At 36.9% G+C, this 115,343-nt stretch carries 90 protein-coding genes, 1 tRNA gene and 3 pseudogenes (2 of these 94 only partly in view); 44 read left to right on the top strand and 50 right to left on the bottom strand.

Annotated features, from left to right (window positions below; all coding sequences use genetic code 11):
• On the bottom strand, positions 1 to 611 hold the 5' portion of the coding sequence (locus tag IPK91_07815; protein ID MBK8297170.1) for a hypothetical protein. Its footprint begins 733 nt before the window's first position; only the first 611 of its 1,344 coding nucleotides appear in the window; the start codon lies at positions 609 to 611; its stop codon lies off the left edge, out of view.
• A gap of 81 nt (positions 612 to 692) precedes the next feature.
• Here IPK91_07815 and IPK91_07810 point away from each other — a divergent pair, with 81 nt between their 5' ends.
• Both IPK91_07810 and atpC read left to right on the top strand, forming a co-directional pair.
• Positions 693 to 2,207 (top strand): F0F1 ATP synthase subunit beta, encoded by a 1,515-nt coding sequence (locus tag IPK91_07810; GenBank protein MBK8297169.1) that lies wholly within the window; start codon positions 693 to 695, stop codon positions 2,205 to 2,207.
• A 5-nt stretch (positions 2,208 to 2,212) separates the two neighbouring features.
• Entirely contained in the window at positions 2,213 to 2,455 is a 243-nt protein-coding gene (atpC, locus tag IPK91_07805; GenBank protein ID MBK8297168.1) for an ATP synthase F1 subunit epsilon, read from the top strand.
• A 202-nt stretch (positions 2,456 to 2,657) separates the two neighbouring features.
• Here the strand turns inward: atpC and IPK91_07800 are convergent, their stop codons facing one another.
• Positions 2,658 to 5,720, bottom strand: a complete 3,063-nt coding sequence (locus IPK91_07800; GenBank protein MBK8297167.1) for a glycosyl hydrolase — start codon at positions 5,718 to 5,720, stop codon at positions 2,658 to 2,660.
• Positions 5,721 to 5,947: 227 nt separating this feature from the next.
• Between IPK91_07800 and IPK91_07795 the strand changes: the two genes are divergently transcribed.
• Together IPK91_07795 and ccsA are read left to right on the top strand one after the other, a co-directional pair.
• Positions 5,948 to 7,591: a hypothetical protein gene (locus tag IPK91_07795; protein ID MBK8297166.1), complete on the top strand. Its 1,644-nt coding sequence runs from the start codon at positions 5,948 to 5,950 to the stop codon at positions 7,589 to 7,591.
• Between the two features lie 258 nt (positions 7,592 to 7,849).
• Positions 7,850 to 10,945 carry a cytochrome c biogenesis protein CcsA gene (gene ccsA / locus IPK91_07790; GenBank protein MBK8297165.1) on the top strand — a complete coding sequence of 1,032 codons (3,096 nt, stop codon included), beginning with the start codon at positions 7,850 to 7,852 and terminating at the stop codon, positions 10,943 to 10,945.
• Positions 10,946 to 10,971: 26 nt separating this feature from the next.
• On the opposite strand, the gene IPK91_07785 is transcribed toward ccsA, so the two are convergent.
• The 7 genes from IPK91_07785 to IPK91_07755 all read right to left on the bottom strand — a co-directional run bounded on the left by IPK91_07785 (position 10,972) and on the right by IPK91_07755 (position 25,450).
• Positions 10,972 to 11,715: an SH3-like domain-containing protein gene (locus IPK91_07785; GenBank protein ID MBK8297164.1), complete on the bottom strand. Its 744-nt coding sequence runs from the start codon at positions 11,713 to 11,715 to the stop codon at positions 10,972 to 10,974.
• Between the two features lie 51 nt (positions 11,716 to 11,766).
• Positions 11,767 to 13,392, bottom strand: coding sequence for a hypothetical protein (locus IPK91_07780; GenBank protein MBK8297163.1), 1,626 nt, complete (start codon positions 13,390 to 13,392; stop codon positions 11,767 to 11,769).
• On the bottom strand, positions 13,368 to 18,842 hold the full coding sequence (locus IPK91_07775) for a hypothetical protein (protein ID MBK8297162.1): 5,475 nt from the start codon (positions 18,840 to 18,842) through the stop codon (positions 13,368 to 13,370). Before IPK91_07775 ends, IPK91_07780 begins: the two co-directional genes overlap by 25 nt.
• Entirely contained in the window at positions 18,821 to 20,590 is a 1,770-nt protein-coding gene (locus tag IPK91_07770; GenBank protein MBK8297161.1) for a cytochrome c family protein, read from the bottom strand. Before IPK91_07770 ends, IPK91_07775 begins: the two co-directional genes overlap by 22 nt.
• A gap of 298 nt (positions 20,591 to 20,888) precedes the next feature.
• Positions 20,889 to 22,238 (bottom strand): NAD(P)-binding domain-containing protein, encoded by a 1,350-nt coding sequence (locus tag IPK91_07765; protein MBK8297160.1) that lies wholly within the window; start codon positions 22,236 to 22,238, stop codon positions 20,889 to 20,891.
• Complete coding sequence (locus IPK91_07760) at positions 22,226 to 23,095, bottom strand: hypothetical protein (protein MBK8297159.1); 870 nt, start codon at positions 23,093 to 23,095, stop codon at positions 22,226 to 22,228. Before IPK91_07760 ends, IPK91_07765 begins: the two co-directional genes overlap by 13 nt.
• A 225-nt stretch (positions 23,096 to 23,320) precedes the next feature.
• Positions 23,321 to 25,450, bottom strand: coding sequence for an elongation factor G (locus tag IPK91_07755; GenBank protein MBK8297158.1), 2,130 nt, complete (start codon positions 25,448 to 25,450; stop codon positions 23,321 to 23,323).
• Positions 25,451 to 25,953: 503 nt separating this feature from the next.
• On the opposite strand from IPK91_07755, the gene rplU reads away from it, so the two are divergent.
• The gene (gene rplU, locus IPK91_07750) at positions 25,954 to 26,265 is read left to right on the top strand and encodes a 50S ribosomal protein L21 (GenBank protein ID MBK8297157.1); all 312 of its coding nucleotides are present in this window, start codon (positions 25,954 to 25,956) and stop codon (positions 26,263 to 26,265) included.
• A 19-nt stretch (positions 26,266 to 26,284) separates the two neighbouring features.
• Positions 26,285 to 26,533, top strand: coding sequence for a 50S ribosomal protein L27 (rpmA, locus tag IPK91_07745; GenBank protein ID MBK8297156.1), 249 nt, complete (start codon positions 26,285 to 26,287; stop codon positions 26,531 to 26,533).
• A 43-nt stretch (positions 26,534 to 26,576) separates the two neighbouring features.
• On the opposite strand, the gene IPK91_07740 is transcribed toward rpmA, so the two are convergent.
• From IPK91_07740 to IPK91_07730, 3 genes are read right to left on the bottom strand one after another with little or no spacing between them, the layout of a single operon-like run.
• The gene (locus tag IPK91_07740; protein ID MBK8297155.1) at positions 26,577 to 27,299 is read right to left on the bottom strand and encodes a tetratricopeptide repeat protein; all 723 of its coding nucleotides are present in this window, start codon (positions 27,297 to 27,299) and stop codon (positions 26,577 to 26,579) included.
• On the bottom strand, positions 27,296 to 29,104 hold the full coding sequence (locus tag IPK91_07735) for a hypothetical protein (GenBank protein MBK8297154.1): 1,809 nt from the start codon (positions 29,102 to 29,104) through the stop codon (positions 27,296 to 27,298). Before IPK91_07735 ends, IPK91_07740 begins: the two co-directional genes overlap by 4 nt.
• Positions 29,101 to 30,249, bottom strand: coding sequence for an FAD-binding oxidoreductase (locus IPK91_07730; protein ID MBK8297153.1), 1,149 nt, complete (start codon positions 30,247 to 30,249; stop codon positions 29,101 to 29,103). The genes IPK91_07735 and IPK91_07730 overlap by 4 nt, the downstream gene beginning before the upstream one ends.
• Before the next feature lie 98 nt (positions 30,250 to 30,347).
• On the opposite strand from IPK91_07730, the gene IPK91_07725 reads away from it, so the two are divergent.
• The gene (locus IPK91_07725) at positions 30,348 to 30,782 is read left to right on the top strand and encodes a DUF4293 domain-containing protein (protein MBK8297152.1); all 435 of its coding nucleotides are present in this window, start codon (positions 30,348 to 30,350) and stop codon (positions 30,780 to 30,782) included.
• A 16-nt stretch (positions 30,783 to 30,798) separates the two neighbouring features.
• Complete coding sequence (locus tag IPK91_07720; GenBank protein MBK8297151.1) at positions 30,799 to 31,404, top strand: TIGR04282 family arsenosugar biosynthesis glycosyltransferase; 606 nt, start codon at positions 30,799 to 30,801, stop codon at positions 31,402 to 31,404.
• A gap of 634 nt (positions 31,405 to 32,038) precedes the next feature.
• On the opposite strand, the gene IPK91_07715 is transcribed toward IPK91_07720, so the two are convergent.
• The gene (locus tag IPK91_07715) at positions 32,039 to 33,457 is read right to left on the bottom strand and encodes an MBL fold metallo-hydrolase (protein ID MBK8297150.1); all 1,419 of its coding nucleotides are present in this window, start codon (positions 33,455 to 33,457) and stop codon (positions 32,039 to 32,041) included.
• The gene (locus IPK91_07710) at positions 33,454 to 34,980 is read right to left on the bottom strand and encodes a glutamate--tRNA ligase (protein ID MBK8297149.1); all 1,527 of its coding nucleotides are present in this window, start codon (positions 34,978 to 34,980) and stop codon (positions 33,454 to 33,456) included. The genes IPK91_07715 and IPK91_07710 overlap by 4 nt, the downstream gene beginning before the upstream one ends.
• 154 nt (positions 34,981 to 35,134) lie before the next feature.
• On the opposite strand from IPK91_07710, the gene IPK91_07705 reads away from it, so the two are divergent.
• Positions 35,135 to 35,794, top strand: coding sequence for a polysaccharide deacetylase family protein (locus tag IPK91_07705; protein MBK8297148.1), 660 nt, complete (start codon positions 35,135 to 35,137; stop codon positions 35,792 to 35,794).
• Here IPK91_07705 and IPK91_07700 read toward each other — a convergent pair.
• Together IPK91_07700 and IPK91_07695 are read right to left on the bottom strand one after the other, a co-directional pair.
• Entirely contained in the window at positions 35,779 to 36,666 is an 888-nt protein-coding gene (locus IPK91_07700; GenBank protein ID MBK8297147.1) for a glycoside hydrolase family 16 protein, read from the bottom strand. The genes IPK91_07705 and IPK91_07700 overlap by 16 nt on opposite strands.
• Before the next feature lie 7 nt (positions 36,667 to 36,673).
• Positions 36,674 to 37,381 carry an SAM-dependent methyltransferase gene (locus IPK91_07695; GenBank protein ID MBK8297146.1) on the bottom strand — a complete coding sequence of 236 codons (708 nt, stop codon included), beginning with the start codon at positions 37,379 to 37,381 and terminating at the stop codon, positions 36,674 to 36,676.
• A 145-nt stretch (positions 37,382 to 37,526) separates the two neighbouring features.
• Between IPK91_07695 and IPK91_07690 the strand changes: the two are divergent.
• From IPK91_07690 to IPK91_07675, 4 genes and pseudogenes are all read left to right on the top strand, one after another.
• Positions 37,527 to 38,287 (top strand): annotated as a pseudogene (locus tag IPK91_07690) (segregation/condensation protein A).
• Positions 38,288 to 38,908: 621 nt separating this feature from the next.
• The gene (locus tag IPK91_07685) at positions 38,909 to 39,670 is read left to right on the top strand and encodes a hypothetical protein (GenBank protein ID MBK8297145.1); all 762 of its coding nucleotides are present in this window, start codon (positions 38,909 to 38,911) and stop codon (positions 39,668 to 39,670) included.
• 233 nt (positions 39,671 to 39,903) lie between these two features.
• Positions 39,904 to 42,807 carry a PKD domain-containing protein gene (locus tag IPK91_07680; protein MBK8297144.1) on the top strand — a complete coding sequence of 968 codons (2,904 nt, stop codon included), beginning with the start codon at positions 39,904 to 39,906 and terminating at the stop codon, positions 42,805 to 42,807.
• A 46-nt stretch (positions 42,808 to 42,853) separates the two neighbouring features.
• A complete protein-coding gene (locus tag IPK91_07675) occupies positions 42,854 to 43,426 on the top strand; it encodes a hypothetical protein (protein ID MBK8297143.1) in 573 nt (190 codons plus the stop codon).
• Between the two features lie 11 nt (positions 43,427 to 43,437).
• On the opposite strand, the gene IPK91_07670 is transcribed toward IPK91_07675, so the two are convergent.
• The 6 genes and pseudogenes from IPK91_07670 to IPK91_07645 form a co-directional block, all read right to left on the bottom strand.
• A complete protein-coding gene (locus IPK91_07670; protein MBK8297142.1) occupies positions 43,438 to 45,078 on the bottom strand; it encodes a hypothetical protein in 1,641 nt (546 codons plus the stop codon).
• Entirely contained in the window at positions 45,003 to 45,650 is a 648-nt protein-coding gene (locus tag IPK91_07665) for a hypothetical protein (GenBank protein MBK8297141.1), read from the bottom strand. The genes IPK91_07670 and IPK91_07665 overlap by 76 nt, the downstream gene beginning before the upstream one ends.
• Before the next feature lie 17 nt (positions 45,651 to 45,667).
• A pseudogene (locus IPK91_07660) lies at positions 45,668 to 46,756 on the bottom strand (AAA family ATPase).
• Between the two features lie 322 nt (positions 46,757 to 47,078).
• Positions 47,079 to 47,897: a KilA-N domain-containing protein gene (locus IPK91_07655; protein ID MBK8297140.1), complete on the bottom strand. Its 819-nt coding sequence runs from the start codon at positions 47,895 to 47,897 to the stop codon at positions 47,079 to 47,081.
• Positions 47,898 to 48,113: 216 nt separating this feature from the next.
• Entirely contained in the window at positions 48,114 to 48,899 is a 786-nt protein-coding gene (locus IPK91_07650) for an SDR family oxidoreductase (GenBank protein ID MBK8297139.1), read from the bottom strand.
• A 2-nt stretch (positions 48,900 to 48,901) separates the two neighbouring features.
• Positions 48,902 to 50,308 carry a gliding motility-associated C-terminal domain-containing protein gene (locus IPK91_07645; GenBank protein ID MBK8297138.1) on the bottom strand — a complete coding sequence of 469 codons (1,407 nt, stop codon included), beginning with the start codon at positions 50,306 to 50,308 and terminating at the stop codon, positions 48,902 to 48,904.
• Between the two features lie 166 nt (positions 50,309 to 50,474).
• Between IPK91_07645 and IPK91_07640 the strand changes: the two genes are divergently transcribed.
• The gene (locus tag IPK91_07640) at positions 50,475 to 51,248 is read left to right on the top strand and encodes a sulfite exporter TauE/SafE family protein (protein MBK8297137.1); all 774 of its coding nucleotides are present in this window, start codon (positions 50,475 to 50,477) and stop codon (positions 51,246 to 51,248) included.
• Between the two features lie 130 nt (positions 51,249 to 51,378).
• Here the strand turns inward: IPK91_07640 and IPK91_07635 are convergent, their stop codons facing one another.
• The 5 genes from IPK91_07635 to IPK91_07615 all read right to left on the bottom strand — a co-directional run bounded on the left by IPK91_07635 (position 51,379) and on the right by IPK91_07615 (position 54,542).
• Positions 51,379 to 51,606, bottom strand: a complete 228-nt coding sequence (locus IPK91_07635) for a hypothetical protein (GenBank protein ID MBK8297136.1) — start codon at positions 51,604 to 51,606, stop codon at positions 51,379 to 51,381.
• Between the two features lie 180 nt (positions 51,607 to 51,786).
• Positions 51,787 to 52,233 carry a 50S ribosomal protein L9 gene (locus IPK91_07630; GenBank protein MBK8297135.1) on the bottom strand — a complete coding sequence of 149 codons (447 nt, stop codon included), beginning with the start codon at positions 52,231 to 52,233 and terminating at the stop codon, positions 51,787 to 51,789.
• 15 nt (positions 52,234 to 52,248) lie between these two features.
• Positions 52,249 to 52,515 carry a 30S ribosomal protein S18 gene (locus IPK91_07625; protein MBK8297134.1) on the bottom strand — a complete coding sequence of 89 codons (267 nt, stop codon included), beginning with the start codon at positions 52,513 to 52,515 and terminating at the stop codon, positions 52,249 to 52,251.
• A gap of 10 nt (positions 52,516 to 52,525) precedes the next feature.
• Positions 52,526 to 53,002 carry a 30S ribosomal protein S6 gene (gene rpsF / locus IPK91_07620; protein ID MBK8297133.1) on the bottom strand — a complete coding sequence of 159 codons (477 nt, stop codon included), beginning with the start codon at positions 53,000 to 53,002 and terminating at the stop codon, positions 52,526 to 52,528.
• A gap of 55 nt (positions 53,003 to 53,057) precedes the next feature.
• On the bottom strand, positions 53,058 to 54,542 hold the full coding sequence (locus IPK91_07615) for an amino acid decarboxylase (protein ID MBK8297132.1): 1,485 nt from the start codon (positions 54,540 to 54,542) through the stop codon (positions 53,058 to 53,060).
• Positions 54,543 to 54,722: 180 nt separating this feature from the next.
• On the opposite strand from IPK91_07615, the gene IPK91_07610 reads away from it, so the two are divergent.
• From IPK91_07610 to IPK91_07560, 11 genes and pseudogenes are all read left to right on the top strand, one after another.
• Complete coding sequence (locus tag IPK91_07610) at positions 54,723 to 56,924, top strand: RecQ family ATP-dependent DNA helicase (protein MBK8297131.1); 2,202 nt, start codon at positions 54,723 to 54,725, stop codon at positions 56,922 to 56,924.
• Positions 56,925 to 57,379, top strand: a pseudogene (locus IPK91_07605) (3-dehydroquinate dehydratase). It abuts the gene before it with no gap.
• A gap of 8 nt (positions 57,380 to 57,387) precedes the next feature.
• Positions 57,388 to 58,440: a 3-dehydroquinate synthase gene (aroB, locus tag IPK91_07600; protein ID MBK8297130.1), complete on the top strand. Its 1,053-nt coding sequence runs from the start codon at positions 57,388 to 57,390 to the stop codon at positions 58,438 to 58,440.
• Positions 58,441 to 58,460: 20 nt separating this feature from the next.
• Positions 58,461 to 59,192: a transglycosylase domain-containing protein gene (locus tag IPK91_07595; GenBank protein ID MBK8297129.1), complete on the top strand. Its 732-nt coding sequence runs from the start codon at positions 58,461 to 58,463 to the stop codon at positions 59,190 to 59,192.
• 2 nt (positions 59,193 to 59,194) lie between these two features.
• Positions 59,195 to 61,090 carry a peptidoglycan glycosyltransferase gene (locus tag IPK91_07590; protein ID MBK8297128.1) on the top strand — a complete coding sequence of 632 codons (1,896 nt, stop codon included), beginning with the start codon at positions 59,195 to 59,197 and terminating at the stop codon, positions 61,088 to 61,090.
• A gap of 45 nt (positions 61,091 to 61,135) precedes the next feature.
• Positions 61,136 to 61,489 carry a hypothetical protein gene (locus IPK91_07585; GenBank protein MBK8297127.1) on the top strand — a complete coding sequence of 118 codons (354 nt, stop codon included), beginning with the start codon at positions 61,136 to 61,138 and terminating at the stop codon, positions 61,487 to 61,489.
• Entirely contained in the window at positions 61,489 to 63,507 is a 2,019-nt protein-coding gene (locus tag IPK91_07580) for a peptidylprolyl isomerase (protein MBK8297126.1), read from the top strand. Before IPK91_07585 ends, IPK91_07580 begins: the two co-directional genes overlap by 1 nt.
• A 12-nt stretch (positions 63,508 to 63,519) precedes the next feature.
• On the top strand, positions 63,520 to 64,629 hold the full coding sequence (gene gcvT / locus IPK91_07575; protein MBK8297125.1) for a glycine cleavage system aminomethyltransferase GcvT: 1,110 nt from the start codon (positions 63,520 to 63,522) through the stop codon (positions 64,627 to 64,629).
• A gap of 63 nt (positions 64,630 to 64,692) precedes the next feature.
• Positions 64,693 to 65,190, top strand: coding sequence for a transcriptional regulator (locus IPK91_07570; protein ID MBK8297124.1), 498 nt, complete (start codon positions 64,693 to 64,695; stop codon positions 65,188 to 65,190).
• Positions 65,191 to 65,233: 43 nt separating this feature from the next.
• Positions 65,234 to 66,358, top strand: coding sequence for a DUF1015 domain-containing protein (locus tag IPK91_07565; GenBank protein ID MBK8297123.1), 1,125 nt, complete (start codon positions 65,234 to 65,236; stop codon positions 66,356 to 66,358).
• A 14-nt stretch (positions 66,359 to 66,372) separates the two neighbouring features.
• A complete protein-coding gene (locus IPK91_07560; GenBank protein ID MBK8297122.1) occupies positions 66,373 to 67,548 on the top strand; it encodes an amidohydrolase family protein in 1,176 nt (391 codons plus the stop codon).
• Here IPK91_07560 and IPK91_07555 read toward each other — a convergent pair.
• The gene (locus IPK91_07555) at positions 67,541 to 68,170 is read right to left on the bottom strand and encodes a hypothetical protein (GenBank protein MBK8297121.1); all 630 of its coding nucleotides are present in this window, start codon (positions 68,168 to 68,170) and stop codon (positions 67,541 to 67,543) included. The genes IPK91_07560 and IPK91_07555 overlap by 8 nt on opposite strands.
• Positions 68,171 to 68,387: 217 nt before the next feature.
• Between IPK91_07555 and IPK91_07550 the strand changes: the two genes are divergently transcribed.
• Both IPK91_07550 and IPK91_07545 read left to right on the top strand, forming a co-directional pair.
• Entirely contained in the window at positions 68,388 to 70,052 is a 1,665-nt protein-coding gene (locus IPK91_07550) for a DUF1800 domain-containing protein (protein ID MBK8297120.1), read from the top strand.
• 29 nt (positions 70,053 to 70,081) lie between these two features.
• Complete coding sequence (locus tag IPK91_07545; GenBank protein ID MBK8297119.1) at positions 70,082 to 71,680, top strand: DUF1501 domain-containing protein; 1,599 nt, start codon at positions 70,082 to 70,084, stop codon at positions 71,678 to 71,680.
• Between the two features lie 65 nt (positions 71,681 to 71,745).
• Here IPK91_07545 and IPK91_07540 read toward each other — a convergent pair whose 3' ends face one another.
• The 3 genes from IPK91_07540 to IPK91_07530 all read right to left on the bottom strand — a co-directional run bounded on the left by IPK91_07540 (position 71,746) and on the right by IPK91_07530 (position 76,193).
• Positions 71,746 to 73,314 (bottom strand): DUF4139 domain-containing protein, encoded by a 1,569-nt coding sequence (locus tag IPK91_07540; GenBank protein ID MBK8297118.1) that lies wholly within the window; start codon positions 73,312 to 73,314, stop codon positions 71,746 to 71,748.
• Positions 73,315 to 73,466: 152 nt separating this feature from the next.
• Complete coding sequence (locus tag IPK91_07535; protein ID MBK8297117.1) at positions 73,467 to 74,759, bottom strand: hypothetical protein; 1,293 nt, start codon at positions 74,757 to 74,759, stop codon at positions 73,467 to 73,469.
• 9 nt (positions 74,760 to 74,768) lie between these two features.
• Positions 74,769 to 76,193, bottom strand: a complete 1,425-nt coding sequence (locus tag IPK91_07530; GenBank protein MBK8297116.1) for an MBOAT family protein — start codon at positions 76,191 to 76,193, stop codon at positions 74,769 to 74,771.
• 165 nt (positions 76,194 to 76,358) lie between these two features.
• Between IPK91_07530 and IPK91_07525 the strand changes: the two genes are divergently transcribed.
• Positions 76,359 to 77,609 carry a DEAD/DEAH box helicase gene (locus IPK91_07525; GenBank protein MBK8297115.1) on the top strand — a complete coding sequence of 417 codons (1,251 nt, stop codon included), beginning with the start codon at positions 76,359 to 76,361 and terminating at the stop codon, positions 77,607 to 77,609.
• A gap of 117 nt (positions 77,610 to 77,726) precedes the next feature.
• Here the strand turns inward: IPK91_07525 and IPK91_07520 are convergent, their stop codons facing one another.
• From IPK91_07520 to IPK91_07480, 9 genes are all read right to left on the bottom strand, one after another.
• Positions 77,727 to 78,434 (bottom strand): hypothetical protein, encoded by a 708-nt coding sequence (locus IPK91_07520; protein ID MBK8297114.1) that lies wholly within the window; start codon positions 78,432 to 78,434, stop codon positions 77,727 to 77,729.
• A 9-nt stretch (positions 78,435 to 78,443) separates the two neighbouring features.
• Entirely contained in the window at positions 78,444 to 79,985 is a 1,542-nt protein-coding gene (locus IPK91_07515) for a hypothetical protein (GenBank protein MBK8297113.1), read from the bottom strand.
• A 32-nt stretch (positions 79,986 to 80,017) separates the two neighbouring features.
• Positions 80,018 to 80,608, bottom strand: a complete 591-nt coding sequence (locus IPK91_07510) for a hypothetical protein (GenBank protein MBK8297112.1) — start codon at positions 80,606 to 80,608, stop codon at positions 80,018 to 80,020.
• 614 nt (positions 80,609 to 81,222) lie between these two features.
• A complete protein-coding gene (locus IPK91_07505; protein ID MBK8297111.1) occupies positions 81,223 to 81,402 on the bottom strand; it encodes a hypothetical protein in 180 nt (59 codons plus the stop codon).
• A 122-nt stretch (positions 81,403 to 81,524) separates the two neighbouring features.
• Entirely contained in the window at positions 81,525 to 81,851 is a 327-nt protein-coding gene (locus tag IPK91_07500; GenBank protein MBK8297110.1) for a hypothetical protein, read from the bottom strand.
• 164 nt (positions 81,852 to 82,015) lie between these two features.
• Positions 82,016 to 82,714, bottom strand: coding sequence for a hypothetical protein (locus IPK91_07495; protein MBK8297109.1), 699 nt, complete (start codon positions 82,712 to 82,714; stop codon positions 82,016 to 82,018).
• Positions 82,715 to 82,776: 62 nt separating this feature from the next.
• Positions 82,777 to 83,469 carry a 16S rRNA (cytidine(1402)-2'-O)-methyltransferase gene (rsmI, locus tag IPK91_07490; GenBank protein ID MBK8297108.1) on the bottom strand — a complete coding sequence of 231 codons (693 nt, stop codon included), beginning with the start codon at positions 83,467 to 83,469 and terminating at the stop codon, positions 82,777 to 82,779.
• Positions 83,470 to 83,481: 12 nt separating this feature from the next.
• A complete protein-coding gene (purS, locus tag IPK91_07485; protein ID MBK8297107.1) occupies positions 83,482 to 83,742 on the bottom strand; it encodes a phosphoribosylformylglycinamidine synthase subunit PurS in 261 nt (86 codons plus the stop codon).
• A gap of 8 nt (positions 83,743 to 83,750) precedes the next feature.
• A complete protein-coding gene (locus tag IPK91_07480; protein ID MBK8297106.1) occupies positions 83,751 to 84,440 on the bottom strand; it encodes a CDP-alcohol phosphatidyltransferase family protein in 690 nt (229 codons plus the stop codon).
• A gap of 260 nt (positions 84,441 to 84,700) precedes the next feature.
• Between IPK91_07480 and IPK91_07475 the strand changes: the two genes are divergently transcribed.
• The 3 genes from IPK91_07475 to IPK91_07465 are packed head-to-tail and all read left to right on the top strand — an operon-like array spanning position 84,701 to position 88,610.
• Positions 84,701 to 86,797 carry a gliding motility-associated C-terminal domain-containing protein gene (locus tag IPK91_07475; GenBank protein MBK8297105.1) on the top strand — a complete coding sequence of 699 codons (2,097 nt, stop codon included), beginning with the start codon at positions 84,701 to 84,703 and terminating at the stop codon, positions 86,795 to 86,797.
• Positions 86,797 to 87,357 (top strand): LPS export ABC transporter periplasmic protein LptC, encoded by a 561-nt coding sequence (gene lptC, locus IPK91_07470; GenBank protein MBK8297104.1) that lies wholly within the window; start codon positions 86,797 to 86,799, stop codon positions 87,355 to 87,357. Before IPK91_07475 ends, lptC begins: the two co-directional genes overlap by 1 nt.
• 17 nt (positions 87,358 to 87,374) lie before the next feature.
• On the top strand, positions 87,375 to 88,610 hold the full coding sequence (locus IPK91_07465; GenBank protein ID MBK8297103.1) for an HlyC/CorC family transporter: 1,236 nt from the start codon (positions 87,375 to 87,377) through the stop codon (positions 88,608 to 88,610).
• 53 nt (positions 88,611 to 88,663) lie between these two features.
• Here the strand turns inward: IPK91_07465 and IPK91_07460 are convergent, their stop codons facing one another.
• On the bottom strand, positions 88,664 to 89,986 hold the full coding sequence (locus IPK91_07460; GenBank protein ID MBK8297102.1) for a hypothetical protein: 1,323 nt from the start codon (positions 89,984 to 89,986) through the stop codon (positions 88,664 to 88,666).
• A gap of 299 nt (positions 89,987 to 90,285) precedes the next feature.
• Entirely contained in the window at positions 90,286 to 92,865 is a 2,580-nt protein-coding gene (locus IPK91_07455; protein ID MBK8297101.1) for a DNA gyrase/topoisomerase IV subunit A, read from the bottom strand.
• A gap of 507 nt (positions 92,866 to 93,372) precedes the next feature.
• Here IPK91_07455 and IPK91_07450 point away from each other — a divergent pair.
• The 3 genes from IPK91_07450 (at position 93,373) to IPK91_07440 (ending at position 95,814) form a co-directional block, all read left to right on the top strand.
• Entirely contained in the window at positions 93,373 to 94,071 is a 699-nt protein-coding gene (locus IPK91_07450; GenBank protein MBK8297100.1) for a hypothetical protein, read from the top strand.
• Positions 94,072 to 94,132: 61 nt separating this feature from the next.
• On the top strand, positions 94,133 to 94,570 hold the full coding sequence (tsaE, locus tag IPK91_07445) for a tRNA (adenosine(37)-N6)-threonylcarbamoyltransferase complex ATPase subunit type 1 TsaE (GenBank protein MBK8297099.1): 438 nt from the start codon (positions 94,133 to 94,135) through the stop codon (positions 94,568 to 94,570).
• An 86-nt stretch (positions 94,571 to 94,656) separates the two neighbouring features.
• Positions 94,657 to 95,814: an alanine dehydrogenase gene (locus IPK91_07440; GenBank protein MBK8297098.1), complete on the top strand. Its 1,158-nt coding sequence runs from the start codon at positions 94,657 to 94,659 to the stop codon at positions 95,812 to 95,814.
• 634 nt (positions 95,815 to 96,448) lie between these two features.
• Here the strand turns inward: IPK91_07440 and IPK91_07435 are convergent.
• Complete coding sequence (locus IPK91_07435) at positions 96,449 to 97,429, bottom strand: polyprenyl synthetase family protein (protein ID MBK8297097.1); 981 nt, start codon at positions 97,427 to 97,429, stop codon at positions 96,449 to 96,451.
• A 347-nt stretch (positions 97,430 to 97,776) separates the two neighbouring features.
• Between IPK91_07435 and IPK91_07430 the strand changes: the two genes are divergently transcribed.
• The 8 genes from IPK91_07430 (at position 97,777) to IPK91_07395 (ending at position 107,036) form a co-directional block, all read left to right on the top strand.
• Positions 97,777 to 98,754, top strand: coding sequence for a hypothetical protein (locus IPK91_07430; protein MBK8297096.1), 978 nt, complete (start codon positions 97,777 to 97,779; stop codon positions 98,752 to 98,754).
• 1 nt (position 98,755) lies between these two features.
• On the top strand, positions 98,756 to 99,475 hold the full coding sequence (purQ, locus tag IPK91_07425; protein ID MBK8297095.1) for a phosphoribosylformylglycinamidine synthase subunit PurQ: 720 nt from the start codon (positions 98,756 to 98,758) through the stop codon (positions 99,473 to 99,475).
• 195 nt (positions 99,476 to 99,670) lie between these two features.
• Positions 99,671 to 101,527, top strand: a complete 1,857-nt coding sequence (locus IPK91_07420) for a hypothetical protein (GenBank protein ID MBK8297094.1) — start codon at positions 99,671 to 99,673, stop codon at positions 101,525 to 101,527.
• 41 nt (positions 101,528 to 101,568) lie between these two features.
• Positions 101,569 to 102,195, top strand: a complete 627-nt coding sequence (locus tag IPK91_07415; protein MBK8297093.1) for a thioredoxin family protein — start codon at positions 101,569 to 101,571, stop codon at positions 102,193 to 102,195.
• A gap of 76 nt (positions 102,196 to 102,271) precedes the next feature.
• Positions 102,272 to 102,724 carry a DUF1573 domain-containing protein gene (locus IPK91_07410; protein ID MBK8297092.1) on the top strand — a complete coding sequence of 151 codons (453 nt, stop codon included), beginning with the start codon at positions 102,272 to 102,274 and terminating at the stop codon, positions 102,722 to 102,724.
• Positions 102,725 to 103,862: 1,138 nt separating this feature from the next.
• The gene (locus IPK91_07405) at positions 103,863 to 105,221 is read left to right on the top strand and encodes a vanadium-dependent haloperoxidase (protein ID MBK8297091.1); all 1,359 of its coding nucleotides are present in this window, start codon (positions 103,863 to 103,865) and stop codon (positions 105,219 to 105,221) included.
• Positions 105,222 to 105,506: 285 nt separating this feature from the next.
• Complete coding sequence (locus tag IPK91_07400; protein MBK8297090.1) at positions 105,507 to 106,025, top strand: hypothetical protein; 519 nt, start codon at positions 105,507 to 105,509, stop codon at positions 106,023 to 106,025.
• Between the two features lie 153 nt (positions 106,026 to 106,178).
• Positions 106,179 to 107,036, top strand: coding sequence for a hypothetical protein (locus IPK91_07395; GenBank protein MBK8297089.1), 858 nt, complete (start codon positions 106,179 to 106,181; stop codon positions 107,034 to 107,036).
• Between the two features lie 91 nt (positions 107,037 to 107,127).
• Here the strand turns inward: IPK91_07395 and metG are convergent, their stop codons facing one another.
• Positions 107,128 to 109,284, bottom strand: a complete 2,157-nt coding sequence (metG, locus tag IPK91_07390; GenBank protein ID MBK8297088.1) for a methionine--tRNA ligase — start codon at positions 109,282 to 109,284, stop codon at positions 107,128 to 107,130.
• Positions 109,285 to 109,431: 147 nt separating this feature from the next.
• On the opposite strand from metG, the gene IPK91_07385 reads away from it, so the two are divergent.
• Positions 109,432 to 109,515, top strand: a tRNA-Leu gene (locus IPK91_07385).
• Positions 109,516 to 110,040: 525 nt separating this feature from the next.
• Positions 110,041 to 110,415: a VOC family protein gene (locus tag IPK91_07380; GenBank protein MBK8297087.1), complete on the top strand. Its 375-nt coding sequence runs from the start codon at positions 110,041 to 110,043 to the stop codon at positions 110,413 to 110,415.
• 33 nt (positions 110,416 to 110,448) lie between these two features.
• On the opposite strand, the gene IPK91_07375 is transcribed toward IPK91_07380, so the two are convergent.
• The 6 genes from IPK91_07375 to guaB all read right to left on the bottom strand — a co-directional run.
• Positions 110,449 to 111,675 (bottom strand): T9SS type A sorting domain-containing protein, encoded by a 1,227-nt coding sequence (locus IPK91_07375; GenBank protein ID MBK8297086.1) that lies wholly within the window; start codon positions 111,673 to 111,675, stop codon positions 110,449 to 110,451.
• Between the two features lie 169 nt (positions 111,676 to 111,844).
• Positions 111,845 to 112,072 (bottom strand): T9SS type A sorting domain-containing protein, encoded by a 228-nt coding sequence (locus IPK91_07370; protein ID MBK8297085.1) that lies wholly within the window; start codon positions 112,070 to 112,072, stop codon positions 111,845 to 111,847.
• On the bottom strand, positions 112,056 to 112,382 hold the full coding sequence (locus IPK91_07365; protein MBK8297084.1) for a PKD domain-containing protein: 327 nt from the start codon (positions 112,380 to 112,382) through the stop codon (positions 112,056 to 112,058). Before IPK91_07365 ends, IPK91_07370 begins: the two co-directional genes overlap by 17 nt.
• Entirely contained in the window at positions 112,355 to 113,521 is a 1,167-nt protein-coding gene (locus IPK91_07360) for a hypothetical protein (GenBank protein MBK8297083.1), read from the bottom strand. The genes IPK91_07365 and IPK91_07360 overlap by 28 nt, the downstream gene beginning before the upstream one ends.
• Positions 113,509 to 113,793, bottom strand: a complete 285-nt coding sequence (locus tag IPK91_07355; protein ID MBK8297082.1) for a T9SS type A sorting domain-containing protein — start codon at positions 113,791 to 113,793, stop codon at positions 113,509 to 113,511. Before IPK91_07355 ends, IPK91_07360 begins: the two co-directional genes overlap by 13 nt.
• Before the next feature lie 477 nt (positions 113,794 to 114,270).
• On the bottom strand, positions 114,271 to 115,343 hold the 3' portion of the coding sequence (gene guaB / locus IPK91_07350) for an IMP dehydrogenase (protein MBK8297081.1). The gene runs 409 nt beyond the window's last position; only the last 1,073 of its 1,482 coding nucleotides appear in the window; its start codon lies off the right edge, out of view; its stop codon occupies positions 114,271 to 114,273.

Raw genomic sequence — 115,343 nt, 5'->3', positions numbered from 1 at the left:
GGATGAAGAATGCGAATCCACTTAATTTTTTCAGGGTCTTTAAGTTCCTGATGGGTTTGTAAAAAATAATTAAATGCATTTTCCGGATTTCGTTCTCTGAATTTTTCAAATGCATAAAGCCGTTGATCCAATTTTGAAAACTGCAAAGGATGTTCCTGGTGTTGTTCTGATAAAATGTAAAATTCCGGAAACAGAGTAGTCAGTTGTTGCCCAACGGGTCCAAGAAAAGCTTGTATAAAATTTGCAACGGCCAAATCAGTTTGTACCCATTCCATTAATGGAACCAGGATATTTACCGGAAACGAAATCGACTTTCGCTTAAGAAAATGCGTCCATTCAAAAAACAAATCTGATTCTTTTAACTGGATGCCTGCCAGAAGAAATCGATGCAAAGGAGCAGATTGCCATTGAGTGGAAATCTCCAGGTTATGGTCATTTTCAAGGCTTATATAAGATGCTCCTTTCATAAGAATGTAAGATTTTACAAGATCCTGAATGGTATTTTCCAGTTCATTGCGGTTTATTCCATACAGGAGTCGGGCTGACAAGCTTTCTAAAAGATTAAATTCCTGATTTTCAGTTGATTCGATATTAGAATGGGAATGTGTCAAAGGATTGTCAATAGTTTGGTGAATCGATCCGGATGTATATATATTTGCGCGTCTTTTTTAAACATATATTCAATAAATCATATGACAAACATAGGTCGCGTATCTCAAATCATTGGTCCTGTTGTGGATGTTAGTTTTTCAGGGGAGGGCTCACAGCTTCCGGAAATTTATAATGCCTTGTGTATCAAGCGCCCAGGTAAGGATGACCTCATCCTTGAAGTGCAACAGCATTTAGGGGAAGACAGTGTACGAGCGGTGGCGATGGACTCAACAGACGGTTTAACCCGTGGGGCAGAAGTTATTGATTTAAAAGAAACCATTTCCATGCCAGTGGGAGAAGACATCAAAGGCCGCCTTTTTAATGTGGTGGGTCAGGCCATTGACGGTTTGGGAGATGTGTCTATGAAACATAAATATTCTATTCATAAAAAACCACCGACCTACGAAGATTTATCTACCGAAACTGAAGTTTTGTTTACCGGTATCAAAGTGATTGACCTGATTGAACCCTATTCAAAAGGGGGAAAAATCGGTTTATTCGGAGGTGCCGGTGTTGGTAAAACCGTATTAATTCAAGAGTTGATCAACAACATTGCCAAGGGTTATGGTGGATTGTCTGTATTTGCAGGAGTGGGAGAGCGTACCCGTGAGGGAAATGACTTATTGCGTGAGATGATCGAAGCCGGAATTATTAAATACGGTGATGATTTTATTCACAGCATGGAAAGCGGTGGATGGGATTTGAGTAAAGTGAACATGGAAGGTTTAAAAGATTCAAAAGCCACGTTTATTTTTGGTCAAATGAATGAACCACCTGGTGCCCGTGCCCGTGTTGCGCTTTCAGGTTTAACGGTTGCAGAATATTTCCGGGATGGCGATTTAAATGATCCTGCAGGAGGAAAAGATATTTTATTCTTTATTGATAATATTTTCCGTTTCACACAAGCCGGATCGGAAGTATCGGCTTTATTAGGTCGTATGCCTTCAGCAGTTGGATATCAGCCAACCCTGGCATCTGAAATGGGTTTGATGCAAGAACGGATCACTTCTACCAAAAGAGGATCGATTACATCTGTACAAGCAGTTTATGTTCCAGCGGATGATTTAACAGATCCAGCTCCGGCAACAACTTTTGCTCACTTGGATGCTACGACCGTATTAAGTCGTAAAATTGCTTCATTGGGTATTTATCCTGCTGTGGATCCATTGGATTCAACCTCACGAATTTTGGATCCGCTGGTTATTGGAGAACATCATTACAATACGGCACAACGCGTAAAAGGAATTTTGCAACGATACAATGAATTGTTAGACATCATTGCCATCTTAGGAATGGAAGAATTGTCGGAAGACGATAAATTGGTGGTACACCGCGCACGTCGTGTACAACGTTTCTTATCACAACCATTCCACGTAGCAGAACAATTTACAGGGATTAAAGGTGTATTTGTTCCAATTGATGAAACCATCAGAGGATTTAATATGATTATGGATGGTGAAGTGGATGAATATCCGGAAGCTTCTTTCAACTTAGTTGGAACCATCGATGATGCAATTGCAAAAGGTAAAAAATTATTAGCAGAAGCATCCAATTAATCGGAATGAAAGTCTATATCCTTACACCTGAAAAAACATTGTACGAAGGAGAAGCGAAAGCAATCATTGTACCCGGAACGCATGGCCAATTTGAAGTATTGGATCGACATGCACCCATTGTTTCTTCATTAACCAAAGGAAGTGTACAACTCACCGATGAAAAAGGTCAAAAACACGATTTCCCCATCTCCAAAGGATTTATTGAGGTGATGCAGAATGAGGTGAATGTGTTGGTGAGACAGAATTAATTACGAATTACGGAATCAATTACGAATTACGAATGGACGGATATGAGGTTTATAGTCTATAGTCTATGGCAATTAATCTATGGCCTAAGCTAAATTCTGATTGCAGCATTGAACCATTGCAAGATTGTAGCCTTGTTAGCCTCTAGCCTCTAGCCTCTAGCCTCTAGCCTCTAGCCTCTAGCCTCTAGCCTCTAGCCTTCCTCTACGGCTTCATACTTCGTGCAATTTTTTCCTGTTTTACTGCCTTTTCATATTTACCGTGAAATTGATTTTGAATGGTTTTAAAATCCGATTCGGATTTTGTAACTTCTGCTTGCAATGTTTGAATGCGATCGATTACTAAATTGGAGGGTCGTTGTTCTTCGCTTACCACACTGGCGTATGCATCAGAAATTCGTTCACGTAATTTTTCTTCGTCAGCAAATATAGATTTTTGTTTAGTCGCTAATAAGTTACTGCGTAATTGTTCTAATGAATCAAGATATCGTTGCGCCAGGATCAAATTCTTTTTGTTTTTCATTTTGTCTTTCAGCTCGCGAATTTCTTTTTGTTGATTGGAAATTGATTCTACGGTGCGTGCGAGTTGTTCGTGCAAATAATAATATTTCATGCAAACTTCGTACTGAAGTTTGCGATCGGAAAGTGAATAATTTTCTTTATCCTGGTGAATCAATTGAAAGGTATCGAGATAGGTCTGATTGCCTACAACCAGTTTAAGTTGATAATTCCCAGGCAATACTTTTGGAGCTCCAAATGCACCAAAATCCAATTTGGTTCCACCTTCAGCGACTTTTGCTGGTTTCATGCGTTGATTCCAGTACACTTTATTGATGCCTTTTCTTTTAGTAGTATTGAGTGCCTGAATCAGTTTTCCTTCCATATCCAGGACTTCCATTTTGACTTCACCATTCATCACACGATCTTTCAAATAATATTGAAAGGGTTTTATATCGTCTGGATTTCCTGCAACCCAGCCTCCACTAAAAGGGGATCCACCTCCATACTTTCCTGTTGTCAATTCCATTTCTTTTGTATCAAACAGCACTACATTTTTTTCAGCAATGGTTTTGCTCATGTTTCGGATTACAGAAATATCATCGATGACATAAATCCCACGGCCATGAGTTCCCACAACCAATGAATGTTCGCGTGGGTGAATTTGAATATCCCGTGTCAGTGCATAATCCGGAATATTATTTTTCATTCGAAACCATTCCATGCCACCATCTAAACTGGCAAATAATCCTAATTCAGTTCCCAGAAACAATACATTTTTATTGACGAGATCTTCCTTGATTTTATGTGCAAATCCAGTAAACTCTTTACTTTGAATTCTGGTAAAAGTTTTACCCAAATCCGTTGATTTGATAACATGCGTTTGATGATCCCCATAGGTATGATTGTCTAAGGTAACGTATACCGTATTTTGATCGAAATTGGATGCTTCGATGCTGCTGATCCAGGTTTGTGGAGGAACACCGGTAGCTATATAATTGCCAGATAAATTTTTCCAGGTTTTACCTCCATCTGTAGTGAGTTGTAAATTTCCATCGTCTGTGCCGGCCCAAATTAAGTTTTCATTGAGTGGGGATTCTGTAAGGGTGAAAACAGTGCAATGATTTTCTGCGCTGGTGTTGTCTGCGCTTAATCCGCCACTGTTTTCCTGTTGTTGTTTTTTCTTGTCATTGGTAGTTAGGTCTGGTGAAATAACAGACCAGTTTCTTCCTTGATCTGTTGATTTGAAAATATATTGTGAGGCAACATAGAGGTTTTTCTTATTCTTTGCACCACATACTATTGGACTGTTCCAATTCCATCGTAATTTTTCTTGTGCGGCGGTTTGCTGTGGTTTTATGTTATAGGATTTGAATGTCCGCAAATCAATCCGCGCTGAATTGCCACCCTGACTTTCAGCGTATACAATGTTTGAATCTAAAGGATCCGGTACCGTCCAAAATCCATCTCCCCAGTAGACCGTTTTCCAATCACCATTGCCAATACCACCGGGATTCGCGCTGGGACCTACCCAGGAGCCATTGTCCTGCAATCCGCCATAAATTCTAAAGGGATTTTCGTTATCAATTGCTACATGATAAAATTGACCAACAGGTAAATTGTGACAAAAAATCCAAGTCGCTCCGCGATCATTGCTGATGTAAACACCTCCATCGGTTCCCAGATACATGTTGCTGGTATTTTGTGGATTGATCCACAAGGCGTGGTGATCACTGTGTACCCATCCGCCATCGTAACTCGCATCATTAAATGAATAACCGCCATCATCTGAATATGAAAATTGAAATGCCGGACGATACACCCGTTTAGAATCTTTTGGATCAATTACTAAGGTTGAAAAATAAAATGGACGAGACACGACATTGAGAGTGGCACTTTGTGATTTCCAGGATTCTCCATGATCCGACGAAATGTATAAGCCCGTATTGTTGGATTCTACAATAGCCAATAAATTTTCCGGTGCACTGGGTGCCAATGCAATTGCTACCCTGCCAAAATCACCTTCAGGCAATCCTTTAGTTATTTTGCGCCAGTTTGCACCCCCATCTTCACTTTTATAAAGAGCAGATCCTTTTCCACCGGATTCAAACGTAAATGCTTTTCGTCGGAATTCCCAGGTTGTGGCATAAAGTATGTTGGGTTGATTTGGGTGAATTGCCAAATCGGCGCAACCTGTTTTTTGATCGATGTATAATATTTTAGTCCATGTTTTTCCTGCATCTGTTGATTTGTAAAGACCGCGATGTGGGCTGTCAGACCACAGTGCACCGGGAGCTGCCACATAGATGATGTTTGAGTTTTTCGGGTCAATGATTATTTTAGAAATATGCTCTGTGCTGTCCAATCCAATTTTCGTCCAATTTTCTCCGGCATCGCTTGATTTGTACATGCCAACACCTATAGATACGGAGTTGCGCATATTGCTTTCTCCGGTACCTACATAAATGGTTGACGGGTTTGTCTGATCAATGGCGATGGCGCCGATTGATTGACAATATTTATCGAAAATTGGTTTGAATGAAGCAGCTGCATTGGTTGATTTCCATACGCCTCCACCGGCTGTTCCAATATACAAGGTGCGCGGTTCGTTGTTCACCCCTTCTATGGCCGTGATTCGTCCACTCATAGTTCCTGGTCCCAGAGCCCGTGCTTCTAATGAACCAAAGGTAGCGGCATTGATTTTAGTTTGCGCTGATAAGAACTCAACTCCCAAACCAATAAATAACAGAAAACACTGAAAACGAATCATGTAATTTATATTTAGCTTCAAAAATAGTTCTCTAAGAATTAAACGATAAACAATTAGACAAATCGATCAAAATTATAGTCCAAATGGCCTATCCGGACCGCAAAATAAAGCTTATTTTCGAATTACGAAACAATTCGTAGTAAATTGAGGAAAACCGGGCTGTCCTGATTTAGTATTTTTTTTAAAATTAAGAATTTGTATCTTTAAGATCCTAAACAGTCCGCCCTATGAAAACGAAGCAATGGATTTCTTCAATTTACGGCCTTTGCAGGCTGGTTTCCGGTACCATTATTTATGGTGGCCTTCTTTTGGTTTTGTGCTTTTCCAGCAATACGAAATTGCAGGCACAGGATTGTTTTCCCGATATTGAGCCTCCCGTATTAATTTGTAAGCAGGATTATTTGTTTATGTATGGTTGGTGTGGAAATGAAACCCACCATCCTTTGGAATTTGTAAATTATGTTGTAGATAACTGTTCCAAAGTAAAAGTTAGTTTTGACCGGGAAGGTTTAATTGTTTACGTTGAACTCTTTCAATTATTATATGATCTAATGAGTCCGTCCGGAGAAATTCAAATATTTGCAAGAGATGAATCCGGTAATGTGAGTTCCTGTACATCTAAAGTAATATTGTATCCCCCTGATAAAAGTACAAATATCAAGTTAAGTGTTTTATCTAAATTGGATTGGACAGAACAGGAAGATTACTCCAACATCATTTTAAAGTTCAGAACCAGCGACCAGCAAATTCATGGTACCTATATTCAAAAGTATGGAGAAAATTTCGACACGTGGGCAAGCTATCGTCCTGAATTAAAAATCATTTCTCTAATAGCAGAACCCAAGAATGGATATTTCAGTCATAATAATTTAACTACATATGATTTGATTAATATTCAAAGAAGAATTGTTGGATTCAATGCTATAAAAGGAGACTTTAATTTTGTAAGTGCCGATGTTGACTGCAACGAAGAGCTCAATATACTTGACCTCTATAAGATCCAGGCTTACATTTATGGTTTTATAGATCAGGATAGTTGTTTGGCAGCACCCTTGATAACGTTTACGAATGCGACGGGTGAATATTTAGGAAATGAAATTCCGTTTGTAGAAAATTCAAACAGTCCATATCAACTTATTTTAAATCAAAAAGGAAATGTCTTTATTGATAACTCAATTTGGCAAACCATTAATAACAAAGTGAGTAAAGTATCTGGTAAGCCGTTTAATTGGAAAACCAAGGATTTTCAATTAGAGGCGAATAAAGAATACACTTTTGAGTTTCTTTTAGATTGTACGGATTCAATTTTTGGGATGCAATCCAATTTTGCTTTTGATTCAAGTAAAATTAATATTCAACATGTGGAAGGTAGTGTACCTTATATTATGTATTATCAGTTATCGGAAAATGATTTAAAATTTGATTGGATCAACAGACAAAATATAAATTTTAATACGAACCCATATAAAATAAAGCTACGCATAATAGCAAAAGCAGATGGCATGTTAAGCGAGGCTTTTAATATTACAAAACAAAGCATTACCAATATGCTGGTTGATGGAATGGGCAATGCATATCCAATTGAAATTAAGTTTACTAAAATAAAAGAATACCCATCCAAAGAAAGTGCTTTGCTTAATGTAAATGTTTTTGCGGGTCCCTCATCTCAGACGGTTTGGCTTAAAGGAACTGTGCTTCCATTTGAAAATGGAATCCTTCGGATACTAAGCATGGACGGTAAAGAATTTTCTACCAAAAGAATAGATTCATCAACAGGATTGGTCAACGAATTAATTGAATTGCCACATGCCGGGCATTTGCTTATTCAATTGAACTTAACGAATGGGCTTAGCAAAACCATTCGATATTAGATTTTTTATCCAATGTATTTTTTTCTAAGCTAAAAAGCTTCAAACTTTAAATGTTTGAGCTATTCCTCATGATCTTTACTAATGGCTTTATACTCAGCAATTAATTTTTGTTGGATATCAGGAGTTACCGGTGCATATTCTAAAAAGAGCATAGGGAATTTTAATCGAAGGAATTAAAGGGTACTAAAATTTCGAGCTGGTTTATTTCATTTTTAACGATTGAAATTGTATTTTTAATGGTCAATTAGAGCTAAGATTATGGATCGGATTGTTAAAGTTTTTTCGTCGTTATTTAATACGCGTTCAGCTGGAATTTATACGCTTTTATTCGCAGCTTCTATTGCAATTGCAACATTTATTGAAAATGATTTTGGCACCAGCGCAGCCCAAAAAATTATTTTTAAAGCACATTGGTTTGAATTATTACTTACACTTTTTGGTATCAGCATTCTGGTAAATATTTACAAATTCAGAATGATTGCTTTAAAAAAATACAGTTTATTGTGTTTCCACCTATCCATCCTTGTAATTTTAATTGGAGCAATGGTAACCCGATATTTCAGTTTTGAAGGGATGATGCATATCCGGGAAGGTGAGTCGGCTTCCAGTTTTATTACTTCAGATACTTATTTGCAAATTCGCGCAAAAATAGCTGATAAAGAATATCAGTTTGACGACAAGGTACTTTTTGCAAGTCTTGGAAATAATAATTATGAGCGCTCTTTAATTATAGGTCCGCATCAGGTAGATATCGCAGTAATCGATTTTATTCCAAATCCAAAAGAATCATTGGTCGTTGATGAACAGGGGGAAGCCTGTTTAAAAATTGTGGTCGGAGGTGAAATGGGACGGGAAGAATATATTCTGAAACAGCAAAACAAGTTATCCTTAACAAATCTTACTATTAATTTTGGTTTACCCGAAGACGACAGTGATGTCCATATTATTTATTCAAACGATTCCTTGCTTATTAAATCTAAACATGAGTTAAGCGGTTTAACCATGGCAACGCAACAAAGCGATTCCATTGCAGCTGGAACAATTCATGCATTAAAGTTGCGAACTTTATATTCCAGTCGTTCTTTTAATTTTGTAATTGCTGATTTTAAACCAAATGCACGAGTAAGTCTGGAATCCAGCGAGCGCAAAATGAGCAGTACCAGTTTAGCGGCATTGCAATTAAAAGTTAGGGTGGATGGAGATGAACAAATTTTTCCGATTACAGGAGGACCTGGAGAACTTGGAAATCCTCGAAACAGGGTAATTGGAAAGTTACCACTGAGTTTTAGTTATGGGGCTAAAATGATGGAATTACCATTTTCTATCAAGCTGAATGATTTTATAATGGATCGGTATCCTGGTACGAATAGTGCAAGTTCGTATGCAAGTGAAGTTACTTTATTAGATAATCGATCCAATCGCAATGAAAATATTCGAATATACATGAATCACATTCTTGATCATGATGGATATCGGTTTTTTCAGTCATCCTTTGATAAAGATGAATTGGGAACATACCTAAGCGTAAATCATGATTTCTGGGGAACCTGGATTAGTTATATAGGTTATATATTATTGACCCTGGGTTTATTAGCGACTTTGTTTTCTAAAAATACCCGGTTTCATTGGTTGAAAGAAACTATACAAAACCTAAGAATCGCCAACCGTAATTTTTTAATCATAGGTTCGATGATCTTGTTGCAGGTTGCAGGTCATGCACAATCAACAGCTGCACTTCCAAAAATTGATGCGGCGCATGCCCGTTATTTTGGAGAGCTCATCGTTCAGGATCAGAATGGAAGAATGAAACCTATGAATACCCTGGCCAGAGAAGTAATTCGAAAATTATCCCGCAAAGATGAGCTGTTTGGAATGGATGCAAACCAGGCATTCATTAGCATGGCGTGTTATCCGGAAATATGGCAACGAATGCAAATTATTAAATTGGGCAAACATGAGAAAATAACCCAACTTTTTAATTCGCAGGGATTAATTTCATATGAGGATTTATTTAATAATGATGGTGCGTATAAAATCAAGAGTGAAGTCAGAAATGCATATAATCTTAAACCGGTCGATCGTGGAATTTTTGAAAAGGAAATTATAAAACTGGATGAACGGGTAAATATTGTCAACATGGTTTTTACTGGAAGTTTCCTTAGGTTATTTCCCGTAAAGAATGATAAAAATAACCATTGGGCTGCTCCGGCCGCAGGTCATAATCATATGGAGGAAGCTGAGGAAGATCATTTTCCACAAAAGTTTTTTGATACCTATACGGCATCCGTTAAAGAAGCAGCGTTAACGAATGATTGGAGTAATTTGAATTCCTTATTAAGTGAATTAAAAGCGTATCAAAAGAAAGTTGGTGCAGCGGTATATCCATCCGAAGCGCAAATTCAAGCTGAGATTGTTTTAAATAAAATAGATATTTTTAATCGACTTGGAACTTACTATGGCCTACTCGGACTTTTTTTCTTAACGCTTTTATTTATCTCTATTTTCAATTCACAGATTAAGCTAAAAAGAATATTTAATGGTGGCTTGATTGTTTTGTTCATTTGCTTTTTTTTACAAACTACCGGACTGTTATTGAGATGGTATGTTTCAGGGAGAGCACCCTGGAGCAATGGGTACGAATCCATGATTTATATTGGATGGACTACTATGTTGGCTGGATTATTATTTGCAAGAAAGACAGTCGGTGGATTGGCTGCTTGTTGCATTCTAGCATCCGTGGTCTTAATGGTTGCACATTTAAGTTGGCTGGATCCTGAGATCACACCGCTGGTTCCCGTTTTAAAATCATATTGGTTGACGATCCATGTTTCTCTTGAGGCGGGTAGTTATGGTTTCTTAGTATTAGGAGCTATCATTGGGGCCTTAAATTTAATTCTTATGATTTTTGCAACGAAGCGAAATCAACAGCGGATTGAGCGCATAATATTAGAATTAAGTTATACCAGTGAAATGACAATCATCGGTGGATTAATTATGTTAAGCGTAGGTACTTATTTAGGGGGTGTATGGGCCAATGAATCCTGGGGACGTTATTGGGGATGGGATGCAAAAGAAACCTGGGCCTTAGTGTCAATTCTTGTTTATTCTTTTATACTTCATATGCGATTGATTCCAGGCTTGCAAAGTAAATATGCATTTAATACAGCCACCTTATTTGGATTTGCATCTGTATTGATGACGTATTTAGGTGTAAATTATTATTTATCGGGTTTGCATTCGTACGCAGCGGGAGATCCGGTTCCGATTCCTACATTCGTTTATTATACGGTGAGTATACTTATTTTAATTAGTCTTATCGCATATTTCAGAAATAAGAATCTATTGAAATTATAGGATGTACTAAATTAATGAAAATGTAATTATTTTAATTTAGCATTTTCAAGAATTAATTCATAACGGTACCCTGCACCAAAATCTTTGTCTAAGGATACTGTACCTTCAAATACACCTACTTCCCCAGGTTTAAGTACATCTTGGGTTGTTATAGTAAGTTCTTTATTTTTACCAGAACCATCTTCAATGTGAATCCAGTTCCTCCCCATAATTTGGTGATTGATCTTTGTACAACGCCCGGTCACTAAAATTTCTTTCCCTTCATATTTTTTTGGATTGGTTAAAAGTTCCCCAATTTTAATAGCTCCTTTTACCGGTACAATTTTTTGAGAAGCTGAAGGGTTTTCTATTGGTTCATCTAGTGCCATGGATTCAAATAAGGATTTACTACCGGAATCTCCGGCACGACTGATATTAGAAACAAGAAGCAATTCTTCAAAAATCCGATCCAACTCAGTACTTTTAAAACCGTGCATTTTTAAACCACCCGTATACACGCAGGTTTCACCAACAGAAACATCTGCTTTTGAAATCGCAATCCAATAATTTGAAGTTCCTTCAGTCACTCTCAAATAGCTATACTTTTTTGTTTGCAATACCTCGTCCACCTTGACTTTATGACTTTCCATATTATCCGAACTTGCAGCTGAAGTTGGAGTCGATTCTGTTTTAACGGCCTCAACCACAGTTGGTTTTGAATTGCAGGATCCAATTAAGACTCCTGTAATTAAAAGGATGGATGGCCTTGAATATTTTTGTAATTTTTTCATACGATTGGAAGTGATAACAGGTAAAGATAAAAATATTTGGACGAATTTTATTTAAAAGCGTACCATTACTCTCGCATTCAATAATAGGTTATTATTTTGATTGTCGAATGTTTTTTCAGAATAGATTGCAAGCGTTGAATTCTTATTAAAACGGTATGAAATACTTGCCCCTACAATTTTTTGATTAAAATTATATTCAAAGCTGTTATATTGATATCTAATAAATCGTACATACAATTCTGTATAAAAACGTCCTTTGTAAAAATCTTTTGATAAACTGGCTCCACTTACATTTGAGTTTAAATAACTTGTTTGAAGTAAACTGGTATTTAAATTTAATGAAGCATTTAAAAGCGGTATGCGTGAATAATTTAAATATGCGTTAAAATTTTTAGATTCATTTTTACCAGATTGTTGCATTCTTAAATTTCCACTGCAGCCTAAAGAAATATATCTCCAGATCTGGTAATTTAGCTGCAAACGAAATCCTTGTCTGGTTTCTTCTTCCAACAATCTGTCTATATCATTTTTGTACGTCTCGTAATAAATTACATTATTCCGCGCATCATAGGAGCCAGAGATGTTAAACTTTCTTGAGAACCGATATCTGGCAGTAATATATAAATTGGTCAAACGAAATGTATTCGATCCTTGATTATTCAATTTTTTATAAATATCCATTTCAGTTGAACCAAAAATACTTAAATTTTTAAATAAGGTACTTACATGTTGAACATGTATAAATCTTCGGTCCGTATTACCAGAACTCATTTGATTAATCAATGCAACTGTATTCTCAATGTTTAAACCATTCTTACCTGTAATTTGATGTGCGGCATAAGCGCCATATTCTAATAACTTTAAGTTTAGACTGTAATCATAAAGATCTGGACGAGATCCGAGGACTGAACCCAAAATAATATGATTGAACCGTTTTTCGAATTGAATTCCATCAATAGCTCCCATGCTTGCGATTCGATAATTGACTCGGCGACCTGCAAAAAGATCCATGCTTTTGTTGAAGCTATATTGTAATGCCAATGTATAAATTTTTAAGGCATTGTTTATATTTTCCTGTACTTTATACCATTCATTGGTACGATGCCGGAATGAAATATAAGAATCGAAGGACAGTTTAGAATTATTTACATGGTTGCCCGAAAGAGAAAATGTATAATTAAACCGATAAGCTGGTTTTTGTGTTGATTCAGAATAATTTGAATAAGAGGCCAAGGAAATTCTGCCTCTAAAGACGTCTTGCTTTTTCTTTATACTATCTTTTCGAGTGGCTATAGTTTCTTCTAATTTATAAACGGGTCCTTCTTCATGAAGCATTTCCCTTTCAGCTGCTTTAGAAATTGCTTGGATGCGATTGCTAACGATGATTTGACCCAGTGCAAATTTTATATCTGAAAGAGGTGTACAAACACAAGAACTCGAAGATTTATTTGTAACAATTAACGCAGGGTTGTATTCGTTGGTTGATTTTAAAAACAAGGTATCACCAATTTGGATATTTTTAGTAGAAGGAAATTTAACATAAACATTTTTACTGGAAACAAAGGAAACCTGACCTGAAATTAAATCAGCCTGGGTTTGTGCCTTGATACTGCCTATAGCTGTTAGGAGCCAAAAAGCAGAGATGATATGTATTATTTTCTTCCTTGTGGGTGACATGAATAACATGCGTTACTGTTATATGAATATCCACTTACACCGTTATGGTCATTGTCCACTTCATTTTTATTACTGTGTTCATGACAGAGGATGCAACTAAACACAGAGTAGTTGCTTTGATTCGTATGACAATCTGCACAAAGATTCCATTTGTTTTTATGTTTTCCTGTATAAATCGGGAAAGACTGTCCATCATGATTAAACGTAGATGGGATCCAGGCATTTGTGGTGTGACAGATTGTACAATTCGTAGGAAATTGTGCAGATTGATGATCCGGATTATTTGTTTGGTTATAGTCATCAGTGTGGCAACCGTAACAGGTATTGGGTGTATTGTTATAATTTCCATTATGACATGCAGCACAATTGTTGCGGATGGTATAATGTGCTCCGGTTAAAGGATAGTACGTATCATGATTGGGCATGGTAGCAGGTGCCCATCCTGCTTGTGTCGTATGACATTGATCACAGGTTCTGGAAAATCCCAGTGAGACGTGATTTGGATTAGAAGCAGCATTATAATCTCCGGAATGACAACCATTGCAAGTCGTTGGTGTATTGTTGTAGTTTCCATGATGGCAAGCAACACAATCATTAGCGATTGCAGCATGCGCACCTGTTAATGGATAAATACTGTTGTGATCAAAGGTTGAAGGAATCCAGGCATTTTCAGTATGACAACTTGCACAATCCATAGGATACTGGTTCGCCTCATGATCTGGATTGGTTGTTTGGTTAAAATCGGATTGGTGACAACCGTAGCATGTATTGGGGGTATTATTGTAATTGCCATTGTGACAAATTGCACAATCATTTGCAATTTGAGCATGGGCCCCGTTGAGTTGGTAAAAACTATTGTGTTCTGGAAAAATTGCTGGTTGCCAATCTGGTGCAGTGGTATGACAATGTGCACAATCCATCGATAAATTTAAATTTTTATGACTGGGGTTAGTCGAATTATTATAATCTTTTGTATGGCAACCTGAACAGGTGTTGGGTGTATTGTTGTAATCACCATGATGACAGGCCGCACAATCATTTGCAACCGCTTGATGCGCTCCCGTTAACGGATAAAAAGCATCATGATTTGGCATAGCCGCTGGTTCCCAACCTGCTTGAGTTGTATGACACGTTGCGCAATCGTGTGGCAAACCCAGTTGATTGTGATTTGGATTTTTGCTATTATTATAATCGGCAATATGACAGCCTTCGCAGGTATTGGGTGTATTATTATAACTGCCGTGATGACAAGCTGCGCAATTAGATGAAATGGTCAAATGTGCACCGGTGAGTGGATAAAAATTATCATGATCCGGAAATAAAGCGGGCATCCAATTTGGATCCGTTGTATGACAACTTGCACAGTCCATCGACAAACCCAATGCGGAGTGATTTGGATCTTTTGTCTGATTGTAATCGGATTGATGACATGCTTCACAGGTGTTGGGTGTGTTGTTATAATTGCCATGGTGGCATGCAGCACATGCATTTGCTATCTGTTTGTGAGCACCTGTTAATGGGTAATAGGTATCATGTTCAGGCATTTGAGCCGGTTTCCAATCAGGAGCTGTGGTGTGACAGGATGCACAATCCATTGTAAATCCAAGAGCAAGGTGATTTGGATTTTTTGAATTATTGAAATCATTGGTGTGACAATTTTCACAGGTGGTTGGCGTTCCTTTGAAACCACTCATATGACAACTTTTGCACTCAACTGGGATATGCGCACCTGTTAAAGGAAAATTCGTTGTATTGTGATCGAATTTATCATCTCCATCTCCGGTTGGGTGACAAGCGAAACATGCCTGACTATTATAAAAATAGCCTGCAACTCCTGGATGTTTTTCATTGGTTTCCGGATTTATATGGCAGACAATGCAATTAAATTCTTTAAAATTGGCTGGGTTGGTATGGCAGTCTTTACAATCTATCCATTGATTTTTATGTTTACCGGAATAGATTGGAAAATACATTCCATCGTGATTAAATGTTGAAGGGACCCAGGCATTTTCAGTATGGCAACTTGCACAATCAGTTGAAAATTGTAAGCTTGCATGAGGTGGATCTGTTGTTTGGTTAAAATCTTCCAGATGGCAAGCGGAACACGTGTTGGGTGTATTGTTATAATCTCCTTTATGGCAGGCTGCACAATCAGTTGAAATTCTTTTATGAGCACCATTTAATACATAATATGCATCATGATTGTCTAAACGTGCCGGTTTCCAATCTGGAGCAGTTGTATGACACGTTGCACACTCAGTAATAAAACCTAATTTAATGTGATCTGGATTTTTTGATTTGTCAAAATCAATCTGATGGCAATCCATACAATTTGTTGAAGTGCCTTTAATTTGAGTTTGATGGCATTTTTTACAATCAACCTGTTGATGAGCACCTGTCAATGGAAATTGTGTATTGTTATGATCAAATTTATCATCGCTACTACCACTCGGGTGACAGGCTAAACAAGCCTGGTCTTGATACCAATACCCAATTACACTGTTGTGTTTGGTATCAGTTTCCGGATTGGTATGACATACAACACAACTAAAAACTTTGATATTGGTCGGATTGATATGACAATCTCTGCATTCCATCCATTGGCCTTTGTGTTTGCCGGAATTAATTGGAAAAAATTGACCATCATGATCAAAAGTAGAAGGCACCCATGACGTTTGAGTATGGCATGTTGCACATTCGGTTGAAAATTGTAATGTCTGATGAGGAGGGTCTACTACATTCTTATAATCATCTAAATGACATCCTGAACAGGTATTGGGTGTATTGGTATAATTTCCTTTATGACATGCAGCACAGTCCATTGCTATTTTCGTATGGGCTCCTTCAATTACATAAAATTGATCGTGAGTTTCAAACTTTGCGGGTTTCCAATCAGCTGCTGTTGTATGACAACTTGCACAATCCATGGATAAACCTAAGGTTCGGTGGTTTGGATTTACACTTTGATTAAAATCATTTGCATGACAATCAGAACATCCGGTAGGCGTACCTTTAAAACCATTGAAATGACATTGTTTGCAATCTACCTGCAAGTGAGCTCCTGTTAATACAAATCCAGTTGCATTATGATCAAAGCGATCTTGTTTGTCTCCAGTAGGATGGCAAGCAAAACATGCTTGATCTTGATACCAATACCCTTGTACAGTTTGATGTTGATTATCTGTTTCTGGATTTATATGGCATCCTGTACATTGAAACTCTTTGTAGTTGGATGAATTTTTATGGCAGTCCATACATTGCATCCATTCTCCATTGTGTTTGCCTTTATAGATTGGAAAATATTGAACATCATGTTCAAACGAAGATGGAACCCAGGAATTTTGATTGTGGCAGCTTGCACATTCAGTTGGAAATTGTTGAAATTTATGGGGTGGATTTTGACTTAAGTTATAATCTTCTGTGTGACAACCCGCACAGGTGGTCGGAGTATTATTATAATCCCCTTTATGACAAGCAACACAATCATTTGAAACCAATTTATGGGCAGCCTGCAATACATAAAATGCATCGTGATTGTCAAGCCGTGCTGGTTTCCAGTCAGATTGCGTCGTATGACACGAAGCGCAGTCAGTTGAAAATCCTAAGCTTACATGCTTAGGGTTGATCGATGTATTGTAATCATTGGTATGGCAATCCAGACAAATGGTTGAAGTTCCTTTGAATCCATTTTCGTGGCATTTGCGGCATTCTGTTTGCATGTGTGCCCCAGTTAATGGAAATGCGGTGTTGTTATGATCAAATTGCGTGGCCTTATCACCTGTTGGATGACACGCCAAACAAGCTTGATCTTTATACCAATAGCCTTGAACGCTTTGATGTTGATTATCAGTTTCCGGATTGCTATGACATACGATACAACTAAATTCTTTTGGATTTGCTGGATTGGTATGACATTCTTTGCATTCCATCCAAACTCCTTTATGCTTTCCGGTATAAACAGGAAAATATTGTCCGTCATGATCAAATGTAGAAGGCACCCAGGCATTTTCAGTATGGCACATTGCACAATCGGTTGAAATCCGTTGGAGGAGATGGGGTGGATCAATGGTTTGATTATCATCTTCCAGATGACAACCGGCACAGGAATTTGGCGTATTGTTGTAATCTCCTTTATGGCATGCTGCACAATCAGATGCAATCATTTTATGTGCATTTTTCAATACAAAAAATTGATCGTGATTATCCAATCGGGCAGGTTTCCAATCTGGCGCTGTGGTGTGACAACTGGCACAATCCATTGAAAAACCGACATTGGTATGATTCGGATTTTTTGTATTGGAGAAGTCAATTTGATGACAGTCAGCACAAGTACTGGATGTGCCTTTAAATCCATTACTATGACAGGCCTGGCAATCAACAGTTTGATGTGCTCCTGTCAGTGGAAATGCGGTAGTGTTGTGATTAAACACAAAATCTTTATCTCCATTCGGGTGACACGCTAAACATGCTTTGTCATTAAAAAAATAGCCGGACACAGATTTATGTTGATCATCAACTTCCGGGTTGGTATGGCAAACAATGCAACTGGTTTCTTTGTAGTTTGAGGCATTCAAGTGACACTCATTGCATTTTTTCCATTTCCCTTTGTGCTCTCCGCTGTAAATAGGAAAATGCAAAACATCGTGTTCTGCATATTGTGCCGGTTCCCAATCTGATTTTGTATTGTGACATTCATTACAATTTATAGATAGTTGGGCTGCAGGGTGATTCGGATTCAAACTGTTTTCAAAATCTTTTTGGTGGCATGAATAACAAGCTGAAGAAGTTGAGGTATAGTCTGCAGTTGTATGGCATTTTTTGCAATCTGCAATTGCATGTGCATCGACCAATGGAAAAAAATCATGTTTAAAATTGGGAGTATTCCATTCAAAAGAAGCAGGATCATGGCAGCTGGCACATTCGGTACTAAAGCTTGCTTTTTTATGATCCGGATTTAAAGTGGTGTTATAATCAATAGTATGGCAATTAATACAGTCATTTCCAATCCGCTCGAATCGCAATTCAGATTCTGAGATGTGACAACTCTTGCAATCAACTGTCGCGTGTTTACCAAGTAATGCAAATCCATTTTCACTGTGAATTTTTGTCATTTCATCAACAATCCAGCTGGCGGTAGTGTGACACCGATTGCAATCTTTTCCAAGGGTATTTTGATGAACGTCCAGGTGACAGGTATTACAAGATGCAGCAAGGAGTTCTGAAAACACAAGACTGGTGTGACATGATTTACAATTTAGATCGTTGTGACGTCCATTTAATTTAAAACCAGTCGAATCATGATCAAATTTTATAAAATTGCGATCCATGGCCCATGATTCTGGAGAATGACATTGGGCACAATTGAGTTTCAGCTCAGTACCATGCGGTGACTGGCCTTGCAGTGTGAACACTGCAAAAAACAATCCGATCAATGATGACAGTCTACGCACTCAAATTTTTCAATTTTAAACTGAATTGTTTTTTTATTTTCTACCAAGGTTTCTTTATGGCATTTTCCACAAGACACCTCCTTATGTTTGCCTTCCAATTTAAAGGCAGTTGAGTCATGATTAAAAAAGATAGCTTTCCAATTTTCAAAGCCATGGCAGGATGCACAATCCGTTGTGCCATTTTTTTCAAATTGGTTTCCATGTACATTGTTATGACAATCTGTGCAATTGCTTTTTTTATAACTAAAATTTTTATAGGGATGGCCTGTATCATTTTTGCTTAATCCATGACAATTCATACAAGCGAGTTTCGCATGGGCTCCCAGCAGTTGATATCCAGTAGTGGAATGATCAAACTGAATATTTTGCCAGGAATCGGTTTGGTGACAGTTTGTACAATTTTGATTTGGATAATATTTTTGATTTATATAATCACCATGTACATCCAGATGACAACCAACGCATTTTTCAGGGAGGTTTGTAAAAGTCCATTTAGAATCTTTCAAATGACATGCTGAGCAAGCAGTGGCCTCATGAGCTCCGGTAAGTGGAAACGTTCCAATCTGGTGTTGTTCAATTGTATAGTGACTGATACTAAAGGATTGTACTGTATGACAATTGGCGCAATCTGAAATGAGTCCATTTTTATTAAACTGTCCTTCATGAAAATCTTTATGACAAGATATACATGTTTCGTGTGGAATATTTTTAGTGTAATCTTCTTTGTGGCATAATTTACAGTCAACTTGTTGATGCTTGCCTTCTAATTTATAATTTGTCAAATTATGATCAAAGCGATCCGGATGGTTCATTTTGCGAAAACCATCTGTTGTATGGCACTCTTTACAATCTGTTCCAAATTTTCCTTCATGGATGTCTTTATGACAACTGACACAGGCTTCTTCTTTGATTCCTTTACGGTCTTGAAAAACCAAATTGAAAGGGAGCAATGTATTATGGCATTTTGAACAATCCAGCGATTTATGTTTTCCTTTTAATAAAAATCCTGTGGCCGTATGATTGTATCGATTAGAGCCAATAAATTTTTGGAAGGATTCTTCTGTATGGCATTCATTACATTTAAGTCCTAATTCTTTTTTATGTACATCGGTGTGACAACTTGAGCAATTGGAGTATGCAATGCCACTAAATCGTTGGAATCTTTCACCGTTGCGGGTTTCGATTGGATGACATTGTTTACAATCAACCGCTTTGTGTTTTCCTACCAGATTGTACTTTGTTTTTTGGTGTTGAAAATTGGAGGCAGGTACAAATGCTTCTGTGGTATGGCAATTTGAACAAGATTTGGAAAGCGTATTCTGATGGGAATCTTCATGGCAATTAAGACATTTGGTATCAAGACCTAAAAAAGTATATTTTTTTAATCGGATTCCATCATTGACGATATGAGCCGGACGGTGACAAGCTTTGCAATCGACTCGAGCATGTTTTCCGGTTAATTCGTATCCTGTAACGGTATGGTCAAAAGCTTTTTCATCAAAACGTACAATTTGAAACCCTTTTCCATGGTGATCACTATGACAGGAGGCACAATTTTTAGATTTAACGGATGCTGAAGCGTGAAACCCTTTGTTTTGTGTAATTCTACTTTTTAATTCCAGGTGACAGCTCAGGCATTTATCATCAGAAACTTTTTCACCTAGAATATGGCATTGGGTACAATTTAAATTCCCTTCTAAGTGCTCATGCACTTTAGCCAAATCTCCCGGTGATAATTGAGCGTTCAAGTGTATAGATAAACTAATAATTACTAGTAAGTATATTAATCTCACAGCTTTTACATTTTCCAAATAAAGTTTTATTCTTAAATTAACAAGAGAACAATTATTTGGGCGTGTGTTTCCAATCCTTTAAAATTACTACAAATTCACTTGACAGTGAGATGATAATAATCATTAAAGTTAGCAAAATGGGTATGTGAATGAATGTGTTAGCAGCCCGAACTGTAAAATTAAAGACTGTACCAGTTAAATTTAACGATGAATCGGATGCAATGTGCCAGCTTGGTAAATGAAACTTATTTCTTCAAGAATGTTTTAAAAGCGTATAACCAAATCGTTTACTAATTTGAATTCCTGCTTTTTCTAAAAATTGGGTGGGTAACTCACCTCCGGCAAAAATGTAAATTAAATCGTTTTCAATTTGTTCTAAGCCTTCTTTGTTCTCGGTTTTTAGCAAAATGTGAGTTGTTTCAATAGAATGTATGGTTGAATTAAACCGAACATCAATTTTAGAAAGAGTAATTGCTTCCTTAATTTTTTCATTATTTTTTGGCTTTATTCTTCCAAAAGAATCTCCTCTATAGGAAAGCAATACTTCATTTTGTTCAGCCAATGAAAGGGCTGCTTCAATTGCAGAATCTCCACCTCCAACAACTATTATTTTTTTATTGAAAATGTTTTCTGGTTCCAGCAATCTATATGCTACTTTTTCTAATTGTTCACCAGGTACATTTAGTTTTCTTGGACTGCCTCTTCGCCCAATAGCCAATACTATTTTTTCAGTTTGGAAATTTTCACCGGTGTTGGTTGTGACAATAAATTGCTCGTCTTTGTAAGCGATGGATTCAACTTTGGTATTCTCTTTTATTTTAATATTATTTTCAGAAAGTACTTTGATCCAGAGGTCCAATAATTCTGATTTACTTGTATCACGTAATTGAATTTTGCCAAACAAAGGTAAATGCATAGGAGCAGTCATTACAATTTTAGTACGGGGAAACGTAAACACAGTTCCCCCTAAACTATCTTGTTCGAGTGTAATAAATTTGAGATTGTGTTTTTTAGCATTTAATGAAGCTGCAATGCCTGCAGGTCCGGCTCCTATTATTATTAAATCAAATTGCGGATTGTTTTTATTAAAACCGACCTTTGCCATGTTTTCTACCGCATTTTTTCCTTGCTCTACACTGTTTTTAATCAAGCCCATGCCACCCAATTCACCTGCTATATAGATTCCAGGTACATTGCTTTCAAAATTTTGATTTACATGCGGTAAATCGACTCCTCGTTTTTCAGTTCCGATTCTTAATGTAATGGCTTCAACCGGACACGCATGAAAACAAGCACCGTGACCAATGCATTGAGATGCATTTACAAGTGTTGCTCTTCCATTTACAATTCCGATTATATCTTTTTCAGGACAAGCAGTCAGGCAGGCGCCTGTTTTAATGCATGAATTGGTATCGATGACTGGATGTAACGAAACGGGTTCAAACAATCCCTCTTCCTTTGCTTTAATTATTTTTGCCTCAAAATGTTTTGATTGTTTTTGCTGCTTACGGATGTAAAAGAAAATAATTGTAAAGCAAACAACGGCCACGGAGCCATAAATTATTAATTCTTCGAGGATGAGTTCAGAAATTAAAAGATCCATCGGTAACCAAAGCTTAAGGTAATCGCAACATGGATAATTAAAATAATTGCCATAATCAAAGCAAATGGTAAATGTGCAACGTGCCAATATTTAAAAAGCTTTTGCATAGTTAGCAAACGTTCAATTTTATGATTCAGGCTTATTTCATTTTTTATCATAGAAAGTATCGATTGCTGCGTTTCTTTTTTAATATTACTATGCTTTAAAGCAGCTCTAAGTTTTTTAATGGTTTGATAATCTTGTTTGCGTTTAGTCAACCATTTTTTAAACATCGAATCATTTGAAATTGTGTTTTCTTGTTTTAGCGTTTGAAGGATATTTAAATAGGTGGATTCATCTAAAGAGTCCATTTCTTTTAAGTTTGTTTTTAAATCTCCTTTCAAATCTTTTACTTCATTTAAACTTAATTCTCGGCCTTCAATGGTTCTTGGAATTTGTATATATATAAAGCGACCTATTATCCCGCTGACGACAACGGCAATCATACTCCAAAAGCTAACAGAAACGATGCCACCAAACTTAAACGCAGTATGAAATAAAATCAATATAGGCCCTAGTGAACATAGAAAAATATGAAACTCCAACCAATATTTTAATCGTCCCAAGCCACTAAGAAATCGATATTTTTTTCTGGCAATGTAAGAAAATACACCAATCGTTATAAGCAGCGTTCCCACAATCCCATAGCCATGACCAAATGGGCCACTGGGCTTGAGGTTTGTATGGTCCTCATGAAAAAAACGATCTACTATTGGCGTTTGGTAATAACTTATGCCCTTATAGGTCAACCAGATCAGAACAAACACATTGATTCCAACTAAGGTCGAAATGTATATTTTATGGGTCGTTTTGTTCATATTTAAACAATGAAGGTATAAATTGGCTGGTATTGTTTGCGCCAAATGATTCGCTGATCCATGAGATATAGCAGACAGACAAGGAATATAAGAAGATGAATCCAATCAGTAATTTTTTGAAATTCATCTTAAAATTTATTCAGCGCATGCATCAAATTTACTTATCTGGTAATAAACCAGTACGTTTTTCAGATTCAAAAGCATTTGCAATGGATCGCAAATAAGTTAGTCTTCATGTTCTTTTGATACCGCTTTATATTCTGCAATCAACTTTTGTTGAATATCTGGAGTAGCCGGAGCATATTCTAAAAAATGCATGCTGAATTTTGCTTTACCCTGGGTCATCGAACGCAAGCTGGAAGAGTAATTATGCATTTCTGCTAAAGGAACTTTTGCTTTAATTTTTTTGTAATGACCTTCAGAATCCATTCCTAAAATGATGGCACGACGTGTTTGTAAATCACCCATTATGTCACCCATGGCTTCATCCCCACAAAGTATTTCCAATTCATAAACAGGTTCAAGAATCTGAGCGCCAGCTTCGTGAAAGGCTTCTTTAAACGCCATAGTACCTGCTATCTGAAAAGCCATGTCGTTGCTGTCTACCGGGTGCATTTTTCCATCAAATACCGAAACCCGGATGTCTGTACAATAGGATCCGGTCAGTGGACCTTCAATCATTTTATTCATCACCCCTTTTTTGATAGCAGAGGAAAACTTTGTGTCAATCGACCCTCCAACGATGCACCATAAGAAAGATAATTTTCCACCCCAACTCAATTCTTCTGCATCGCGATGTCTGACATTTAATCCTGCAGGATCTGGCATTCCTTCATGAAATGGCTCGACCCGCATATAGACCTCAGCAAATTGTCCGGCACCACCCGATTGTTTTTTATGGCGGTAACTGGTATCCGATGCTTTGGTTATGGTTTCGAGGTAAGGAATTTTTGGTTTTAAATAATCAATATGCAAGCCATGAAGTTTTTCAATGCGGTACTTTAATAAATCCATGTGCAACTGACCCTGTCCATGTAATAAGTTTTGCTTAAGTCTTTGGGATTGTTCTAATACTAAAGTTGGATCTTCTTCCTGTAATTCATGGATGGCTTTAATCAATTTTTCAAGATCATTTTTATTTTCTGTTGATATTGCAGCTCGCGTTCTTGGTTCCGGAAATGGGATGGGTTCTACTTCTGCATCATGTCCTTTTACACTTAAGGTATTGTTGGTATGACTGTCTTTTAATTTAACAACAACACCTAAATCTCCTGCAACCAACTCATTAACCGCTTCACGGTTTTTACCATTGGAAACATAAATTTGATTTAACCGTTCGTATCCACGATTGGCATTATTATTTAATTCATCACCTGTTTTAACTTTTCCGGAAAATACTTTGAAATAGGAAACCCGTCCAACTTTAGGTTCACTCATCGTTTTATAGATGAACAGCGTTGTTGGTCCTGAGGCATCCACTTTTAATTCCCCATTTTTAAGTTTGGCATTGGGTCTATCGGCAGGAGAAGGACACACATCATTTATAAATCCCATGATTCTACCACTCCCCATATTTTTTATAGCTGAACAACAAAAAACAGGAAATAAACTTTGATGAGCGATCCCTTTCCGGAGTCCATCTGCCAATTCAGATTCATCCAGATTGCCGGTTTCAAAAAAATGTTCCATTAAAGTATCATCATTTTCTGCTGCCGCTTCTACAATTGCGGTATGCATTTCCTGAGCTCTGGCTTTTTCAGATTCAGGTATTTCTTTTTTAACCGGTTTGCCTCCATCAGCTGGAAATTCATACATCACCATGCGCAATGCATCGATGATGGCATTAAAATTTTTACCTGGATTTAGTGGATATTGAAATGCAATGAGTTTATTTCCAAAACGAGCTTTGGCTTGTTCCAGTGACGTATCAAAATCAGCTTTTTCATGATCGCATTGATTGATTACAAACATTGCCGGTAAGTGAAATTTTTCTACATATTCCCATATTAATTCTGTTCCGACTTCCACACCGTGCGAACCATTAATCGTCATAATTCCCAAGTCAGCTACTTTCATAGATGATAATATTTCACCTACAAAATCATCAGAGCCAGGCGTGTCAATGATATTTATTTTAGAATCCTTCCAGCTTACGTGCATGAGTTTGCTAAACAAACTCGATTTGCGTTCTTGTTCGATATCCGAAAAATCAGATACGGTATTACCGGCATCAATGGTACCGCGACGCGTAATGGCTTTGGCTTCGTAAAGCATGCTTTCTATCAGGCTGGTTTTTCCGCTATGCGAATGGCCCAGCAAGACGACATTCCTGATGTGTTTGGGATCCTGGCTCATAAAAGCAATGTTTTTATTGGTTAAGAATAGTTGCTACAAGTTATCTGTATTGAAATTATTTGCAAATGATTTCCGAATATTAATTTTAGATTAAAAGCAAATTATTGTTTACCAATAAACTATATATATAAACTAATATGTATTTCAATGCAAAAACTTAAAAGCTTTGTTGGATGGGATTCGAAGTTTTCTTATTAATCCATCATGGGGTGTACAAGCGGCTAGGTGTTCAATAATGACAATTTTCAACAAACGATTTGATTTAATTGTGAAACACCCGGTGCTTTTTTCAAAGCGGGTCCGCATCAAAATTTCAACTGATTAAGCATCAAGCGGATCGGTACTTAGCCTGTAAAATGGAATTAAATAGATTTAAAACATTGATAATGAATAAGATATACTAATTCGAGGCCGCCATAATTCTTATTCATATTTTTTCAATAAAAACCCTTTTTTTCACTAAAAGATAGTATTTTTGCAGTCCAATTTTAAAGACCTTAGTCATGATCGCAGTGGTTAATATAGCAGGGCAACAATTTAAAGTCAGTAAAGGCCAAAAATTGTATGTTCACCGTCAGGAAGCCGAAACAGGCAGTCAAGTAAATTTTGATCAGGTATTGATGCTGATTAATGGCGAACAAACAACCATTGGAATGCCCAACATTGCAGGTGCAAGCATTTCTGCTAAAGTGTTAGATCATATCAAAGGCGACAAAGTAATTGTGTTTAAAAAGAAGCGGAGAAAAGGCTATGAAAAAAAGAATGGCCACCGTCAATGTTTTACACAAATTCAGGTTGAATCCATCCAAATTTAATTCGATAAAATTTTAAGCCATGGCACATAAGAAAGGGGAAGGTAGTACAAGTAACGGTCGCGATAGTAATAGCAAACGATTGGGCGTAAAATTATTTGGAGGTCAGGAAGCAATTCCCGGTAACATCATCGTGCGCCAACGGGGAACAAAATATCACCCAGGTATTAATGTAGGTGTTGGAAAAGATTTTACATTATTTGCTCTTAAAGCAGGTGTAGTTACTTTTAAAAAGACCCGCGAAGATCGCAACGTCGTACACGTTCTCTAAACCGTTTTTCTTCTTATTTATTTATTTATTGAATACCCTGGAGTTATAGAATAACCCGTACTCCTTTATTTAATTCAATCCAACCAAAGTCTAATTCTGTGGTTTGAACTTTAATCCACCCCTGGATCTGATCTTTTATTTGCAAATAGAGCCCGGCTTTCAAATCATCCTTTTTACTACTGCCCGGATCGGGTGATAGATACAATGGACTTGCCTGTAATAATACAAATCCATTCTGTTTATTTCGAATCGAGTCTCGGTGTACCGCCAACAACAAGGAAATGAACGCAAACAACAATACTAAGCGGATCGATTGAAGTGACAATGGCATTTTGTCTTTGAATAAATAGCCCGCAATCCCTATAGAAACCGCCAAAACAAAAAGCATAAACCAATGAAATGCTTGCAAGCTTAATAAGATGGATTTATAAATCTTGAAAAGTATAAATTCGGGAAATTCAAATGTTTCGATCCCTGCTGCAGACTCGGCGATTTTTAAATTTTTAATACATGCTGCACAATTTGGATCCCACTTCAAAGCTTTTCGGTAATACAGGATCGCTTGTGGATACTCTTTTAAACCAGTGTACGTATTCCCAATATTATAATAGAGATCTGCTCCTCGCATTCCATTAGCAAGAAGCTGATTCCATTCAGTTAGCGCTGTATTATAATCTTTAGTCTTATATGCCTGAATCGCTTTATCAACTTGAGAACAACAAATTGTCGGTGCTAAGAACAATAAATAAAGAGCCAGGCGTTTCATTTGGATTCCTTTTTAATAATTTCCTCTAATGATTGTGGTTTTTCCTTATTCCTGGGATTAAATCCATCCAGAAATTTTTTACGCCCATCTTGTAAAGGCAACATATTTCCTTTTGGTTTTGTAAAAAAATCGATGAATTCAATCTTTTCATCTGCATTAAAATTCAATCTCATGCTGCTGCATTGAATAAAATTGGTTCCTATAAATCCTTTTTCATCATCTTTTATAAAATAGACAGATTCTGCATTGCCTTGCACATCCATGTAATTGATTTTCTTCAGTTCAAAATGTGCTTGAATGTCTCTCCCTTTCAATTGGTTCTCAAGATTAGTAAAATCATGATTGATAATAAATGCTTTTTGTTTTAAAAAAATATCCTTGAGTGATTTTCCGGATAAAAGCATGTGAATCGTATCACCTGTAAATTGAGTCGTATCAGACCACAATACAGGCTTCTCAAATAAATAAAATGTGGAATCTTTTCCAGAAAAAAACAAGGAATCGCATAAGCCTTGCAATCGCGGACTCCAAATTTTTACCTTTCCCCAGGCATACAAAACCTGAAAACTATCAGTACCCGATTGCAATCTTTCTGAAAACAAACTGTCTGCTGATAAATACAAACTGTCGCTGTTGAAATCTGAGGCAATATAAGGCCTGTGGCTTGCACCAAGTGCCCGATATTTGTAATTGGTTTTACTATAAATAAATGTATCACACACGATGGTATACCCGCTGCTGGTATCTTTAACAGAAACACCGCCACTGGCTTGACCCAGATCTTTAACTCCGTCATATTTTAATTGCAGGGCTTCAATGGTTCTACCGCTTTCTGTAACACTGGTTTTTCCGGAAACATTGAGCGATTTACTTTTTCGATTGTATTCGATTAGATTTCCAGTAAGCAATCGTTCGCCTTCTTTATAACTCGCATTCCGAAACGGCTTTACGTCTTGGGTAATTTCGTTAATTACAATGCTATCGGCTCGCGCTTCTTGTTTTGCATCGCGAATGTATCCATCATGAACCAAGGTGATTGTATTTTTAATTGCATCGTGGTAAATATCACGTGCATCTGCAATTTGATTGCCCCGACGATATCTTGGATAATTTCCAAAATAGGATTGTTGCAATTCAACATTGTAATACCCTTTTTCACAATAGATTTCTAAACTGTCTTGTTCAATTAATGTGGGACCGGTAAATCGAACCAATTTAGTTTTTGTTTCATAAACCAGGGAATCGGATAACAAATTCAAACTGTCATTCAATAAAACGATTACACTGTCTTTAAAATAAGCCGTGCCAGTTTTCGCAAAGTAATATCCCCGATTGCTTTTAAGTCGTGCGTTTTCAGATATTAAAATTCCTTTTGTTGGGTATCGTGCAACCCGTGATTTCAAGTCATAGTTCAGTATGCTGGTAAACAACTCCTGGTCCCGGTGTTTCAATACAATGTTTCCAATAAAATCTGCCAGCGATAATTCACCATCATATTTAAGACTGTCACCAAAAATTTGTAAACTATCTCCTTCTACGATCCGCACATGCCCCATCGCAGTCATTTTATTTCCATCTATGATTGCTGAATCACACAAGAGATAAGTCGCTTTGTGTCGTACCAATACATCATGGGATAAATATTGAATTTCTCTGCCACCAAATCGCTCAAATTGAAATACATCCGCATGAATAACTTGGATCTTATTTGAACTTGTGTCAACTTGAGATTGCGCATGCAATGAAAAACATGCCAGGCAGGATAACAGAAAATACCTGATGATTCTTAAGTAGGATTGGCTCATGCGAATGGTTCCTTTTTGAGCAGAAAGTCTGCAGCTTCTTCACCAACCAGACTGCCGATTGCAACTCCCATTCCACCCAATCGAACGGCCACATAAATATTTTGAGCTAGTTGTTTAATAATTGGTTTTTTTACTTCTCCTAAACCCAGTATACCAGACCATTGTTCAACCACGTTCAATTTTTGTCCGGGAAGAATGTACTGACTTACTAAATCAATAAGATACATTTTAATTGTTTCATTAATTCCAAAAGCATCGGTGGATTCTGTTTTAAAATCCAAATTACGACCCCCTCCAATTAAGAGCTTTCCATCTAATTCGCGGAAATAGACATATCCGCAATTTATGTGAAAACAGCCTCTAAATGGGATCATCTTTTCAGCTTCTATAAGCAAGACGGAATTTCTGGCTGGATTTACTTCCAACTCCGGAAAAAATCGTTTTGCAAAACCATTAACGCAAAAAAGCAATTGTTTCGCATGAAATCGGAAGGCATCTTCCAATTCTATTTCAACAGCTTCTTCCCGGCTTTGCCAGGACTTGATGCCAATTCCATGAATTAATTTACCACCTTTCGATCGAAATAACTCCTGTAAGGTATGGATCATCCACATGGGATTGATGCAAGATTCATGTTCATTTGCAATCAAAGACTCAAAGCGATTTAATCCCCAGGCTTCCAGGTCTTCATTTTTAAACCGGTAATAGGTTTTTAATCCGGTTTGATGCTCAATTTCCTGATTTAGATAGTCTAATTCTTTTTGACCCACCTGGATGCGACTCAATTCAGGGTGGATTAATTCGTAGCCTCCATAAGGTTTCAGATCCAGCGCAGTCGGCCCGGTCCGTTGGATGAGCTTCTGAATGCCTTGAAAACGCCTGTTAAATAGATGGAATACCTGTTCAGCATTGGTTTTACTCAGATCGTCCAATAGTTCAGAAGGACTGCCAAAACAGGCAAAACCAGCATTTTTTGTACTCGCTCCTAATGGCAGGTAGTTCTGTTCCACAATTAAAACCCGCAAATGAGCTTGTTTCTCTAACAAAGAAATACCCGTACTCAAGCCAACAATGCCACCCCCAATGATGACGACATCAGTATTTTTAAAGTAAAACGAATTTTCCCAATAGCTTAAATGAGGCATATAGACGGTTTGGAATTTGGCAAAATTAACAGGAAACGGCCAGTATTTTTTGTGTGCTAATGGCCAATTCTAGCTATTTTTCGGCCAAAATCTAAGTGATGATACAACGAATTCAAAGTATTTATATGTTTTTGGCAGCCATTTGTTTTGCGGCCTTGTGGTTTCCATCTATGATTTTAATGACTTCACAAAACCCGGGAGAAGCTTATTTTTCTGATTCCACATTTTATGCAAATGAAAGTATGCTGATTCAGATAGGTTCAGGGGTTTCTGCTTTGATGGCATTGATATCGGTTTTCTTGTACAAAGAACGGGGGATGCAAATCATTTTAGCAGCCGTTTCCAGTTTAATGCATATGTTATTTTGTATTGGCGCCTGTTTCTGGAGTGTTTTTAAATATCAGAAGTTGGCTGAATTTATTCCCGCCAATGGCATGTATTTTAGTATGGCCGGCATCGTGCTCGTCTGGTTGGCTGTAAGAGCCATCCGTCGGGACCAGGACCTGGTAAAATCTATGGATCGTCTGCGCTAACCATTCATCAAGCTGTTTGTCTAGTCTCGCTGCTCTAATTGTATTTATCAAAAATCCTGTGTTAGGACAGGTGAAGACCCGCATTGCAAAAACTGCCGGCGATGAAATGGCTTTACAAATTTATTTGCAATTGCAGGAGCTAACTCGAAAGCAGTGCATTATTTACCAGGGTCCAAAGTTTTTATTTTACAGTGATTATATCCATACAGACGATGCATGGGATTCCAGTTTGTTTAATAAAAAATTACAATCCGGAAACGATCTCGGCTTACGAATGAAACATGCTTTCCGTGAATTATTTCAACAACACAAAAAAGTTATAATAATTGGCAGTGATTGTCCCTATCTAAAAACAGCTCACCTTGAAGCCGCAAGTGTACTTTTAGAAACCTACGATTGTGTAATTGGTCCTGCAAAAGATGGTGGTTATTATTTACTTGGATTGAACAGTTTGCAAGCACGTTTATTTCAAGATAAAAATTGGAGTAGTGCGACGGTATTGTATGAAAGCCTTTTAGATTTAAAACAATTAAATCTTTCTTATAAAATGCTGGAAGTTCTTGAGGATATCGATACCCTTGAATCTTGGAACCGATTTTTGGAAAGTGATAATCGAATTTAAGAAATACTGCAATGTGAGGAAGAGTCTATAGAAAGGAAGTCTATAGTCTGTAGGAAATTCTGCAATAATCTATCTATAGCAACAATTTACCGACGGCGTCCCCGCCGAGGTTAGAGGGGATATGCTTAAGGAATTGAAGCAGTGGATCGATGCTGCAATTCTACAATCCTGCAATGGTTTAATGTGAGGAAGAGTCTGTAGAAAGGAAGAATCCATGTAATAAAATAAGGCTTAGTTTAGGGTTGAAAATTCTCAATTTAATAATCAACTTAAAACCAAGCCTATGACAAATTTACAAGTTAAGGTCGATTTCACAGACCAAATTATTTATGTCGGTTTAGACATTCATTTAAAAAGTCTATAGTCTGTAGGAAATTCTGCAATCATCTATCTATAACAACAAGTTACCGACGGCGTCCCCGCCGAGGTTAGATCGGGCGGGCTGCAATCTTGCAATCTTGCAATGCTACAATGCTTATCAACTATCAACTAACAACTGTCAACTAATTTAATTTCTCGCAGAGTCGCAAAGAAGAAAAGAAGAAAAGAAGAAAGGAGGAAAAGAGGAAAACAAGCAACTTCCTACTCTCAACTATCACCTACCAACAACCAACTACCACCTACCACCAATCACCTATACACTAAACTCCTGTTTAAACTCCGGAATTTCAATTCCATTAAATCCTTTTTTGATGAGAAAATTTTTATAAGCGATCTGTGTTTCATATTCACCATGAACCAAAAATAGTTTTTTACAAGTACTGTTTTGATTGCTTAGAAAATCACTCATTTCTTTTTGGTCGCCGTGTGCAGAAAAGGAATCCATGATTTCAATTTGGGCATTTACTTGTTTGACGTCTCCTAGTAACTTGATTTCAGTGGCACCGCGTTGCAATTGTCCGCCGGGAGTATAAGGAGCACAGTAGCCAACCAATAAAATGGTGTTGTTTGGATTTTCAATGTTGTTGTAAACGTGATGCTGGATGCGGCCTGCATTTAACATGCCTGCAGCAGATATTATAATGGCTGGTTCCTTACTGCTGTTTAGTTTTTTTGATTCGCGAACATCTACAATATAACTCAGTCGTTTAAATCCAAATGGATCAGGATCTTTTACAATGTAACGATGCAATTCATCATCAAAACATTCTGAATGTGCTTTGAAAATATCAGTAGCATTTACAGCCAATGGACTGTCAACATAAACCGGTAGGTTGTTTAATTTACCTTCATTGACGAGTTGATCTAAAATAAAAACCAACTCTTGCGTTCTGCCTAAACTAAATGCAGGGATGATAACTTTGCCACGTCTTTCAAAACAGGTTTGATTTACGATTTCCATAAAGCGTGCTTTTTCAGCAGGCTTTTCTAAATGCAGTTTATCTCCATAAGTAGATTCTGAAATGATGACATCCGCAGGCCACATGTCTTGTGGATCCCGTAAGATAGGTCGGTTGGGCCTTCCAATATCACCGGTAAATGCAATGCGCATTTCATCCCCTCCGGTATTGATTACCAAATTGACACTGGCAGATCCTAAAATATGTCCGGCATCTGTAAATACCAATTTAACTCCTTTAACCAATTCAATCCAACGGTCATAAGAAACTGAAACAAAAAGTTTCATGGCTTGTGCCACATCGGCTGCATTGTAAATGGGTTTTACTTTTGTGTATTTAAAATTCGGATTGCGCTGTTTCTTTCGTTCAAGATGCTTGTTGTCAAACTCGGCATCGCGTTCCTGGATATGGGCTGTATCCATCAACATGATGGATGCCAGATCGCGTGTTGCATGTGTACAATATATGTTTCCCCGAAAGCCATCTTTTACAAGTTTTGGAATCCGACCGCAATGATCAATATGTGCATGTGATAAAATCAATAAATCGATTTCTGCTGGTTGAAAAGGCCAGGTGGCGTTGATCGTATCATCGTCTTCACGCCTTCCTTGAAACATTCCACAATCCAATAAGATTTTAAACCCATTGTCTAAGGTAAGTAAATGACAGGAGCCGGTAACTTCCCGGGATGCACCGCAAAATTTTAATTTCATATGCTTTGATTAATGGGCATTTGTTTAATAAACAAATTTATTTTTTGAATTAATTTAGTTTTTCCCTGAAAGGCAATCATTTTAAATACATCCGGTCCGGTTGGGATTCCAGTCATACATACCCGCAATAATGGAAATAATTCTCCGGCTTTGATCTGTTGGTTTTTAATAAATTCTTTCAATTCAGATTCAATCGGTTCAGCTTGCCAATCGATTTGATTTTCTAAAAAGCCAATTACCTTGTTAAGTATACTTGAAAATTCCGGTTTTAGTTTGCTTTGTATAAATTGTGAATCATATACAAGTTGTTCTTTGAAAAATGCATGGGATTGTTCATAAAATTCTTTAAAAAAATGAATCCTGTCTTTGTACAATTTACAAATCGTATTTGCTTCTTCTATTGAAATTTCTTGATCTTGCATTTTATAATCATGAAGGATTCGATGGACACATGCTTCATCACTTTTTCGATGCATGTATTGTTGATTAAACCATTTGCCTTTTTCAAAATCAAAACGTGCCCCTGATTTAACAATCTTTTCAATAGAAAATGCCTGGATCATTTCATCAAGTGTAAAAATTTCTTGATCCGTTCCATCATTCCAACCTAAAAATGCTAAAAAATTGAGTAATGCATCGGGTTCGAATCCATATTCACGAAACCCTTGATACGTTTCGCCTTCTGCTGTTTTCCAATCAATAGGAAATACCGGAAATCCAAATTGGGCACCATCCCGTTTAGAAAGTTTGCCATTACCCGTTGGTTTTAATATTAATGGCAGGTGCGCAAATTCAGGCATCTGATCGGTCCATCCAAATGCTTGATACAACAACACGTGATGTGCTGTTGAAGACAACCATTCTTCACCTCGAATGACGTGTGTGATTTGCATTAAATAATCGTCTACCACATTGGCCATATGATAGGTTGGCATGCCGTCTGATTTTATCAGCACCTTGTCATCCAAATCCACCGTATGAAATCTTACGGAACCCCTCACCAAATCTTGAATCAGTACATCTTCATTGGCAGGTACTTTTAATCGGATAACATACGGAGTATTGTTTGCCAACAACTCTTTACATTCTTCACTAGATAGATTCAGAGAATTCCGCATCTTAAGGCGGGTATTAAAATCATATTTTTGGTTTCCCCCATTAGAAGCTCTGAGTTCATTTAATTCGGCTTCTGTATCAAAAGCATAATAGGCTTCTCCGGCATCGATGAGCTGTTGTGCATGCTTCCAATAAAGATCTTTGCGCTCTGATTGTCGATATGGCCCAAATTCACCTCCAAAACCCGGTCCTTCATCCGGAATCAAGCCTACCCATTTAAGGCATTCGATGATATAAGCTTCTGCTCCTTCAACATATCTCCCCTGATCGGTGTCTTCAACCCTAAGGATAAATGTCCCGCCTTGTTGTTTTGCAAACAAATAATTGTACAATGCGGTTCGGATTCCGCCAATATGAAGCGGTCCGGTTGGACTGGGAGCAAATCGTAAGCGGACAGTTCGAAGCATATTGGTATGAATGTGTTTTGCAAATATCCAAAGTCCTTTTCAAAATAAGACCTAAAATCAGGGGATTTAGAATATAAGGTATTGTTAATCACTAAAATATTCCTAAAAAGCCGAAATCCAAAAGCCATCTTTACACGTAGATTCTTATATCTCCATGTATCTGAGTTTTACTCCACGGTTTTTACAGAGCATGTTTTCAGAGCTTCTGTGGCGGGTTGAAAGCCAAAGGCCCGAGCTATTCCTTACATTTGATGATGGTCCGATTCCTGATGTAACCCCCTGGGTCCTTGAGCAGTTGGAAGAATTTGATGCCAAAGCCAGCTTTTTTTGTGTCGGACAAAACATCGAACGCTTTCCTGCTATATTTAATCAAATTATAGATCAAGGCCACACCATTGGAAATCATACCTATAACCATTTATCAGGTTGGTGTACCGATAATCCAACCTACTTTCAAAATGTACAAAAAGGGGCTAAAATCAGTGGATCAAATCTATTTCGCCCTCCATATGGACGATTGAGACCTTCTCAAACCCGATTTTTAAAACGGCATTATCAAATTGTAATGTGGGATGTATTGAGTGGAGATTTTGATCCCAATCTCAGTGCAGAGGCTTGTTTTAGTAATGTAATTAAAAACACCCAACCGGGATCCATCATTGTATTTCACGACTCGCTGAAATCAGCTAAAAAGTTGTACGAAGTCTTACCCAGAATTTTAGAATATTATAGTCTGTTAGGTTATCAATTTAAAGCATTAAGTCCTCAGCTTGTTCACAGTTATGCAGACAAAGAGCATTATTCTTTTGCCTGAGTTTCATAAATCCGGATATAGTCAATTTCAAATACCGCTGGAAATAATTTTGATTTCAATAATTTACCATGTTTAGGTGAATCGATACCCAAACCAGCAATAATGCGGGCTTTTGTTTTGGGAAAGTGCGCAACTTGATTGTATATCCCGGGTTTTAATTTGTAGTTTTTAATTTTTCGATTTCTTAAACTGGATTCATATCCTGCCATGGTTCGCACCAATTTATTATTGACATACCATCTTATAAAAAATGGATCCCATTCAATGGCAAATACATTAAATCCTTCATGCAATGCCGGACTTAAATGCCATTTCGGATCCTGGCAATTATTGTGTGCTTCATAACAATGATGGTAATTGGTTTGAAACTGTCGCATATACCGTCCATTTATTTCAAAAACATCAATTTCTTCCAATACCCCTTCACCTAAGGTCCAAAATGCAGGCCACATACCCAATCCGGGGGGCAATTTGCAACGAATTTCAAATCGACCGTATAAAAATCCTTGTTTAGAAAATAAATTCCCGGAGGTGTAAGGATACTCTTTACCATACCATGTTGCCTTCTGTTTTTTTCCAATAATTTTTAAGGTACCATTTGAAATCACCAGGTTGCTATCTGTTAATACCAAATCGCCTCCCAGGGTCCGGCAGGCAGGACAGGTATCCAATCCGGATGCTGTGTACGGATAATAACTAAACCATTTACTGACATCCAGTTGATTTCCATCAAACTCATCATGCCAAACGAGTTTCCAGGATTTGGGCGTGTCCAGTCTGTTGGATTCTTTGGTAATTTCAAATACCGCTTTTACCTGAGCTGACAATTCGAATTGTAGGAACAGGCAAAAAACAAAAAGGATATTTTTCAAATTCAACTTATTTTGACAACAAGTAAATACTTGGTGAATCATAATATTTTACAAGATCTTGAAGATTCCATTTTTTAATCAAACGGGATTCTATGACTTGATCCGGACCGGTTAAATTGGATGCAATGCAAAGTTTCATATCCGATGGAATGTGGGTCAGAATCAATTCAAGAATTTGTTTGTTGCGATAAGGAGTCTCCATAAAAATATGCGTTGCATGCGATTTACGGATTTCATTCAAAATCCAAATCAGTTTGTGTCTTAATTCATCTTTTTTAGCCGGCAGATAGCCATGAAAATGAAATTCTTGTCCATTAAATCCACTGGCCATTAAAGCCATTAAAATGGAATTGGGTCCCGGATAAGGAAAGACAGGAATTCCATTTTGATGGGCTTTTGAAACCAAAGGAAATCCAGGATCGGCAATACAGGGCATGCCTGCTTCTGAAACCATCCCCAAAGACGTACCGTTTTTAAGTAAATTCAGCATGTCTTGATAAAACAAGGATTCGTCTTTTGGAGGAATCTCAAAAATCTCTATGAGATTGATTGGCGTAGGGTGCTCAATCAATTTAAGATAGGCTCTGGCAGTCTTAGCTCGTTCAACCACAAAATGTTTTAAAGATCTGGCTGCTTCAAGAGAGGATTCACTCAATGAATTTAAATTTCCTCCGGCAATGGGTACCGGAATCAAATGCAAACCTACTACTGACATAAAGCTAAGGTAAAGGAAGCAAACCCATCTTCCAGAAAAGCACAAGCTTCTTCGGAAGAAACCGTAATTTTTAAGTACCAGCCCTCACATTTTCCCCGAAAACCCAGTTCATTTACCGTAACTTCGCCTTCCTTTTTAGAATAAAATGAATACGTATACCATTAAGTTACAGCAGTTTGAAGGTCCCTTTGACCTGCTTTTGTTTTTTATCGAACGAGACGAACTTGATATTTACGATATACCTATAGCCAAAATCACCGAAGATTTTTTAGAATACGTTCGTCACATTGAGTCCCTGAATTTAGATTTAGCCAGTGAGTTTATTCTTGTTGCAGCCACCCTAATTCGGATTAAAGCAAAAATGCTCCTCCCACGTAAAGAACTGGATGAAAACAACCAGGAAATAGATCCAAGAAAAGAATTGGTTCAAAGACTGTTGGAATATAAATCAGTTCGTGAGGTGATTGATGAAATGAGCAAGATGGAAGACGATCGTTATTTTAGAGTTCCGCGTGGAAATATGAAAAAGGAATTTGAAAGTCTTGCAAGTAAAGCCTTAGTCGATGCGGAATGGGAGACGCTGAATCTTTTTAACCTGATGAAAGTATTTCAAAAGGTTATGCAGCGCTTTGAAGAAGGTCCAAAACAGTAGTACATAAAATCTACAATTACAAATTTGAAATTGTAGATGAACAAGAAAAAGTCATTCACAAAATCCATCTTAGTGGAAAAGTAAATTTTGAAAACCTGTTTGAAGAATGTAAAAACCGAATCCACGCCATCATTGTTTTTCTGGGCATACTTGAATTGGTCAATCTTCAACGCATCCACATCTTAAAAGGAGAATCAATCAATCAGTTTTGGTTAATGGAAAAACCGGAGGATGACGGATTGGAAGAAGAATAAGGGGGAGTCTATAGAAGGGAAGTCTGTAGAGGCTAAAGACTAAAGAATGCTGCAATTCTACAATTCTACAATGCTGCAATATTATAAATTCAGGAAATTAAATTTCTGACCTGCTGCATATAATCTACAAACTTTAGATTGAACTGACCTTATTAGCTTTATAGCTTATCAGCTTTTTTAACTTCTATTCTCTGGTTGAAAAATATGCAATGAGGAACGAAATGCATGAATTTAATGTTTAATTTAGGAGAGCCTGTTGCAATGGTCTAATCGTAATCATACCATTAAATTGAAAAAGAAAATGCACAATGCTCAAGATCCTAACAACTAACAAATCTCAAACTATCAACTATCAACTATCAACTATCAACTAACAACTAACTTCTCTTTTCCCCCTTCAGTCTCCCTTTTTTTCCCATACTGACCCGGGGTTGTTCCCATCAGGATGGGAAAATAAGGGAAAAGAATGCTTTCGATATTTAGTTAAAATTTGATTTCTGGGAATTATTCCTGGGACGAACTACGTTGTATCTACAAAGTATCTATTCTTCATTTGTACTTTAAGTATTCATTGATCATGGAGATAGACCACTTATGGATTTAACTTAATAACAATTGATCATGGCAAAATTAATTGGCGGTAAATTTTTGGTGGGAAGTATTGGTGATTTGCGTTTTTATGAGTTAAACGGTGAAACCATTGTTTCTTTAAAGGGAGGTCCCTCCGCAAAGCAAATTAAAACCCGGCCGAGCTGTGCCAGAATACGGCAAAATAATTTGGAGTTTGGTGCCATGGGTAAACTGGCGGGGTACATTAAAAGATGCATGAGGAAATTCAGTCCGCTATGGTATAAACCACATTACGATCAATTCAATGCCTTATTAAGGCAGATACTGAAAGCCGATACGGTGAATGGTATCGGTGAAAGAAATTTGCAATTTTCAAATTCCAGGGAATTACTGCGGATGCATCAACTGTCAAAAACGAGGTTATTGGATTATACTTCAATTCAATGCGAATGCAAAAGAATTTCTGACATCTCATTTCAAATCAACGTCCCTGAAATCCAGGAATACAATCATCTCAGTTACCCTGAAGGATATGATGACTTTGAATACAGCCTTCACGCAATGTGTTTGCCCGATATTTTATTTGATCTAAAAACCGGATCTTATCCGCAAAATCAGTTTCTAAAAATTAAACCACTGCAAGAAATATTTAGTACCAATGAATTTCACAACACAAAGATAGAAGCACAAACACGGATTATTGAAATGCCAGCTTGTCCAAATTATCTAATCACAGCCTACCTTAAATTGAGTTCAAAAAGTGACCTCCGACTTCCTCCAATACACAATCTCATGTTTCTTCAATTAGTTTAGTTCGCTTGACTTATACCGCAACATTCCATACTTCGCAATGGATTCTGTAATTCCTAATTGATTCACCCTTGTTAGGCATTTACCTATAGACTATAGACGACAGGCTTCATATCTAACCATTCGTAATCCGTAATCCGTAATTCGTAATTGCCTGTCCGTCTCACAAGTACGCGGGATTTTCACTACGCTGCAATAATTCGTAATTGATTATATTTACTTCAAATTCACTGCAAATGATCCGGTTCTTCATCACGCTTTTCCTTTTGGCTTTTTTGCAGCCTGTCCATTCACAATTGCCCAATGGATCGGTAGCGCCGGATTTTGATGTGGAAGATGTTTATGGCAATGTCTACAGTCTGTATGCCATGATGGGCAATAATAAATCGGCTTGTGTTGGGTTTGAAGCTACCTGGTGTGGTTTCTGCTGGCACTTTCATGAGAGCCATGTCCTCGATCAGGTGGTCAATAATTTAGGAGCAAGTACCACCGCAATCATGCTGGAAGCAGATTGGAAAACCAATACCGAATGTTTATTTGGTCCAGCCGGATGCAATGATTATACCTGGGGAGATTGGGTCACCGGGGTGCCTTACCGGGTTGCTAATTTATCTGCAACCAATGGTCCAACTGTTGCCAGTGAATATTATCATAGTTATTATCCCTTGCTCTATGTCATTTCTCCTGATAAACGAACTTGGGAAATCATTGAGCGGACGTATTCAAATTATTCCAATTGGATTACCAAGAGTTTTGCAATGAATGCAACTTCTGTAATTACGCATTCTACGTGTGGGGATAATGGGAAAATAAATTTAAATGTTACCGGTGGCCATGGATCGATTACCTATAAATGGACGAATGGTGCTAAAACAAAAGACATAAATAATTTACCTGGTGGAACGTATTCAGTTACACTGACTGATGGCAATGGTTATTTTAAAAGCTTTGGACCTTATACCATAGAGGGTCCCCAAAAAAGAGTCGATGTAGTTGGATTGGATCTCAATCATATAAAATGTTTTAATGAAGCAAGCGGAAGTATTACCGTTCAAATGGATTATGGGAATCCGCCTTACCAATATAAATGGTCCAACAATACATCGCAAGCTGCCAATCTGAATTTGAAAGTCGGTAGTTATAGTTTGACAGTGACAGATCTAAAAAATTGCAGCATGGTTCGTAACTATACGCTTACGCAACCTACAGATTTAACTGCAACAGCGACATCTCAACGAGACAACTGCGATCAACAAGATGGTAAAATATCAGTGAAAGCATTTGGCGGGTATCCACCTTACACTTTTGATATTGGTGATGGCAGTCAATCAAAATCAGAATTTACCAATCTCATTGGGGGTCAAGCATATTTTGTTACCGTAACGGATGCAAATGCTTGTACCGAAGTTATTAAGCAAGATATTGATATTACTCACAAACCAAAAGTTGAAGCAGGTTTAAACGATAGCTGGGATTGTATTAAAAAATTTGTAAACTTAAACGGAACCAATTCCGAACAAGCAGCCTGGTTTAATTATTTGTGGAGCAGTCCGACAGGGACCATCCTGAATGGCGCAGAAACACTTACACCAAAAGTGGCAAATCCCGGAATGTATTTTTTAAAAATTACCAATACAAATAATGCATGCAGTGCAATTGATTCAATGCATCTTGTAGATGTACGTATTTTTCCGGACATACAAGTTGCAGGAGATACCAGCTTGAATTGTGCATTTTTAGAAACCACGATCCAGGGAGATAGTAAAAACCTTCCAATTAAATATTACTGGTTAAAAGTTGAGGACAGTAGTTTTTATTCTGCACAAAAACAGGTTTCTTTAACATTTCCAGGGAATTATATTTTTAATGTAAAAGATACCATCAATCAATGTATTTCTCAGGATACCGTAAGCATTCTTGAAAACAAAATAAAACCACTTGCATCCGTTGATACTCATTCATATTTAAGTTGTTTGGATTCCATGATTTCATTAAATGGATTGAATTCTTCGACTGGATCCGAATTTGAATATAATTGGACAACTGCAGATGGTCACATACTCGGCGGAATGAATACACTAAATCCAACGGTCGATCTTCCTGGGAATTATGTTTTGGAAGTAAAAAATAAACTGAATTATTGTGTGGCTTCAGATACCGGAATCGTTCATCAACGCAGCATTCCACAAGCAACATTTGATCAGGCGATTCAGGCTAAAGACGTATTGTTTACCGATCAATCCATTGGATTTCCGGTTGCTTGGAATTGGTCTTTTGGAGACGGTACATTCAGTACAGAACGACAACCGCTACACACCTTTCCTACAGAAGGAGCATTTGAAGTCTGTTTGAGGGTGCATAACGATTGTGGTGCAGACAGCATTTGCAAAAACTTATTGATAGGCATCGCATCAAGTCTTTCCGTAGTGCATGTTGAACTAAAACCAGTCAGTTGTTTTGAGGGAAAAGATGGATCCATCCAATTGACCTTACAAGGAGGAATTCCACCTTATACCTATCTTTGGAGCAATCAGCAAACGAGTAAAGATCTTATAGACATTCCAGCTGGCGATTATCGGGTAGAAATAGCTGATCAGCAAGGAACAAAGATATTTCAAAATTATACGGTGAACCAGGCGAGCCAAATTGATTTAATTAACGCTGACATCAACCCATGTACTTCCGGTGCGAATAACGGCGCAATTTCGTTGCAACTGGAAGGGGGAAATCCACCTTATCAGTATCATTGGTCAAATGGCTCAACGGCCAATCCAATTGTGGATTTGTCTCCTGGAAATTATTTCTGTACCCTTACAGATGTTACAAACTGTCAAAAAGAATTTGGTCCGTTTCATGTTAAAGAACTTACAGCAACAACTAATAGTAATTTCATAAATCAATTTGAATTAATTCCTAATCCGGTGAATCAACTGGGTTATATTTCAGTCCAATTAAACGAACGTAGACCGTATAGCATTCGCATTGTAAATGTATATGGACAAACAATTCATTCATTTCAATCCGATCAGCTCAAATTAAAGCTACCGTTTGATTTTTCAGCATTTCCGAAAACACTGTATTTTGTTGTTCTGAATTCGGATTCGTTGAATCGAACTTTGTGTTGGATGGTCCATGAGTAAGCGTATTTTAAAATTGTATTTTTATTTAAATGAATAAATAAGTAATATGAAACAAGTGAAACGAATCAACAATTTTTGGATTGGCCTGATAATCCTGATCAGTTTTCTGTTTAGTCAGTCATTTTCTTGTGAGAAAACTGAACACAAGAGTTTATTTGTTATTATAGAAGGAAAATTTAAAGCTGGAGAGTCTGCTTCCGTCGAAATAAACGGTCAGGATTTTGGATATGCAACAGAAACAGATCCCCTGATTGCCAAGTTGGAACCAGGAGATTATACGATAAAGGCCCGCACGCAGTTGGTGCCGGGAACATTTGTTGCAAGTTTTACAAAGAAAAATACCAACGACTATATTTTTAATGTACTATGCGATCCAGCTGAAGTTTCAATAAAAGCGCATGCAGACTTTGCATTTCTGGATCAAACAACTTTGATAGAACCTTCGCATTTTCCTGGGGTTGAATTTTTACCCGGTACACCGGTAACCGTAAAGGACGTCAAACCATTGGGTAAAACCACCTACAGTTTCTTTGATAAAAAGGGACGCCTGCGATATTCTGTTGAAAAATCTTTGATTTATAGAGAAAAATGGAGTTTAGATATTCCATATACTCCCTAAGCGGGGTCGTTCTAAATTTTCGCCAATAAACCCTCTAGTAATTTTTGTCGTTTTGCATCCAGTTTTATTTTGAATGCAGCGCCAGATTCTAAAGAAATTGTTTTTTGTTTTAGTTGATTCAGGATGCGTCTTTTTTCTGAGACTGCAACAGATTCAAATACACGTCGCATCAATGGCAGATAGGAATTAAAATGTGATTCATCCAAAGATTGAATCCAATCATCTAGACATTCTAATATTTCTGGATGCATTAAATAAAAGACAGTCTGGTTGTGTAAGAATCCTTCAAACCACAATGCAGATTTTGGAATGTCAGAAGATTGTGAAAACTGAAATTTCATGAATTCTACAAATTTTATCCACGGGATTTCTTGTCGTTCCAACAATACATACCAAAGTTTACCTTGCAATCTGGGATGGGTTAAAGCGTCGTGGACCATAATCAATCGCTGCTCTTTCCACAAATCTGCAAATTCATGTTGCTTGAATTTATCAAAGAACAATTGAATTACCGGAATGACTTCCAACATTTTCAAGCTGCGTTCATTGTCAATAAATTTTACTGCGTCTGGTAAATTAATCAACAATTTAGGCAACAATTTGTCGAGCACATTTTTGATAAACAAGGTATCCATTTTGTGAATGGAACCGTATTCCAAACCTGAAAGTAAAGGACGAATCAAACTGCTTAATTGCAACACATCGGTATGACTGATAATAATCGATTCGATCTTATTTGATAACAGAGGAAGTATTTCCGGGAAATCTGCTTTGAGTGCATGAACCAGATAATCTGCTAATCGAAACCAGGGAATATTTTTTTCCAATTCAATTCCAATAAATTTTCTGGCTGCTTCCTTGAGTGTGTTTCCATACAAGGCAATTCGCACCAATGTAATTTCCATATCAGCCTTCCATTCAAACTGCCAATGTTCATGAAAATTTCCCAATGCTTGCGTTTCAAGTGCTTTTTCACGAGCCCAATTCAAATGAAACAGTTGTGTATAATTTAAAAATCTGGAAATTTCGAGATGCTTTTCTTTTCTAAGGTCCAATTCTAAAATCTGTGGACCATCCTCCATCCAAAAGCGATTTAGTCGAAGTCGCTTCAGCAAACTTTTAAAAATGCGTATAAACGGCAAGGCATCATCTCCCAAATCAACAGATCCCTGGATACTTCCGCAAAGTAATTTTTCTTTAAGCAATTCTAAAGATTCAGAATTCCCAATATTAAAAACTGTGAGGCAGCTTTCCAATAATTCATCAATGCCGGGAAATGGAATTTCTCGTAACAATGCCAACATATTCGCCAAACGTTCTGCTTCGATTGCTGAAGCCGGACTCAATTCAGCTCCTTCATTTCTCATTTGATGCATTGCATGGACCAGAAAATTTGAAGCAGCCATTTTTGGATTTTTAAAAAGTGCTTCATGCCAGATCGGTGAAACGATTCCAGCACTGTATCCATTGTTGAGACTCATGTTTTTATAGGACCAGGGTATGATACAACAGGCAATCGGATGCGATTGTAATTTCTTTAGTTCATCATTCGTTTGTTTTTCAATAAATTCCTGTGTCAGTACGGGACCATGCCAGGCACCACAAACGACTGCAATGCGTTTATATTTTTCTTCAACAATTTGCGAAGGCATTGACGCATGTATTGTTCACGAATCAGCGTTTCTTCATCATCCATTCCAATGCTCTGATGTCTTAATTCAGTCATGAAGTCCTGAATGATATCAAATAGTTTTTCATGATCGGTCCATTGCTCAAAATGTGTTTCCCACCAACGCTCACTATCAGTATAACCGGCTTGTTTTGCAAGAAATGCAATGGGATCGCGAGTAATTCTTTTTTGGTATTTAGTTAAATCAGCTTCGGGATCATTTTTAAAATTTGAAGAAACTAAGGATACTCCAGCTGGTAAATCGATTGGAACACAAGGGATTTGTTGGAGCGTAGCAAATTGTATAGCCTGGTATTCTGGTGAAAACGATGCCAGTGGAAGATAAATCGATTGATCGGGATGATTTGTATTATAATATAAAAATGCGATGGGAGCTTTAACTTCAGGGTGTTGGATGTGTGGTAAAAGTTGACTAGATTCTGCAGGCAATTCAATTGCCAGTACATCGGGTTGATATTGTTTTAATGCTTCAAGCAATCGGCGGGAAGATCCTGCGCCATGATGTCTGATGCCAAATAGTTTAATTGAAGACAAGGTTACTGGATTGCAATTTATTTGTCTTTGAAATAGGAATGTAATACGTCATACCAATCTTTAAACTCTGTTCGTTTTTTTATAACTGTTTCCGTGTATTCTTGTAAAATTGTTTTTTCATCATCATCCTGACGAGTGATGGATTGGAAAAGACCAGGTATAATATCAGCAGGGCCAAATGATTTATCAGAAAAATAATGGTGATGAATCCTGGCATGATGTAAAATGGAAATGGCTTCAGCAGGACTTAATCCAGCTTGTGAAGCTTTAATCTTTTGCTTTTTGTCGATGCTATGTCCTTCCCGAAGTTCTCTGAAAATGAGTACCAGTTTTTTAGTCAATGAATCTTTAAGTTGTTCCATTGGGATATTCATTTGTTGTCCGAGTTGTTGCACACGATCATGTACAATACGAACTTCATCTTCAATGGAATCGGGTAAAGGCATTACCAGGGTATTAAAACGACGTTGCAATGCAGACGACAAAGGATAAATCCCTTTATCCCGATCATTTGCAGTAGCAATCACATTGAAACCTTTTATTGCCTGTACCTCTTCATTCAACTCAGCAATTGGAATTATTTTTTCAGATAAAATAGTGATCAGGGCATCTTGAATTTCTGTTGGAATTCTTGTGAGCTCTTCAATACGTACTAATTTTCCATCCAACATCGCTCTCATTACAGGTCCAGCAACGAGGGCTTGTTTACTGGGTCCATGTGCAATCAGATGCGCATAATTCCAACCATACCGTAAGCTGTCTTCTCCAGTTCCTGAGGTCCCCTGTACAAGCAAGGTAGAGTCATTTGAAATAGCAGCTGCAAGATGTTTAGATAGTCAGGATTTTGCAGTCCCTGGAATCCCAATCAATAATAAAGCTCTGTCTGATAATAGAGAAGCAATTGCAATCTCAACTATTTTTTTATCTCCAATGTATTTAGGAGTTATCACGGTTCCATCCTCAAGACGGGTACCCAGGATATAATTCAATACAGCCCATGGGGATAATTGCCAATGGGCAGGCTTATCTTTTTTATCAAAATTTTTAAGTGCTTCCAGTTCATGCAAAAATGCATGTTCGGCATGCGGACGAATAATTTGCTCCATAGTTTAATTCCGGTCTTTAAAAATTGATCAATTCATTTCTTTTTGAAATTTATTTCCGATTCTTTATAAGAATGTTCCAATCTGCGACTTTTCGTTTCAGTGAAAAATATTTGTAAGTTGTGTAGACTTTTCATTTTGTTATTTTATTGTAATTTCTAATTCTTCCTTTTTTTATTATTGTTTCAAAATTAGGCCTTAAAAAATATATGAGCAGAAACAAAAGATTATATTTAAAAAAATCAATTGAATAAATTGCTCGCTAAAATTTGTATACAATTTTTTCCACAGTATTTATTATTGAGCTTGGTCGCTTCCGGTCATACTATTTTAAAAATTTTCTGTTCACCATTTCTACTAAAATTTTCATTTGTTGAATTGCTATTTGGTTCAATTTTACAAGCCGTGATTTCTGTGGCATTTGTTCATTGATAAAAACAGCATTCAGATTTTCCATATTCGACAAGCAAATCAATTCATTGATACCAGCATAATCCCTAATATTTCCATTTAAAGTGGGATTCGATTCGCGCCATTGTTTAGCGGTTATTCCAAATAAAGCGACATTCAGCACATCTGCTTCGTTGGCATAAACAATTGAAGTTTGTGCAGCTGAAAGCTCTTTTGGGAGCAGATTATTTTTAACAGCATCGGTATGAATGTGGTAATTCAGCTTCGCCAGTTCTCGTTTTGCATTCCAACCCAGTTGTTTTTGTTCATTTGCTTTAAGGCGTTGAAATTCTTTAATCAGGTAAAACTTAAATTCTGCACTTAACCAAGATGCAAACTCAAAGGCAATATCGCGGTGGGCAAAAGTACCTCCGTACCTACCAGTTTTGGAAACAATTCCAATAGCACCTGTTGTTTCAATCCACCTTTTCGGGGTTAGCGCAAAACTATTAGAACCAGACAGATTTTTAATTCCATCGAATTCGATGGAATTAAAACTAGGGTTATTGAAAAGTTCCCAAAGTCCCATAAACTCAATGGTGCTTCTGTTTCGCATCCAGTTTTGCAACAAGTAATCACTACGATCTGCGTCTTTGAATCGAGCAATATCGGTAAGACTAATGTAATCCTCCGATTGCTCGGTGTAAATAAGGACTACGGTGCCTTTTACATTTATTTTATTGCTCTTTTTCAAATTCCTTTCTATCAAATTTATATTAAAAGGTTTAATTTTGATTGCTTTCTAAACGTATCGAATTAGATGAGTTCAGTACATTTACGATTATAAAAAAACTATGCAATAAACCTTGTTCGTATAGTCAATAGTCATTCACGTCAATGGTCCTCTAGCCTCCCACCTCTTGTCAATAAAAAGACAAATTTATACTTTCCGTCTTAACAAACAATCAAATTATAAACTCTTCGTTCTGCCTCCATCAATAGGAACATTAATTCCTGTAATGTAGGCAGCTAAAGGGCTTGCTAAAAATGCAACTGCATTTGCAATTTCTTCCGGTTCGGCAAAACGCTTCATTGGGATTGCGGCCAATAAATGGTTTTCAATTTCTTGTTGTGATTTCTGATGAAGCACCCGTTCTTTTTCAATGATGCTTTCCAATCGTTCTGTGCGAGTCGCACCCGGTAATATATTATTTACAGTAATGTTAAAAGCTGCCAATTCATTTGCAAGGGTTTTTGCCCAATTGGCCACTGCTCCTCGAATCGTATTTGAAACACCTAAATTGTCAATGGGTTGTTTTACAGAGGTAGAGATAATATTTATAATACGCCCATATGCAGCTTCTTTCATGCCTGCAATCAATTGCGAAGTAATCAGTTGATTCGCGATTAGATGTTGTTTAAATGCAGATTCAAATGCCTCTACAGTCGCAGTATGTGCTGGGCCCGCTGGCGGTCCACCGGTATTATTTACTAAAATGTGTATTGGAAAATTTAATACCACATGGTGTATTTTTTTTTCAAGATCCTGTGGATCTTCCATATTTGCAACAACCACATGATGGTTTTGATTCTGTGATCGTGGAAGTTGGTGCAACAACTCTTCCAGTAAAACGGCATTTCTGGAAAGAATGCAAACCGAAGCTCCTGCCTGAGCCAATCGAATGGCACAAGCTTTTCCAATACCTTTACTGGCACCACAAACCAATGCATTTCTATTTTGTAAATTGATGGGTATCATTATCTAATTAAACTTAGGGATCCGGTTAATTTCGAATTTCTAATCCGATCACAATCCTGGTATTTGAATTCAGCCAAATAAATATACGTGTCCATCGGAATGTCTGCATTGGGTGTCCAGGCTCCGTTTAAATCGGATGTTTCAAATAATTTTTGTCCCCAGCGATTGTAAATAAGTAATTTCATTTCAATCACACGATTGGCCTCATGCTTAACAACGGAGGGTCTGAATTTTCGATTGGTTTCTTCTCCATAGGGTGCAACCACATTTGGAAATTTAATAAACGATTTAATTTCTTTCGTTAACGCGCGCACGTGAAACGTATCACTTAATTCTTTGCAAATTGTTTTGGCTTTAACGATATAATCACCCGTATCTCGTATCATGATTTGTCGTGTATTTAATCCATTGTTCCAATTAAAATCAAAACAATTGCCATTGCAAACGGCTTCCAGTTCGATGGTATCACCAATACACACATTATCAGGCCCTAAAATTTTAATATTAATATTTGGTTCAGTTCGGATGATAAGGGTATCACGTAGAATCGTTTTACAGTTATCTTGAAGTTGCACTTCTACCGTAAGCGGTCCTGTTTCAGGAACTTGAATTTCTACCAGGTTTTCACCGGTACTCCAGGTGATGATCCCTTGATCATAAGGTGCAGGGATACGGATTTTTTTAATTTCACCTGGGCATAAGAATATTTCTTTGGGAAGTAAATCTACAAGTGTTGGTGGAGTAATTTCAATCATTTCAAAATCATCTACAAAATAATAGATGGCTTCTCCTCCCGGATTGTTTGGTGGTTTTGTGCCAATAAAACTGGTATCGCCTTTTGACAAACTTCGGAATCTCCCAACGATAAAATGATCTTCTCCACCGCAAGCTGTATAATTGAAACTTAATTGTTTATAATCCGGTCCTTTTAAAAAATCCTGATCTGGAGATTCGTAAGTCGGTTTTAATTGTTTGAGAGGTTCTGCTTGTTTATATTCAGCTGGACCGGTTTGAATAAAGACTCCCATTTCATCGATGGCATAATTTGCATTTTGTGTACTTGGTTTGGTCCAAAAACTAAATTGATAAATGGCTCCAGCCTTTAATGCATTTGTAAAATGATTGGTCAGGTATTCATGTTTGGCAAATCCAACAAAAAACCCACCGTGCTTTTTACCCGTGCGTGGAGCTATTGAATAAAAATCCGGTGAACCAAATGTAGCTGCAGTCCAATCAATCGGATTGTTTGCACCATAGCCGATTCCCAATTCTTTAAATCCACGTGCATCGCACTGATCACATTGTTCGAATCCCGGATTGGGAATTAAATTTTGTGCGGTGACATGATTCCATTGGATCAATAAAAAACTTAGCGCACAAAACATGCTACATTTTATAGCGTGCATGGTATTATTTTTATATTTGAACAAGTCCATTTTAAGGATTTGAATTACATTTAAAAAAACCATTTGGGCTGTTTAGATTTGCGAAGATACGGAATTCATAGAATGTTGATTTCAATAGGACTTGAATTCATTGAGAATCTATTAGTTTTATAAAGTTTTTTAAAAGATGGAAATTCTTGGATTGGTTTTGATTGCATTTTTTGCATCCATTTTAACCTTTTACAGTGGATTTGGCCTTGGTACACTCTTGTTACCGGCTTTCAGTCTCATGGTTCCAGTTGAAATGGCAATATTTTTAACAGCCATTGTACATTTTCTGAATTCAATCTTCAAGTTTATTCTTACACGAAATGCACTGCATTGGCCGACTTTAATTCGTTTTGGTTTGGTTTCATTGGTTTTTGCAATTTTAGGGGCTTATTGCCTGAAATATGTCGCCATACAGAATTGGAATTATTCATACAAACTGTTTGGATTTTATGCAACGACCAATGTATTAAAATTAAACATCGGAATCTTATTAATAATTTTTACCTGGATTGAATACTTCGATTTTATTAAAGTAAAATCAAACAATCCGCTTCATTTATTTCTAGGAGGAATTGCCAGTGGATTTTTTGGTGGACTTTCTGGTCACCAGGGTGCATTGCGATCTGCTTTTTTACGCAGCATGCCTTTATCAAAGGAACAGTTTATTGCTACCGGAATTGCGTGTGCTTTATTGGTAGATGCAGGTAGATTGCTTGTGTACACAAAATTGGATCCTCAGTCATTTATCAACATGAATTGGCAATTGCTACTGCCTGCTATTATTGCTGCATGGACAGGAGCTTGGATTGGAAACAAGTATCTCAAAAAAATTACCCAGAATCAGATTCAAAAAATTGTTTGCATTTGTCTTGTGCTTTTTGGAATTGCTTTAGCTATGGGTTTAATTTAGTTGATAGTTGATAGTTGAGAGTTGTCAATGGAAATGAGCTGATAAGCTATTAAGCTAACAAGCTATTAAGTTAATATCCCATTAAGCCATTTAGTCATCCAGCCCCAAATCAGTAGTCAGTAATTAATAGTCAGAAGTCAAAAAAGCCAATTTTCCATGGTCTTAGTTCACTCCAGCCTCCAGCCTCCAGCCTCCAGCCTCCAGCCTCCAGCCTCCAGCCTCCAGCCTCCAGCCTCCAGCCTCCAGCCTCCAGCCTCCAGCCTCCAGCCTCCAGCCTCCAGCCTCCAGCCTCCAGCCTCCAGCCTCCAGCCTCTAGCCTCCAGCCTCCAGCCTCCAGCCTCCAGCCTCCAGCCTCCAGCCTCCAGCCTCCAGCCTCTAGCCTCCAGCCCAAATCAATAGTCAACAATTAGTAGTCAGTGGTCAAAAGCCTATGGTCAATTCCTCCAGCCTTCTTTTCCAATCAATCTTCCCTTCCTTTTTTCAAAAAAAAATCCCGAAGTTTTTTGCTCCGGGATTCTTTTACCTAGTACGTTTTAGTTTATTCAGATACCACTTCAAAATTAATTTTGGTATGGACATCTTTATGAAAATCGATTGTTGCAGTATAGCTACCTAAAGTCTTGATTTCATCATCCAAATGAATTTTCTTCCGTTGAATGTCAAGATTAAATTGGTCTTTCAAAGCTTGTGCTAATTGCACATTGGTAACACTACCAAAGATTTTATCTGAGGCTCCTGTTTTTGCACCGATTTTTAAAACAATGCCGTTTAATTGATCGGCCATTGCTTTGTATTCATTTACTTTTTTGTTTTCACGGGCATCCTCTTGCTTTCTTAATTCTGCCAGTTTGCGCATATTGGAATCATTTGCCAATAAAGCAATGCCATTTGGAATTAAAAAATTTCGTCCGAATCCCGGTTTTACTTTTATAACTTGATGCTTATCACCAAGTTTATCCATATCTTTTAATAAAATAATTTCCATAGCGATAGATTTAGTTTATTTTAAAAGATCGGTTACAAATGGTAATATAGCTAAGTGCCTTGCGCGTTTAATTGCAGTTGCAACCCGTCTTTGATATTTAAGAGAGTTACCAGTTAAGCGACGTGGTAATAATTTACCTTGTTCGTTAACAAATTGAATTAGAAAACTATCATCTTTATAATCGATGTATTTTAATCCAAATTTTTTAAAACGGCAGTATTTGGTTTTCTTCTGTCCTATATTAGGATTACTCAGGAACTTTATTTCATCTTGCGTTGCCATGTTTTAGTTTTTATTCTTCTTCAACAATAATTTCTTCCTTAATGATAGGTGCAGGAACCGGAACGGGAACCGGGATTGGTGCAGGGGCTGGAGTTGGACGAACATATACCTCAGGTGTTGAGCCGTCAGCAGATTTGTCTTTCTTTACCCGTTTTCCAATTTTACCATTTCTTTTGTCTTCATTGTACTTGACACCATATTTGTCAAGCTTAACGGTTAAATAACGCATGATTCGTTCATCGCGTTTTAATGCTAATTCCATTTTTCCATTGAATGGTGGATTATCCATTACATATTCAATGCAAAAGTATACTCCGGTGGAGCGATTGTTGATGGGATAGGCCAAAGCCTTTAATCCCATTTCATCTACATGAACGATACTTCCACTTTCGTTTCCGATCATTTCCTTGTAGGTTTGAACTGTCGATTTAACTTCATCGCCCGACAGTACTGGGTCAACGATAAAGCTTACTTCATAATGAGGCATCTTGCTCTAATAATTAGTTTAAAAAGGGTCGCAAAGTTAAGTATTTATCATAAAATCAGTCATTTTTTTCTGATTTTAATAAATTTAAGCCTGATTGTAGCAAGGAAAGGTAGGTTTGAATGGTTTCCAGGCTTGTTCGGAAACTTAAAATCGCAATTCGAATCCAAAATTCACCGGCTATGCTGGTCGATGAAACAAAAACCCGTCCATCTTCCAATACTAAATCCACCAGGCGTTTATTGAATGCATTAATATCTTGATTTTCAGGTCTATATCTATAAATACAGACCGAAGTTTCTGGATAAGGTCCTCTTTCAAAGCCCATTTTCCCAATTTCTTCATAGAAATACCTGCATAACAATATTTTTTCTTCAAGACAAGCCCGAAAGGCATCCAGTCCATAAAGTTTAAGTGGAATCCACAATCTCAGTCCTCGGAAATGTTTGGTCAGCTCCGGCGACAAATCTGAAGGACTCCATTCCTCCTGTGAACTCAAGGTATCTTGCATATAAGCCGCCTTATAGTAATGTGCTTTATATTGAGAAACAAGGTCCTTAATTAATACAACACCCAGTCCATAAGGTAAAAACAAGCCTTTATGTGGATCTACCACCACGCTATCCGAAAGCGCAATGCCCTTAAAATGGTCTTTTAATTGACTTCCATCCGGGTTTTCCAATTTGCATAGGCTGAAAAACCCTCCGTAAGCTGCATCGACATGAAACCAGATCCGGTGTTCAGCACAAATGGCAGCCATCGTCTCTAAAGGGTCAATCGCACCGGTGTCAGTCGTACCAGCACTCCCTACAGCAAGAAAAGGTACCAGGCCTTTTTGGATGTCATCCAGTACGATCTGTTTAAATGCCTTCATATCCATTCGAAATGAAGCATCCATGGGCACTTTTCGAATCTGACATTCTGATAATCCAGAAATCCGAATCGCTTTATGGATACAATGATGTACTTGTTCGGTTAGGTAAATGCATTGGTTTTCAATGTCCCGGGACGCTATGTGTCGAGCTTCACGGGCTGTTACGATGGCAATTAGATTGGCGATGGATCCACCGCTTGCAAGATTTCCATGACTGGTAATAGGGTATCCAAATAAACGACCCATCCATCGGATTAATTCGTTTTCTATTTTAACTGCTGCCGGGCCACCGTAATAGATACCCGCATATTGATTACTCACTGCTGCCAGATAATCGCCAAGGGCTGCTCCATAAACGCCTCCTCCAGGAATATAACCCAAATGACCTCCCGATGCAGGATTTAGTCCATAGGAAATTAAATGCGCTCTTAATTCATTAATGACATCAGTTATTGGTTCTGGAGTATCGAGATTGCCTTTTAAGTTAAGTACTTCTGACAAACTGCCAAATATCTTAAATGCCTTTTTTGTAGGCAATGAATCAATAAATTCAAACGCAAAGCGTGACGTTTCATCGGTCCATTCTTTTCTTAAAGCGGTTCCAGGCTCCAGTTTACGGGCTTTTAAAGCGCGTTCCTGAATTTGTTCAATTAATTTTTCAGTTTCCATTCTGTTTTACAAAGCTGAAAGAATTGTTTTAAATTATTTGCAAAAAATTTCTTAAATCGTTGAAAAACTTAAACGATGATAAGAATTCACCGTATTTTTAGTTCCCTTTTACTAAAATGATGCTTACTCCCTGATTTTTATTAATTTATGCACACAACAGATTTTTTGAAATAGAAACCGATGTACACAAAAGAAGCGATTTACGACGCATTAAAATACCATTTTGGATTTGAACATTTTAAAGATACCCAAGAACACATAATAGCCAGCCTCCTAAATGGTACGGATACGTTTGTGATTATGCCAACTGGTGGTGGTAAATCTTTATGTTATCAATTGCCGGCTTTGATGATGCCTGGTACTGCAATTATCATTTCACCATTAATTGCCTTGATGAAAAATCAAGTGGATTCAATTCGAGGGTATGGTCAAACGGATGAAATTGCGCACTTTCTAAATTCTTCGCTCAACCGCTCGGAAATTAAACAAGTTAAAGAAGACATCGTACGAAGTAAAACCAAATTACTCTATGTCGCTCCTGAAACCCTGCAAAAAGAAGAAACCATTGAGTTTTTAAATTCCGTCGATTTATCTTTTATAGCAGTAGATGAAGCGCATTGTATTTCAGAATGGGGACATGATTTCAGACCGGATTACCGAAGAATCCGGGATATGATCAATTCACTTAATAAACACATTCCAATAATTGCACTCACTGCAACCGCTACACCCAAAGTTCAAACCGATATTGTGAAGAGTTTGGAAATGGTTGATCCGCATATATACATTTCATCCTTTAACCGAAATAATCTTTATTACGAAGTACGTCCGAAAATTACCAGAGATCAAACCATCCGTCAAATTGTACAGATTATAAAATCACATCCGGGTGAATCGGGAATTATTTATGTGCAAGCTCGTAAAACAACCGAAGACCTCGCACAAATACTTTCAGTAAACGGAATTAAAGCGGCTCCCTACCATGCGGGAATGGAAGCTAAATCAAGAACCCAGGTACAGGATGATTTCTTAATGGAAGAAATTGATATCATTTGTGCAACCATTGCATTTGGAATGGGTATCGATAAACCAGATGTTCGTCTCGTGATCCATTTTGATATTCCAAAGAGTTTGGAAAACTATTATCAGGAAACCGGACGTGCAGGTCGTGATGGAATGGTTGGAGATTGTTATGCTTTTTTCTCAAATGCTGACTTGTTGCGATTGGAAAAATTTCTCAGAGATAAACCAGCTTCTGAACGCGATATGGGTGCCCAATTATTGGATGAAATGGAAGCCTATGTTGAAAGTGCAGTATGTAGAAGAAAATTTGTACTCCATTATTTTGGTGAAGAATTTGATACGGAATCTTGCAAACAAATGTGTGACAATTGCAGAAATCCGAAACCGCTGCTAGAAGCTAAAGACGATATGCTATTGGCACTCAAAGCCATTCAAGCACTCAATCAAAATTTTACAATCAAAACACTGGTTGAATTTATTTGCGGTGTTAAAACAAAAGACATTCTGGATTACGATTTGGATCGGAATGAATTATTTTCAAAAGGAATTGATAAAGGAAGTTTGTATTGGTTTTCACTTTTCCGACAGGGAATTTTGATGAACTTAATAATTAAGGACATTGAAACTTATGGGATCTTAAAATTAAGTGAACTCGGTCAGGAGTTTATTAATAAACCTTATAAAATTCAAATCAGCATCAACCATGATTATGGCGATACTGCATCCATTATCGATGAAGATGCTGCGCCTTCACAAGGAGCTGCACTCGATCCAAATTTATTTAAAACGCTTAAAGACATCCGCCTCGAAGTTGCACGTAAGAATAAAGTGAAACCCTGGGTCATCTTTTTTGATCCTGCTTTGGAAGAAATGGCCACGCGATTTCCAATAACCATCGATGACCTTTGTAAAATATCCGGAGTCAGTAAAGGAAAAGCAGAACGATATGGAGAACCATTTTTAGATTTCATCAGGAAATATGTTGAAGAAAATGAAATCGAGCGTGCTGAAGATTTTGTTATTCGTCAAGTTGCTGATAAGTCAAAAAACAAAGTAGAAATCATTAAAAACATAGATAAAAAAATTCCACTGGAGGATATTGCGAAAAATCTTCAGATGAATATGGAGGAGTTGATGGAAGAACTAAATATGATCGTTTCATCAGGAACTAAAATCAATATAGACTATTACATTAAGGACAATGTGGATGAATATTCAAAAGAAGACATCTACGATTATTTCAACCAGGCTGATTCGGATTCAGCTGAAGAGGCATATAAATCCTTGAAGGAAGATGATATCACGTTTGAAGAAATTCGTCTGATCCGTCTGAAGTACATGTCTGAAATGGTTAATTAAATGTGGACGATTCCAATCATTCACGGTCCGAATCTTAATCTTACCGGAGAACGTGAACCATCCGTTTATGGATATGAGACGTTCGAAAATTTCTTTGAAAGTTTGAAAAGGAATTTCCAAATTTGCAACTAAGCCTTCACCAAAGCAATTTTGAAGGGCAATTGGTTGACTGGCTGCAGGACTTTCGTAACAAAGCAGATGCTATAATTCTCAATCCTGCTGCTTATACCCATACATCCATCGCCATCCGGGATGCAGTTGCTGCAATTAAAGTTCCAGTAGTTGAAGTACATATCAGTGCGATTCAATCACGGGATCAGTTTAGACAACATTCTTTGATTAAAGACCTGTGTTTGTTTAATATTCAAGGTTTTGGTTTGAATGGGTACCGTATGGCTTTATTAAGGCTCTCAGAAATTCTGTGTGCCGATTCGCTCAACCCAATTATAAAATAATAATAGTTTTGAAAACATACAGTAGTTTGATTTTTTCAACAGCTCCATGGGAGCGCTTGCATGCATTTTTGGAAAATCAAAAATACAGTGCAATTCATGTATTGGCTGATGATCAAACTGAAACGTATTGCCTTCCCATTTTAAAAGAAATCCTTCAGCATTCCATTACCAGTTGTTTTGTAATTCAATCCGGAGAATCATCAAAATCTTTGGAATCCTGTATTAAAATTTGGGAGCACTTGCTTCACCAACATCCCGATCGAAATTCATTGATCATCTGTCTTGGCGGCGGCGTAATTACCGATTTAGGTGGTTTTTGTGCTTCCGTACTTTTAAGGGGAATGGACACCCTTTACATTCCTACCAGCTTAATGGCTATGGCGGATGCTGCGATCGGTGGTAAAACAGCCGTTAATTTTGAATATTATAAAAATCAAATTGGCAGTTTCCATGCGCCACTCGGTATTGTAATTGACTACCGGTTTTTATCAACCTTGCCGGATCGACACATGCGCAACGGCTTTGTAGAAATTATTAAGCACAGCTTGATTTCATCACCTTCCTACTGGTGGGATATTACAAATTTAACATGGCCTCTTCCACCAAGTGTTTTGCAAGATTTTATTAAAAAATCAATTCGTACGAAAACCGAAATTGTTGAAAAGGACTACCTTGAAAACGGAAATCGTAAAGTCTTGAATTTTGGTCACACCGTAGGCCATGCACTGGAAAGTTTTTGTATGGCAAACGGACAGGATGTTTTGCATGGTGAAGCCATCGCCGTTGGGATCATTTGTGAATCGTTTCTTTCCAGTCAACGCAATCGTTGGAAAGCGCATGTGGTGGATCAAATCAAAACGATTTTAAAACCGTTTACTGGCAACCTAAAATTCACATCAGACGATTACCCTGAAATAGTAAAGTTTTTAAATGCAGACAAGAAAAAGCAAAACCGGGAAGTCCGTTTTAGTTTGATTGAGCAAATCGGTCAGCCCAATTTAAATCAACGAGTTACGGAAGAAGAGCTCCTCAATTCTTTGGATTATTATAATTTAAGTTAGACTTTTGTAGTTAAAGATTTATGGCATTCTGGAATCAAATTAAATCATCCCTGCTTAAACTGTATAAAGAGTTTAAATTTACTGATATTTATTCCGGTAAAACCACAGAGGACAAAGGATGGTTTCCAAATGCTACCTTATTAATTTGGAAAGTTTTTCTCTCAGGAATTGCATTCCTTTACTTGAGTTTGTTTTTGGTATCGTTTGATAACTTACCTACATTTGAAGAACTAGAAAATCCATCGTATAATCAGGCATCCATAATTTATTCAAATGATCTGAGTATACTCGGTAAATTTTACATCGAAAACCGGGAATTCATTCCATACGATAGCCTGAATCCACATTTGGTAAAGGCCTTATTGGCAACTGAAGATTCCAGGTATTACAAACATTCTGGCGTTGACTTTTTGGCATTATTGCGGGTTGGAGTTAAAACGATTTTATTGAGCCGACATGAATCGGGTGGAGGAAGTACGGTTACACAACAATTGGCAAAATTGTTATTCGAACGTCCAAATCTGGAAGGCAGAAATCCACTTATAAAAGTATTTTTAATGCTTCGTATTAAATTTAAAGAGTGGTTGACAGCAATCAAATTGGAAAAGAGTTATACTAAAGAAGAGATCCTTGCCATGTACTTAAATAAGTTTGATTTCTTGTATGGGGCCAATGGAGTGCAAACAGCGTCGCAAACTTATTTTGGGAAAAACCAAAAGAACTTCGAATTGATGAAGCTGCGACCATTATAGGAATGCTTAAAAATCCTACCAGATACAATCCGAAGCGGTTTCCGAAATTGGCAACAGAACGAAGAAATACGGTTTTGGCCTTATTGCATGAAAGCGATTACATCAATCAAGCCGATTTTAAAAAATTAATGGCGCTTAAAATGGATGTTACCCAGTTTAAAAGGGAATCACACCTCGAAGGGATGGCCATGCATTTTAGAGCAGAACTGGGAAAGTGGCTTAGAAATTTATTGGATGATGAACGTTATCGGAAAGCCGATGGTAGCAAATACAACTTTTATGAAGATGGTCTTAAGATTTATACGACCATCGATCCGATTTATCAAAAATATGCTGAACAAGCTGCGCATGAGCATATGATGAAAGTTCAAAAGTCTTATTTTAATATCTGGAATAAAGCAGATCCATGGACGTATGAATCGGATGATAACATGCTAAAAATTCGAAAAGACGCTTTGAATTTAATGATTAAAGAAACAGATCGTTTTAATACGATTTGGCAACAGCATTTTGGAAGTATTTTGGTAAAAATTGAATCTGAAATTGGCAATGTGGATATCAGTGACCGCACCATTCAACGATTAATTAATGAGGAAAAGGAACCTGGGTCTTTAAAAAAGGAATTAAATAAGAAATTAATCAACGAAACGCAATATGATTTTTCTTTGCAGATTTTAAAAAGTAAAAACTGGCCACAACTAAAAAAGGAATGGGCCTCATTTGAAACGGATGTTCGAAAAGCAATGACGACTCCAATCAAAATGAAAGTGTATGATTATGTGAGTATGAATGAAAAAGATACTTTAATGAGTCCGCTGGATTCCATAAAGTTTCACAGAAAACACATGCAAATTGGTTCCATTGCAGTGGACCCGCATACCGGTGAAGTAAAAGCGTGGGTGGGCGGTACTAATTTTAAGTATTTTAAATACGATCACGTTACTTCAAGAAGACAGGTGGGTTCAACATTTAAACCCTTTGTGTATGCAACAGCAATAGCACTTCAAGGGATATCTCCGTGCAATGAATTTCAGGATATTCAATATACCATTCCTGCCAATGATCCAAATTTTAATTTACCGGAGGCCTGGTCACCGGGAAATGCTGTTGAATCATTTACCGGCGCAAATTTAAATTTGTATAAAGCTTTGGCTTTATCTAAAAATTCAATCACGGTTAAACTGGTTATATTATTAGGAAGCGTCGAACCAATACGGGGCTTATTACACAATATGGGGATAGATTCTTCTTTACGGAGGCGTGATGGGGGTTATTTGATTCCAAAATTTCCATCGATCGTATTAGGTTCTTCAGATCTTTCCGTATTTGAGATGACAGGAGCTTACACGACCTTTTCAAATAATGGAGTATATACCAAACCAACTTTTGTAACACGTATAGAAGATAAAAATGGAAAAGTAATTTATCGAAGTACTCCCACCAACAGTGTAGCAATTTCTCCCAATTACAATTATGTGATGGTTGATTTATTGAGAAAGTCTGGCGGCGCCTGGAGCCTGAAAGTGCCCAATGGTGGAAAAACCGGTACCACCAATGATTATGTTGACGGTTGGTATATGGGAATTACTCCTAATTTAGTGGTTGGAACCTGGGTAGGTGGAGAAGATCCATGGATTCGATTTTTATCTCTTGAAATGGGCCAGGGCTCTGTAATGGCAAAACCTTTCTTTATGAAGTTTATTTCTAAATTGGAAGAAGATCCGGATTCTGGTTTTGATCCGAAGGTTGAATTCATAAGACCCCCCGGGGATTTAGGAGTTGAATTGAATTGTGAAACGTTCAAACAAATGATGGATACGCACAATGCCGATCAATCCTTACAGCCAAAAAATAATCAAAATACAAATGATGAGATATTTGAAGACGCACCGCAGTAAATTAGCTTTAACAAGCGGGCGTTTTCTATTTTAAACAAATAAAGTATGACAACAAACAAAACGTGTTTACTAAATGGAATCATTTTATTAGCTCTTGGATTTTGGGGATATGCAGCAAATCAATTTGCTATGCACACAGGAATTGTTCCGATTGGATTTGGAGCTTACTTGTGTTTATTTTCTTCAAGACATTCCATTGAAAATAAATCACTTTTTTTCTTTAACAGCGGACTTACACTTGCATTTATTTTTGCAATGATCCGACCCTTACTCCGAAATATTGAGCAGGCTGATTTGGCGGGCATTTGTAGAGTCAGTCTTGAAATGGCTGCTTGTGTAATGGCTGTGATCGTTTATATTCGCAGCTTAAATTCAGGCCACCAAAAGGATGTTGCTTAATGCAAAAAAGAACATATAGTCTGATCACAGCATTGGGATTGCTGTTCCTTATTGGGACACTTGTTGCATGTTTCCCTCCTGACGATCAAGCAAAATTATCTACAGACTACAAATTAAATGATCCTGAAATTCGTCAAATTTTAGACGCCTCAGATCGACGTCGTACAGACACCCTCTTAGTTTATTTACAACATGAAAAAGCATCCTTCCGATACCTTGCAGCTCTTTGTTTTGCTTCCAACCGGGACAGTTTGGCTATTCCAGGTTTAATTCAACTTTTAAAAGATCCTGTAGAAAAAGTAAAGCAGGCTGCTGTTTTCGCACTGGGCCAAATTGGAAATTTAAAAGCTGAAACAACATTGATTCAATCGTTTATTCCCATCGACTCTATAGGTCCTTATATTCAAACCAATGCCTTGATCCTGGAGGCTCTTGGAAAATGTGGAGGGGATTCCACGCTTAAACTGATTTGTAATATTAGCAGTTATGCCCCTACAGACAGTCTTTTTGTCTATGGTCAAATTGCAGCGTTGTATCGATTTGGACTTCGTGAAAAATTTTGTGAAGCATCAGTCGAGAAATTTGTCAGGCTTGCAACAGACAACCAATATCCTGACAATGCGCGCTTGTTAGCAGCACATGGATTGCAACGTTTCAAATCATTCAAACTGAATGATTATTTTGAACGACTCAAAATTGCATGTCGTGAAGAAAAGAATCCGGATATTCGAATGTGTTTGGTTACCGCCTTGTCCCGCATTCCTGGACCGGCGACCATCAGTACCTTAGAGGAATTGTATTCGCGTGGCTTAGACATTCGCATTCAATCCAATATTGTAAAAGGTTTGATAAACCAGCAAGGTTTGTCTGCACAATTTTTTGCACTAAAGGCAATACAAAATCCTTCGCTTCAGGTTTCTATAGAAGCAGCTCAGTTTTTAAAAGAAAAAGGATCTTCAGAAATTTCAGAAGAATTAAAAAAATTATGCGAACAGACCAATCTTCCCTGGCAGGCAAGAAGTCTTGTTTTTGAAGCTGCACTAAAATACATTCCGTCCTATTTGGTATTGACAAAACAATCCTTGGAATGGTCGCTTAAAACCAGCATCAATCAATCTAAAAATCCGTATGAAAAAGCTGCCTATCTGAAAGCGATTTCCTGGGTGCCTAAAGAATTGCCATTCATCATCAGTCTGGATCATCCAAAAGCATCCGCTTATTTGCGTACCAGCATTGCTGAATGCGTTGAAAAAATACTGAAGTCTCCGGATTTTACTCAAATCTATAAAGGCAGTTACAATCCAATTTACTATACCTTGTCATCGTATTTTACTAAACAATGTGCTGAAGCAGATCCAGGAGTTCTTGCTATTATGGCTTCTATTTTTAGTAAACCGGTTCCTTTATCAAAAAAATTCTTTTATGCAGATTCCATGTTGCAGCTTTCACAATCAAAATTGAAATTGCCTCAAGATATCGAAACCTATAATGAATTGGGAAAATGTCTTGCATCGCTTCGAAAAACTACATTTACTCCTAAAGTTCCTGAATACAATCATCCGATTCAATGGACAGTTTTAGATAATTACCGGGATACAATTCAAGGAAGTATTTTGACCAATAAAGGTGAATTGACATTTGAACTTTACCCAAAAGAAGCTCCGGCTTCAACAATAAATTTTTTAAGTCTGGTAAAAGAGGGTTTTTATAATGACAAAGTTTTTCATCGGGTTGTACCAAATTTTGTAGTTCAAATTGGTTGTCCGAGGGGAGATGGTTTTGGTGCGTTGGATTATACCATTCGCTCTGAAATTTCATTTATAAATTATCAAAGCTCAGGAATGATGGGGATGGCAAGTGCGGGTCCGGATACAGAAGCAACGCAGTTTTTTATTACCCATTCTCCTACACCCCATTTAGATGGTCGTTATACAATTTTTGGAAAATTAATCAGTGGCCAGGAAGTACTCATGAGTATTTGTCAATCAGATGTTATCAAATCCATTCAAATAAAATAAGAAGAAAAATTTATGAAAAATACAGCACTAACCGAAGTTCATATTGGACTTGGAGCAAAAATGGCAGAATTTGCAGGATACAATATGCCGATTTCTTACGCTGGGATTCGGGAGGAACATGAAGCCGTCAGAAACCACGTGGGCGTATTTGATGTAAGTCATATGGGTGAATTTATTATTCGTGGAAAACATGCGCTGGATTTAATTCAAAAAGTAACCAGCAATGATGCTTCCAAATTGAAAATAGGCCAGGCGCAATACTCATGTATGCCCAACGGAACTGGCGGAATCGTCGACGATCTTTTAGTGTACAGATTAGCAGAATCCATGGGCGATGCAGATGAACCGGCTTATATGTTGGTAGTCAATGCATCTAATATCCAAAAAGATTGGGACTGGATTAGTAAACACAATAGTTATGGAGCAACGATGTTGAATATTTCAGATGAGACCGGTTTGCTCGCAGTCCAGGGTCCTAAAGCCATTGAATTGTTGCAAAAACTAACATCGGTAGATTTGAGTGCAATTCCATATTATCATTTCCAAAAAGGAACATTAGCTGGAATTGACAATGTATTGATTTCTGCAACGGGCTACACCGGAGCAGGAGGTTTTGAACTCTATGTCGATAATAATCACTTGCTGCATCTATGGAATGAAATTTTTAAAATAGGCAATGATTACAAGCTTCAAGCAGTTGGATTGGGAGCTCGTGATACCTTGCGTCTTGAAATGGGATTTTGCTTATACGGACACGACATCGATGATACCACCTCCCCACTTGAGGCAGGATTGGGATGGATTACCAAATTGGATAAGGCAGATTTTAATGGGAAGCAATTGATGCTCGATCAAAAGAAAAATGGATTGCAAAAAAAATTAGTGGGATTTATTATTGAAGACCGCAGAGTGCCTCGTCATGGATACCGGGTGATTAATGTCAATGAAGAAGTAATTGGAGTGGTAACTTCCGGAACACAATCTCCTTCACTCAACATTCCGATTGGGATGGCTTATGTACCAATCGCTTATGCCAAGGAAGGAACTCAGATCAAAGTTGAGATGGGTTCAAAATCAGTGAATGCTAAAGTTTGTAAAATTCCATTTTATAAACCCAACTAAGCATTTTCTTTAAGTTCCTTTTGAACCTTTTGCCGGTATTTCAATTTATTCTAAAACCTCTCATTGGAATACAGCGATTGTAAAGACCAGTTTATTGCTACCTGGGGCCAATTAGGTCCGCAGTGGGGTATAAATAAAACAATGGCTCAGATCCATGCGCTATTATTAATAGCCAACGAACCCATGAGTTCGGAACAAATTCTTACTGAGTTGGCCATTTCAACCGGTAACGTAAATATGAATATTCGTGCCTTGTTAGATTGGGGTTTGGTTTACAAAATCTCTAAAGATGGGGAGCGTTGTGAATTTTACCTCGCAGAAAAAAACTTGCACCTGGTTTTCAAACAAATACTCCTTAATCGTAAAAAAAGAGAACTGGATCCAATCCTTAAGGATTTAAATGATTTAGCCAGTTGTACGGAAAAATGCGAAAAAAGTAAAGAATTTAAAAAAATGGTATCCGAACTTAATGGCTTTGCCCAAAAGGTGGATCATGCACTGGAATTGCTCATTCGCACAGATTCTCATTGGTTTTATAACACTTTGATGAAAATGCTCTGATTCGACTTAAAATTCTCGCTATTTTAGCCCTTTAATTTGCAATGTGAATATTAAACCGTTTCATTACTTATATCCGGATTATAAACGGATACTCAAAAGTGAAGAATTTTTCAATTCTATCAAGAATACTTTTCCCGATTTACGCAATGAAGGTCTGTTTCTGGACGGGAATTCTAAATCCTTGTTTGTTTATCGGATAAAATCAAAAATCAAAACCTATCATGGCATACTCGCAGCAATTGATATCCATGATTATTTAAAAGGGTTAATCAAAAAGCATGAAAATACGCTGACCCAACAGGAAGATAATATTAGTAATCTGATGAAGGATCGTCAGGCGATTATCAAACCCGTTTTGATTGCCTACGACGAACAAAAAAAAATCAAAGATTTGATTGCAAGGAGCTTTTTAGGCATCAAACCTAAGTTTAAAATTGAATTTGAAAAAGAACAACAAATCCATGAGTTTTTTGAAATCACTGACAAAATTGTTATTGCTGCTTTTCAAAAGGAATTTAAATCCAAAGTAAAGAAAGCGTATATCGCGGATGGACATCATCGAATGGCAGCAGTTTGTAAATTTATTTTGCAAAATCCGGAACTCAGTAAGAAAAGTCTTAATTACATCATGTGTGCTTTATTCGATTTTAACGAATTGAGCATCCTTCCATACAACCGTTTGATTCGCGTGAGTGATGTAATTCCAGTTGACGAGTTTATTAAAGTATTGGGAAAATATGCATCCATAACAAAAATCAGAACGCCCATTGCAAGTTCAAAGAAAAATGAAATCACCATGATCACAGTTAAACAGAATTATAGTTTTAGCTGGCATAAAGATGTATTACAATACTTTAAGCAAAAAAATGGAATTGCTTTTGATATAGATATTTTTAATGAAATCATTCTTCGTGATTTATTGGGCGTGCAAAGCATTCGATCAAGCGATCGGGTAAGTTATATTGAAGGAATCAAACCACTTAAAACGATCAATAAGATGGTACTTGATCAACCCGATCATATTGGCTTTGCATTTTTCCCGGTCCGGAAACGTGATTTTATAAAAGTAGCTGACGAACACATGGTATTGCCACCAAAAAGTACCTGGTTTGAACCCCGAATAAAAAATGGGATCGTTGTGCAGGATATTGATCTAAGTATGAAATAACTGTCATTAGCTTCTTGAGAAAACTAACAGCTGATATAATCTATTCCGGAAACCGAGGCTGGTTAAAGGATACAGTGATCTTGGTAGATCACACAGGTCAAATCCTGTCGTTAAGAGATCGATCAGAATTTCCACCAAACGAATACGAATATTTTCCAGGCATGCTGGTGCCTGGTTTTATCAATGCACATTGTCATTTGGAATTATCTCATTTACATGGAAAATTTCAAACAGGAACCCAGCTTTTGCCTTTTCTTAAATCGGTCGTACAAAACAGAGAAGTGGATCCTGATTTTGTATTACAAAAAATCAAAGAAGGCGATGAAGAAATGTGGAGAGAAGGAATCGTAGCGGTAGGAGACATTTCAAATAAAGTGGACACGAAAGCATGCAAAGAAGCGAGTTCAATCTACTACCATACCTTTATAGAAGCTTTTGATTTTTTACAAGAGTCCTTGGCAAATAGTTTTTTTGAAACCTATAAATCCGTTTACGATGCATTTGGTAATCTTCCCAAAACGATGGTACCGCATGCGCCCTACAGTGTTTCTAAATCCTTATTTTCAAAGATTAATGAACTAAATACGGCGGGTTCAAATATTAACAGCATTCACAATCAGGAATGTATCGATGAAGACCTCTTATTTCTAAATAAAACAGGAGGTTTTGTTGCCTTTTGGGAATCTTTTGGATTTTCAATGACGGATTTTGATCCTATTGGAAATGATTCAGTGTCGTATACAATCAAGTATTTAGATCCCGGACATCCGGTTTTATTTATACACAATACACAAACCAGGCTGCATCACATTCAATCGATTCTGCAGTGGAATCCTGCTTCATATTTTGTAACCTGTCCGAACGCTAATTTATTTATTGAAAATCAGCTGCCTGATTATACGCAATTTAAAAATGCAATGGTATGCATTGGTACAGATAGTTTGAGTTCAAACTGGCAACTTTCTATATTGTCTGAAATTAAAACCATTCTGAAATATCAATCCTATCTCTCACTCGATGAGGTATTGCGTTGGGCTACTTATCATGGAGCACTGGCATTAAATATTTCTGATTGGGCAGGAAGTTTGGATGCAGGTAAAAAGCCAGGCATCAACTGGATTCAGGATGTTGAACACAATGGAACCGACTGGCTAATAAAACCAGAAGCCAGCGTTTATAAAATTAGTTAGGAATTTTCTTATTAAAAATCAAACGGTATTTATCTTGCACTAAAACAAATCCCTTGTCAGTTAATTCAGCGATCTTGTATTGATGCAATTGTTGATTTTCGGAATTTTTAAATATAAATTGATCCTCTTTTACTTCCCAGTTAGATCCCATAAATTGAATGTTATTTACGAAGGAAGAACTACTCACCATTTTTCCATCAGCGCGTAATTCAACATCCATTTTTATTTTTTGAATTAATTCTTCGGTCATATCCATTGCATTGACTGCAATATCACCGGCTGCTTCACCCATCATAATCCCTAATTCACCCAGATCTTTTCCAAAACTGGATAGAGATTTAGCAAATGATTTGGCAATGAATTCCATTTTACCTTCTGCCGTACTGGTATCAATTTTACTGGTATCCATTTGTTGAGCAAATTCAGACTGTGCTTTGGAAATTTCTTCTTTTGCTTTATTAAGTGCCTGAGATACACTGTCTTTTACAGATTGTTTGTCAAACGTTTTTGTATCTAATTCAAGATGGACTGAATAAGTTCCTACCATATTATTTTTTTCTATTTTACTTTCTTTACATGCAATTAAAATGCATAGACAAGCTAATAACAAACTCTTTTTCATTTAAGTTCCAAATTTTTGCAAAGATATGAAATTGAAAATTCATCTAAGAATCAGTCAGTTTATTGTTTAAAATTATAAATCAGAATGCAAGTGGAAGCGATCGATAACAATAAATTATGCTCATTACCAGCTCTTTGTTATAATTCGATTTAACAAAATTATAATCCAGGAATTAGTTTTGAAATCTTAAATTTGATCCACATGTAAGACACTAAATATGGATCGTAAAGATTTTTTATCAATTTGGAAGCAAAATCGGCTGGAAAACCGCCCTTCGCCACTGGCAGGTCTGGATCCTTACAATGGACCCTGGACGCAGAAACAGGCTGTCCATTTGTTGAGAAGACTCTTGTTTGGGGTTAAAAAGGTGGACGTAGACAAGGTTCTAAGCTTGGGGATGACCAATGCGCTCAAGGACTTGTTGACCGTTGATCCAATTCCCGCTCCTCCCTTAAATGTTTACAGTACGCCTCAAGTTGTAGATCCGGATGTACCCTTTGGGCAGAGCTTTGTCAATGCACCTATCAATGCCACACTGCCTCCTGAATATTATCAAGCGCGTACCGATGTTTTTAAAGCCTGGTGGGTTGGCAATATGATCAATCAGAAAGCAAACATTACTGAAAAAATGACCCTGTTTTGGCACAATCACTTTGCAGTCGAAGCTGACACGATTCAAATTGCTCAAGCCATGCATCAATATTATAAATTGTTGCGTGATAATTGTCTTGGTAATTTTAAAACCTTGGCAAAACTGGTAAGTATTAATCCAGCCATGCTGCGCTATTTAAATGGATATCTGAATAGTAAAGCAGCTCCGGATGAAAATTATGCCCGTGAGTTACAAGAATTATTTACAGTTGGGAAAGGACCTGATTCGAAATTTACAGAAGACGATGTAAAAGCAGCAGCCAGAATTCTTACAGGATTTCGGATAAATCCGCTGGTCATGCCGCTGACTTATTATTTTGATTTCACACAACACGATGATAAGGACAAAAAGTTTTCTGCGTTTTATAAAAACAAGACAATCTATGGAAGGGTTTCAATTCTGGGCGAATTGGAACTCGATGATTTAATTACCATGTTGTTTGACAACATTGAAACGGCACGCCACATCTGTCGCAAAATATACCGCTTCTTTGTGTACTATGAAATCGATGATCAGATCGAAAATCAAATCATTCGACCTTTAGCGGATTATTTAGTGCAGCAAAATTTTGATATCCTCAAAACATTAAATCTATTATTCAGTTCGCAACATTTTTATGACAATGCATCCATTGGTTGTGTTATTAAAAGTCCATTGGATTATGCTGTTGGAATGTGTCGCGAATTCAATATTGCTTTTCCGCAACCTGTAAATGATGTGACCCTGATCAATCAATACCTGGGCTGGGGAGGGATTGCATCTTTGGCTGCGTACCAGGGATTAAATATTGGAGAACCGCCAGTTGTTGCCGGTTGGCAAGCCTGGTACCAACAACCACAATATCATGAAATCTGGATCAATGCGGATTCACTGGCAAATAGAAACCGGGTTGCAGAAAATATTAATAGTCCAAATGGGGTTCCCATCTTAACTGTCACATTAAAAATTGATCCCATAGAATTCGCTTCTCAAATGCCAAATCCACGTTCCGCTTTTGATTTGGTAAAGGATTCTGTCAGCTATTTGTACAATCATGATTTATCAGATAAATCGTATAATTATTTTAAGAGCTTTTTAATTACAGGCTATCCCAATGATAGTTATTGGACCTTAGCCTGGGAACAATATGCAGGCAATCCAACAGATCCGGTTTTAAAAAATGCAGTCAGCACCCGTTTGAGTGCTTTGTATAAAGAAATTTTAAGTCAGGCAGAATATCATTTGTCCTAAGGGCCTTTGTGCTTTCTAAAATTATAAAAATGAAAAGAAGAAAATTCATACAAAATACAGCAGCCGGTGTAGTTGTTCCAAGCTTGATTAATGGCTTATCTGTGCAGGCATACAGCAACCCATCGCTTTTGCAAAATTTATTTGCTCCGGGAGTTGATACCGATCATGTGTTGGTATTAATTTATTTAGGTGGTGGAAATGACGGTTTAAATACCTTAATACCTCTGGATCAATACGCAAATTATGTAACAGCAAGACCCAATATTTATTTAAACACCAATTCACTATTGCCTTTAAATGGTCAGAGTAAAGTGGCATTGCATCCTGCTATGAAGGGATTTCAAACACTCTATAATGAAAACAAATTAAACATTGTTCAATCTGTTGGATATCCAAATCCGGATTATTCGCATTTTCGCTCGACCGATATATGGACCAGCGGCGCGGATTCAAATCAGGTTTTGAGTACCGGTTGGTTGGGGCGTTATTTAAATACGGAGTATCCGGGATTCCCATTAAACTATCCAAATGCAAAAGATCCGGATCCATTAGCGGTTCAGGTGGGTGCTAATTATCCTTTGTTATTTCAGGGCCCCAATGCACAGATGTCTATGAATGTTTCCAATCCGGATATTTTTGGAGCCTGGCCCAATGGCATCGACGATCCTGCTACCAATGATAACTATGGAAAAGAATTGGACTTCATCCGCACCATTGGGAGACAATCTAAAAGCTATGCCGATGCCTTATTAAATTCTTATATTAAAGGAGTCAATGTTGCAAATTACCCTGCTGGTAATTATCTGGCAGATATTTTAAAAGCGATTGCACGAATTATAAATGGAGGTTTGAAAACCCGTCTCTATTTAGTGAGTTTATATGGTTTTGATACGCATTCAGATCAAGTCATGGTTGGAAATAAAACAACTGGCGTACATGCAAACCTATTGCAATCATTATCTGATGCGGTATTGGCATTCCAAAGAGATTTGGAAGGACTTCGATTAGATGATCGGGTATTGGGAATGACTTTTTCAGAGTTTGGTCGCCGGATTAAAGATAATGTAAGTGGTGCGAATGGAGCCGGAGGTACTGACCACGGTGCAGCAGCTCCTGTGTTTTTGTTTGGTAAAAATGTTCAACCGGGCATCATTGGAGCCAATCCAATAATTCCTTCCATAGTAAATGAATACGACAACATTCCAATGCAATATGACTTTAGATCCGTTTATAATTCAGTTTTACAAAATTGGTTTTGTGTAAAGGATCCTGCATTAACCGAAATATTAATAAAAAAATATCAGGACCTTCCAATTGTAAAAAAATCAAATTGTATAACCGATACAACGGATTTAAACACGCTAAACGATACCATCGACATTCAGATCTATCCAAATCCATTGGTGGACCGGGTTACAATTCAAACGAAAGTGATTGATGGCTATGCAAGCATTCAACTGATCAGCCCAATGGGTGTGGTTGTTAAAACCATCTATAAAGGAAAACTGAATGCTGGAAGTCATGCCTTTGATCTGGAAAACGAACAATACCCAAGCGGCAATTATTATGTCCGCATCCAGCAAGGTCCGGCTCAAAAAACAATTCCACTGATGGTTTTAAAACCTTGATAAGAATATAAAAAAAAGCGCAGATGAAAATCGGCGCTTTTTTTTTTTGTAAAAAAAGATTTACATTATTCTAAATTCAAAACATAGTCTTTAGGACAGGTTACGGTATAACGCATATTAATTTTCTTTTGTTCGTCGGGTGCTAGTTTTAAAACCCAACGGAGTTTACCTGTTTCCTCTTCAACACTTGCTCCAGACAGTTCTTCCCGTTCAACAACAATTTCTTTTTGCGTAGTGACCGGAATTTGATCTTCTAAAATTAAATCAATAGAAACTTTCTTCTTATTCTTTACAACCAACTCCCAGGCTTTTGCATATTCTTTATTATCGGAAAAGAATTTATTTTTAGAAAGATCTTTGATTTTATTGCGTTCGATTACAATATTTTTATCTCTACCCAAAGACAATCTCAAGAAATCCTGAATTGATTTTGTATTAATAAAAGACTTGCCTTGAAAATTACCTTCAAAAAACAAATTGGCTTCACCATCCATCAGGTTCAAATCTTCCCAATTATCAATTTCAGCAGTCAGAAACGCATCGCGATCCAATTTGGGAATTGCAAAATAGATATACTTCGCTGGGACCTGTTGTCTTTTAATTTCAATTACAAAAGGCTTGCTGTTAGATAAAATGGTATAAGGAAGGTCGATACTGTATAATCGACTGGTAATTTGTTCAGCTTCCTGTACAAAATCCTGTACTCCAGGGGCAGGTGCAGCAGATTCCATCATTTGCGCTTTGGCATTTCCAGCTCTAACTGCATCTCGGTAAACGATTGGGGGTTGATTGCGTAAATACCAGGTGTTTAATTCTGGACGCATGGTCGATTCAAATGGATTTGAACTGGAAAGATTTACGTTTACTTTTTTCCAATCTTCACCGGTATTTTGAACCACAGTAGCTTTGTAAACCAATTCCAATGGACTGCTGATGTCTTTAACCAACATATCATAATGCATGTTCCAACTGGCATTTGGAACATAATATTGTACAATGAATTTTTGTGTACCTGCAGTTTTTGCAAGTATGCTGAGTACCAGTTGACTGCTGGGAAGTGTTCGGTTTTGATCCACTTCTTGGATTTGTTGATTTATTTTTTCAATTTCAATTTGAATCAGTTGATTCTTTTTATCCAACTCATAGATTTTTGGAAGTAAATCTTCCAAACGTACTTTTTGATAAGCAACCAGTATTTTAAAATCTTCTAGTTTGAGATTTGAATTTGGAACGCCTATAATCTGGACCTGATTTTTTTCCAGACTGGTCTTTTCAAATTTTAAAATGGCAATTTGCTGATTAATCTTAGCAGCATCGTCTAGAAGTGCCTCCTTTTTTTTCTTCAATTCAGCAGATTTTGCTTCTGCACTTTGAATGTAGTCCAATTCATGTCTTACAGCCTGTATTACACAATCACCGGAGCTAAAAACCCGAACGCTGTTTGGATCAAGATAAGCTGCCAAGCCACTTAGATTGATATCTTGAGAACCTGCATTTAATTTCAGTTCGACTTGCCGGCTGACCTGGGCGCCTTGTAAAAATACAGTCACTTCTTTGATTTCTGAGGAGACCACTTGTTGTGCTTCTGACATGGTAGTTAGTAAACTCATTAATATTAAAATATTTAGTTTCATAGTTCGCGTTTGCTGTTTAACGTAAAGTGATTGGATTTAGTTTCTGATTTCCATTAAATTTAATTTAATCATGGATTCTCATTCTAATGAGGAATCTGGAAAAAATGAAATTTAACAAAGTATTAAAATATGGCTTAAATCAAAGGTCTTAGTTACTTTTTCTCATGCTCAATCAGCCAGATGGCATCCAATGTGATCATACTATCTACAGGAATCCCTTTTTCGGTCGCTTTTCTTCGGATGTCCCGAATCCATACAGAATCTGTAGGGATATATTTTTTTAAGTCATCCAATCGCTCTTCAAAATCCATTTTAAGGTAGGCATTTTGATCTATCAATTTTGAAGTATTTTCAAGAAATCCCCATCCTAAATTATATAAATTGGCATCGGTAGCCAGGACAATAATTACATCTTCGTCCCGCAAGGTTTTTTTTAGTATCCGTTCATTTGGAATTTGCTCTGGAAGTTCGCCGGTATGATAAATAATAAAATTATAATACCAAAAGGCATTGGATGCAAATGCATTTCCGATTCCCATATTAAACAAAGACCAATAATAACTATCGGATACCACGGTCACTTTTGGTTTAGAATGCGTGCCTTTATCATCTAAATAAATTTTAGGATAGGCTAGTTTGGGTCCACTTAATGGAATGATCAGGTTTAGCCCTTTTTCAATATCATTGTCATCAAAACGGGCAGCAGCCATTTCAGTTTCTTTCCATTCCAATTCGGGAAGATCGCGATTTGTTTTTTGTTCGATGTAATGCAACAGAGAATCTGCAACCAGGCATGCAGAATAATACGACCAATGGATTCCGTATTTTGTATACAATGGATACGGTGATTTATTTTTCATGCTCAGGATCCAGGTATTAAAATCAATGAAATTAACGCCTGTTTCTGCGGCATATTTAATGTGCATTTCAAAGTTGGTAGTTTTCTTATCGCGGATCGAACTGTCAGGAAAATATTCCGGGTAAAATTGTCCTTTGCTTGCAGCAAAAACCAACAAAAAAAGTTTGTTGCGGGCTTGCAGTGAATCCTGAATAATTTTTATTTGATGCATTCGATTGCGGATGCTATCAGCTCCGATATAATCCAGGCCATAATATGTTTTAATGTAGTTGTATTCGTACAGGTAGTTTTCTTTTCCGCGGATCACGGATTGTGCATGCAATTTATCAAACAACCAAAAGTCGATTTGATTATGCAGACGCACGAAGGAAGGTCGAAAACCAAATTCATTATTTAAATACTGTTCTTTTAAATGTTGATAACGGCCCTCAAACCAATTCCTGTCATTAAGAATCGGATTGTAAGATTTTTCAACAGCTCCTTTAAGTTCTTTAACTTTAATAAGTTTGAATGTGCCTTGAAGCCAGGGCAAAAAGAGCACTATCAAAAGAAGTCTGAATAAATATTTTTTTACATCTACATTCATTCGCATAGCTTAAAATCTAAAGTAAATGAATGGATTGAAACCCGAAGATGAAATCATAGCAACACAAACAGCAAATAAAAACAACATGGCAGCCAACATGAGTGCATGCATGCGGTTTGAAAAGCTGTGAAAATAAATCTTTTGTTGTATCTGGTATCCACGCTTGGTTAATGTAAACCACGAAAATATAAATGCTAATGCTAAATAAAAGAGATAGCTTAATTGTAAATCTATATTTTTGAATGAATCAAATGCAACTAGTTTGGATAAGAATAAAAATGCATCTGAAATATGTTCGATTCTAAAAAATACCCAGCCAATTAATACGATGAAGAAGCAACAAATTACGGAAGGCCATTTTCCAATATAGGCATAAAACTTATTTAGAAACGAACGTTCTAATATTAAAAACAATCCGTGGTAGGCTCCCCATAAAATAAAACTCCAGGAAGCTCCATGCCAGAGTCCGGACGCAAGGAAAACAAGCCATAAATTAAAATACAATCTGGATTGAGACGATACGCGATTTCCTCCCAATGGAATGTATAAATAATTGCGCATCCAATTTCCTAAAGTAATATGCCAGCGACGCCAAAACTCTGTGATGCTTTTTGAGGTATAAGGATTGTCAAAATTTTCAGGAAATCGAAATCCAATCATTTTACCAATTCCAATTGCCATATCAGAATACCCGCTAAAATCAAAATAAATTTGGAAGGTATAACACAAAATTCCCAACCAGGCAGTTGGACTGGAAAGTACATTGTAATCGCCTTGAAAAATTGGATCTGCAATGGCACCCAATGGATTGGCGAGCAATACTTTTTTTGAAAGTCCAATAGTGAAACGGTAAAAACCACTCAAACGATTTTCATAAGTATCAAATGCACTTCGGTCTTTGATTTGATCGGCTAACTCATGATATCGGATGATTGGACCTGCAATTAATTTTGGAAATAAAATAATATAGGTTTGATAATCCCAAAAATGATCCAATGGTTTATGGACGCGGCGATACACATCTACAACATAGGTAATGGTTTCAAAGGTGTAAAATGAAATTCCAATCGGCAATAACAACTTAGTCCAATGAATGGTACCACTACCGAACAAGTGAAGCAGCCCATTCAGATTTTCAATAAAGAAATTGGAATATTTAAAATATAATAGTAATCCCAGATTTATAGAAAGCGATAAGAATAAAAACACATGTCTTCTCCAGGCTTCTTTACTTGCATCCATCCATTTTACCAGATGAAAATCCAATAAGGTAGTACCCAAGATTACAAAAATAAATTTAGGAGCTCCCCAGCTGTAAAAGAAAATACTAAAAGCAAGAATTACCAGGTTTTTATACGTTTTTCCCACTAGGTAGTAGCACGCTAGAAAAAGCGGCAGAAAGTATAATAAGAAAACAATGCTGGAGAAAACCATAATGAATTTGGCAAAAATAGAGAAATTGACCAATTAATTGTTGATAGCTTCACAATATTGATACAATGAAGGCCCAAATCAGCTATCTTTGGGATTAAATGCATATCTTGCACCAGCTTTGAGAGCCCCGCCTATTTTTTCAACACCATTCCTTTGTATTAATCTATGCCATTCAAGTCATTAAAAATTATTGAGCCCATATTAAAAGCCGTTTCAGAAGAAGGCTATACCATTCCAACACAAATTCAAAAAGAAGCCATTCCGCTTATATTAAAAGGGCAGGATGTATTGGGTTGTGCGCAAACCGGCACCGGAAAAACGGCCGCATTTGCTATACCAATCATACAGGCATTGTTTGAAGAAACCCCAAGTGGACCTAAACGAAAAATAAGAAGTTTAATTATTACGCCTACCCGTGAATTGGCCATTCAAATTGCTGAGAGCTTTGCGGCATATGGCAGACATTGTGGATTAAAACATTGTGTCGTTTTTGGTGGAGTCAATCAAAATCCTCAAACTGCTGCGCTGCAAGCAGGCGTTGATATATTAATTGCAACTCCAGGACGATTGCTAGATTTAATCAATCAGAAATACATACAACTTTCAGATGTAAAAATATTTGTGTTGGATGAAGCCGACCGGATGTTGGATATGGGATTTGTCAATGACATTAAAAAATTATTGGCCATCCTTCCTAAGAAAAAACAATCCTTATTCTTTTCAGCCACCATGCCACCGGAAATTACCAAGTTGGCAAATTCTTTTTTATATAATCCGGCTAAAGTTTCTGTTACTCCGGTTTCATCAACCGTTGATATCATCAAACAGGAATTGTACTTTGTTGATAAAATCAATAAGAATTCTTTACTACTCGAGCTGCTAAAAAACAGGGATATTAAAACAAGCCTCGTTTTTACCCGTACGAAACATGGAGCAGACAAAGTCGTTCGCATGTTGCGTGCCAATGGGATCAAAGCAGAAGCCATCCATGGCAATAAAACTCAAAAAGCACGTCAGCAAGCTTTAACTAATTTTAAAGCACAAACTACCCGGGTATTAGTTGCAACAGATATCGCAGCCCGCGGCATTGATGTGGATGACCTGGAATTTGTAATCAATTATGAAATTCCAAATATTTCGGAAACCTATGTGCATCGTATCGGAAGAACCGGACGCGCAGGCGCCAAAGGAACCGCCATTTCATTTTGCGATGAACATGAAATTGAATTTATCATGGATATCGAAAAATTGATTGCAAAGAAAATTCCTGTAATCGAAGGGCATCCGTTTCCATTGAAAGCATTTTATCCGGGAGCTAAAGTTTCAGCACCACTTGCTAAAGCACCAGCTCATCCAAATTCCAGACCTAACAAATGGAGAAAATTTCCGAACCGGAAATCAAGCGTCCCTGCATAAGTTTTTACTTTTTTGATTTCATTCAACTTGATTGGTATCTATTATGGAGCATAATAGATTGGTATTAACTCAAGAACTTGTTTAATAAAGGGCCTGATACCATAATTGAGCAGATCTTTATTTAAACTCAGGACAATCCAATTTTTCCTTCTTCTTAAATCCATTGAAGAGCTTAAAGTCATAGCTCACTCGAAGACCGATTGAATAAATGTTAAACATACGGCCATATGTATAATCGATATCTACAGCATTTAAATAATCTCTTTTAAAATAATAGGTTTCGAAGTCAATTTTATTAAATTTAAATCCAATTACAAAAACCCATCCTCGCTCATTAAAATTTCCGATCGGGCCTCCCCCTGACCAACTGTTTTCAAAGTCTTCCCAATGAAATTTATTTACAATAGTTAGAGATTTTCCAACACCGAGATACAATTTTGAATTCAAAAGATAAGTTAGTAAAAATTGATTCTTAAAATAATTGCAATGTAATAGCAAATCATTTGGGATACTCGCATTTCTAATTGTTCCACGAACATGTTTATGGGTAACATCACCATAATAATTAAAATAGAATTGATTAAACAGTCTTTGTTTAATTTTAATTCCAACCAATGGACTGGAAAATCCATATCCTTTATGTCTTAAATCTAAAACGTTAACTGGATCTGATTCAACTTTTTGAAAATCATAACCTATAACTGGACAAATGAAGGTTTGGGAGAATGTAATACTATTTAAAGTATTAAAAATAAAAAGGCTAACAATTATAATATACTTACAATCTATGTCTAATGTAATAGTTTTAATTATTGAATTAGTCAAGGCCATTTATTAATTCTGAATATGAACCCTTTTAAACATATACTGCTTATGTCTACTTTTATCTTGTAAAATGAAATTGTAAATACCATTATTCCAATTTGAAGTTTCGAAAACTCGATCAGATTCTGTTTTTAGTTCTTTTTGGAGAATAGTTCTTCCAAGGCAATCAATTATATATAAAAAGGGCCAATTGGAATGCAAATCCTTAATTTGAATTGTATTTGTAAAGGGATTTGGAAAACAATCCAACTCATTTAGTTCTGCATTCTCTGTTTTAGTTGTCAAATCAAGTTTAAAATTTAATATCAGTAAGTTTCTAGGATTGGCACCAGCTGCTCGAGATTTAGCAATAAAGTATAATTCATCTTCATATAAACTAATTTGATCCTCATTGATACTTAATGGAATAGAATCAAAACTCTGTTTCCAATCAAAGTTATTACCACAACAGGGTGTGCCATTATAATTTAAAATTAAGCTCTGGACTGGCTTTAAATCGTTTGGTCTGAAACATACTAAATAATGGTCAAAAGCATGAATAGAATAAGCATTACTTTCAGATTCGTCAATATGCAGAAAGCCAGAATTACTAAATGAAGCATCAAGATTTCCTTTGTTATTTATTTTAACAATAGTTAGGCCAGTATTATTTCCTTGAGATGAACATAAATATAGAAATTCTTTATGGAATAAAATATTACTAAAATATGGTTGAATTTGCCCAATTAAATTTCTAAATTTTAGCAAACCGTTTATTCCAAAATTTTGAGCTAAACTGCCATTAGATGTAAACGATGAAACAAATGCCATGCTATCTTTAGTATTAGAGTATGAAATGTATAAATTTGAACTTCCATCCAAAAATATTTTAGGAACATTTGATGGACCTGATAGATCTATGGATATTTTTCCATTCATAGCAAAGCCAGAATCAAAACTACCATTTTCATCAAATTTAGATATATCTATGTGGTACTTGTTATCGAAAGAATCGAGAAAATGATTCAGAAAATAAATTTGACCAAATGTGTCAATTGACAATTCACTTGTTAAAATTAACTTATTTGTATCAGGGATAAATATTAAGTTTCCATTATTTCCAAATGAACTATCTATTTTGCCCGAAAGATTTATTCTGAACAGTAAATGCGCATTTTTTTTATTTTTTATATTTCGTACTTTGCAACTTGCAATAATCTCTTGTTTTCCCGAAGGATAAAAATTAATGCTGGATAATATTGTTTTATAATCTCCAATCGTATCTAAATTGAAGGGTAATATATTAATGCCTTGATTGAAATAGGAATGATCAAGATTTCCAAAGGTATCAATTTTTACTAAGGTTAGTTGATTGGGTTTAGGCGCACTTCTTACGCCATGCACCAAATAAAAACCTTCGTCAAATTTTAGCAAAACTGGATTAACAATATCACTAGACCAGTTTATTTGATCAAAGGAAACGATACCATTTAAACCAAAGTTTTGGTCTAGTTTTAAAATTTGTGCCTGTAACCCCAAGCATATAAAAAAGGTAGAAATAATTAATTTCATACAAAGGAGATTATAAAACAAAATAATATTTGTTAATTGTTGATATCAACTACTATGCAATCATCTGGATCACACATTCTTGTATAGCACTCATTCGTGCAAAATCGGACAGATTGAATATGATCAGTCACATCATCACAAAATTCAAAATCCATATAACTACCAACACAAGGTGAATTGAGAGCAACATAAGCTGTTAATCGATAAGCTGTATTAGCTAAAACGACAAATTTACTACCGGTACAACTATGGCTTGAGTTAGTTGTAAAACAACAAACTCCAGAATAAGAAGGCCCATTATCGCAAGTATAACCGCTTTGACTTGGAAAACAACTTAATCCTAATGCATAGAGTTGTTGAGTTCCTGATGAACCATCCAGCTTTGGAGTAATGTAAAAAACATAAGTTCCAAAACTATATAAATATAGCGCTTCTGTAGGTGGTTCATCACAAACATCCAGCGAATTTATACTGTTTTGTATATCGGGATTGGAATTTGTATTATTAATACGCGAAACATTATAATTCATAGCTTCGGATTGTGTGCTAGTATCTTGATTGCAAGACCAAGATATAAAAAGAAATACATAAAATAATATTTGTAGAGATTTATTATTTTTCATAATAAGAATTGTTATTAATGTTTGAAAATAGAATTGAAATACATCAAGAATGATGATTCGAAATTAAATATTTAGAAATTATTTAATTACTTATTCAATTTAACAGCAGCCATTTTACAAATCAGTTATAACCGACTTTAAATTGGTTAAGTTAAATGAATTCAAGCTAAACGATCTGGTGGATTTAAATCTAGTGTTTCCATGGCTGCAATATATATATATATATATATATATATATATATGCCCAAATATTAAAACAATTTTAACATAATTTTAACCAAAATATGTACAAATCTATACTAACTAATACAGTTTTCAAGAAGATAAAATCAACTCCCTCCAATCACAATCACCCACTCTCCAACAATTTTTTCACTAGCTAATTGTTCTTTTATTTCCTGCAAACTACCGGTAATGTATTTTTCAAACAGTTTAGAAATTTCTTTTGCAAAACGCTAAGAGATTAATAAAGTGGGCTTTAAATGATGAACCAATGCGATGAATCAATGACTAAAAATTAGAGAACACCCTATTTTTCTAATTGCGAAGAATTCTGCAGGCCATTGCTTCAATCTGATGTGTGTGTCCAGTGTTTTAATTCTGGATAGAAAAACTCAAACTAATATTTTTAGATTTTCTTTTTCTTGCTGTTCTAAGAGTTTTGTCCACTTCTCCTTGATGCGTTGAAATTCTTTTGGATCAAAGTTTGGATCTGTCTTTTGTCTGTAAGAAGCATCACGAATTTCGCGAACCATTTGAACGGCATCAAATAATTTTTTCTTTTTAGTTTTCATCTGTCAAATCTCTTGGGTTTCTGATTTCTAAAATCTTATATCCGTATTTTAAATTAACGGAGTTGTATAAGCGTATTTTGTCAAAATTTACTATGTGTTTAAAATTCCAACTAACAAGCAAGTCAACTTGCTGAACACTTGCGATTGCTATATGTTGAGTATCTGCTAATGATTTTTTTTGTCACGATTTTTTCTTTGAGATAATGTTCGGATAATTTTTTAGACTCTTCTGTAAGTTTTGCAATTTCCAAATATTTACTAGGAATGCCTGTTAGTATTTGTTTTATAAGATTTGGTGCAAATTTTAACTCAAATTCAGAAACCTCTGAAATAACTGCTTTGAATTTTCCGATTTTGAATTGCTCAATAAGCCCATTAGACCATATTTCAAATTCTGAGTCAAAGCAGCACCAAATACTTAAGTGTCTACATAAATCCTCATAGGCCAAAGTTACATAACTTTATTAAAAGTTTGGCATTGGGTAAAACTTGCTTGTCGATCAGCACGAAACTCTGTTATCTTACATATAAAATTCCAGGCCTTCAGAGCTCCAGAAATCCAAGCATTTTACTAAGTGTTTACTGATTATTTAAAACAAAAAAAATTTGTTCCTTATTTAAACTCAGGACAATCGAGTTTTTCCTTCTTCTTAAATCCATTGAAGAGCTTAAAGTCATAGCTCACTCGCAGGCCGATTGATTGGACATGATACATTAAACTGTAGTGAAACTCAAATTCATCAATATTATCTTCTCTTTTAAAATAATATGCTTCAAAGTCGATTTTTTTATACTTAAATCCAATTACAAAAACCCACCCTTGTTCATTAAAATTTTCTATTGGGCCACCGCGAGACAAACTGTTTTCAAAATCTTCGTAATGAAATTTGTTTACAATATTAAAAGACTTTCCAGCACCTATATACAATTTATCCTTCCAGTGATAGTTTAGTAAAAATTGGTATTTATAATAATTGTAATGATATAACAAGTCCTGAGTTAAACTCCCAATAACATAACCACGCACATGTTTATGGGTAACATCCCAATTAAATTGAAAATAGAATGGTTTATATATTTTTTGTTTAAGTTTTAATCCTAACAATGGACTGACAAAACCAAAACCATTCTGTTTCAAATCTAAAAAATTGATAGGATCTGAAGTAACTTTTTGAAAATCATAACCTACTACTGGACAAATGTAAGTCTGAGAGAAAGTAATGCTGTAAAATGCGCTTAAAATAAATATACAGAGAAGTACAATGGATTCAAAGTAATTAATTCTAGCAATGAATCTGGTTGACTTTGACATAATTTAAATCAAACAAAATATTGATAAAATTATTGTTTGAAACTTGTTAATGAACTTCTTACTCAACTCCCTCCAATCACAATCACCCACTCTCCCACAATTTTTTCACTAGCTAATTGTTCTTTAATTTCCTGCAAACTACCGGTAATGTATTTTTCAAATAGCTTTGAAATTTCTTTTGCAAAACATGCTTGTCGCTCTGAACCAAAATGTGCTATCAGTTCATCGAGGCATTTTAATAGTCGGTGGGGGGATTCATACAATACTATCGTACAATCCAAAGCTGCCAACCAATTAAGCTGGGTGTTTCTTCCTTTTTTCTGGGGAAGAAAGCCATTGAAGAAAAAACGATCACAAGGTAAACCCGATGCAACCAGTGCTGGAACAAAAGCAGTAGCACCCGGTAAAGCAATGACCGGAATATTTTCTTTGCGACAGGCTCGTACCAATAAATAAGCGGGGTCTGAAATTCCGGGTGTGCCGGCATCTGTCACCAATGCCACTGAGGCTCCTTCTTTTAATTTATCGACAATGGATTGCAGTGCTTTGTGTTCGTTCTGACTGTGAAAACTCCGCAGGCTTTTTTCAATATTAAAATGCATCAACAATTTATTGCTGACCCGGGTATCTTCTGATAAAATTAAATCTACAGCCGACAACACTCCCAAAGCTCGCGGAGTCATATCTGATAAATTTCCAATCGGTGTGGGCACCAGATATAAACAGGCTTTGATTTCGTTTTTTACAGGAGGCATTTTGAATTGAGATTACTGATGCTGCTCAGCAATACTAAATGCATAGGTTTCTGTAATCAGATTGGTCAATAATTTTCTACAGCTTTCATCAACGACCGCATTCGCTGCTGCTTCATCTGTAGCTTCTAATGTGATTTCAATATGTTTTCCAATGCGAACATCCTGTATCCCATGGATATCCAAATGGTGAATATTTTTTGTAACTGTTTTTCCTTGTGGATCCAACAGTTCTTTGTGTGGCATGATATCAATTTTTGCTTTATACACTTTCATCTATAAAATTATTTGGATTGAGTTAATTGAATTGTAAAACTATAAACAATGTGCAGGATTACCGCCAGACTTAATGCAATGGGTCCGATCCAGAACCAACTGAGCATGGCAACTCCTAATAATATCAACAGGCTGTAATATCGGTTTAACCAGTTTTTTTCAACATGAATTTTTAAAATCCGGTACGGACTGATCATTAAATATGAAAACAATCCAATGAACACTAAAATTGCAATTCCTGAAAGATCGCTTATTCCTAAATACCTACCTTGAATTTCAAGTCCTAACAGGCCTGTAAAAAATAAAGCGTTTGCTGGCACAGGCAATCCTTCAAAAAAGTATGCTTCTCCTTTTCCTGAAAGATTGTATCGCGCTAAACGAAAGGCGGCCATCAATGCAATTAGGAAGCTCGCATAGGGCACATAGGGATATTCTGGAAAATAAACCTGCAAAAAATGAAAAGCAATAAATCCGGGAACCACACCAAACGATACAACATCCGACAAGGAGTCCAATTGCAATCCGAGTGCACTGGTTTGCTTTAAGGCTCTGGCCACAAAACCATCTGCAAAATCTGCCAATACGGCTACTAAAATCCAGATTAAAGCCCATGGGTAATTGGCTTGTTGAAGACTTACCAGGGCACAACATCCAAAAAAGAGGTTTAAACTGGTAATAAGATTGGGTATTGTAAACATGCGTTTTGAAACTGCAAATTTAGACCAGATTTTAATTGAATTCGTTTGAAACTCAAAATATCAAAAAAGACAGGCAGCCTCACAAGAAATTTATTAGGGATTGAATCTTATTTAAATCTGGACAGGACCCCTTGAAACAGAACTACAGGATAAGGCTGGTTTTATCTAAATTTGAGCTTTATTAGGCATTTTTCATTATTTTATCTTGTTTTTAATGTCTAATTACCGCAACTATGCGTTATAAAGAATAATCAAATTGAATGATCAGATCGTACCTGCTTAGTTTAGTAATCGGTTTAACGATAAGTACCAGTTTCGGCCAGCCGTCCTATGACAATTGCAATAACCCTGTTATAATAAACGATGTAACAAACTATTGCAGCAAAGTTGCTGAATATACCAATATCATGGCAACGCCCTCTGGCTATGGTTCAGCGACCTGCTGGAGTGCTACCAACACAGATGTTTGGTTCCGATTTCGTGCCTTCTTTACCGATGTAAACATTACCATAATTGGCACCAATGCACGGGGAGGCGGAACGCCCGGTGGTACCATGGCACGCCCCATGGTGGCGCTTTACCGTGGTATCTGTGGGGGCACCATTTCCGAATTGGAATGCGGTGCAGATCTGAGTGGAAATGGTGTGTTGAGTATTTATCAAGGGGGTTTGATCGTGCGCTTGGATTATTACATACGTGTCGATGGGGTCAACAGTACAACCGGTACATTTCAATTGTGTATAAATAATTTTAATCCACCGGCCTTGCCGGGCCAGGATTGTAAAACAGCCGGCGTCTTATGTGATAAATCTCCATTTGTCGTTCAAAAAGTCAGTGGCGGAGGAATGGATATCGATGAGGCTAATAATTCTTGTTTGGGGGATAATGGAAATACAACTTCAGAATCCTCTTCTGTATGGTTTACCTGGAAGGCAGCCACTAGCGGTACTTTGACGTTTATTTTAAAACCACTTAATCCATCAGAAGATATTGATTTTGCATTATACGAATTGCCTACAGGTATTCATGTTTGTGATGATAAAGTGCTTTTGCGTTGCAATGCAACAGCCCCACCTTGCGCTGGGCCAACCGGTTTAGATCTGACGGACCCAGATATTTCAGAAGATCTCAATTGCCATACAGGGGAAAATGGATTTTGCAAATACATTGATATGGTGCAGGGTAAATTTTATACCCTTATCGTTAATAATTTTGATAATACAGGTGTCGGTTTTTCAGTGGAGTGGGGCGGTACCGGAGAATTTGCCGGACCGGAATCTAATTTTGGCATTTATCCGCCCAGTGGTCTAAAATGTGAAACGGATTTTCAAGTGATCGATTCCTCACAATTTGCAACAGGAAGCATCATCCGGTGGACCTGGAATTTTGGTAAGGATGGAATTCCTCAAACTTATGTGGGTCAGTTTCCTCCACCCATTCGTTACAATTCGTTTGGTGAAAAATTTGTAACCTTAACGATTGAAACAGATATCGGTTGCAAAGTCACTGAAATTCGCAGACTGTATGTCGAACCTTGCTGCGAAGAATTACCTACACTCCAGTTGGTGATTGATAGCACCAGAGATTTGACTTGCTTTAAATCAAATGATGGAATGATCGCTGTGCATGGATTGCAAGGGACTCCCTTTGATGAAGATCTCAACGGAGTAATTACATATTATTATCAATACAGTCTGAATGGACAAGATTTTACTTCAACAAACCGGTTTACAAATTTGCCAGCTGGAAAACATACCATTTATATCCAGGATCGGAAAGGTTGTTTGGATACGCTTGAAGTTACGATCCAGGAACCGCCTGAAGTTATTGCAAATGCCGGAACCGATCTTGAAATTAATTTAGGTGAAATCATCGATCTCAATGCGTCTGCTTTTCCAAATGATGCATACACATACAACTGGTTGCGTGGACAAAATATCAATTGTACCGATTGTCAAAATACTACGGCACTGCCCATTAAGGATGGCTATTACACTGTGCTTACAACCAATGACCGGGGATGCTTTGGGCTGGATTCTATTTTTGTACACGTCATTAAAAATTACGATGTATTTACTCCGAATGTCTTTTCTCCCAATGGGGATAATATCAATGATCTCTTTTATATAAACGGACCTAAATCTTTAAGCAAGATTGATTTACTCCAGATTTTTGACCGTTGGGGAAATTTAATTTATGAAGGCAAAGATTTAATTCCCAATAATCCGTCTGTTGGTTGGAATGGCAGAGCCGGTGGACAAGCATGCAATCCGGGTGTGTACGTGTATGTGGTCAAAGCCCGTTTTTTAGATGATTATGTAGAATCCATCAGTGGAGATTTAACCTTGTTGCGTTGATGAATCATCCAGTTGCATTTAGTATATTATTGTTTTGTTTGTTGATTTCTTGTACGGAAGAACAGAAAATTTATTCTGATTCAGATGCATCCAAATTAATCAATCGGGAACTATTAAAAGATGTACATATTATTTATAGCGATTCTGCAAAAATCGAGTTGCGGATCGTAGCTCCGGAAATGATTCGCTACACAGAATCTTCAATGGAAAAAGAAGAATTTCCAAAAGGCTTACAAGCATTTATTTATGATGATCAAAATCAACTGGTAAATACACTGGCATCCAAATATGCCATTCGGGTGCGGAGTGAGGGAAAAACCTATTTACGGGACAGTGTTGTTTTTTCAAGTGTGAATCAGGAAGTTTTAAAAACTTCTGAATTGATTTGGAATGAATCTTTGGGTAAAATTAGTACAGATAAATTTGTGCGGATCATCCGAAAAGAAGAATTGATCCAGGGGTATGGCTTTGAAACAGATCAACATTTCAGGAAGGGTACAATCAAGGCCATTGACGCAATAATTCCTGCCAATAAACTCTACAAAGAAGAGCTTCCCTGATTACCTTTGTCCATTCTATGACTTTCATTTTAATCATTATCTTCTTATTAATCACAGCTTTGTTTGCAGGTGCTGAAATTGCATTTATTACCGCCAACAAATTAGCTGTTGAAATCAGAAGAAGCAGAGGCAGTGGATCCGGTTCAATATTGGCCCGTTTTTTTGAACATCCGGATGATTTTATTGCAACGATTTTAGTTGGAATAAATATTTCAATTGTTGTTTTAAGTTATTTGATAACTGATTTTTTGGCAGCTCCCATTGGATTAGTTTCTGAAAGTCCGGGTATCAGAATTTTCTTAAATACTGTTTTGGTTACATTAATTATATTAATCCTGGGAGAATTTATACCTAAAGCATTTTTTAGATTATACTCCAATCGGTTCCTCCAGGTCACTGCGTATCCTTTGTTGTTTTTTTATTGGTTGTTATACATCCCAGCCAAATTGCTTTCCGGAATTGCAGGCTTTGTAATTCGCAAAATTCTAAAACAGGAAGATTCAAAATCCAGACCTCGCTTTAGTTTAATAGACTTAGAAAATTATTTGCACGGACCCATTAAAGTTTCTGAAGATGATGTCGACACCGATATTTTTAAAAATGCACTCAACCTTCGACAGATTCGGGTAATTGAATGCATGGTGCCTCGCACAGAAATGGTTTATGTCGATGTCAACGATCCACTCGAAGAGTTGGTAAAAGCATTTACAGATTCTAATTTATCCCGCATCATTGTAGTTGATGGAGATATTGATAATGTGATGGGTTACATTCATCATCAACAGCTTTTTAAAAATCCAATAGATATCCGTTCCATTGTAATGGATATGCCATTCGTTCCTGAAACCCAGAATGTTTATGATTTGATGTTGCGAATGAATAAACTTCGCCTATCGATTGCATGTGTAGTAGATGAATTCGGAGGAACTTCCGGAATTATTACCCTGGAGGATATTCTGGAAGAAATATTCGGAGAAATTGAAGACGAACACGATCAGGAAGAATTTATAGAACAGCAAATCAACGAACGCGAATACCTGTTTTCCGGCCGACTGGAATTGCAGTATCTGGAAAATGAATTCGATATCAAATTACCGGAAGGGGAGTATCATACTTTAAGTGGTTATCTTGTAACAACTACGGGATCCATCCCAACTCAAGGTACTGAAATCGAATCCGATGGCTATAAATTTATATTTGAAATGGTCAGCGATACCAAAATTGAAATGGTCCGAATGATCCGCTTGGATTAGAGCTTAGGGGAAAGGCTAAAGGCTAGAGGGTTACACCTATCACCTATCAACTATCACCTACACACTTCCTCCACGGATAGCTGTGTATGACTTTCTGATTTCAGCGTGATTGCTGTCCAATCGCCGGTTATATTTTCCCAGGAACCTTTATTCTCATTGAGCAATACCGGAAAATTCTTTTGAGTAAATTGAATTTCCTGAACATCGTTTGTGCAGGTTTGTCCGGATGTATTACAGGAAAATGCAGATAGATTTAATAATTTATCCCAAATGATCTCGTAGTTTTTTCCTTTAGGAAGCACGGTCATTGCCTGATCAAAATATGCTGCGGATTTTAATTTTGCCCAGATAATGTTTCCTTCAGGATTCATTTCCAAAATAACGATGCCACCTTTTTTGGAATAGCCATCTCCTAAAACGATTAAATTACCGGTTGATGTGAGACAGGCATTTTTAAAAGCATATTCATTGCCGTTGTTTGCTGCATAGGTATGACTCCAGATGATTTGGCCATTGGTTGCAGTTTTTATAATAAATGCTTCTTGCCGGTTGCTGTTTCGATATTCAATTTTTCCGATAAAGTATAAATTTCCTTTTTTATCCTGTAACAATTTATTGAAATGCCAATCTGTAATTAAATCATATTCAAAATGAAAATTTCGATATTGAACTAATTCTCCGATTGGATCTACTATCTGAAAGGTATTAATCCAATATTTTTTACGCAATTCTCCATTGATATACGCACCTTTCTGTTTGTAGCTAATCATAAATTTTTGATCGTTTAAAACAATGACATCCTGCCATACTTCGATGGCTTTTAGTTTTCGAGACCACTTACATACGCCGCTGGCATCAACCAGATGTAAACACGCTTCATAAGCATCTGAAGAGGGATCCTTAGTAGGAATCAAGCAATTTCCTGCCAGATCCACAGCCAGATCTCCTTTATCTATCGTTTTATATATTGTGGATCCCAATGCCCACGCAAGTTCATTCTTACTTCCTAATTTGCAAATAAACTTATTCTTGTCTTCGCCATAATTTCCTGAAATAAAACGGTCTCCACCATTCGGGCATATTTGTTCAAATCGAACCGATTTACCATCGATCCCATAAGTGGTCAGCACAGTGTTTTTTCCAGTTGAATTTGTTTGAAATAGATAGGCATCTTTTAATCCGTTGGTTTTTGAATCGGGTCTTGCATACGATGCGGTCTCACCACAAATTAAAAGTTCACCTGTATTGGTCAGCACCGCATCACAAGTAAGCCCTTTGGTTTGCAACAATATAGCTCGCTGATCCGGTGCCACTTGCGAACAAGCAATGAATATAAACGAGAAAATAAATAAATTACAGGTAAGATAATATTTCATGCGTATGTATTAATAATATTTTTAAAATAAAGGCTAAAGGCTAAAGGCTAAAGGTTAAAGGCTAGAGGCTAGAGGCTAGAGGGTTACGACTATCAACAACCAAAATTTAATTTCTCGCAGAGACGAAAAGAATGAAATTACGAATTACGAATTACGAGAATTTCGAGTTGTGAAAACTATCAACCATCAACCATCAACCATCACATACCAACCATCACCTTCCACCTCTCAACTATCACCTATCAACTATCAACTATCAACTACCAACCATCAACCATCAACCATCAACTTCCACCTATTTAAATATCAAACTCAATGGTATCACCAGCTTTGAATCCTCCAGATTTTGACGCTTTTTTGGAAAGTTCTTTGCTTTGATCGACTACACTGATTAACGGCACATCTTCGATTTTATTTCCAATTGCTTTCCAGCCTTTTACATCAACAAACTGATGAACCGTTAATATTTCATCCATACGTTCTTTGCGCTGTTTGTATGAGAATAACACTTCTGGTTCAGGATGTGTGGTGACATAATAAAGTTTTGAATCTTTATGATCCGTAATGAAACTAAATTTAGTATTGAGTGTCGTAGTTTCAATTTGAAAACGTTTGGCCATAGACCATCCTTTTTCACCTTCAAAATAGATGGCAGTAATAATTTGTGCCGGATTGTATTTTATTATATAGATTAAATCCTGATAGGCATAGCGGTTGTTTAAATCATACTCTGTTAATTCATACGTACCATTTTTATAGATGGTCAGAATTTTATCGCCCCGATTGAGTCCACCTAAATACAAACCGCGCTCTTCGGTAATTAATCTTCCGGTATTGATATCATACCAAATTTTTTGCGCACCTAAAGTACTCTTGCCTTTTTCTTTTAGTGTAATTTTTCGAACCGGATATTTTGTAACTATATTTCCCTGACTGCTACGGCCTTTGATTTCCAATTCGCTAAAATCAAAATCAAAGCTTTTAATTTTTGCTTTGCATCCCGGAGTTAAAAAGACTGTCACGAGCTCTGCTTCACCTTCCGGATTTCCGGTGAAATAGAGCGATTTTGATTTTGGATGTCCTTTGGTTAAATCATATTCTTTATCACGGGTAATGCCGGTCACGTTAAATCGTTTAGCCATGGCACGGCCACTTTCACCATCTAAATAAATGATGTTGTAAGTAGTCCGCTCATCTCCTTTTTTCCAAACATCAACATAGATAATATCCTTTCCGACAAAGGTTTTTTCTGATATTCTGCTGACGATCATTTTTCCATCAGCCCGAAATACAATGATGTCATCGATATCACTGCATTCTTTTACAAATTCATCTTTCTTTAATCCATAGCCGATGAAACCATCTTCCCGGTTGACATAGAGTTTGCTGTTATTCGCGACGACCTGTACTGCTTGAATGGATTCAAATTCAAGTATGCGCGTTTTACGCTCTTTGCCTTTCCCATACTTGCTTAGAATGTTTTCAAAATATGCAATTGCATATTCAGTTAGATGTTCTAAATCATGTGCTACTTGTGATAATTCTGCATTTAATGATTTGAGTTGTTCATCCGTTTGAAACTTATTGTATTTGGAAATTCGTTTGATGCGGATATCGGTCAGGTGAAGCAGATCTTCTTTTGTGATTTCCCGAATCAATTTAACTTTTCCGGATGTGGATTTTACTTTAGAAGAAGGAGTAATTACATAGTTTCGCAAACCAGCTTCGATAACTTCCAATACCTGTTCGAAACTCGTACACTCTTCTATATCCCGATAGATTCTGTTTTCAATAAAGATTTTTTCAAGGGAAGTCAACTGCCATTTTTCCTGTAGCTCACTGCGTTTGATTTCAAGTTCTTTTTGTAAAAGATCTTTGGTATGAAAGGTTGAAATTTTAAGAATTTCATTGACCGATAAAAACAGCGGTTTGTTATCAACGATTACACAACAATTCGGAGAGATGCTGACTTCACAATTCGTAAAAGCATACAAAGCATCCAAACTTACTTCAGGTGAAACACCTGCTTGCAATTCAATGCGTATTTCAACATCTTTAGCAGTGTTGTCTGAGATTTGTTTGATTTTAATTTTTCCTTTCTCTGATGCTTTAACAATGCTTTCAATCAAGGAGCCGGTTGTAATGCCATACGGTATTTCACGGATGACCAACATTTTTTTGTCTTCGATTTCAATCTTGGCGCGAACTTTTACTTTACCACCGCGTAAACCTTCATTATATTCTGCTACATTGATCGAGCCGCCGGTTTCAAAATCCGGATACAGGTCTATTTTTTTTCCTTTCAGTACTTGAATGGATGCCTTAATCAATTCAATAAAATTATGAGGCAATATTTTAGTTGCAAGTCCGACTGCGATTCCTTCAACGCCCTGCGCCAACAGCATGGGAAATTTCATAGGCAGGGTTTCCGGTTCTCGGTTTCGACCGTCATAAGACAACTGCCATTTGGTGGTGTCAGGATTGAATGCAACTTCTTTTGCAAATTTGGTAAGCCGCGCTTCGATGTATCGGGGTGCAGCTGCTGAATCACCGGTTCTGAAATCTCCCCAGTTACCCTGAGTTTCAATCAATAAATCTTTTTGTCCAAGGTTTACCAAGGCTTCCCCAATCGCAGCATCTCCATGTGGATGATATTGCATCGTATGCCCAATCAGGTTGGCCACCTTGTGAAAACGGCCGTCTTCTTTCTCATCCATGCTGTGAAGGATGCGCCTTTGTACTGGTTTTAATCCATCTTCTATAGCCGGGACCGCTCGTTCCAGGATAACGTAAGACGCATAGTCCAGAAAATAATTCTGGTACATGCCATCCAGGGTAATGATATGGTCTGAAGAATTATCGGGGTTCTGGGTTTTCATACATTGTATTGAATTGCAAAGATAAACCCTTGGAAATCATATTAAATATTTATTATATATAAAATTAAGGGTTTATCCATCCCTTAAAGTTTGGTTAAATACTAAAATAGATTAATCGCCCAGTCAGCTTGATAGTCAAACCTACATTATTATCTATTTAAATTCTAAATCATGAACACACACAGTTTAATTCTTAACCAAACGATACATGCTCCGGGATGGTCGTCTGGATCATAAGGAAAGACGCCAACTTCATCGGATGCACCACAGACACGACAGAAGCATTTGGCGTGAAAAACATGACCGAAACCGCTGGTAAGACAGCATCGGTTTGATTAAATTCAGTTTGCAGGGAAAAGCAATCCTTGCATTCATCGGATTCAAAACTAAAATAATCGTTAATTTCAGGCAGTTTACCCGAAATTCTGCTGCAAAAAATGGTCTTTGACCTATCTTTGATAGCTGAATTAACCGGGTAATTTGCCTGGTTTTAAACTCAAATTAAAAATGAATAAATTTCTTGCTTTTATCTGTTTCTTCTTTCTTGGAAACGCTTTTGTTTCTGCCCAGACTGCTGATGAAATTATTGACAAACACATCGCCGCATTGGGTGGAAAGGATAAACTGACCAGCATCAAATCCGTTGTGATGGAAGGTAAAGTGAGTTCACAAGGAATGGAATTTCCAATGACGACGACCATCGTAAATAACAAAGGATTTCGTTTGGATTTTGCTGTGATGGGTATGAATGCCTGGATTATTATGAGACCGGATTCCGGCTGGACCTTTATGCCATTTCAGGGTCAAACAAAACCGGAACCAATACCAATGGATCAAATTAAAGAAGGCATTGATCAATTAGATCTTTCCGGAAATTTATTAGACTATAAATCCAAAGGCCACACCGTTGAGTATTTAGGTTTAGATGATGTGGAAGGAACAGAATGCCATAAATTAAAAGTTACTTCTAAGAGTGGAAAATTAACGTACTACCTCATCGATCCTACATCCTACTATATCGTAAAAACAGTTTCTAAACAGAAATTTGGCGGTAAAGAATTTGATGCAGAAACCAAATTCAGCAATTACAAAGAAGTTGAAGGCGGATTGGTATTTCCATACACAGTTGAATCTATGAATGGTCCTGTGGATATGACTAAAATCACCATCAATTCCGACATCCAGGAGACTCTGTTTAAACCTTAATTCATGAGGGTTTATTAAATGAAATCTCCTTTGATTTAATAAACCCTTATTTTTTTTTCGGGTGAAAGAACAAGACTACATCTTTGGGCTTGATCAATTGGATGAAATTTCAAAAAAGCTATTAGATCAAATCCTGCCTTATCAGATTATCGGCCTTCAGGCAGAAATGGGAGTTGGAAAGACGACACTGGTGCGTGCTATTGGTAAACACCTGGGATTTGAATCTGAAACAGGCAGCCCAACATTTTCTATAATCAACGAATATCATTGTAAGCCAAATCCATGGGCAATCCAGAAGCTGTATCATATGGATTTGTACCGGTTAAAGAATCTGGATGAAGCATTAAATTTAGGGATCCACGATTATTTTGACAGTGGAATCCATTGTATTATTGAATGGCCGGAATTAATTGAACCCATTTTAGCCTCTGAAAATTACTTGCGGGTCCAAATCGAACGATTGGAAAATCAACAAAGGAAGATTATAGTAACTTTGTAACATCATCCGTTGATTTTTAGCTAGATACAATTATGGATTCATCCTATGCCACCAGCACACAGCGAGAGTTTTTAACCCAGCCGGAAATGCTGGAGCTCTACCGAGCAAAGTCTTCAATTAAAATTGGAATTCCTCTGGAAACCGGTATGCAGGAAAACCGGGTTGCATTAGTACCTGTTTCTGTAAGCAATCTGGTCGCACGTGGACATTTGGTTTATGTTGAATCCCAATCAGGGGTCAAAGCACATTATTCAGATATTGACTATTCAGAAGCGGGAGCCATCATTACGCATGACCGGAAAACGGTATTTGAATGTGATATCATTTTAAAAGTGGCTCCTCCTACTTTAGAAGAATTGCAATGGTTTCATCCCAATCAAGTATTGGTTTCGCCCCTTAATTTTCCAATTATTGACAGCGATTACATCCAGGCACTCCGACAAAAACGGGTTACAGCAATAGCCATGGAGTACCTCCAAGCAGATGATGGGACCTTTCCCTTAGTCCGGATTATGTCAGAAATTGCAGGAATCTCAGTAGTACAAACTGCTGCCGAATTATTAAGTCATCCGAAGCAAGGAAAGGGACTCTTGCTAGGGGGGATATCGGGTGTACCGCCTGCAAAAGTGATAATTTTAGGTGCAGGTGTTGTAGCAGAATATGCAACACGGGCAGCATTGGCTTTAGGGGCTTCTGTTCGCATTTTTGATGACAACATTCATAAGTTAATCCGAATTCAGAACCGGATGGGACGTCAATTGTACACGTCGTCATTAAATCCAATTACACTGACACAACAATTAATGACTGCTGATGTAGCAATTGGTGCCATTCACAGTAAGACGGGTCGCACGCCGCTGTTGGTTTCTGAAGAAATGATCTTACAAATGAAACCCGGATCAGTTATTATTGATGTGAGTATTGATCAGGGTGGATGCTTTGAAACCAGTCAGCTGACTACACACGATCAACCCATTCGGATTGTTCATGGTGTGATTCATTATGGAGTTCCTAATATTGCTTCAAAAGTTGCACGTACGGCATCTATAGGAATTAGCAACATCATTACAACGATATTACAACAAGCAGGAGATGCCGGCGGAATCGATCATGTAATCTATTCCCACAAAGGTTTACGAAATGGGATCTACACCTATAAAGGCTGTCTTACAAACGAGTATTTAAGCCAGCGTTTTGGAATTAAATACACCAATCTGGAATTGTTGTTAACAGCAACCACCTAGACATATAAATCCTATGTGTTCCTCTATTGTGTCTTATGTCCTATGTGTTTCAATTGATCTTTTTATTTGGACCATATAGGCACATAGGGATATAGAAAACATAGGAAGGAATTCCTATGTGTTCCTCTATTGTGTCCTATGTTCTATGTGTTTCAATTGAACATTTTATTGGACCACAAAGGCACATAGGAATATAGAAAACATAGGAAGGAATTTCTATGTGTTATTCTATTGTGTCCTATGTACTATGTGTTTCAATTGATCTTTTTATTTGGACCACATAGGCACATAGGGATTTAGGAAACATAGTTAGGAAATTCTATGTGTTCCTCTATTGTGTCCTATGTACTATGTGTTTCAATTGACTATTTTATTTGGACCACATAAGCACATAGGGATATAGAAAACATAGGAAGGAATTTCTATGTGTTGTTCTATTGTGCCCTATGTACTATGTGTTTCAATTGATCTTTTTATTTGGACCACATAGGCACATAGGGATATAGAAAACATAGGAAGGAATTTCTATGTGTTCCTCTATTGTGTCCTATGTTCTATGTGTTTCAATTGAACATTTTATTGGACCACAAAGGCACATAGGAATATAGAAAACATAGGAAGGAATTTCTTCAACCTATTTTACTCGGGAAGTAATGTAATAGCTCAATTTTACAAGGGCCTCATACGCATCGTTGTGTGGTACATGCTGCAAGTGGGCTAATGCTTCGTCGCGGTATGCATACATTTTTTGTTCGGCAGTTTCTATGCCATGGTATTCATGAATAAAAGAAACCACTTCCTGGATTGATTTTGGATTTTCATTGTGATTTCGAATGAGTGAAATCATTCTGTTTTTTAATGGCAAGGGAGCTTTCGTTAATGCCGCTATCAGGGGCAAAGTCATTTTCTTTTCTTTAATATCCAAGATCTTTGGCTTGCCGGTAAAATCCTTACTTAAATCCATCAAATCATCTTTGATCTGAAAAGCGATTCCAATTTTTTCTCCGTAGTCACGGATGTTATTGAGATAATCAAGCTGATCTGTAGTACTCTTAGCTCCACATAAACAAGCCGAACGAATCAAGGAGGCTGTTTTTTGTCGAATGATTTGAAAGTAAATCGTTTCATTGATATCCAATCGGCGGGCTTTTTCCAATTGCAATAATTCGCCTTCACTCATTTCACTTACTGAAGAAGATAGAATTTCCAATAAATCAAAATGAGATCCTTGCAAGGCAGTCAATAAACCTCTTGACAATAAATAATCACCAACCAACACAGCGATTTTATTTTTCCACAAGGCTTTAATTGAAAAAAATCCTCTGCGCTGATCAGATTCATCTACTACATCATCATGCACCAAGGTAGCCGTATGGAGTAATTCAACCAGGGTTGCAGCGGCAAATGTTTTTTGATTAATCTCTCCAAAAAGTTTTGCAGAAAGTAAACTCATTAAGGGCCTTAATTGCTTTCCTTTTGTTTTGACCAGATAATAACTGATTTGATCCAATAAGGCCACCCTGCTTTGCATTGCCTGCCTAAAATGGGCATCAAAAGCTTTAAGCTCCTGTACAACGGGTCTTTTTATTTCCTCCAGGGAATATTCCGGCTTCATCAATCGGTAAATATAAGCTTTGGCGTTTGGCGAATGATACCATCTTGATTTCTGATTCAAAGAGGTATTCAGGGGCAAATGTAATCGATTTCTATAATTATATTTAAAGCATTCATTATTAACTGATTATATGAGAATTGTAAAAAATCTTTGTATGGAAAGTACCTATGAACTTGTGTGTAGAAAATGAAGAGATCTCAAAAAATCCTAAGTCGGGCCTTGAAATTATTTTAATTTGAGTTTACTACTGTAAATGAGCTGTTTAAATAAATTGGATCCCGAAGAATACTTGGTTTTTAGAAATTCCCTTAAAAATTGGATTAATTTTGATACTACAATTAAACTGCTTGCTCGAGTTATTTAAGAGAAATACATTTATGGGGGCTTTCTTGCTAATACCCTATGCAATGGTATTGCATGCCAGCAGCTGGTTTAATAAAGTCAGTTGTCCCGTTTCTGAATCTTGCTGGCTCTTCCTGAAACTGTTTAAAGAGCTCTCTGAAAACAATGCCTTTAATATTACCAGCTCCTTAGTTCTTATTGTCTTACAGGCTCTTTGGATTGGTCGAATGGTCAGTCGTTTTAAATTGACTGGAGAGGGTCAACTTTTTGGTTCCTTGTTTTTTATTCTGTTTTGCGGCTTTCATTTTTCTACCCTTTGCTTTGGTCCGGTCTTGCTTGCAAACTTTTTTTTCACCTTGGCCCTGCCAGAATTATTTGGAATTTATCTAAAAAAGAAACCGGCTTTAGCACTTTTTAATTATGGCTTTTTGGTGGGTTTGGCAAGTCTATTTTATCCACCGTATTACATCTTTTTAATTTTAGGTTTGGTGGGTATTATGGTTTTACGCGTCTATCAATTAAAAGAGATCCTTCAAATATTAGGTGGCTTTTTTAATGTGTATTTTTTACTTTTTGTAAGCCTTTATTATTTTAATCTCCATACCGAATTTTGGGATGTGCAAATTGCAGGTTTTTTTAAACCGTTTATATTTTCTATGAAATTTGGCAGCATCGGCTGGATTGTATTTGCCTTGTTATTTATTTTTGTTTTAATCAATTTAATTCAATATCCGTTTTTTCAGTTTAAGAGGTCGATCATGGCACAAAAACAGTTTGACCTATTGTTTTGGGCTATCCTGATCAGCGGGTTTAGCATACTGTTTTTACAAATCGATCAGGTAAATCATTTGATCATTTTATTTAGTCCCTTGGCACTTTTAACAGGTGCATTGTTAACTAAACCTAAAAATCCGCTAATACAGGAAACCATTCACCTGTTTTTACTGCTTTGCTCCTTATTTTTACAATTTCAAAATTGGTAATATGAAATTTGGCGTGGTTGTTTTTCCCGGATCAAATTGTGATGATGATCTGATGTATGTGATTGGTGAAGTATTCAAAAAGCCAATTGAGAAAATTTGGCACAAAGAACACTCTTTAAAACAGTTTAATCCAGGTGATTGCATTTTCCTGCCGGGTGGATTTTCTTTTGGAGATTATCTGCGTTGTGGTGCCATTGCTAAATTTTCACCCATTATGCCTGAAGTAATTCGTTTTGCAAATGAAGGCGGATTGGTGATCGGCATTTGCAATGGTTTTCAAATTCTGTGTGAATCCGGATTGCTTCCAGGACAATTGCTGGTCAACCAGAATGAAAAATTTATGTGCAAAAATGTCTACCTCAAACCAGGCACGATCGATTCTCCACTTAGTTGTTTGTTAGACCCAAATAAAGCTTACAAAATACCAATAGCGCACGCAGATGGCCGTTATTTTACCGACGAACAAACCTTGAGTGAATTGAAGTCCCAGAGTCAAATTATCTTTCAGTATTGCGATCCATCTGGCCGCATAGACGAGGCGTCCAATGTAAATGGTTCTTGTTTAAACATTGCAGGGATCTGTAATAAAGAACGCAATGTATGTGGATTGATGCCACACCCGGAACGTGCGGCAGAAGCTGCACTCGGCAATACCGATGGCCGCCCCATCCTTGAATCCATCTTTGAATGGATTAGACAGTATTCCAATTCCATAGCATAAGCTAATAACTATTTCCAATCCAAATTTTCCAAACCCCAGGGTTTAAATCCTGGGTTTTGGAAAATTTGGATTGGAAATTTTGCGTCAAAAACGTTAAAGTGAGGTTAATCTAGGCTTTCAAGGCCTTTATTAAACACCCTAAGACCGGCCGTTTCGTTTATTTTTGTGTTCCTTTAAGGTACTAAATTTCTTTCCATGAAAATTGCCAGAGTATTTCTTCAGCTTGCTTTTACTTTTTCATTATGGAATGCATCAGCCCAAATCCTACAGCCGGTTCATTGGACTACTGAAGTCAAACAATTGGATAAATCACACTATGAGATCATCCTAAAAGCTAAAATGGATGAAGGCTGGGCGATTTACAGCCAGTCATCCGATCCAAATGCCGCACAACCCATCGAAATTACATTGGTGAAAGACAAGCATTTTGAATTGATTGGCAAAGTCGAAGAGCGCGGTAAAAAGAAAGAAGGTCCTGAACCATTATTTGATAATCTGGTAGTTTCAAAATATTATGATCATGTAGATTTTGTGCAAAAGATTAATGTGAGCGATGCTTCAAAACCGATCAAGGCATCTGCTTATTTTATGAGCTGCAACAGCGAGAAATGCATTCCACCTACAAACGAGGATTTTGTTATTGCTTTAAATGGGGAAGTGCCTGAAGAAAAATCAATGGGCGGCATGCCTGCTGGATCTGGTTTAATTCCTTCCTCCACCTTAGCAGGCATCGATCAAAATAGTAATTTACTGGACCCTGTTAAAGTAAAATCAGAATTGATTGATAAAGGAAATGCCGTTTATGGGTTGAAATTTACAGCGATCATCCAGGACGGTTGGTATATCTACAGTCATAACATTCCTCCGGATGGACCGATCCCATCAGATATAGTTTTGACCGACGATTCAGGCTATGAAAAAATGGGTAGCATTCAGGAATTGTCAGATCATAGATTAGAAGGATTTGATGAAATTTTTGAAATGAAGCTCATTAAATTCAAACAGGAGGCATCATTTATACAGGAAATTAAAGTCAAGGATCCTTCCAAACCCATCAAAGGATATTTTACCTATCAAACTTGCGATGCCAGTCGGTGCTTACCCTATAAAAATCTTGATTTTTCATTTGACCCGGTTTCAAAAACTTTGAAATTTGATTCAGAAGAAGCACCCATTGGATCTCCTTTATTAAAAGATGGAAATACGATAGATTTAACTGTACCAAGCTTAATAGAAACGCAAAAGAATCCGGTAGGGCAATGTGGAGAAGAACGCATTGAAGGTAAAAATCATTGGTGGACTTTTTTATTTGGATTTCTGGGCGGCTTGTTGGCTTTACTGACCCCGTGTGTTTTTCCAATGATTCCATTGACAGTATCTTTTTTCACGAAGGATACCAAACGCAAAGGTTTTCAAAATGCATTGATCTATGCGCTTTCAATCATAGTAATTTATGTTGCAATAGGAATTTTAATCACAGCTGTATTTGGCGCCACTGCACTCAATGAATTATCTACCAATTGGATTGCCAATACCTTGTTCTTCATCATTTTCATAGCGTTTGCATTTTCCTTTTTTGGATATTACGAAATTACCCTTCCCAGTTCCTGGGCCAATAAAAGCGATCGGATGGCTGACAGCGGTGGATTGATCGGTATCTTTTTTATGGCTTTTACACTGGCAATAGTCAGCTTTTCCTGCACAGGACCGATCATTGGTTCGGCGATCGTACAATCGGCAACTTCTAAAATGGGACCTTTTGTAGTGATGCTGGGATTTTCAACGGCACTGGCCATTCCATTCGGATTGTTTGCAGCATTTCCTGCGTTTTTAAATACCTTGCCACGTTCGGGTTCCTGGATGACCAATGTAAAAGTGGTATTGGGATTTTTAGAATTGGCGCTTGCATTTAAATTTTTATCGGTTGCCGACATGACCCAACACTGGGGTATCCTGGGATATGAAATTTTCATGGGTGCCTGGGTGATAATTTTTGCGTTGATGGCGCTGTATCTTTTGGTTTTATTAAATTTCCACACGACAGCGCAGTAAAAAAATTATCTCCAGCCCGATGGTTTTTTGCTTTGTCTTCTTTGGCTGCTACCATTTACCTGGCTACGGGATTTACATACAATAAAGACCTGCATTCATACAATGCGTTGAAGTTGATGAGCGGATTGGCCCCACCTTCAACTTATAATTATTTCTTACCGGCACCGGAGTTGAATGCGGAAATTAAAAGCAAATATCCGTCATTTACAAAATGTGCTAATAATCTGGATTGCTTTAAAAATTATCACGAGGGATTGGCCTATGCAAAAGAAGTACACAAACCCATGTTGGTTGACTTTACAGGATACGGTTGTGTCAATTGCAGAAAAACAGAAGAACACATTTGGGTTAATGATAAAGTGCGGCGACAAATCATGAAAGATTATGTGTTGGTGTCGTTGTATGTAGATGATCGTTCGCCACTCGAACAAGAGCTGTATTCAGCAGTGCGAAAAACGCCGATTCGAAATGTTGGAAATAAATGGGCTGATTTTCAAATTGTAAATTTCAATCAAAACAGCCAACCCTTATATGTATTGGTAAGTCCTAAAGAAGAAGTACTTGCAAAACCACGTGGTTATCGGGAAGGCATCGACAGTTATTCAGAATTTTTAAATTGTGGATTGGATGCATTCAGAAAGACAGAAGCGGTTGGAAGCAGGAATTAATTACGAATTACAGATTACGAATTACGAATTCATGGAGCAAAATGAATTTCCTAAATTAATAATTAATAATTAACCATTGAAATTATTGTCAGTGCTCTCCCCTCAAGCCTTAAACTCTTTAGCCTTTAGCCTTTTGCCTTTAGCCTTCTTCCTACTTTCTTGCCATCCTGTTAAATCACAAATCAGTTTTAACAACCAGGAAGAAGTAATTAAAAAACCGCTTGCAAAAATCCAGTTTGACTCCAGTACCTATCATTTTGGTGAACTGATCCAAGGTCAACTATTAAAGAAAGAAATATGGTTTACCAATGCGGGTACTGTTGATTTACAAATCGAGCTCATCACTGCTTGTGAGTGCACCACCCTAGATTGGACTCGATTGCCGATTGCTCCCGGTGCCCGATCTAAAATTTCAATTACCTACAACAGCAAAGACAAAGACGGTCCGCAGATTGTGGATGTGGAAGTAATCGCCAATACGGAACCTGCGTCGACCTATTCGAAATTTAAGTTGAACGTAAAGAAATAATCAAATAAATAAAAGTTTCTTAAGGAATTCTGTCTATGACATTTTCAAAAGAATAGCTTACGATCTTCTAATTTTCTTTTTTATATTGTTTAATTAAAATAGTAGTATCCAATATGCTTTTTCTTAGGCTTTTTTCATTGTCCTTATCAAGATGAATGTAAAGTGGTTGGACCTCAATGGGATCAAGTACTTCTTTATTTTCAACTTGACTTGATTTGCAAGCCAGAAAGTTAATAAGTATAACTATTTTAAAAATAATGTTCATAACTAAAATCCAATTAAACCTTGCATATTGAACATTTAAAATGCTTCTACAAAATTAAATATACTTGCCGGAATTAAATAAACTCCCAAAATGTTATTTAATATACGATATATCTCAGATCCATTCCAAGAATTTAGATCCTTTTGAATTTATTCAAATTTAAACTGAAAACCTGGAAACTGAATTGCTCATGAGACAGTTTGACGAGCCATTATCAAAAAAAGCCAATTTTCCCCTACCAGGTTCTTCTCATACTGATCCCAACTTGTACCCATACTGACCCGGGGTTGTTCCCATAATAATGGGTAAAAAACCGGCTGACACGCCTTTAGGTTTAACACAATTTGAGCTATGTGGAATTTCAGCTTAATGTAAAGCATCTAGGATCCCGGGAGTATCCATTCTTTATCTATTATTGAGCTAAGAATGATTAACGTAACAGCTTAATAGCTTAACAGCTTAACAGCTTAACAGCCTAACAGCTTAACAGCCTAACAGCCTAACAGCTTAACAGCTTAACAGCCTAACAACCCTCATTTCAAGCCATACTTTAAAATTAACTTATCCCACAGAATTTTACTAATATATACAAATATGTTACATAATATACTGATAATTAAATAAATACCTATTAATAATTCAAAATATTAATTACATTTTATTATATTCCTATCAGGGGAAACCCTGAATTTCTAAAAATTTTCTTAATGAAATTAGGATGCTACGGAAGCAAAGTGCTATTTTCGTGTCGTATTCTTCCCTTTGTTACTTTAGATCGTTCTGATCTAATGCCTCAATCACAGTGTCTGGTTTTGTCAGTGAATGGCTTTCCCAGATTTTGGTAAGCATTGAAAACTATTAAATATTATTATCATGAGGCATTTAGTACAATTTAAAGCATCCCCCGTAAACTACTGCTTGATGGTGGCATTATTATTAATGACTGCCTGTACTAAGGACGAATCTAGCGTAGTCATCAGCGAACTCAGTAAAACCAAACTGGAAAATGGCAAAATTGCCAATGACTGGATGGCTTTGAGCTTGCAGTTGACGTCCGAAACTCCTGGTTATACAGCACCCATCGCCAGCAGAGTGTATGCCTATTTAGGCCTTGCTATTTATGAAACCGTTCAATTAGGTATGGATCGCCAACCTAGCTTGCAGGGTAAATTAAATGGCCTTTCTAACAACAGCCTTCCAATTATTGCTGAAGGTGGAGAAGTGAGTTGGTCACTGGCTGTAAATGATTGCATGTATGCATTGTTTAATCATTTTTACAGAAATACAGCTCCGGCTGGATTGAGAAAAATCCAGGATTTGTATCAAACCAATGACATTGAGTTATCAAATACAGTGAACCCTGACATTGCTAGAAAATCCAGATTGTTTGGACAAATGATGGGCAAAGCTATTTATGAGTACTCCCTTACAGATGGACAAGATTTGGCTTATCTAAACAACTATCCTGTAAATTATACCCCCCCGCAGGGTCAGGGTTTATGGGCCCCCACTTCCAATCAAATTAAAAAACCACTCTTGCCTTATTGGGGAGAGGTTCGAAGCTTTGTGAAGGAATCTGAAGAAATTGATTTAAACACACCTCCTACGTATTCTAAATCTACCAGTTCTGTATTCTATGCCTACGCATTGGATGTAAGAAACAGAGTAAAAAATTTAGATGCCAATACCGTAAGTATGGTTAAGTATTGGAATGATGATCAGGACAATGCAATATCAGTTTCAGGCCATATGATGGCCATCCTGGTAAGCATTCTGAATAAAGAAAATAAAGACCTGGCTTTCACTGCAAAAGCATATGTGATGTTGGGGATTGGATTGCATGACGCAACCGTTGCTGCATGGAAAGTAAAATATAAATACAACATGCTTCGTCCGGAAACATACATCCGCGAAAACATCGATGCGGATTTTGAATCTTTAATCAGTTCACAGGCAACTCCGGAATATTCTGCTAGTCCATCTGCAGTAGCAATGACCAGTTCAGAAATTTTAAATGAATTGTTTGGTTACAATTATGCATTTACGGATCGTACCCACGAATTCAGAAAAGATATCAACGGTGCACCACGGGCTTATAAATCATTCCAGCAAATGGCGGATGAAATCAATATGTCCAGTTTGTATGGAGGAATCCACTATCGTTTTAGTCTGGAAGCCGGACAAAAACAAGGAACCTACATCGGCAAAACCATCAACAGTCTAACAATGTAAGTATAATAGGGCCCAAATTCTGACCTGAAATAGCTCCTCAAAAGGGAGCTATTTTTTTTGTCCTTTTCTAAAAATTATGGTTCTAATTTCTATATGGTTTATTAAAATAATATTCTACTTATTAGTTTTAATTCATTACAGGATCCCAAATTGATTTCGAAGAAGGTTTTTTTCTCGCACTATCTACTTTCTTTAATTTACATAATTTTCCAAATACGCTCAAGTTTTAATATTCTAATTTGGTGGATTGACCAAAACACTTATATTTATAATAAAATAATCAACATGAGAGTTATAATTCGCCGTATTTCAGATAACCTTAAGGGTATTTTCATTACTAGCTTTATCTGTTTTCAAGTATTCTTGACAGGGGCCTATGCACAAAATGTTTGTGATAATTTGCAATGTAATCAAAACGTAAAATTTAGTGTCGAATTTGGAAAATCCTATCCTATAAATGCTTCAAAATTGTTGATCAAAGGATTTTGTTATGACCGAAATTATAAATTGGAATACTTAAGTAAAGGCGTTTTATATCCTTTGGATACTTTAACATACGATTTACCTCCTTTTCTCAAATATCATCTAACTGACTTGTCTAATGGAAATGATTGTTGGGGTTTCATTACTTTAAATAGGGTGGGTTGTGGAGTTCCATTTAATCCAATTCGCGGAACTAAATCCTATAATTTATTCTGTTACGAATCCAGTAATGTAGATGATATTGGTTTTAATATTCCAGATAGTGTAACGTTAATTAAAACAAGCGATAAGAATTTTGTAGCAGTCAATTGGGCAGCTTGAGGGGCAGTCAGGATTGATATTATAAAGGAAACTACTATTTATGGAAGTTGTGATTCAGCATACCAACATATTATCTATCGTACCTGGAGAGTAACCAGTCCAGATAACCGCCAATTTGAATTTAAAGATACCATTACGGTTTCTTATTGGGATTTGGATTCTACCTATGTTTTGCCTAATTATAATGGAATAGATAATCCGATTTTTGATTGCAGGGATTCCTGGAAAAGAGGCAGAAACGGCAATCCGGATGGCTCTTTGAGTTTTGAGAAAGCCTATCGAAATTGTCAAAATTTAGGCACTAACTATTCTGATGATACACTTTCTATTCAACCGGAAGGATGTCATCGGATTTTGGAATTAAAAAGAAATTGGATCATACTCGATTGGTGTAAGGGCGAGGCGATTTATCCTTCACAACTGGTTTATGTGCGATGTTACAACGACAGTATAAATCCTGTAGCTCTCTGTAAATCTGGAATCATTGAATTCCAATTAAATCAAAACAATGTGTTGACCCTTAATGCAGACGAACTTTTACAAGATGCTACCGATAATTGTGGATTAGCTCAAACCAGTTGGGATGAAGCCGGATTCATCCAATCAAAACAATTTGGATTGGCGGATACCGGAAAAATTCTTGATTTGAAAGTATGGGTCTATGATTCATCCGGAAATAAAACTTCTTGCGATGTGCAACTTAAAATTCTACCCAATCTAATGGTAGGAACAGAAAATAAAAAGACACCAGACAAGTTGGCATTTTATTTTGCACCCAATCCAGCTACGGGTCCGGTTGAAGTATTTATTAGTTCAAAAAACAAGCTACAGGGAACATTTAGTTTTTATAATCAATCCGGAATCAAATTACTTAACATTCCTGTAGATTTTAAAAATCAAAATGGTTGGAAATTTAATATAGATGGAAGTTTACAACTCAAACAAGGAATGTATTATGGGGCGTATCAGGATGGGCAGTATTCTATAATAATTAAGTTGGTGATACTTTAATAAGAAGTGTTCTCTGTTAGAATCTCAATCGCTCTCACTTCCCAAACCAAGGGTTTAAACCCTTGGTTTGGGAAGTGGGAGCGATTGAATTTTATTTTACCACACTGCCCAAGTACCAATCTTCCTTGGCACTGATAAATGTCAATCGGCCATCGGCATCTTCCGCCATTAGGATCATGCCATTGGAGTCTATTCCTTTTAATTTGCGGGGAGCGAGATTTGCTAAAAAAACGACTTGACGGCCGATAATTTCTTCTGGTTTGTAATATTCAGCAATGCCGCTTACAACAGTTCGTTTTTCGAAACCTAAATCTATTTCAAGCTTCAATAGTTTATCTGCTTTGGCTACTTTTTCTGCAGCAATAATTTTTGCAGTGCGCACATCAACTTTGGCAAAGTCATCGTAGCTGATGGTTTCTTTTAATGGCAAATGTTTTGATTCCATAATGGTTTCAGAATTTATTGGTATCGTTTGATTTTCGCTGTGGTGAAGTTTGTCAATTTGTTTTTGAATGAGTTCGTCATCCAGTCGTGTAAATAAATACTGCGCTTCCTCAATTTTATGACCGGCTTCAATGATAAATTCACCTTCAGCAATTTTTGTGAGCATATCTTCCAATTCGCCGCTTGCGTTTAGATTCGGAAGATTCAACATCTTTCGAAGTTTAATGGCCGTAAATGGTAAAAATGGTTGCATGGTCATACTCAATGCAGCAACATAATGCAGGGCTAAATTCATAACTACTTCAACCGTTTCAGGTTGAGATTTTTGTATTTTCCAGGGTTCGTTATTTTGTAACAATTGATTTCCGGCAGTACAAATATCCATGAGTGCTTTAAGTGCAGCGCGAAAATCGTATTCCCGGATGTGTTGATTAACTTCTTGAATTAAATCAAACAAATAAATTAATTCAGCATCGTGAAAGCCACCCAATTCATCTCCTGCAACGCCTTCAATTATTTCATCAGGATCAAAATCAGGAACCACTCCTTTGTAATATTTGTGAGTAAGTGATAAGACCCGGTGAATAAAATTGGATAAATTATTTACCAATTCATTGTTGTGTGCATCTTGAAAACCTTTCCAGGTAAATTCGCTGTCTTTTTGTTCCGGCATATTTTTAATCAAATAATACCGAAGCGAATCTTCTAAACCCGGAAGTTCTTCTAAAAATTCATGAACCCATACCGCCCAATTTCTGGAAGTGGATATTTTATTCCCTTCCAAATTCATAAATTGGTTGGCGGGCACATTGCTGGGTAAATTGTATCCACCATGCACTTTGAGTATTGCCGGAAAAATGATACAGTGAAAAACGATATTGTCTTTTCCTATAAAGTGAATCAATTCAGATTCCGGATCTTTCCAATAAGATTCCCAGTCTTTATGTTGTTCTTTTGCCCATTGTTTGGTAGAAGAAATATAACCAATGGGTGCATCCATCCAGACGTATAATTTTTTTCCTTCAGAGCCTGGTATTTCTTTGGGTACATCCACACCCCAATCCAGATCACGGGTCATTGCTCTTGGTTGCAGGCCCCCTTCGATCCAGGATTTACATTGACCCAGTACGTGATTTTTCCATAGATCCGGATCGTGATGTTCTTGACCATCCAGGGTGCCATTTACGATAAAATCTTTGATCCAGTTTTCATATTCATCCAGTGGAAGATACCAGTGTTTGGTTTTGCGTTTTTCTGGAGTTTCTCCGCTGATCACACTTTTTGGATTGATGAGATCGGTAGGATTCAAAGAGCTGCCACAGTTTTCACATTGATCACCGTATGCATTTTCGTTGCCACATTTTGGACAGGTACCCACAATGTAGCGATCTGCTAAAAACTGTTGGGAACTAAGGTCATAAAATTGTTCGGATTCTATTTCGCGAAATGCTCCTTTATTGTAAAGATTCAGAAAAAATTCTTGTGAAGTTTGATGATGCAAAGGATCTGAGGTCCGATGGTAGTAATCAAAAGAAATTCCAATCCCATGAAATGTTTTTTGAAATAACTCATGATAGGTATTGATAATTTCAGAGGGTGTTTTTTTTTCTTTAAGAGCCCGCATGGTTATGGCGGCCCCGTGTTCATCTGATCCACAAATGAAGACAATATCTTTACCCATCAATCGCTGAAACCTAACATAAATATCAGCAGGCAGATACGCACCACAAAGATGGCCCACGTGCAAAGGCCCGTTTGCATAGGGGAGTGCAGCAGTAACCAAATGACGTTTGAATTGGATCATCCTTGTTTTTAACAAATTCGAACAAAGATAAACTTCTGGTCTTATATATAGAATTTTTATATATAGACCCAAAGGATGCTGAGAATCCTGGTCCGGGAGCTATTAATTCAGGAATTAAACTATTTTTGCCGAGCTGGAATTTAGAATGCCGAAGTGGTGAAATTGGTAGACACGCACGTTTCAGAGGCGTGTGTTCGCAAGAACGTGCGGGTTCGAGTCCCGCCTTCGGCACAAAAATAGTTCGAGCGCTTACAAGCAAAGCTTGAAAGCGTGCCGACATCCAATAGAAGGAAGCTTCTTTATGAGGATGTTTGCATTGGATCGTCGGCGTCCCGCCTTCGGCACAAAAATAGTTCGAGCGCTTACAAGCAAAGCTTGAAAGCGTGCCGACATCCAATAGAAGGAAGCTTCTTTATGAGGATGTTTGCATTGGATCGTCGGCATCCCGCCTTCGGCACAAAAATAGTTCGAGCGCTTACAAGCAAAGCTTGTAAGCATGCCGACATCCAATAGAAGGAAGCTTCTTTATGAGGATGTTTGCATTGGATCGTCGGCATCCCGCCTTCGGCACAGGTTCAAATGGTGACGAAGCTTTACTTGTCAGCATGCCGGCATCCAGTAGAGTGAAGTTGCTGTTTAAAGAGCATAACATGGGATCGTCGGCGTTTGGACTTTAGCTCAAACCCAGTATTTATTGGGTATTGAGTGCATTTTAATTCTTAATTCTTCATTTTTAATTAAAAACCATCCATTGACATGAAATTTCCAATCGGTTCTTTTAGTTGGGCGGATTTAACAGTTGAAAAAGCGCCTGAAATCAGAGATTTTTACGCCGCCGTCGTAGGCTTTACATTTTCAGAAATCCCCATGGGCAATTACAGTGATTATTGCATGAATTCTCCGGATGATGGACAAACCAAAACCGGAATTTGCCATGCACGGGGAGGAAATGCCAATTTGCCACCCATGTGGTTAATCTACTTTTATGTCCGTGATCTGGATGCCAGTTTAGAGAAATTGAAGGAGTTGGGTGGATCGGTTCTCACTGGACCCAAGTCTTATGGCGGGACTGCTCGTTATGCAGTTATTAAGGATCCGGCAGGAGCTTGTTGTGCTTTGTTTCAGGAGTAGTAATTGAAATGTCTTTGCATTTTAGCCTAAGCATTACATTTTAATAAATTTCTTAGTGTGGTTTTTAGTACCATGAAATACATTGACTATGTATAATCCTTTAGTTAAAAATCCTACATCAATAGTAATTTGGTATTCTGTATGATTTTGTAAAAAGGATTGTTCTAGAAGTATTCGTCCTTGTAAATCATAAATTTTAATAGCATCAAATTGGCAGGTATTGAAATTTAATTTTATGTTTTCGTTTGCTAAAGTTGGAAAAATTGAATATTCAAATGCATGTGGGAGTATGTTGTCAATAATTAGTTCCCGAGTAAAAGCACTGTACTCTTTAAAATCAACTTTTGCTTTATACCTACCGTTTTGATTTGGAATGATAAAATTGTTTGATGTTACACAAATTAATTGATCGTTTAAATACCAATGATAGAGCTTGCCTTTGTTGACAAAAATGGTATCTCCAACTATTCTGACCAGGGCTTCCGGTTTGTCATACATCATTTGTAAATCCATAATGGCTGGTTTACAAAATTGTTCAATCGTTTTTTTAAGCGCACCATTTTTAATATCAATTACTGCATATTTGTAACTGTCGTTTTGTGCCCAATAGGGTACAATATAGTTTCCATGGATATGATCAACTACGGCCATTTGTGCATTTACAATTCCTTTATAATCCGGAATTTTAGTCAAGAGCCTTTTGGTTCTATAACAATCCGAACTGACAAAAATCGAACCTAATATAACAGAATAAATTTCATCGGTCAATATATTTGGATTAAATGCATTTTCTTGTCTTGAATATATTTTACATTTTGTATTGCCGGATTTACAATCAATTACTGCGAGATACCCTTCGGGAGTTAAATAATGATATTCATTAATTTGAGGTAAATAACAACGAACATGTCCAAATATTCTTGCATTTAAATTAAAAACTTTGGACAGTTTGACTGGAATCAAGTTGGAAAGAGCTAAAGAATAAAAACTTCCTGATTTAATATAGTATAACTTCTCTTCAAATGGATCGTATTCCATTTCACCTGTATAAAAATTTGCAGATTGGATTTCAAGCGTTTGCAAATCGATTATATGAAAATTTCCGATACGATCCGGCAAACCACCGCTAAAAAAGTAACGGCCATTGTATCGATCAATCGCAGCAAAAAAATTTAGATTAATAAAGGGTCTTTTGGAAAATGCTATCAACGAATCACAGGTTTTATTTTCCAAATCAATGGAAACAAAATACCGGTCCATAAATCCATAAATTTTTTGGGAAGTACCTTCAAGGCAAAAACCAAAAATTATAAGGTACAAGTACAAACATCGTTGTGTCCGAAAATGAAAAAAAATATAATTTAAATTCAGCATTAAATTTATTTTCGCTTTAGTATTAGAATAAAGTTGTAGATTGACCAAAATTAATTCAATCCCATTTCATCAATTTTTCGATTTTAAAAACTCTTCCTTGTTCTAATATTTTAACAAAATATACACTTCTCGAAAAATTACCCAACTCAATCCCATTACTCCCCTCATACAATCTCTGAGATAATACCAATTTTCCATTGAGATCAAACAATTCAAGTAGCATATTTTCAGGATTATAATCCAAAACATTTACGATAAAATATTCTTTACAGGGATTTGGCAATATTTCGATTTTGATTTACATTCAGGGTCTTACAAAGTGTATCTGCTCCATTTTTATTCTTAGCGATTAGACATACATCATAGACTCCTTTTTGACTGTATCGATGCAAAGGATTCTGTAAAGTACTCACCATCCCATCCCCAAAATTCCATTCCCAATCGGTGACTTCATAGGCACTCAAATCAGTAAATTCGAAATTTAAATAATCTGACGTATCTTGATCATGTCGCCACCATGCCCAGGGGATATTGTCTATTCCCAATGTATCACAAGTGCTTCCATCTAAAGGTCCAAGTCGATAATTTGGCATATTGGGTATGCCATAACCCCTAATGTCTTCAATGCGAAACTGTTTGACTTAGGAAGACAGGCTATGCCTTTTTCATTTGGTTTATTGATTCGATGCATAACAAAATTACTGTATGCATTAGAGATGTAGATTCTGCCATCAGGGCCTAATTGATGTAGATTATATTGTGATCCCCAAGCTGTTTGACTTTCTATCGTGTCTATTAAATCAAGAAAGCTAAAAGATTCAGGATCCTGTAGATCGAATTGGTATAGATTCTTTTGTTCACTGTAATATAAATATCTAGAATTTGGAGAAAAACTTATACCAGAAAAACTTGAAGTTGGAAAATTTCCCATCCTAATAAATTCAAGATTTCCATTACATCGATCAAACTTATATAGTTTAATGTACAAACCTTCTGAGAATGTAATTGCATCTAATAAAGCAAAATACTCACCATTTGGAGAGAATACAGCTTGACCATATCCTTCTTTTACAGTTGGGCCAACATTTTGAGTGCCAATAAAAATAATTCCTTCAGTTGTTAATAAATACTTATAAAATAAATTCGTATTTAATTTATTGAGAATAATCCACCAATCTCTTCCATTGGCATGCCTACTTGCTGTAAGGCATCCTTCATTTAAAGTATCAAAAACAATAGTATCTTGTTTAAAAACTTTATTATTAATTTTATTAATTTCTAAATATTTTAAATCTTGAATGAAAAATATAGGCGAGTTTAATATTAAATTAATATAAATTAAATAGCAAATAGAGTCTGATTTTGGTTTTTCTAAGAACAATGCACCTTGGTTTGCATGTAGCCCATCCCAATACTTAATTCCCAAATTTGTAGCTCCTGCTACTTTTTTAAAATTGGCATCTTCTACATCATACCCATTAGTATAGTATAATAAATTTCCATCTTTATCAGAAATGGATGCATTGGTTTCAAAAATAACCATCTTTCCTTGAGCAGCAAAACTAACTGTTGGATTTCCGCTATTAAAATCTACTAAAGTAGTTCCAAATTTAGGGTCCCCTTTGCCTCCATCATATCCAAAAACCCAATTAAAATCATACCGCTGACTAAAGCCAGCGGTATGATTTAATAAACTAAGGATAAATAATATGGTTCTTGTTATTCCACGCATTCGATCAATAATTTTTTTAAGATGATATTGCCATTTAAATATTCAATCTTCAAAAAGTAAATGCCACTTTTAAGATTGATTGTACTTAAATTAATGAAATTTAATGATTTCGCATTTAGCTCACTTTGAATATTTCGACCATGAATATCTAATACCTCAATTTTGAGAATGGGTGTCTCGTTATTTAAATTTCCAATTATTTCCCACCCCTTGGTAGGATTAGGGTATTTTTTGATTCCATTCTCAAAGTCGATATTTTTAGAATTGTATATCGCCTGGCATTAAAAATATTGAGTACTTCATAAAAATACATTTTAGGTTAATAAATAATTCATTCCATTCAAATGCGCATTTTAATTTAGCAAACTAGCTAAATGACGCAATTGATTACCTTAAAATTTTGAATAATTTATAGGATCAAAATATTGAAATCTTGACGGGTGTGATTGTGTTACAAAAATATAATACGCAACAAGTAAACTCCAAATATTTTGTGTTAAAATTTTCAATTCAGATGAAAAATCAAGGTATACCCTGATTGCAAACTAAGGGTTTACCCTGATTATATAAATAATTGTAATATGACATTTGTATTTTTTTGGTATTACTAAAGCATTGTAAATTATCGTATCCCAATTTTTAAACTAATAAACTGCTACATCAAAACATTACAGAATTGCAACATTGATTCATTTCCTACAGACTTAAGACTTCTTCTCTAAAGACTAAAAATGCAGCATTGCATTATTTTATCGTCTCGAATAATTCGGTGATTCTTTGGTAATCGTAATATTGTGAGGATGTGATTCATTGATGCCACTGTTCGTGATGCGTACCAATTTGGCTTTTTGTAAATCCTTGATGGTTTTAGCACCCACATAACCCATGCTGGCACGCAGTCCACCAATGTATTGCACCATGACTTCTGATACCGAACCTTTAAAAGGAACTCTTCCTTCGATGCCTTCTGGAACCAACTTTTTAATATCATCCTCTACATCTTGAAAATAGCGATCCTTACTACCCAATTGCATGGCTCCCAATGAACCCATTCCCCGATAGACTTTAAATTTTCGTCCTTCATAAATGATGGTTTCTCCCGGGGCTTCTTCTGTGCCGGCAAATAAAGACCCTCCCATAATCGTATGCGCTCCGGCGGCCAATGCTTTTGGAATGTCACCTGTATATCGAATGCCTCCATCAGCAATGATTGGAATTCCTTTTTTCTGGATGGCTTTTGCAGCTAATGCAATTGCTGTCAACTGTGGTACACCTACACCGGCTACAATTCGGGTTGTACAAATACTGCCCGGACCGACGCCTACTTTCACCCCATTGACCCCGGCAGCAACCAAGGCCAGGGCGGCTTCGCCGGTTGCAATATTGCCTCCGATGATTTGAAGGGACTTGAATTTTTTACGCACTTGTTTAATCATTTGCAATACCCCTTGAGAGTGCCCATGGGCGGTATCAATGCAAATGACATCCACATCTACATGAACCAGGGCTTCAATGCGATCCATGGTGTCTTTGCTGATACCTACTGCAGCGCCGACCACCAAGCGTCCTAAATTGTCTTTACAGGAATTTGGAAAATTCTCCAGTTTCATAATATCCTTGTAGGTGATCAATCCAATCAGGGTACCGTCTTTTTTGACTACCGGTAATTTTTCAATTTTGTGTTTTTGTAAAATGGATTTGGCCTGATTGAGTGTGGTTCCTGCCGGCGCCGTGATCAAATGTTCTTTGGTCATGATTTCTTTAATCGGCCGATTGGGATGTGCTTCAAACCGAAGATCCCGGTTTGTCAAAATACCAATTA

The sequence above is a fragment of the Saprospiraceae bacterium genome, from assembly GCA_016712145.1.
Lineage (GTDB): Bacteria > Bacteroidota > Bacteroidia > Chitinophagales > Saprospiraceae > Vicinibacter.
The sequence above is the reverse complement of the archived record's forward strand: the minus strand, read 5'-3'. Positions and strand labels throughout refer to the sequence as shown.

Coding starts and splice junctions, on each gene's coding strand:
- IPK91_07615 (MBK8297132.1), bottom strand. CDS start 54,542: ATGGAAACTGAAAAATTAATTGAACAAATTCAGGAACGCGCTTTAAAA.
- IPK91_07625 (MBK8297134.1), bottom strand. CDS start 52,515: ATGGCAACGCAAGATGAAATAAAGTTCCTGAGTAATCCTAATATAGGA.
- IPK91_07465 (MBK8297103.1), top strand. CDS start 87,375: ATGACTTTCATTTTAATCATTATCTTCTTATTAATCACAGCTTTGTTT.
- IPK91_07580 (MBK8297126.1), top strand. CDS start 61,489: ATGCAAAAAAGAACATATAGTCTGATCACAGCATTGGGATTGCTGTTC.
- IPK91_07400 (MBK8297090.1), top strand. CDS start 105,507: ATGAGAGTTATAATTCGCCGTATTTCAGATAACCTTAAGGGTATTTTC.
- IPK91_07590 (MBK8297128.1), top strand. CDS start 59,195: ATGCTTAAAAATCCTACCAGATACAATCCGAAGCGGTTTCCGAAATTG.
- IPK91_07740 (MBK8297155.1), bottom strand. CDS start 27,299: ATGAAACGCCTGGCTCTTTATTTATTGTTCTTAGCACCGACAATTTGT.
- IPK91_07530 (MBK8297116.1), bottom strand. CDS start 76,193: ATGGTTTTCTCCAGCATTGTTTTCTTATTATACTTTCTGCCGCTTTTT.
- IPK91_07715 (MBK8297150.1), bottom strand. CDS start 33,457: ATGAAATTAAAATTTTGCGGTGCATCCCGGGAAGTTACCGGCTCCTGT.
- IPK91_07710 (MBK8297149.1), bottom strand. CDS start 34,980: ATGCTTCGAACTGTCCGCTTACGATTTGCTCCCAGTCCAACCGGACCG.
- IPK91_07495 (MBK8297109.1), bottom strand. CDS start 82,714: ATGTCAAAGTCAACCAGATTCATTGCTAGAATTAATTACTTTGAATCC.
- IPK91_07460 (MBK8297102.1), bottom strand. CDS start 89,986: ATGAAATATTATCTTACCTGTAATTTATTTATTTTCTCGTTTATATTC.
- metG (MBK8297088.1), bottom strand. CDS start 109,284: ATGATCCAATTCAAACGTCATTTGGTTACTGCTGCACTCCCCTATGCA.
- IPK91_07705 (MBK8297148.1), top strand. CDS start 35,135: ATGTATCTGAGTTTTACTCCACGGTTTTTACAGAGCATGTTTTCAGAG.
- IPK91_07365 (MBK8297084.1), bottom strand. CDS start 112,382: ATGCCAAATTATCGACTTGGACCTTTAGATGGAAGCACTTGTGATACA.
- IPK91_07760 (MBK8297159.1), bottom strand. CDS start 23,095: ATGAACAAAACGACCCATAAAATATACATTTCGACCTTAGTTGGAATC.
- IPK91_07475 (MBK8297105.1), top strand. CDS start 84,701: ATGATCAGATCGTACCTGCTTAGTTTAGTAATCGGTTTAACGATAAGT.
- lptC (MBK8297104.1), top strand. CDS start 86,797: ATGAATCATCCAGTTGCATTTAGTATATTATTGTTTTGTTTGTTGATT.
- IPK91_07695 (MBK8297146.1), bottom strand. CDS start 37,381: ATGTCAGTAGTAGGTTTGCATTTGATTCCGGTACCCATTGCCGGAGGA.
- IPK91_07555 (MBK8297121.1), bottom strand. CDS start 68,170: ATGAAAAAGAGTTTGTTATTAGCTTGTCTATGCATTTTAATTGCATGT.
- IPK91_07670 (MBK8297142.1), bottom strand. CDS start 45,078: ATGCCTTCGCAAATTGTTGAAGAAAAATATAAACGCATTGCAGTCGTT.
- IPK91_07535 (MBK8297117.1), bottom strand. CDS start 74,759: ATGAATGTAGATGTAAAAAAATATTTATTCAGACTTCTTTTGATAGTG.
- IPK91_07545 (MBK8297119.1), top strand. CDS start 70,082: ATGAAAAGAAGAAAATTCATACAAAATACAGCAGCCGGTGTAGTTGTT.
- IPK91_07610 (MBK8297131.1), top strand. CDS start 54,723: ATGTACACAAAAGAAGCGATTTACGACGCATTAAAATACCATTTTGGA.
- IPK91_07380 (MBK8297087.1), top strand. CDS start 110,041: ATGAAATTTCCAATCGGTTCTTTTAGTTGGGCGGATTTAACAGTTGAA.
- gcvT (MBK8297125.1), top strand. CDS start 63,520: ATGAAAAATACAGCACTAACCGAAGTTCATATTGGACTTGGAGCAAAA.
- purQ (MBK8297095.1), top strand. CDS start 98,756: ATGAAATTTGGCGTGGTTGTTTTTCCCGGATCAAATTGTGATGATGAT.
- IPK91_07360 (MBK8297083.1), bottom strand. CDS start 113,521: ATGCGTGGAATAACAAGAACCATATTATTTATCCTTAGTTTATTAAAT.
- IPK91_07725 (MBK8297152.1), top strand. CDS start 30,348: ATGATACAACGAATTCAAAGTATTTATATGTTTTTGGCAGCCATTTGT.
- IPK91_07480 (MBK8297106.1), bottom strand. CDS start 84,440: ATGTTTACAATACCCAATCTTATTACCAGTTTAAACCTCTTTTTTGGA.
- rsmI (MBK8297108.1), bottom strand. CDS start 83,469: ATGCCTCCTGTAAAAAACGAAATCAAAGCCTGTTTATATCTGGTGCCC.
- rplU (MBK8297157.1), top strand. CDS start 25,954: ATGATCGCAGTGGTTAATATAGCAGGGCAACAATTTAAAGTCAGTAAA.
- IPK91_07735 (MBK8297154.1), bottom strand. CDS start 29,104: ATGAGCCAATCCTACTTAAGAATCATCAGGTATTTTCTGTTATCCTGC.
- IPK91_07795 (MBK8297166.1), top strand. CDS start 5,948: ATGAAAACGAAGCAATGGATTTCTTCAATTTACGGCCTTTGCAGGCTG.
- IPK91_07645 (MBK8297138.1), bottom strand. CDS start 50,308: ATGCACGCTATAAAATGTAGCATGTTTTGTGCGCTAAGTTTTTTATTG.
- IPK91_07405 (MBK8297091.1), top strand. CDS start 103,863: ATGAGGCATTTAGTACAATTTAAAGCATCCCCCGTAAACTACTGCTTG.
- IPK91_07515 (MBK8297113.1), bottom strand. CDS start 79,985: ATGAAATTAATTATTTCTACCTTTTTTATATGCTTGGGGTTACAGGCA.
- rpsF (MBK8297133.1), bottom strand. CDS start 53,002: ATGCCTCATTATGAAGTAAGCTTTATCGTTGACCCAGTACTGTCGGGC.
- IPK91_07550 (MBK8297120.1), top strand. CDS start 68,388: ATGGATCGTAAAGATTTTTTATCAATTTGGAAGCAAAATCGGCTGGAA.
- IPK91_07455 (MBK8297101.1), bottom strand. CDS start 92,865: ATGAAAACCCAGAACCCCGATAATTCTTCAGACCATATCATTACCCTG.
- IPK91_07640 (MBK8297137.1), top strand. CDS start 50,475: ATGGAAATTCTTGGATTGGTTTTGATTGCATTTTTTGCATCCATTTTA.
- IPK91_07785 (MBK8297164.1), bottom strand. CDS start 11,715: ATGAAAAAATTACAAAAATATTCAAGGCCATCCATCCTTTTAATTACA.
- IPK91_07510 (MBK8297112.1), bottom strand. CDS start 80,608: ATGAAAAATAATAAATCTCTACAAATATTATTTTATGTATTTCTTTTT.
- IPK91_07595 (MBK8297129.1), top strand. CDS start 58,461: ATGGCATTCTGGAATCAAATTAAATCATCCCTGCTTAAACTGTATAAA.
- IPK91_07525 (MBK8297115.1), top strand. CDS start 76,359: ATGCCATTCAAGTCATTAAAAATTATTGAGCCCATATTAAAAGCCGTT.
- IPK91_07800 (MBK8297167.1), bottom strand. CDS start 5,720: ATGATTCGTTTTCAGTGTTTTCTGTTATTTATTGGTTTGGGAGTTGAG.
- IPK91_07375 (MBK8297086.1), bottom strand. CDS start 111,675: ATGGACCGGTATTTTGTTTCCATTGATTTGGAAAATAAAACCTGTGAT.
- IPK91_07435 (MBK8297097.1), bottom strand. CDS start 97,429: ATGAAGCCGGAATATTCCCTGGAGGAAATAAAAAGACCCGTTGTACAG.
- rpmA (MBK8297156.1), top strand. CDS start 26,285: ATGGCACATAAGAAAGGGGAAGGTAGTACAAGTAACGGTCGCGATAGT.
- IPK91_07440 (MBK8297098.1), top strand. CDS start 94,657: ATGCTGGAGCTCTACCGAGCAAAGTCTTCAATTAAAATTGGAATTCCT.
- IPK91_07730 (MBK8297153.1), bottom strand. CDS start 30,249: ATGCCTCATTTAAGCTATTGGGAAAATTCGTTTTACTTTAAAAATACT.
- IPK91_07505 (MBK8297111.1), bottom strand. CDS start 81,402: ATGAAAACTAAAAAGAAAAAATTATTTGATGCCGTTCAAATGGTTCGC.
- IPK91_07420 (MBK8297094.1), top strand. CDS start 99,671: ATGAAAATTGCCAGAGTATTTCTTCAGCTTGCTTTTACTTTTTCATTA.
- IPK91_07675 (MBK8297143.1), top strand. CDS start 42,854: ATGAAACAAGTGAAACGAATCAACAATTTTTGGATTGGCCTGATAATC.
- IPK91_07585 (MBK8297127.1), top strand. CDS start 61,136: ATGACAACAAACAAAACGTGTTTACTAAATGGAATCATTTTATTAGCT.
- IPK91_07630 (MBK8297135.1), bottom strand. CDS start 52,233: ATGGAAATTATTTTATTAAAAGATATGGATAAACTTGGTGATAAGCAT.
- IPK91_07680 (MBK8297144.1), top strand. CDS start 39,904: ATGATCCGGTTCTTCATCACGCTTTTCCTTTTGGCTTTTTTGCAGCCT.
- IPK91_07810 (MBK8297169.1), top strand. CDS start 693: ATGACAAACATAGGTCGCGTATCTCAAATCATTGGTCCTGTTGTGGAT.
- IPK91_07450 (MBK8297100.1), top strand. CDS start 93,373: ATGAATAAATTTCTTGCTTTTATCTGTTTCTTCTTTCTTGGAAACGCT.
- IPK91_07755 (MBK8297158.1), bottom strand. CDS start 25,450: ATGAGCCAGGATCCCAAACACATCAGGAATGTCGTCTTGCTGGGCCAT.
- atpC (MBK8297168.1), top strand. CDS start 2,213: ATGAAAGTCTATATCCTTACACCTGAAAAAACATTGTACGAAGGAGAA.
- purS (MBK8297107.1), bottom strand. CDS start 83,742: ATGAAAGTGTATAAAGCAAAAATTGATATCATGCCACACAAAGAACTG.
- ccsA (MBK8297165.1), top strand. CDS start 7,850: ATGGATCGGATTGTTAAAGTTTTTTCGTCGTTATTTAATACGCGTTCA.
- IPK91_07685 (MBK8297145.1), top strand. CDS start 38,909: ATGGCAAAATTAATTGGCGGTAAATTTTTGGTGGGAAGTATTGGTGAT.
- IPK91_07780 (MBK8297163.1), bottom strand. CDS start 13,392: ATGTCACCCACAAGGAAGAAAATAATACATATCATCTCTGCTTTTTGG.
- IPK91_07540 (MBK8297118.1), bottom strand. CDS start 73,314: ATGAAACTAAATATTTTAATATTAATGAGTTTACTAACTACCATGTCA.
- IPK91_07765 (MBK8297160.1), bottom strand. CDS start 22,238: ATGGATCTTTTAATTTCTGAACTCATCCTCGAAGAATTAATAATTTAT.